The sequence below is a fragment of the Pseudomonas sp. MPB23 genome (assembly GCF_046605395.1).
Taxonomy (GTDB): domain Bacteria; phylum Pseudomonadota; class Gammaproteobacteria; order Pseudomonadales; family Pseudomonadaceae; genus Aquipseudomonas.
The window spans coordinates 5,393,008-5,506,701 of the sequence record NZ_CP176771.1 but is presented as its reverse complement, the minus strand read 5'-3'; the positions used below and the strand labels follow the sequence as shown (position 1 = coordinate 5,506,701).

The 113,694-nt window shown below is 60.9% G+C and carries 98 protein-coding genes, 8 tRNA genes and 5 pseudogenes (1 of these 111 only partly in view); 76 read left to right on the top strand and 35 right to left on the bottom strand.

What is annotated here, in order from left to right:
• The 8 genes from ACLH0J_RS24850 to ACLH0J_RS24815 form a co-directional block, all read left to right on the top strand.
• Positions 1-281, top strand: the 3' end of a protein-coding gene (locus ACLH0J_RS24850) for a succinate dehydrogenase iron-sulfur subunit (protein ID WP_010564994.1). Its footprint begins 424 nt before the window's first position; the window shows 281 of its 705 coding nt (coding positions 425-705); the start codon falls outside the window, past its left edge; the stop codon is at positions 279-281.
• Positions 282-541: 260 nt separating this feature from the next.
• Positions 542-3,373 carry a 2-oxoglutarate dehydrogenase E1 component gene (locus tag ACLH0J_RS24845; RefSeq protein ID WP_411389478.1) on the top strand — a complete coding sequence of 944 codons (2,832 nt, stop codon included), beginning with the start codon at positions 542-544 and terminating at the stop codon, positions 3,371-3,373.
• 44 nt (positions 3,374-3,417) lie between these two features.
• Complete coding sequence (gene odhB, locus ACLH0J_RS24840) at positions 3,418-4,644, top strand: 2-oxoglutarate dehydrogenase complex dihydrolipoyllysine-residue succinyltransferase (protein WP_411389477.1); 1,227 nt, start codon at positions 3,418-3,420, stop codon at positions 4,642-4,644.
• Between the two features lie 101 nt (positions 4,645-4,745).
• On the top strand, positions 4,746-6,182 hold the full coding sequence (gene lpdA / locus ACLH0J_RS24835; protein WP_411389476.1) for a dihydrolipoyl dehydrogenase: 1,437 nt from the start codon (positions 4,746-4,748) through the stop codon (positions 6,180-6,182).
• A 205-nt stretch (positions 6,183-6,387) separates the two neighbouring features.
• Entirely contained in the window at positions 6,388-7,554 is a 1,167-nt protein-coding gene (gene sucC, locus ACLH0J_RS24830) for an ADP-forming succinate--CoA ligase subunit beta (protein WP_010564990.1), read from the top strand.
• Entirely contained in the window at positions 7,554-8,435 is an 882-nt protein-coding gene (gene sucD / locus ACLH0J_RS24825) for a succinate--CoA ligase subunit alpha (protein ID WP_019692317.1), read from the top strand. The genes sucC and sucD overlap by 1 nt, the downstream gene beginning before the upstream one ends.
• Before the next feature lie 422 nt (positions 8,436-8,857).
• On the top strand, positions 8,858-10,171 hold the full coding sequence (brnQ, locus tag ACLH0J_RS24820; RefSeq protein WP_411389475.1) for a branched-chain amino acid transport system II carrier protein: 1,314 nt from the start codon (positions 8,858-8,860) through the stop codon (positions 10,169-10,171).
• 146 nt (positions 10,172-10,317) lie between these two features.
• Positions 10,318-11,055 (top strand): DUF599 domain-containing protein, encoded by a 738-nt coding sequence (locus tag ACLH0J_RS24815; RefSeq protein WP_411389474.1) that lies wholly within the window; start codon positions 10,318-10,320, stop codon positions 11,053-11,055.
• A gap of 104 nt (positions 11,056-11,159) precedes the next feature.
• Here the strand turns inward: ACLH0J_RS24815 and ACLH0J_RS24810 are convergent, their stop codons facing one another.
• Entirely contained in the window at positions 11,160-11,411 is a 252-nt protein-coding gene (locus tag ACLH0J_RS24810; RefSeq protein WP_010211724.1) for a hypothetical protein, read from the bottom strand.
• A 158-nt stretch (positions 11,412-11,569) separates the two neighbouring features.
• Between ACLH0J_RS24810 and ACLH0J_RS24805 the strand changes: the two genes are divergently transcribed.
• The 4 genes from ACLH0J_RS24805 to ACLH0J_RS24790 all read left to right on the top strand — a co-directional run bounded on the left by ACLH0J_RS24805 (position 11,570) and on the right by ACLH0J_RS24790 (position 15,376).
• Positions 11,570-12,046, top strand: a complete 477-nt coding sequence (locus tag ACLH0J_RS24805) for a PaaI family thioesterase (protein ID WP_411389473.1) — start codon at positions 11,570-11,572, stop codon at positions 12,044-12,046.
• On the top strand, positions 12,043-12,495 hold the full coding sequence (locus ACLH0J_RS24800) for a PaaI family thioesterase (RefSeq protein WP_411392888.1): 453 nt from the start codon (positions 12,043-12,045) through the stop codon (positions 12,493-12,495). The genes ACLH0J_RS24805 and ACLH0J_RS24800 overlap by 4 nt, the downstream gene beginning before the upstream one ends.
• A gap of 89 nt (positions 12,496-12,584) precedes the next feature.
• Positions 12,585-14,489 (top strand): molecular chaperone HtpG, encoded by a 1,905-nt coding sequence (htpG, locus tag ACLH0J_RS24795; RefSeq protein WP_411389472.1) that lies wholly within the window; start codon positions 12,585-12,587, stop codon positions 14,487-14,489.
• A 158-nt stretch (positions 14,490-14,647) separates the two neighbouring features.
• Positions 14,648-15,376 (top strand): dienelactone hydrolase family protein, encoded by a 729-nt coding sequence (locus tag ACLH0J_RS24790; RefSeq protein WP_411389471.1) that lies wholly within the window; start codon positions 14,648-14,650, stop codon positions 15,374-15,376.
• Between the two features lie 110 nt (positions 15,377-15,486).
• Here ACLH0J_RS24790 and ACLH0J_RS24785 read toward each other — a convergent pair whose 3' ends face one another.
• The 7 genes from ACLH0J_RS24785 to ACLH0J_RS24755 all read right to left on the bottom strand — a co-directional run bounded on the left by ACLH0J_RS24785 (position 15,487) and on the right by ACLH0J_RS24755 (position 23,939).
• The gene (locus ACLH0J_RS24785) at positions 15,487-16,353 is read right to left on the bottom strand and encodes a pirin family protein (protein WP_411389470.1); all 867 of its coding nucleotides are present in this window, start codon (positions 16,351-16,353) and stop codon (positions 15,487-15,489) included.
• 64 nt (positions 16,354-16,417) lie between these two features.
• Complete coding sequence (locus ACLH0J_RS24780; protein ID WP_411389469.1) at positions 16,418-16,834, bottom strand: OsmC family protein; 417 nt, start codon at positions 16,832-16,834, stop codon at positions 16,418-16,420.
• Between the two features lie 146 nt (positions 16,835-16,980).
• A complete protein-coding gene (fabB, locus tag ACLH0J_RS24775; protein ID WP_411389468.1) occupies positions 16,981-18,201 on the bottom strand; it encodes a beta-ketoacyl-ACP synthase I in 1,221 nt (406 codons plus the stop codon).
• Between the two features lie 11 nt (positions 18,202-18,212).
• Positions 18,213-18,728, bottom strand: a complete 516-nt coding sequence (fabA, locus tag ACLH0J_RS24770) for a 3-hydroxyacyl-[acyl-carrier-protein] dehydratase FabA (RefSeq protein WP_003210552.1) — start codon at positions 18,726-18,728, stop codon at positions 18,213-18,215.
• A gap of 249 nt (positions 18,729-18,977) precedes the next feature.
• The gene (locus ACLH0J_RS24765) at positions 18,978-20,879 is read right to left on the bottom strand and encodes an ATP-binding protein (RefSeq protein WP_411389467.1); all 1,902 of its coding nucleotides are present in this window, start codon (positions 20,877-20,879) and stop codon (positions 18,978-18,980) included.
• Positions 20,876-21,805, bottom strand: coding sequence for an ABC transporter substrate-binding protein (locus ACLH0J_RS24760; protein WP_411389466.1), 930 nt, complete (start codon positions 21,803-21,805; stop codon positions 20,876-20,878). The genes ACLH0J_RS24765 and ACLH0J_RS24760 overlap by 4 nt, the downstream gene beginning before the upstream one ends.
• 1 nt (position 21,806) lies before the next feature.
• On the bottom strand, positions 21,807-23,939 hold the full coding sequence (locus ACLH0J_RS24755) for a TonB-dependent receptor plug domain-containing protein (protein ID WP_411389465.1): 2,133 nt from the start codon (positions 23,937-23,939) through the stop codon (positions 21,807-21,809).
• 195 nt (positions 23,940-24,134) lie between these two features.
• Here ACLH0J_RS24755 and ACLH0J_RS24750 point away from each other — a divergent pair, with 195 nt between their 5' ends.
• The 9 genes from ACLH0J_RS24750 (at position 24,135) to ACLH0J_RS24710 (ending at position 31,992) form a co-directional block, all read left to right on the top strand.
• Positions 24,135-25,160: an NAD(P)H-dependent glycerol-3-phosphate dehydrogenase gene (locus ACLH0J_RS24750; protein ID WP_411389464.1), complete on the top strand. Its 1,026-nt coding sequence runs from the start codon at positions 24,135-24,137 to the stop codon at positions 25,158-25,160.
• A gap of 10 nt (positions 25,161-25,170) precedes the next feature.
• Positions 25,171-25,518: a DUF4389 domain-containing protein gene (locus ACLH0J_RS24745; RefSeq protein ID WP_411389463.1), complete on the top strand. Its 348-nt coding sequence runs from the start codon at positions 25,171-25,173 to the stop codon at positions 25,516-25,518.
• A complete protein-coding gene (gene sixA / locus ACLH0J_RS24740) occupies positions 25,515-25,964 on the top strand; it encodes a phosphohistidine phosphatase SixA (RefSeq protein WP_411389462.1) in 450 nt (149 codons plus the stop codon). The genes ACLH0J_RS24745 and sixA overlap by 4 nt, the downstream gene beginning before the upstream one ends.
• Before the next feature lie 85 nt (positions 25,965-26,049).
• Positions 26,050-27,699: an AMP-binding protein gene (locus tag ACLH0J_RS24735; protein WP_411389461.1), complete on the top strand. Its 1,650-nt coding sequence runs from the start codon at positions 26,050-26,052 to the stop codon at positions 27,697-27,699.
• 30 nt (positions 27,700-27,729) lie between these two features.
• Positions 27,730-28,173: a hotdog fold thioesterase gene (locus ACLH0J_RS24730; RefSeq protein WP_411389460.1), complete on the top strand. Its 444-nt coding sequence runs from the start codon at positions 27,730-27,732 to the stop codon at positions 28,171-28,173.
• A gap of 97 nt (positions 28,174-28,270) precedes the next feature.
• Complete coding sequence (locus ACLH0J_RS24725; protein ID WP_411389459.1) at positions 28,271-29,074, top strand: alpha/beta fold hydrolase; 804 nt, start codon at positions 28,271-28,273, stop codon at positions 29,072-29,074.
• Positions 29,071-29,925: an alpha/beta fold hydrolase gene (locus ACLH0J_RS24720; protein ID WP_411389458.1), complete on the top strand. Its 855-nt coding sequence runs from the start codon at positions 29,071-29,073 to the stop codon at positions 29,923-29,925. Before ACLH0J_RS24725 ends, ACLH0J_RS24720 begins: the two co-directional genes overlap by 4 nt.
• Positions 29,926-30,039: 114 nt before the next feature.
• Positions 30,040-30,858 carry a DUF4892 domain-containing protein gene (locus ACLH0J_RS24715; RefSeq protein ID WP_411389457.1) on the top strand — a complete coding sequence of 273 codons (819 nt, stop codon included), beginning with the start codon at positions 30,040-30,042 and terminating at the stop codon, positions 30,856-30,858.
• Positions 30,859-30,930: 72 nt separating this feature from the next.
• On the top strand, positions 30,931-31,992 hold the full coding sequence (locus ACLH0J_RS24710) for an AI-2E family transporter (RefSeq protein ID WP_411389456.1): 1,062 nt from the start codon (positions 30,931-30,933) through the stop codon (positions 31,990-31,992).
• On the opposite strand, the gene ACLH0J_RS24705 is transcribed toward ACLH0J_RS24710, so the two are convergent.
• The gene (locus ACLH0J_RS24705) at positions 31,989-33,038 is read right to left on the bottom strand and encodes a sensor histidine kinase (protein ID WP_411389455.1); all 1,050 of its coding nucleotides are present in this window, start codon (positions 33,036-33,038) and stop codon (positions 31,989-31,991) included. The two genes, ACLH0J_RS24710 and ACLH0J_RS24705, sit on opposite strands and share 4 nt — an antisense overlap.
• Positions 33,038-33,802: a response regulator gene (locus tag ACLH0J_RS24700; protein WP_411389454.1), complete on the bottom strand. Its 765-nt coding sequence runs from the start codon at positions 33,800-33,802 to the stop codon at positions 33,038-33,040. Before ACLH0J_RS24700 ends, ACLH0J_RS24705 begins: the two co-directional genes overlap by 1 nt.
• Before the next feature lie 257 nt (positions 33,803-34,059).
• On the opposite strand from ACLH0J_RS24700, the gene pyrF reads away from it, so the two are divergent.
• Complete coding sequence (pyrF, locus tag ACLH0J_RS24695) at positions 34,060-34,758, top strand: orotidine-5'-phosphate decarboxylase (protein WP_411389453.1); 699 nt, start codon at positions 34,060-34,062, stop codon at positions 34,756-34,758.
• A 135-nt stretch (positions 34,759-34,893) separates the two neighbouring features.
• Here pyrF and ACLH0J_RS24690 read toward each other — a convergent pair whose 3' ends face one another.
• On the bottom strand, positions 34,894-35,901 hold the full coding sequence (locus ACLH0J_RS24690) for an NADP-dependent oxidoreductase (RefSeq protein ID WP_411389452.1): 1,008 nt from the start codon (positions 35,899-35,901) through the stop codon (positions 34,894-34,896).
• 228 nt (positions 35,902-36,129) lie between these two features.
• Between ACLH0J_RS24690 and ACLH0J_RS24685 the strand changes: the two genes are divergently transcribed.
• The 4 genes and pseudogenes from ACLH0J_RS24685 (at position 36,130) to ACLH0J_RS24670 (ending at position 40,587) form a co-directional block, all read left to right on the top strand.
• Positions 36,130-36,891 carry an SDR family oxidoreductase gene (locus ACLH0J_RS24685; protein ID WP_411389451.1) on the top strand — a complete coding sequence of 254 codons (762 nt, stop codon included), beginning with the start codon at positions 36,130-36,132 and terminating at the stop codon, positions 36,889-36,891.
• A gap of 201 nt (positions 36,892-37,092) precedes the next feature.
• The gene (locus ACLH0J_RS24680) at positions 37,093-38,505 is read left to right on the top strand and encodes a PLP-dependent aminotransferase family protein (RefSeq protein ID WP_411389450.1); all 1,413 of its coding nucleotides are present in this window, start codon (positions 37,093-37,095) and stop codon (positions 38,503-38,505) included.
• A gap of 114 nt (positions 38,506-38,619) precedes the next feature.
• Positions 38,620-39,726, top strand: a pseudogene (locus ACLH0J_RS24675) (HAMP domain-containing protein); the annotation flags it as partial.
• Positions 39,706-40,587, top strand: coding sequence for a methyl-accepting chemotaxis protein (locus tag ACLH0J_RS24670; protein WP_411392887.1), 882 nt, complete (start codon positions 39,706-39,708; stop codon positions 40,585-40,587). The pseudogene ACLH0J_RS24675 and the gene ACLH0J_RS24670, both read left to right, overlap by 21 nt.
• A 36-nt stretch (positions 40,588-40,623) precedes the next feature.
• Here the strand turns inward: ACLH0J_RS24670 and ACLH0J_RS24665 are convergent, their stop codons facing one another.
• Positions 40,624-41,436, bottom strand: coding sequence for an alpha/beta fold hydrolase (locus ACLH0J_RS24665; RefSeq protein WP_411389449.1), 813 nt, complete (start codon positions 41,434-41,436; stop codon positions 40,624-40,626).
• 120 nt (positions 41,437-41,556) lie between these two features.
• The gene (locus ACLH0J_RS24660) at positions 41,557-42,327 is read right to left on the bottom strand and encodes a hypothetical protein (protein WP_411389448.1); all 771 of its coding nucleotides are present in this window, start codon (positions 42,325-42,327) and stop codon (positions 41,557-41,559) included.
• A 358-nt stretch (positions 42,328-42,685) separates the two neighbouring features.
• On the opposite strand from ACLH0J_RS24660, the gene ACLH0J_RS24655 reads away from it, so the two are divergent.
• The 5 genes and pseudogenes from ACLH0J_RS24655 to ACLH0J_RS24635 form a co-directional block, all read left to right on the top strand.
• A tRNA-Glu gene (locus ACLH0J_RS24655) sits at positions 42,686-42,761 on the top strand.
• Positions 42,762-42,763: 2 nt separating this feature from the next.
• Positions 42,764-42,839, top strand: a tRNA-Gly gene (locus ACLH0J_RS24650).
• A 105-nt stretch (positions 42,840-42,944) separates the two neighbouring features.
• Positions 42,945-43,020, top strand: a tRNA-Glu gene (locus ACLH0J_RS24645).
• 3 nt (positions 43,021-43,023) lie between these two features.
• A tRNA-Gly gene (locus ACLH0J_RS24640) sits at positions 43,024-43,099 on the top strand.
• 216 nt (positions 43,100-43,315) lie between these two features.
• Positions 43,316-43,727 (top strand): annotated as a pseudogene (locus ACLH0J_RS24635) (tyrosine-type recombinase/integrase); the annotation flags it as partial.
• Here ACLH0J_RS24635 and ACLH0J_RS24630 read toward each other — a convergent pair.
• A pseudogene (locus ACLH0J_RS24630) lies at positions 43,728-44,346 on the bottom strand (substrate-binding domain-containing protein); the annotation flags it as partial.
• A gap of 420 nt (positions 44,347-44,766) precedes the next feature.
• Positions 44,767-45,732 (bottom strand): helix-turn-helix domain-containing protein, encoded by a 966-nt coding sequence (locus tag ACLH0J_RS24625; RefSeq protein WP_411389447.1) that lies wholly within the window; start codon positions 45,730-45,732, stop codon positions 44,767-44,769.
• A gap of 227 nt (positions 45,733-45,959) precedes the next feature.
• Between ACLH0J_RS24625 and ACLH0J_RS24620 the strand changes: the two genes are divergently transcribed.
• The 15 genes and pseudogenes from ACLH0J_RS24620 to ACLH0J_RS24550 all read left to right on the top strand — a co-directional run bounded on the left by ACLH0J_RS24620 (position 45,960) and on the right by ACLH0J_RS24550 (position 65,404).
• Complete coding sequence (locus ACLH0J_RS24620; RefSeq protein ID WP_411389446.1) at positions 45,960-47,876, top strand: TonB-dependent receptor; 1,917 nt, start codon at positions 45,960-45,962, stop codon at positions 47,874-47,876.
• 11 nt (positions 47,877-47,887) lie between these two features.
• The gene (locus tag ACLH0J_RS24615; RefSeq protein ID WP_411389445.1) at positions 47,888-48,919 is read left to right on the top strand and encodes a methyltransferase; all 1,032 of its coding nucleotides are present in this window, start codon (positions 47,888-47,890) and stop codon (positions 48,917-48,919) included.
• Positions 48,916-50,145 carry an MFS transporter gene (locus ACLH0J_RS24610; RefSeq protein ID WP_411389444.1) on the top strand — a complete coding sequence of 410 codons (1,230 nt, stop codon included), beginning with the start codon at positions 48,916-48,918 and terminating at the stop codon, positions 50,143-50,145. Before ACLH0J_RS24615 ends, ACLH0J_RS24610 begins: the two co-directional genes overlap by 4 nt.
• Positions 50,146-50,176: 31 nt before the next feature.
• On the top strand, positions 50,177-52,591 hold the full coding sequence (locus ACLH0J_RS24605) for a decarboxylase (RefSeq protein WP_411389443.1): 2,415 nt from the start codon (positions 50,177-50,179) through the stop codon (positions 52,589-52,591).
• Positions 52,592-52,611: 20 nt separating this feature from the next.
• A complete protein-coding gene (locus tag ACLH0J_RS24600; RefSeq protein ID WP_411389442.1) occupies positions 52,612-55,122 on the top strand; it encodes an aminotransferase class III-fold pyridoxal phosphate-dependent enzyme in 2,511 nt (836 codons plus the stop codon).
• A gap of 218 nt (positions 55,123-55,340) precedes the next feature.
• Positions 55,341-56,513, top strand: a complete 1,173-nt coding sequence (moeB, locus tag ACLH0J_RS24595; protein WP_411389441.1) for a molybdopterin-synthase adenylyltransferase MoeB — start codon at positions 55,341-55,343, stop codon at positions 56,511-56,513.
• Positions 56,514-56,517: 4 nt separating this feature from the next.
• On the top strand, positions 56,518-56,925 hold the full coding sequence (locus ACLH0J_RS24590) for a Mov34/MPN/PAD-1 family protein (RefSeq protein ID WP_411389440.1): 408 nt from the start codon (positions 56,518-56,520) through the stop codon (positions 56,923-56,925).
• A gap of 52 nt (positions 56,926-56,977) precedes the next feature.
• Positions 56,978-57,250 carry a MoaD family protein gene (locus ACLH0J_RS24585; protein WP_411389439.1) on the top strand — a complete coding sequence of 91 codons (273 nt, stop codon included), beginning with the start codon at positions 56,978-56,980 and terminating at the stop codon, positions 57,248-57,250.
• Positions 57,251-57,335: 85 nt separating this feature from the next.
• A complete protein-coding gene (locus ACLH0J_RS24580; RefSeq protein WP_411389438.1) occupies positions 57,336-59,150 on the top strand; it encodes a CoA transferase in 1,815 nt (604 codons plus the stop codon).
• Positions 59,147-60,796: a class I adenylate-forming enzyme family protein gene (locus ACLH0J_RS24575; RefSeq protein WP_411389437.1), complete on the top strand. Its 1,650-nt coding sequence runs from the start codon at positions 59,147-59,149 to the stop codon at positions 60,794-60,796. The genes ACLH0J_RS24580 and ACLH0J_RS24575 overlap by 4 nt, the downstream gene beginning before the upstream one ends.
• A complete protein-coding gene (locus ACLH0J_RS24570; RefSeq protein WP_411392886.1) occupies positions 60,796-61,932 on the top strand; it encodes an acyl-CoA dehydrogenase family protein in 1,137 nt (378 codons plus the stop codon). The genes ACLH0J_RS24575 and ACLH0J_RS24570 overlap by 1 nt, the downstream gene beginning before the upstream one ends.
• Positions 61,929-63,089: an MFS transporter gene (locus tag ACLH0J_RS24565; RefSeq protein WP_411389436.1), complete on the top strand. Its 1,161-nt coding sequence runs from the start codon at positions 61,929-61,931 to the stop codon at positions 63,087-63,089. Before ACLH0J_RS24570 ends, ACLH0J_RS24565 begins: the two co-directional genes overlap by 4 nt.
• A complete protein-coding gene (locus ACLH0J_RS24560) occupies positions 63,086-64,159 on the top strand; it encodes a glucuronyl hydrolase (protein ID WP_411389435.1) in 1,074 nt (357 codons plus the stop codon). The genes ACLH0J_RS24565 and ACLH0J_RS24560 overlap by 4 nt, the downstream gene beginning before the upstream one ends.
• A 245-nt stretch (positions 64,160-64,404) precedes the next feature.
• A pseudogene (locus tag ACLH0J_RS24555) lies at positions 64,405-64,738 on the top strand (transposase); the annotation flags it as partial.
• Positions 64,739-65,254: 516 nt separating this feature from the next.
• A complete protein-coding gene (locus tag ACLH0J_RS24550) occupies positions 65,255-65,404 on the top strand; it encodes a hypothetical protein (protein WP_411389434.1) in 150 nt (49 codons plus the stop codon).
• Positions 65,405-66,125: 721 nt separating this feature from the next.
• Here ACLH0J_RS24550 and ACLH0J_RS24545 read toward each other — a convergent pair.
• From ACLH0J_RS24545 to ACLH0J_RS24535, 3 genes are all read right to left on the bottom strand, one after another.
• Positions 66,126-66,473 (bottom strand): hypothetical protein, encoded by a 348-nt coding sequence (locus ACLH0J_RS24545; RefSeq protein ID WP_411389433.1) that lies wholly within the window; start codon positions 66,471-66,473, stop codon positions 66,126-66,128.
• A 79-nt stretch (positions 66,474-66,552) separates the two neighbouring features.
• Positions 66,553-66,789 carry a hypothetical protein gene (locus ACLH0J_RS24540; RefSeq protein ID WP_411389432.1) on the bottom strand — a complete coding sequence of 79 codons (237 nt, stop codon included), beginning with the start codon at positions 66,787-66,789 and terminating at the stop codon, positions 66,553-66,555.
• A gap of 499 nt (positions 66,790-67,288) precedes the next feature.
• Positions 67,289-68,911, bottom strand: coding sequence for an acyl-CoA synthetase (locus ACLH0J_RS24535; protein WP_411389431.1), 1,623 nt, complete (start codon positions 68,909-68,911; stop codon positions 67,289-67,291).
• A gap of 260 nt (positions 68,912-69,171) precedes the next feature.
• Here ACLH0J_RS24535 and ACLH0J_RS24530 point away from each other — a divergent pair, with 260 nt between their 5' ends.
• Together ACLH0J_RS24530 and ACLH0J_RS24525 are read left to right on the top strand one after the other, a co-directional pair.
• Positions 69,172-71,001, top strand: coding sequence for a PAS domain S-box protein (locus ACLH0J_RS24530; RefSeq protein WP_411389430.1), 1,830 nt, complete (start codon positions 69,172-69,174; stop codon positions 70,999-71,001).
• Positions 71,002-71,017: 16 nt separating this feature from the next.
• On the top strand, positions 71,018-71,653 hold the full coding sequence (locus ACLH0J_RS24525) for a response regulator transcription factor (protein WP_411389429.1): 636 nt from the start codon (positions 71,018-71,020) through the stop codon (positions 71,651-71,653).
• A gap of 6 nt (positions 71,654-71,659) precedes the next feature.
• On the opposite strand, the gene ACLH0J_RS24520 is transcribed toward ACLH0J_RS24525, so the two are convergent.
• The gene (locus ACLH0J_RS24520) at positions 71,660-72,274 is read right to left on the bottom strand and encodes a TetR/AcrR family transcriptional regulator (protein ID WP_411389428.1); all 615 of its coding nucleotides are present in this window, start codon (positions 72,272-72,274) and stop codon (positions 71,660-71,662) included.
• Positions 72,267-73,118, bottom strand: a complete 852-nt coding sequence (locus ACLH0J_RS24515) for a 3-hydroxybutyryl-CoA dehydrogenase (RefSeq protein WP_411389427.1) — start codon at positions 73,116-73,118, stop codon at positions 72,267-72,269. The genes ACLH0J_RS24520 and ACLH0J_RS24515 overlap by 8 nt, the downstream gene beginning before the upstream one ends.
• Before the next feature lie 161 nt (positions 73,119-73,279).
• Between ACLH0J_RS24515 and ACLH0J_RS24510 the strand changes: the two genes are divergently transcribed.
• The gene (locus ACLH0J_RS24510; protein ID WP_411389426.1) at positions 73,280-74,326 is read left to right on the top strand and encodes an AraC family transcriptional regulator; all 1,047 of its coding nucleotides are present in this window, start codon (positions 73,280-73,282) and stop codon (positions 74,324-74,326) included.
• Position 74,327: 1 nt separating this feature from the next.
• On the opposite strand, the gene ACLH0J_RS24505 is transcribed toward ACLH0J_RS24510, so the two are convergent.
• Positions 74,328-75,347, bottom strand: a complete 1,020-nt coding sequence (locus ACLH0J_RS24505; RefSeq protein ID WP_411389425.1) for an AraC family transcriptional regulator — start codon at positions 75,345-75,347, stop codon at positions 74,328-74,330.
• Positions 75,348-75,606: 259 nt separating this feature from the next.
• Between ACLH0J_RS24505 and ACLH0J_RS24500 the strand changes: the two genes are divergently transcribed.
• The gene (locus ACLH0J_RS24500) at positions 75,607-77,385 is read left to right on the top strand and encodes an acyl-CoA dehydrogenase (RefSeq protein ID WP_411389424.1); all 1,779 of its coding nucleotides are present in this window, start codon (positions 75,607-75,609) and stop codon (positions 77,383-77,385) included.
• 43 nt (positions 77,386-77,428) lie between these two features.
• Complete coding sequence (locus ACLH0J_RS24495; protein WP_411389423.1) at positions 77,429-78,931, top strand: acetyl-CoA hydrolase/transferase family protein; 1,503 nt, start codon at positions 77,429-77,431, stop codon at positions 78,929-78,931.
• 67 nt (positions 78,932-78,998) lie between these two features.
• Here the strand turns inward: ACLH0J_RS24495 and ACLH0J_RS24490 are convergent, their stop codons facing one another.
• Entirely contained in the window at positions 78,999-79,625 is a 627-nt protein-coding gene (locus tag ACLH0J_RS24490) for an alanyl-tRNA editing protein (protein ID WP_411389422.1), read from the bottom strand.
• Between the two features lie 88 nt (positions 79,626-79,713).
• Here ACLH0J_RS24490 and ACLH0J_RS24485 point away from each other — a divergent pair, with 88 nt between their 5' ends.
• The gene (locus ACLH0J_RS24485) at positions 79,714-80,748 is read left to right on the top strand and encodes a LysR family transcriptional regulator (RefSeq protein WP_411389421.1); all 1,035 of its coding nucleotides are present in this window, start codon (positions 79,714-79,716) and stop codon (positions 80,746-80,748) included.
• A 12-nt stretch (positions 80,749-80,760) separates the two neighbouring features.
• On the opposite strand, the gene ACLH0J_RS24480 is transcribed toward ACLH0J_RS24485, so the two are convergent.
• Both ACLH0J_RS24480 and ACLH0J_RS24475 read right to left on the bottom strand, forming a co-directional pair.
• Positions 80,761-81,168: a PA2817 family protein gene (locus ACLH0J_RS24480; RefSeq protein WP_010567536.1), complete on the bottom strand. Its 408-nt coding sequence runs from the start codon at positions 81,166-81,168 to the stop codon at positions 80,761-80,763.
• A 75-nt stretch (positions 81,169-81,243) separates the two neighbouring features.
• A complete protein-coding gene (locus ACLH0J_RS24475) occupies positions 81,244-83,691 on the bottom strand; it encodes an acyl-CoA dehydrogenase (RefSeq protein WP_411389420.1) in 2,448 nt (815 codons plus the stop codon).
• 191 nt (positions 83,692-83,882) lie between these two features.
• Between ACLH0J_RS24475 and ACLH0J_RS24470 the strand changes: the two genes are divergently transcribed.
• The 4 genes from ACLH0J_RS24470 (at position 83,883) to ACLH0J_RS24455 (ending at position 87,048) form a co-directional block, all read left to right on the top strand.
• Positions 83,883-84,542 (top strand): transglutaminase-like domain-containing protein, encoded by a 660-nt coding sequence (locus ACLH0J_RS24470; RefSeq protein ID WP_411389419.1) that lies wholly within the window; start codon positions 83,883-83,885, stop codon positions 84,540-84,542.
• A gap of 45 nt (positions 84,543-84,587) precedes the next feature.
• Positions 84,588-85,205 carry a glutathione S-transferase family protein gene (locus tag ACLH0J_RS24465; RefSeq protein ID WP_411389418.1) on the top strand — a complete coding sequence of 206 codons (618 nt, stop codon included), beginning with the start codon at positions 84,588-84,590 and terminating at the stop codon, positions 85,203-85,205.
• A 134-nt stretch (positions 85,206-85,339) separates the two neighbouring features.
• Positions 85,340-86,272 (top strand): ABC transporter ATP-binding protein, encoded by a 933-nt coding sequence (locus ACLH0J_RS24460; protein ID WP_411389417.1) that lies wholly within the window; start codon positions 85,340-85,342, stop codon positions 86,270-86,272.
• Entirely contained in the window at positions 86,269-87,048 is a 780-nt protein-coding gene (locus ACLH0J_RS24455) for an ABC transporter permease (RefSeq protein WP_411389416.1), read from the top strand. Before ACLH0J_RS24460 ends, ACLH0J_RS24455 begins: the two co-directional genes overlap by 4 nt.
• Positions 87,049-87,120: 72 nt before the next feature.
• Here ACLH0J_RS24455 and ACLH0J_RS24450 read toward each other — a convergent pair whose 3' ends face one another.
• The gene (locus ACLH0J_RS24450) at positions 87,121-87,660 is read right to left on the bottom strand and encodes a TetR/AcrR family transcriptional regulator (protein ID WP_411389415.1); all 540 of its coding nucleotides are present in this window, start codon (positions 87,658-87,660) and stop codon (positions 87,121-87,123) included.
• A gap of 91 nt (positions 87,661-87,751) precedes the next feature.
• Here ACLH0J_RS24450 and ACLH0J_RS24445 point away from each other — a divergent pair, with 91 nt between their 5' ends.
• The 4 genes from ACLH0J_RS24445 (at position 87,752) to ACLH0J_RS24430 (ending at position 92,496) form a co-directional block, all read left to right on the top strand.
• Positions 87,752-88,942 carry an MFS transporter gene (locus tag ACLH0J_RS24445; protein ID WP_411389414.1) on the top strand — a complete coding sequence of 397 codons (1,191 nt, stop codon included), beginning with the start codon at positions 87,752-87,754 and terminating at the stop codon, positions 88,940-88,942.
• A 44-nt stretch (positions 88,943-88,986) separates the two neighbouring features.
• Positions 88,987-89,298, top strand: a complete 312-nt coding sequence (locus ACLH0J_RS24440) for a cupin domain-containing protein (protein WP_411389413.1) — start codon at positions 88,987-88,989, stop codon at positions 89,296-89,298.
• A gap of 106 nt (positions 89,299-89,404) precedes the next feature.
• Entirely contained in the window at positions 89,405-90,553 is a 1,149-nt protein-coding gene (locus ACLH0J_RS24435; protein ID WP_411389412.1) for a TDT family transporter, read from the top strand.
• Between the two features lie 68 nt (positions 90,554-90,621).
• Positions 90,622-92,496 carry an MFS transporter gene (locus ACLH0J_RS24430; protein ID WP_411389411.1) on the top strand — a complete coding sequence of 625 codons (1,875 nt, stop codon included), beginning with the start codon at positions 90,622-90,624 and terminating at the stop codon, positions 92,494-92,496.
• Between the two features lie 35 nt (positions 92,497-92,531).
• Here ACLH0J_RS24430 and sugE read toward each other — a convergent pair whose 3' ends face one another.
• From sugE to rdgC, 4 genes and pseudogenes are all read right to left on the bottom strand, one after another.
• Positions 92,532-92,846, bottom strand: coding sequence for a quaternary ammonium compound efflux SMR transporter SugE (gene sugE / locus ACLH0J_RS24425; protein WP_411389410.1), 315 nt, complete (start codon positions 92,844-92,846; stop codon positions 92,532-92,534).
• Positions 92,847-92,952: 106 nt separating this feature from the next.
• Positions 92,953-93,918: a bile acid:sodium symporter family protein gene (locus tag ACLH0J_RS24420; RefSeq protein ID WP_411389409.1), complete on the bottom strand. Its 966-nt coding sequence runs from the start codon at positions 93,916-93,918 to the stop codon at positions 92,953-92,955.
• Positions 93,919-93,952: 34 nt separating this feature from the next.
• Positions 93,953-94,042: pseudogene (locus ACLH0J_RS24415) on the bottom strand (outer membrane lipoprotein carrier protein LolA); the annotation flags it as partial.
• 30 nt (positions 94,043-94,072) lie between these two features.
• The gene (gene rdgC / locus ACLH0J_RS24410) at positions 94,073-94,993 is read right to left on the bottom strand and encodes a recombination-associated protein RdgC (protein ID WP_010567523.1); all 921 of its coding nucleotides are present in this window, start codon (positions 94,991-94,993) and stop codon (positions 94,073-94,075) included.
• A 158-nt stretch (positions 94,994-95,151) separates the two neighbouring features.
• Here rdgC and ACLH0J_RS24405 point away from each other — a divergent pair.
• From ACLH0J_RS24405 to pcaG, 5 genes are all read left to right on the top strand, one after another.
• Positions 95,152-95,227: transfer RNA gene (locus ACLH0J_RS24405), tRNA-Val, on the top strand.
• A 19-nt stretch (positions 95,228-95,246) separates the two neighbouring features.
• Positions 95,247-95,323, top strand: a tRNA-Asp gene (locus tag ACLH0J_RS24400).
• A gap of 269 nt (positions 95,324-95,592) precedes the next feature.
• Positions 95,593-96,522, top strand: coding sequence for a pca operon transcription factor PcaQ (gene pcaQ, locus ACLH0J_RS24395; protein WP_411389408.1), 930 nt, complete (start codon positions 95,593-95,595; stop codon positions 96,520-96,522).
• 129 nt (positions 96,523-96,651) lie between these two features.
• A complete protein-coding gene (gene pcaH / locus ACLH0J_RS24390) occupies positions 96,652-97,371 on the top strand; it encodes a protocatechuate 3,4-dioxygenase subunit beta (RefSeq protein ID WP_411389407.1) in 720 nt (239 codons plus the stop codon).
• Between the two features lie 12 nt (positions 97,372-97,383).
• Complete coding sequence (gene pcaG, locus ACLH0J_RS24385) at positions 97,384-97,986, top strand: protocatechuate 3,4-dioxygenase subunit alpha (RefSeq protein ID WP_411389406.1); 603 nt, start codon at positions 97,384-97,386, stop codon at positions 97,984-97,986.
• 52 nt (positions 97,987-98,038) lie between these two features.
• Here pcaG and ACLH0J_RS24380 read toward each other — a convergent pair whose 3' ends face one another.
• From ACLH0J_RS24380 to ACLH0J_RS24370, 3 genes are all read right to left on the bottom strand, one after another.
• Positions 98,039-100,471: a TonB-dependent siderophore receptor gene (locus tag ACLH0J_RS24380; RefSeq protein ID WP_411389405.1), complete on the bottom strand. Its 2,433-nt coding sequence runs from the start codon at positions 100,469-100,471 to the stop codon at positions 98,039-98,041.
• A 78-nt stretch (positions 100,472-100,549) separates the two neighbouring features.
• Positions 100,550-101,533: a FecR family protein gene (locus tag ACLH0J_RS24375; RefSeq protein WP_411389404.1), complete on the bottom strand. Its 984-nt coding sequence runs from the start codon at positions 101,531-101,533 to the stop codon at positions 100,550-100,552.
• A gap of 6 nt (positions 101,534-101,539) precedes the next feature.
• On the bottom strand, positions 101,540-102,058 hold the full coding sequence (locus tag ACLH0J_RS24370) for a sigma-70 family RNA polymerase sigma factor (RefSeq protein WP_411389403.1): 519 nt from the start codon (positions 102,056-102,058) through the stop codon (positions 101,540-101,542).
• Positions 102,059-102,258: 200 nt separating this feature from the next.
• Between ACLH0J_RS24370 and ACLH0J_RS24365 the strand changes: the two genes are divergently transcribed.
• The 11 genes from ACLH0J_RS24365 to ACLH0J_RS24315 all read left to right on the top strand — a co-directional run bounded on the left by ACLH0J_RS24365 (position 102,259) and on the right by ACLH0J_RS24315 (position 110,471).
• A tRNA-Val gene (locus ACLH0J_RS24365) sits at positions 102,259-102,334 on the top strand.
• 19 nt (positions 102,335-102,353) lie between these two features.
• Positions 102,354-102,430 (top strand) — tRNA-Asp (locus tag ACLH0J_RS24360).
• Between the two features lie 303 nt (positions 102,431-102,733).
• Positions 102,734-103,663 carry a LysR substrate-binding domain-containing protein gene (locus tag ACLH0J_RS24355; protein WP_411389402.1) on the top strand — a complete coding sequence of 310 codons (930 nt, stop codon included), beginning with the start codon at positions 102,734-102,736 and terminating at the stop codon, positions 103,661-103,663.
• A 128-nt stretch (positions 103,664-103,791) separates the two neighbouring features.
• Positions 103,792-104,286, top strand: coding sequence for a hydroxyquinol 1,2-dioxygenase (locus ACLH0J_RS24350; RefSeq protein ID WP_411389401.1), 495 nt, complete (start codon positions 103,792-103,794; stop codon positions 104,284-104,286).
• 51 nt (positions 104,287-104,337) lie between these two features.
• Complete coding sequence (locus ACLH0J_RS24345) at positions 104,338-105,357, top strand: hydroxyquinol 1,2-dioxygenase (RefSeq protein WP_411389400.1); 1,020 nt, start codon at positions 104,338-104,340, stop codon at positions 105,355-105,357.
• 89 nt (positions 105,358-105,446) lie between these two features.
• Entirely contained in the window at positions 105,447-106,910 is a 1,464-nt protein-coding gene (locus ACLH0J_RS24340) for an aldehyde dehydrogenase family protein (RefSeq protein WP_411389399.1), read from the top strand.
• Positions 106,911-106,918: 8 nt separating this feature from the next.
• Positions 106,919-107,986 carry a maleylacetate reductase gene (locus ACLH0J_RS24335; RefSeq protein WP_411389398.1) on the top strand — a complete coding sequence of 356 codons (1,068 nt, stop codon included), beginning with the start codon at positions 106,919-106,921 and terminating at the stop codon, positions 107,984-107,986.
• Positions 107,987-108,022: 36 nt separating this feature from the next.
• Positions 108,023-108,895 (top strand): dioxygenase, encoded by an 873-nt coding sequence (locus tag ACLH0J_RS24330; RefSeq protein ID WP_411389397.1) that lies wholly within the window; start codon positions 108,023-108,025, stop codon positions 108,893-108,895.
• A gap of 3 nt (positions 108,896-108,898) precedes the next feature.
• Entirely contained in the window at positions 108,899-109,210 is a 312-nt protein-coding gene (locus ACLH0J_RS24325) for a YciI family protein (protein ID WP_411389396.1), read from the top strand.
• 2 nt (positions 109,211-109,212) lie between these two features.
• Positions 109,213-109,554, top strand: coding sequence for a Rieske (2Fe-2S) protein (locus ACLH0J_RS24320; RefSeq protein ID WP_321356311.1), 342 nt, complete (start codon positions 109,213-109,215; stop codon positions 109,552-109,554).
• Between the two features lie 140 nt (positions 109,555-109,694).
• A complete protein-coding gene (locus tag ACLH0J_RS24315) occupies positions 109,695-110,471 on the top strand; it encodes a DUF2250 domain-containing protein (RefSeq protein ID WP_411389395.1) in 777 nt (258 codons plus the stop codon).
• Between the two features lie 64 nt (positions 110,472-110,535).
• On the opposite strand, the gene ACLH0J_RS24310 is transcribed toward ACLH0J_RS24315, so the two are convergent.
• The 3 genes from ACLH0J_RS24310 to ACLH0J_RS24300 all read right to left on the bottom strand — a co-directional run bounded on the left by ACLH0J_RS24310 (position 110,536) and on the right by ACLH0J_RS24300 (position 113,683).
• On the bottom strand, positions 110,536-111,837 hold the full coding sequence (locus tag ACLH0J_RS24310) for an MFS transporter (protein WP_411389394.1): 1,302 nt from the start codon (positions 111,835-111,837) through the stop codon (positions 110,536-110,538).
• A gap of 316 nt (positions 111,838-112,153) precedes the next feature.
• Positions 112,154-112,789: an NADPH-dependent F420 reductase gene (locus ACLH0J_RS24305; RefSeq protein ID WP_411389393.1), complete on the bottom strand. Its 636-nt coding sequence runs from the start codon at positions 112,787-112,789 to the stop codon at positions 112,154-112,156.
• A 42-nt stretch (positions 112,790-112,831) separates the two neighbouring features.
• The gene (locus ACLH0J_RS24300; RefSeq protein ID WP_411389392.1) at positions 112,832-113,683 is read right to left on the bottom strand and encodes a fumarylacetoacetate hydrolase family protein; all 852 of its coding nucleotides are present in this window, start codon (positions 113,681-113,683) and stop codon (positions 112,832-112,834) included.
• Positions 113,684-113,694 lie beyond the last annotated feature (11 nt).

The window sequence follows — 113,694 nt, the reverse complement described above, 5'->3', positions numbered from 1 at the left end:
TGTACGAGTGCATCCTGTGCGCTTGCTGCTCGACTTCCTGCCCGTCCTTCTGGTGGAACCCGGACAAGTTCCTGGGCCCAGCTGCCCTGCTGCAAGCGTATCGCTTCCTCGCAGACAGCCGTGACACCAAGACATCCGAGCGTCTGGCTTCGCTGGATGACCCGTTCAGCGTATTCCGCTGCCGCGGGATCATGAACTGCGTCAACGTATGCCCCAAAGGCCTGAACCCGACTAAGGCCATTGGTCACATCCGTAACATGTTGCTGCAAAGCGGCGTGTAACCGACGTTGTAACAAAGCAGGACCGTTGTGCCCGTAAATGCTACGGCGCAGGCTTCAACCGGCGCCGTGGTTTTAACCTGAGCAGCGACTTACAAAGCCGCGGCTCTTATTTTGAAGAAATGAGACAAGCAGGGGCATTCGGGTTGGTACCCGAACTATCAGCGTGATCCTAGTGGCTTGTTTTGGTCGCTGCACTTGGCCTTTTGCAAGCAGACTCGGTGTTTTCGCCGGTGGTGTCCCCAAATTGAGGGTGACCAAGCATGCAAGAAAGCGTGATGCAGCGCATGTGGAACAGCGGCTATCTATCAGGTGGTAACGCTGCCTATGTGGAAGAGCTTTATGAGCTCTACCTGCACGACCCTAACGCTGTGCCAGAAGAATGGCGCACCAAATTTCAGACGTTGTCTTCAGACGGCAACGCTGCCACCGATGTATCGCACGCAACAATTCGCGATCAGTTCGTGCTGCTGGCAAAGAACCAGCGCCGCGCCCAACCGGTTTCTGCCGGCAGCGTGAGCAGTGAGCACGAGAAGAAGCAAGTTGAAGTATTGCGATTGATCCAGGCCTACCGAATGCGCGGCCACCAGGCGGCCCAGCTCGATCCGCTGGGGCTCTGGAAGCGTCCTGCACCTGCAGACCTGTCGATCAATCATTACGGCTTGACCAATGCCGATCTTGATACGACCTTCCGTGCCGGCGACCTGTTCATCGGCAAAGAGGAGGCGAGCCTACGCGAAATTCACGAAGCGTTGCAGCAGACATATTGCCGCACCATTGGCGCTGAGTTCACGCACATCACCGATTCCGAACAGCGTCACTGGTTCCAGCATCGCCTGGAAGGCGTGCGTGGCCGCCCGGTGCTGTCCGCCGATGTGCGCAGCCACCTGCTTGAGCGCGTGACCGCGGCCGAAGGCCTCGAGAAATACCTCGGCACCAAATACCCAGGCACCAAACGTTTCGGCCTGGAAGGCGGCGAAAGCCTGATTCCGATGCTCGATGAGCTGATCCAGCGTTCCGGCTCCTACGGCACCAAGGAAATCGTGATCGGCATGGCCCACCGTGGTCGCCTGAACGTGCTGGTCAATACCTTCGGGAAGAACCCGCGCGATCTGTTCGACGAATTCGAAGGCAAGAAGAAGGTCGAGTTGGGTTCCGGTGACGTTAAGTATCACCAGGGCTTCTCGTCCAACGTGATGACCACCGGCGGCGAAGTTCACCTCGCCATGGCGTTCAACCCATCCCACCTGGAAATCGTTTCTCCAGTGGTCGAGGGTTCGGTACGTGCTCGCCAGGATCGTCGTAACGACACCACCGGTGAGAAGGTTCTGCCGATTTCCATCCACGGTGACGCGGCATTCGCCGGTCAAGGCGTGGTCCTGGAAACGTTCCAGATGTCGCAGACTCGCGGCTTCAAGACCGGCGGTACCGTTCACATCGTCATCAACAACCAGGTGGGCTTCACCATCAGCAACCCGTTGGACGCGCGTTCCACCGAGTACGCCACCGACGTTGCCAAGATGATCCAGGCGCCGATCCTCCATGTGAATGGCGATGATCCGGAAGCCGTACTGTTCGTGACCCAACTGGCCATCGACTACCGCATGCAGTTCAAGCGTGATGTGGTGATCGACCTGGTTTGCTACCGCCGTCGCGGTCACAACGAAGCGGACGAACCAAGCGGCACCCAGCCGTTGATGTATCAGCAGATCACCAAGCAGCGCACCACCCGTGAGCTGTATGCCGAAAGCCTGACCAAGGCCGGCGTGATCGACGATGTGCGTGTTCAGGCGAAAGTCGACGAATACCGCAACGCGCTGGACAACGGTCTGCATGTAGTGAAGAGCCTGGTCAAAGAGCCGAACAAAGAGCTGTTCGTCGACTGGCGTCCATACCTGGGCCACGCCTGGACTGCGCGTCACGATACGTCGTTCGATCTGAAAACCCTGCAGGAACTGTCTGCCAAGCTGCTGGAAATTCCAGAAGGCTTCGTGGTACAGCGCCAGGTCTCGAAGATCTACGAAGACCGTCAGAAGATGCAAGCCGGCGGCCTGCCGATCAACTGGGGTTACGCCGAAACCATGGCGTACGCGACCCTGGCGTTCGAAGGTCACCCGATCCGCATGACCGGCCAGGACATCGGCCGTGGTACGTTCTCGCACCGTCACGCGGTTCTGCACAACCAGAAAGACGCAAGCACCTACATCCCGTTGCAACACCTGTACGACGGCCAGCCACGTTTCGACCTGTACGATTCGTTCCTGTCCGAAGAAGCCGTACTGGCGTTCGAATACGGTTACTCGACCACCACGCCTAACGCGCTGGTGATCTGGGAAGCCCAGTTCGGCGACTTCGCCAACGGTGCCCAGGTGGTGATCGACCAGTTCATCACCAGCGGCGAGCACAAGTGGGGCCGTCTGTGCGGTCTGACCATGCTGTTGCCGCACGGTTATGAAGGTCAGGGTCCGGAGCACTCCTCGGCCCGTCTGGAGCGTTACCTGCAGTTGTGCGCCGAGCACAACATCCAGGTGTGCGTGCCGACTACCCCGGCCCAGATCTACCACTTGCTGCGTCGCCAGGTCATTCGTCCGCTGCGCAAGCCGCTGGTAGTGCTGACTCCGAAATCGCTGTTGCGTCACAAATTGGCCATCTCGACCCTGGAAGATCTGGCAGACGGTTCGTTCCAGACCGTGATTCCAGAAATCGACACCCTGGACGCGGCCAAGGTCACTCGCCTGGTCCTGTGCAGCGGCAAGGTTTACTACGACTTGCTGGAAAAACGCCGTGCCGAAGGCCGCGAAGACATCGCTATCGTGCGTATCGAGCAGCTTTATCCGTTCCCGGAAGACGACCTGATGGAGGCCATCGCGCCTTATACCAACCTCACCAATGTGGTGTGGTGTCAGGAAGAACCGATGAACCAGGGCGCGTGGTACAGCAGTCAGCATCATCTGCGTCGCAGTATCGGTAACCACAACAAGGCCTTGGGCCTGGAGTACGCCGGTCGTGATGCGTCTGCGGCACCTGCGTGTGGTTATGCGTCGATGCACGCCGAGCAGCAGGAAAAACTGCTGAAAGATGCTTTCACTGTCTAACGCCTTTGCGCTGACTGAAACCGAATTTTAAGGACACACAGATAATGGCTATCGAAATCAAAGCCCCGTCATTCCCGGAATCGGTTGCCGATGGCACCGTTGCCACCTGGCACAAGAAACCCGGTGAGGCCGTCAAGCGTGACGACCTGATCGTCGACATCGAGACCGACAAAGTCGTGCTGGAAGTGTTGGCCGAAGCTGACGGCGTGCTGGGCGCAATCATTGCCGAAGAAGGCGCGACCGTTCTGTCGAACCAGGTACTGGGTTCGATCGAAGAGGGCAGCGCTGCTGCTCCTGCTCCTGCCGCCGCTGCCCCGGCCGTTGCCGCTTCGGCACCGGCTGCTGCCCCGGCTGCTGGCGCCGAAGATCCAATCGCTGCACCGGCTGCACGCCAGCTGGCCGAAGAAAACGGCATCAACCTGGCTTCCCTCAAAGGCACCGGCAAAGACGGTCGCGTGACCAAGGAAGACGTGGTTGCCGCTGTTGAAGCGAAGAAAAACGCACCCGCTGCCGCACCGGCCAAGGCTGCTGCCCCGGCTGCCGCTGCACCTGTGTTCGCTGCTGGCGACCGCACCGAGAAGCGCGTACCGATGACTCGTGTACGTGCCACCGTGGCCAAGCGCCTGGTTGAAGCACAGTCGAACATGGCGATGCTGACCACTTTCAACGAAGTCGACATGACCGAAGTCATGGCGCTGCGTTCGAAGTACAAGGACCTGTTCGAGAAGTCCCACAACGGCGTGCGCCTGGGCTTCATGTCGTTCTTCGTGAAAGCGGCCACCGAAGCGCTGAAACGCTTCCCGGCAGTCAACGCTTCCATCGACGGCGGCGACATCGTTTACCACGGCTATGCAGATATCGGCGTTGCCGTATCCAGCGACCGTGGCCTGGTAGTTCCGGTTCTGCGTAACGCCGAACTGATGAGCCTGGCTGAAATCGAAGGCGGCATTGCCGGCTTCGGCAAAAAAGCCCGCGATGGCAAGCTGACCATCGACGAGATGACCGGTGGTACCTTCACTATCACCAACGGTGGTACCTTCGGTTCGATGATGTCGACTCCGATCGTCAACCCACCACAAGCCGCGATCCTGGGCATGCACAACATCATCCAGCGTCCGATGGCCATCAACGGCCAAGTCGTGATCCGCCCAATGATGTACCTGGCACTGTCTTACGATCACCGCCTGATCGATGGTAAAGAAGCCGTGACTTTCCTGGTGACCATCAAGAACCTGCTGGAAGACCCGGCTCGTCTGCTGCTGGATATCTGATAGAAGCAGCTGCAGGCCTCAAGTGACAGGCTGCCGGATAAGGCAGTCTGGCTTGGGGCTTGTGGCTTGAAAGCTTGCTGCTAAATAGAGGAACTATTTTCATGTCGCAGAAATTTGACGTTGTAGTGATTGGTGCAGGTCCTGGTGGCTATGTTGCCGCCATCAAGGCTGCACAACTGGGCCTCTCGACTGCTTGCATCGAAAAATACACCGACAAGGAAGGCAAACTGGCGCTGGGCGGTACCTGCCTGAACGTCGGTTGCATTCCTTCCAAGGCGCTGCTGGACAGCTCCTGGAAATTCCACGAAGCCCAAGACGGCTTTGCGATCCACGGCATCCACCACGCTGGCGTGACCATGGACGTGCCAGCAATGGTCGGCCGTAAAGCCAACATTGTTAAAGGCCTGACTTCCGGCGTTGCCACCTTGTTCAAGGCCAACGGTGTCACTTCCCTGCAAGGCCACGGCAAACTGCTGGCCGGCAAGAAAGTCGAAATCACCAAGCCTGACGGTTCGGTTGAAGTCATCGAAGCCGAGAACGTGATCCTGGCTCCAGGTTCGCGTCCAATCGACATTCCACCGGCTCCGGTTGACCAGAACGTAATCGTCGATTCGACCGGCGCCCTGGAATTCCAGGCTGTGCCTAAGCGTCTGGGCGTGATCGGCGCTGGCGTGATCGGCCTGGAACTGGGTTCCGTCTGGTCCCGCCTGGGTGCCAAAGTGACTGTGCTGGAAGCCCTGGACACGTTCCTGCTGGCTGCCGACACCGCGGTGTCCAAAGAAGCCTACAAAACCCTGACCAAACAAGGTCTGGACATCAAGCTGGGCGCTCGCGTGACCGGCTCGAAGGTCAACGGCGAAGAAGTGGTCGTGACCTACACCGACAAGGATGGCGAACAGACCATCACTTTCGACAAGCTGATCGTAGCCGTGGGTCGCCGTCCAGTGACCACCGACCTGCTGGCTGCCGATAGCGGCGTGAACATCGACGAGCGTGGTTTCATCCACGTTGACGATCATTGCGCTACCACCGTTCCAGGCGTCTACGCCATTGGTGACGTGGTTCGCGGCATGATGCTGGCGCACAAGGCTTCCGAAGAAGGCATCATGGTTGTCGAGCGCATCAAGGGCCACAAAACCCAGATGAACTACGACCTGATCCCATCGGTTATCTACACCCACCCGGAAATTGCATGGGTCGGCAAAAACGAACAGCAGTTGAAAGCTGAAGGCGTTGAAGTTAACGTCGGCACCTTCCCGTTTGCTGCTTCTGGCCGTGCCATGGCTGCCAACGACACCGGTGGTTTCGTCAAAGTCATCGCTGATGCCAAGACTGACCGCGTATTGGGCGTCCATGTGATTGGCCCAGGCGCAGCGGAACTGGTTCAGCAGGGTGCAATCGGTATGGAATTCGGCACCAGTGCCGAGGACATCGGCATGATGGTTTTCTCCCATCCGACCCTGTCCGAAGCGCTGCATGAAGCCGCGCTGGCAGTGAATGGCCACGCCATCCACATTGCCAACAAGAAGAAGCGCTAAAAAAAGAGATAATAAGAAACCACGGCGGCTGCCCGTCGTGAGCCTTGCGCGCAAGACTCACCGCGGAATGTCCGCCGGACGCAGTCTTGCGCAGCTTGACCGGGCTTAAGTCCGGCGGGTTGCGCAAGCAGCAGTCACAGGTGGTGCGGCACTCATAATGAGTGCAGCGCCGAATGCGCAGTACCTAACGAAGACGGTAAAAAGCATGAATCTTCACGAGTATCAGGGTAAGCAGCTGTTCGCTGAATACGGCCTGCCAGTTTCCACTGGTTACGCAGTAGACACCCCGGAAGCAGCAGCAGAAGCTTGCGACAAAATCGGTGGCACTGAATGGGTTGTCAAAGCCCAGGTTCACGCCGGTGGTCGCGGTAAAGCGGGCGGCGTTAAGCTGGTTCGCAGCAAAGAAGACGCCAAGGCCTTCGCACAGCAGTGGCTGGGCAAGCGTCTGGTGACTTACCAGACTGATGCCAATGGCCAGCCAGTCACCAAAATCCTGGTTGAATCGTGCACTGATATCGCTAAAGAGCTGTACCTGGGCGCTGTCGTTGACCGTTCGAGCCGTCGCATCGTGTTCATGGCTTCCACCGAAGGTGGCGTGGACATTGAAAAGATCGCTCACGAAACCCCAGAAAAAATTCTGAAAGCCACTATCGATCCACTGGTTGGCGCTCAGCCATTCCAGGGTCGCGAGCTGGCTTTCCAGTTGGGCCTGGAAGGCAAGCAAGTTGCCCAGTTCGCCAAGATCTTCGTCGGTCTGGCCAAACTGTTCCAGGATCACGATCTGGCCCTGCTGGAAGTGAACCCGCTGGTGATCAAGGCTGATGGCGATCTGCACTGCCTCGACGCCAAGATCAACATCGACGCCAACGCGATGTACCGTCAGCCTAAGCTGAAGACTTTCCACGATCCGTCGCAGGACGATCCGCGCGAAGCGCACGCTGCCAAGTTCGAGCTGAACTACGTAGCCCTGGAAGGTAACATCGGTTGCATGGTCAACGGTGCTGGCCTGGCCATGGGTACCATGGACATCGTCAACCTGCATGGCGGCAAACCGGCCAACTTCCTCGACGTGGGCGGTGGTGCTACCAAAGAACGCGTAACCGAAGCGTTCAAGATCATCCTGTCCGACTCCAACGTCGCAGCAGTACTGGTCAACATCTTCGGCGGCATCGTTCGTTGCGACATGATTGCCGAAGGCATCATCGGTGCAGTGAAAGAAGTCGGCGTTAAAATCCCGGTTGTTGTTCGCCTTGAAGGTAACAACGCTGAACTGGGCGCTAAAGTACTGGCAGAAAGCGGTTTGAACATCATCGCGGCTACCAGCCTGACCGACGCTGCTCAACAAGTTGTCAAAGCTGCGGAGGGCAAATAATGAGCGTCCTGATCAATAAAGACACCAAAGTTATCTGCCAGGGTATTACCGGTTCGCAAGGTAGTTTCCACACCCAGCAAGCCATCGAATACGGCACCAAGATGGTTGGCGGCGTAACGCCGGGCAAAGGCGGCACCGAGCATCTGGGCCTGCCAGTGTTCAACACCGTGAAAGACGCTGTAGCTGCCACTGGCGCCACCGCCAGCGTGATCTACGTTCCAGCTCCTTTCTGCAAGGACTCGATCCTGGAAGCAGCCTTCGGCGGCATCAAGCTGATCGTGTGCATCACCGAAGGCATTCCTACCCTGGACATGCTGGACGCTAAAGTTAAGTGCGACGAGCTGGGCGTAATCCTGATCGGCCCTAACTGCCCAGGCGTGATCACCCCAGGCGAATGCAAGATCGGCATCATGCCCGGTCACATTCACTTGCCAGGTAAAGTCGGTATCGTTTCCCGTTCCGGCACCCTGACCTACGAAGCTGTGAAGCAGACCACTGACGCCGGTTTCGGTCAGTCGACTTGCGTCGGCATCGGCGGTGACCCGATCCCAGGCTCCAACTTCATCGACATCCTGAAGCTGTTCCAGGAAGACCCGAAGACCGAAGCGATCGTCATGATCGGTGAGATCGGCGGTTCGGCTGAAGAAGAAGCCGCTGCCTACATCAAGGCACACGTGACCAAGCCGGTTGTTTCCTACATCGCTGGTGTGACTGCTCCTGCAGGCAAGCGCATGGGCCATGCTGGTGCAATCATCTCTGGCGGCAAAGGCACTGCAGACGAGAAATTCGCTGCACTGCAAGACGCAGGCGTTAAAACCGTGCGTTCGCTGGCAGACATCGGCAAGGCCCTGGCCGAGCTGACCGGTTGGGCTGTCAAGTAAGCCTCGTGCTTAGCTGACGCTTCACCCACACAAAGGCCACCTTCGGGTGGCCTTTGTGCATTCTGGATTGAAATGTACTCGATCCCATGTAAGAGGGGGCTTGCTCCCGATGACCGTGGTCCAGTCACTGAGGATGTGACTGAACCTACGCTATCGGGAGCAAGCCCCCTCTTACATTTATTGTCTGTATTGCCAAATTAAGTGTGAAAACGCGACATAACAATGTCGCTTATCGGACAGTTTGCCCCGCAACGGTGCGTTTATCTGCCTAATTCTGTACCCTAGCCGCCTCTTTATGCGTCCGCCTCCCAAAAGGAAGCTGCGCGCTAGACCGCTCGGTCTCCACAAGGACCGGCAGTAGTTCCCTCATCCATAGGGAATCCCTCTCTAAATTCCGATTCAGTAGTGTGGTATTTCCTCAAATGAACGTGTTGAAAAGCCAGGATATCCTGGCGTTGGGCTTTATGACCTTTGCCCTGTTCGTGGGCGCCGGCAACATCATCTTCCCGCCTATCGTTGGTTTACAGTCCGGGCCGCATGTCTGGATGGCCGCGCTGGGCTTTCTGATCACCGCGGTCGGTCTGCCGGTGGTGACGGTAATCGCCCTGGCCAAGGTCGGCGGCGGCATGGACGCGTTGAGCAGCCCGATCGGCAAGATCGCCGGTGGCCTGCTCGCGGCGGCGGCGTATCTGGCGGTAGGGCCGCTGTTCGCCACTCCGCGTACCGCGACCGTATCCTTTGAAGTGGGCCTGGCGCCGCTGACCGGTGAAAGCCCGCTGGCGTTGTTCCTCTACAGTTCGGTGTATTTCCTGGTGGTGTTCTTCGTCTCCCTGTATCCAGGTCGGCTGCTGGACACCGTGGGGCGTTTCCTCGCGCCGCTGAAGATCGTCGCGCTGTCCATCCTCGGCATCGCCGCGTTTGCCCTGCCGGCTGGTGAGGTGGGCGTCGCCACCCCGGAATATGTGGCTGCACCGTTCTCCCACGGCTTTATCAATGGTTACCTGACCATGGATACCCTGGGTGCGCTGGTGTTTGGCATTGTCATCGTCAATGCCATTCGCTCCCGTGGCGTCGAATCGCCCAAGTTGATCACCCGGTACGCGATCATCGCCGGGCTGATTGCCGGTGTGGGCCTGGCCCTCGTGTATATCAGCCTGTTCCGCCTCGGTTCGGGCAGCCATGCCGTGGCAGCCGGTGCCGGAAACGGCGCAGTGGTGCTGCATGCCTACGTGCAACACACCTTCGGCTCCCTGGGTAGCGGCTTTCTTGCGGTGCTGATCTCCCTGGCATGCCTGGTCACCGCGGTGGGCCTCACCTGCGCCTGCGCCGAGTACTTCAGCCGCATCCTGCCGCTGTCCTACAAGACCCTGGTGGTGATCCTGGCGCTGTTCTCGCTGTTTGTGTCGAACCTGGGCCTGACCAAGCTGATTGCGTTCTCGATCCCGGTGCTTACCGCGATCTACCCGCCGTGCATCGTGCTGGTGGCCCTGAGCTTCTGCAAAGACTTCTGGCTGGACCAGACGCGTATTGTCGGCCCGGTCATGCTGGTGTCGTTTATCGTAGGTTGCATCGATGCGCTCAAGAGCGCTGGCGAGGCGGATCGGTTGCCCTCGCAGTTGGCGAACCTGCCATTGAGCGACCACGGCCTGGCCTGGCTGGTGCCGGCGGTGATGATCTTGGTGGTTGCCGGGGTGATTGATCGCATGCTCGGCAAGCGCACCGAAGCCATCGCCTGACACTCAGGCTTCGCGCTGTACTGAAATGCCCCGTATCGATTGATGCGGGCCATTTTTATGGGCCATGAGCAGTGTCTTTTTCTATGGGCTATCGTCGAAAGGGCTGCCAGACTCTTTAAGTCGAAACACCGTGTATAAGGACCCGCATGTCGTTCATCGAAACCAATCAGATCCACTTGCTTGCCGCTCTCTGGTTCGTCCTGTGCTGGGGTGGCTACACCCGTTACGCCACATGGAAGGCCCGCGACACCGCCTGTCTGGCCAGCGTGCTGCATTTGTATCGTGAAGACTGGATGCGTCGCATGCTGCTGCGGGACAACCGCATTGCCGATGCCAGCGTGATCGGCAATCTGGAGCGCAACGCCTCGTTCTTCGCCTCCAGTACCCTGATTATCCTCGCTGGTATTCTCACCGTGCTGGGCGCTTCCGAACGTGCGGTGTCGTTGCTGGCAGACATCCCTATGGTCCAACAAGCCTCCCAGGGCATGTCGGAAATCAAGTTGCTGTGCCTGGCGCTGGTGTTCGTCTACGCCTTCTTCACCTTCAGTTGGTGCATGCGCCAGTACAACTTCGCCGCAGTGCTGGTCGGGTCGGCGCCGATGATCGGTGAGCGGCATGTGTCGGAGCAGGAGCGCAAGGCGTTTGCCTTGCGTGCGGCGAGGGTGATCTCCATGGCCGCCAACCAGTTCAACTTAGGCCTGCGCTCTTATTACTTCGGCATGACCATGCTGGCGTGGTTTGTCAGCCCTTGGTTGTTCATGTTGATGAGCAGCGGGGTGGTGTTCGTGCTGTACCGTCGGGAGTTTCATTCCGACGTACTGCAAGTGATGGTGTATACCCAGACGGATACGCCGCTGCCGGAGGCTGTCAAAGAGGCGGCTTAGTCTGAACCTGCGTATTCGCGCAGCGATTGAAAGCAGCAGACAAAGTAAAGCCCGCTATTTAAGCGGGCTTACTTTTTACGATGAAGCTAATTCAAACCGCGGTCTCAAGAACCGGTGGCTGGGGTCGCAGGTGCTGCTTCTTTTGCTGCCGCTTCGTTCGATTCAGCCTGAGCTTTGGCAGCATCGGCGTTTTCTTTCGCAGCGTCGTTCACTTTATCCTGTGCTTTGGCCATATCTTTTTGAGCTTGCTCAGAGTGCGCTGCGGCGTCTTGGGCTTTGTCTTCGGATTTCTTATCGCAGGCAGCGAGACCGAGGGCAGCGGCCAACATCATGGAAATAGCTAAAGTCTTACGCATGGGGTGTTTCTCCTTAGTGAAGATATCTACTGGCCTTTCGAGCGTGGGCGTTCGGCATTAGTTCCTTTTATTCCATAGATATATAAATCGCGGGCGTGAAGGAACTTTCGCTTGCTCCGCCTATTCGGCAAATAAACACTAATAAGAGTCTGCGACGAATGACCGAAAATCCCTTGTTAGAGCGTGCGACACGCTTCGTATCGGCCCTGCGTCATTGCCAGGTGTTGGGTATTACCGCTCATCATGCTGACGAGGAGGGCATCACGCTCGTCATGCCCTATGCCTCCCATCTGATCGGTGACCCCAGCACCGGCGTGATCCACGGCGGCGTCTTGACCTCTTTGATGGACACCGCCTGCGGCATGGCAACCTTGTGCGTGCTGCCGGAGTTCGAGGTGTGCCCGACTCTCGACCTGCGAATCGACTACATGCATCCCGCCGAACCGCACAAACCGGTCTATGGGTTTGCGCAATGCTATCGGGTCACCACCGACGTGATTTTTACCCGTGGTTTCGCCTATCAGGATGACCGACAGCAGCCTATCGCCCATGTCGTTGGCACTTTCATGCGCATGGGCAAACGTCTCAAGGGGACGCAAGGGCTGGGCGAGACGATCAAGGGAGGACACGCCTGATGCACCGATTCAAGACCCGACTGGAGCAGGCCCATGAACGCGGCAACTATGGGGCGCTGCTTGACCTGATTCCCTACGCCAAGCTGATCGGCATCGAATGCACCCGGCTGGGTGATGAGTTGCTGTTTCGCCTGCCGGCCAATAAAGACAATATTGGTAACCCCATATTGCCAGCGCTCCACGGCGGGGTCATCGCCGGCTTCATGGAGCTGTCCGCGGCGTTGCACTTGCTGGTGTTCACCGGCGCGCCGGGCATTCCGAAGATCATCGACTTTTCCCTGGATTACCTGCGTGCCGGGCAGTTTCGCGACACTTACGCCACATGCCGGGTGTGGCGCCAGGGCCGACGGGTGGCGAATGTGGCGATCACCGCCTGGCAAAGCACCTCGACCGAGCCCATCGCCACTGCCCGTGCGCATTTCAAGATCGAGGAAGTGCCCCGCCCTTGAAATTCTGGTCTTAGCCCCCAACTTTGATGACAACCCGCCGCCAACCCTCTTGGGCGCGGCCACTGCCATCCAATTGGAGTTTGATGACCATGAGTGTGGAAACTCAAAAGGAAACCCTGGGCTTCCAGACCGAGGTGAAGCAACTGCTGCACCTCATGATCCATTCGCTGTATTCCAACAAGGAAATTTTCCTTCGCGAATTGATCTCGAACGCCTCTGACGCTGTCGATAAATTACGTTTCGAAGCCCTGTCCAAGCCTGAGTTGCTGGAAGGCGGCGCGGAACTGAAAATCCGTGTGAGCTTCGACAAGGACGCCAAGACCGTTACCCTCGAAGACAACGGTATCGGCATGAGCCGCGAAGAGGCGGTCACCCACCTGGGCACTATCGCCAAATCCGGCACCGCCGATTTCATGAAGAACCTTTCTGGCGACCAGAAGAAAGATTCGCACCTGATCGGCCAGTTCGGCGTGGGCTTCTACTCGGCCTTTATCGTCGCCGACAAAGTTGAAGTGTTCAGCCGCCGTGCCGGCCTGGACGCCAGCGAAGGCGTGCACTGGTCCTCCAAAGGCGAGGGCGAGTTTGAAATCGCCACCGTCGACAAGGCTGACCGTGGTACCCGTATCGTGCTGCACCTGAAATCCGGTGAAGACGAGTTCGCCGATGGCTGGCGCCTGCGCAACATCATCAAGAAATACTCCGACCACATCGCCCTGCCGATCGAACTGCCGAAAGAACAAGCAGCCGCCGAAGGCGAAGAGAAGCCTGCGCTGGAATGGGAAACCGTCAACCGCGCCAGCGCCCTGTGGACCCGTCCGCGTACCGAGATCAAGGACGAGGAATACCAGGAGTTCTACAAGCACATCGGTCACGACTACGAAAACCCGCTGAGCTGGAGCCACAACAAGGTCGAAGGCAAGCTCGAATACAGCTCGCTGCTCTACGTACCGGCCCGCGCGCCGTTCGACCTGTATCAGCGTGAAGCGCCCAAGGGCCTGAAGCTCTACGTGCAGCGCGTGTTCGTGATGGACCAGGCGGAATCCTTCCTGCCGCTGTACCTGCGCTTCATCAAGGGCGTGGTCGACTCCAACGACCTGTCGCTGAACGTGTCGCGGGAAATCCTGCAGAAAGACCCGATCATCGACTCCATGAAGTCGGCGCTGACCAAGCGTGTACTCGACATGCTGGAAAAACTGGCGAAGAACGAGCCGGAGAAATACCAAGGCTTCTGGAAAAACTTCGGTCAGGTCATGAAAGAAGGCCCGGCGGAAGACTTCGCCAACAAGGAGAAAATCGCCGGCCTGCTGCGCTTCGCATCCACCCTGGGCGATGACGGCGAGCAAGTGGTAGGCCTGGCCGAATACCTGGCACGCGCCAAGGAAGGTCAAGACAAGATCTACTACCTGACCGGCGAAACCTACGCTCAGGTCAAGAACAGCCCACACTTGGAAGTCTTCCGCAAGAAAGGCATCGAAGTGCTGCTGCTGACCGACCGTATCGATGAGTGGCTGATGAGCTACCTCAACGAGTTCGACGGCAAATCCTTCGTCGACGTGGCCCGTGGCGACCTGGACCTGGGGAACCTGGACTCCGAAGAAGAGAAGAAAGAAGCCGAAGAAGTTGCCAAGGCCAAAGAAGGTCTGGTTGAGCGGATCAAGGCGTCCCTGGGCGATGCGGTCAGCGAAGTGCGGGTTTCCCACCGCCTGACCGACTCTCCGGCGATCCTGGCCATTGGCGAGCAGGACCTGGGCATGCAGATGCGCCAGATCCTTGAGGCCAGCGGCCAGAAGGTACCGGATTCCAAGCCGATCTTCGAATTCAACCCGGCTCACCCGCTGATCGAGAAACTCGACGGCGAGCAGAGCGAAGAGCGTTTTGGCGACTTGTCGCACATCCTCTTCGACCAGGCAGCCCTGGCCGCCGGCGACAGCTTGAAGGACCCGGCCGCTTATGTGCGCCGACTGAACAAGCTGTTAGTTGAACTGTCGGTTTAACACCGTTGTAGAAAAACCCGCTTCGGCGGGTTTTTTCGTTGTAGGCGCGAGCTTGCTCGCGAAAAACGTGAGCTCGTCGCGCATCATCCAGGATGCCCGCGTTCTCATTGACGTTTTTCGCGAGCAGGTTCCCACAAAACCCTCAACTGGAGTAAATGATGAGCCAAGTCACTGTGCGTTCCGTGGTCTATCAGATTGATGGCCAGTCTTATGAGAGCCGCCTGGCGTTCGATGCTAGCCACAAAGGCCCGCTGCCGGGCTTGCTGATGGCGCCGAACTGGATGGGGGTGAGTGCGGGGGCCGAAGAGATCGCCAAGGCCGTCGCCAGCAAAGGCTACGTGGTGCTGATCGCCGATCTCTATGGGCAAACCGTGCGACCGTCGAATAACGATGAGGCCGGTGCGGCGATGATGCCGTTGAAAAACGATCGCCCACTGCTGACCAAGCGTATGAAGGCTGCCTTCGAGCAGTTGCAAGGTCAGACCGAAGCGGCGGTCGACACATCGAAGCTGGCGACCTTTGGTTTCTGCTTTGGCGGTTGCTGTGCCCTGGAACTGGCTCGCACCGGTGTGCCGGTCAAGGCGGCCATCTCGTTCCACGGCACCCTCGACACGCCGAACCCGGCCGATGCGAAGAACATCAAGGGTGCCGTCCTGGTGCTGCACGGCGCGTCCGACCCCTTGGTGCCGAAAGAGCAACTGCCAGCATTTGAAGCAGAAATGAACGCTGCCGGGGTGGATTGGCAGTTACTCAGCTACGGCGGTGCGGTGCATTCCTTTACTGACCCCAACGCCAATGTACCGGGCATGATGATGTACGATGCGAAGACCGCGGCGCGGGCGTTCCAGTCGATGCATAACCTGTTGGATGAAGTGTTCAAGGGCTGATTTTTTCAGCGCCTGTTCCGAGCTTTTCGCGAGCAAGCCCGCTCCCACATCCGATCGCATTTGTTCTGTAGGAATACGGTGGGATGTGGGGGCGGGCTTGCTCGCGAATGCTATCTCACAGGCAACTCAATCCTTTCTGTTTCGCCCGGCACCGTTGGCCAATCCCCGGCCGCCCAACGCTGTCGCGCCTCCTCGATCTTCAACGGATCGCTCGCGACGAAGTTCCAATTGATCCGCCGTGGCCCATCCAGCGGTGCTCCACCGATGATCACCAGGTGGCAATCGGACTCGGCAAACAGCGTCATCGCCTGTCCGCTCGGCAACACCACCAGGCTGTGCACTTCCAGCGTTTCTCCATCCAACTGTGCTTCACCTTCCAGCACATACACCGCGCGCTCCTCATGTTCATCGGGGATCAGCAGCGTCGTGGCCGTTTGCATCCGCACGTCGGCATACACCGTAGGCGACAGCACCGGCACCGGTGATGTGAGGCAAAAACCGTTGCCGGCGATCAGGCAGATCTGCACGCCCAGGCTGTCACTGACGGGCAGGCTGGCGGCCGGGTGATGGCTGTAGTGCCCTGGTCCCGTCTCGTGGTCCTTGGGCGAGGCCAGCCATACTTGCAGCCCATGCAGGCTGAAACCACTGTCCTTCAATGCCGCGGGTGTGCGCTCGACGTGGGCAATCGCACTGCCGGCCTTCATCCAGCTGACATCGCCGGGCTGCACCACCTGGTCCGATCCCAGGCTGTCTTTGTGTTGCAGCACGCCTTCGAACAGGTAGGTGAGGGTCGACAGGCCGATATGTGGGTGCTGGCGGATATTCATGCCGGTGCCTGGCGCATAGCGGGTGGGCAGCATGTGGTCGAAGAACACAAATGGCCCGACCTGCCGGCATTCGCGCGACGGCAGCGGGCGCAGGATGGGTTGTCCTTCGACATCTTCGGGGCGAGGGCGGATCACGGTGAGGGTGTTCATGGTGCGTCCCAGTCTGAGCGGGTTGGATGACCCAGAGCATAACCCGCTCGACGGGAAGTCGGCGCTACTGGCTGAAGGCGCCTTCGGACAATTTGGTCTCAATGGTGACTTCGGCCGTGGTCATCAGCTTGTGCACCGGGCAGCGATCGGCGATGCGGTGCAGCTCACTGCGCTGTTCGTCGGTGAGTACGCCCTTGAGGGTGAGCTTGACGTTGAGCTTGTATTTGCCTTTTTGCTCTTCGGCGTCATCGCGGGTGACTTCCACGGTCACGCCGGTCAGCGGAATGTCTTTTCTCTTTGCGTAGAGCTTGACGGTCAAGGCCTTGCACGACGCCAGCGCGGCATCGAAGTAATCGTGGGGGGAGGGCGCCGAATCATCACCGCCCAGGCTCTTGGGCAGGTCGGTGAATAGCTCGTGGTTGTCGATATTGACGCTGTGGCGGAAGTTGTCATGGTTCAGCGTATTGACGGTAACAGGCATGGTAAACCTCACAGGCTGACAGGATTAAAGGTCATGCAGTTATAGAACATGCTGGGGCTTGGGTGTTCCGCGATGCAGGATTTTCAGTCACCCATGAAAAAGCCCCGAACCAGTCGGGGCTTCTTCATGTGATCAACCTGCGGGGCTTATTTGCCCTGCCAGCGTCTCAGCACCAGGGTGGCGTTAGTGCCACCGAAGCCGAAGCTGTTGCTCATCACGGTGTCGACTTTTGCGTTTTCAATGGTCTTGGTCAGGATCGGCATATCGGCGACGGCCGGGTCGATCTCTTCGATATTGGCCGAGCCGGCCATGAAGTTGCCTTCCATCATCAGCAGGCAGTAGATCGCTTCGTGAACGCCGGCGGCGCCCAGGGAGTGACCGGACAGGCTTTTGGTGGAGCTGATGGCCGGGGCCTTGTCGCCGAATACCGCACGCACGCCTTCCATTTCCTTGGCGTCGCCGACCGGAGTCGAGGTGCCATGGGTGTTCAGGTAGTCGATTGGGGTGTCCACGGTCGCCATCGCCATCTGCATGCAACGAATGGCGCCTTCACCGCTTGGCGCAACCATGTCGTAGCCGTCGGAAGTGGCCCCGTAGCCGACGATTTCCGCGTAGATCTTCGCACCACGGGCCAGAGCGTGTTCCAGCTCCTCGACCACCACCATGCCGCCACCGCCGGCGATGACGAAACCGTCACGCTTGGCGTCGTAGGCACGGGAGGCCTTTTCCGGGGTGTCGTTGTACTGGGTGGACAGGGCGCCCATGGCGTCGAACAGGAACGACTGGCTCCAATGCTCTTCTTCACCGCCGCCGGCGAACACGATGTCCTGCTTGCCCAGCTGGATCTGCTCAACGGCAGTACCGATGCAGTGAGCACTGGTGGCGCATGCGGAGGAGATCGAGTAGTTCACGCCCTTGATCTGGAACGGCGTGGCCAGGCAGGCCGAAACGGTGCTGCCCATGGTCCGTGTGACACGGTACGGGCCAACGCGCTTCACGCCTTTTTCGCGCAGGATGTCCAGCGCTTCCATCTGGTTCAGGGTGGATGCGCCGCCCGAACCGGCGATCAGGCCGGTGCGTACGTTCGATACCTGGTCTTCGCTCAGGCCGGAGTCGGCAATTGCGTCTCTCATGGCCAGGTAGGCATAGGCGGCAGCGTGGCCGACGAAGCGATAGATCTTGCGATCGATCAGCTCTTCGAGGGGCAGGTCGATGGAGCCGGAAACCTGGCTACGCAGACCCATTTCGGCATATTCCGGGTTGAAGCGGATGCCAGGGCGACTTGCACGCAGGTTAGCGGTGACGGTCTCTTTGTCATTGCCCAGGCAAGAAACGATGCCCAGACCAGTGATAACGACGCGGCGCATGCGGATAACCCTTAAAAGTTGTCAGTGGAAGTGAACACGCCGACCCGGAGGCCTTCGGCAGTATAGATCTCGCGACCGTCGACAGTCACCGAACCGTCGGCGATGGCCAGGTTCAGCTTGCCCTTGAGGACGCGCTTGATTTGAATGTTGTAGGTGACTTTCTTGGCGGTCGGGAGAACCTGGCCAAAGAACTTCACTTCGCCCGAACCCAGGGCGCGACCACGGCCTGGCAGGCCTTGCCAGCCCAGGTAGAAACCGACCAGTTGCCACATGGCATCGAGGCCCAGGCAGCCTGGCATTACAGGGTCACCTTCGAAGTGACAGGCGAAGAACCAGAGGTCCGGGGTGATATCCAGCTCGGCGACCAATTCACCTTTGCCGTACTTGCCACCTTCTTCGCTGATATGGGTGATGCGATCCACCATCAGCATGTTCGGGGCGGGCAGTTGCGCGTTACCTGGGCCGAACAGCTCACCGCGACTGCAGCGCAGCAGGTCTTCCCGAGTAAAGGCGTTTTGTTTGGTCATGCGAGCTCCTCAATAATCCCATGCGGCAGGGTGGGGCAAATCTTCCCGAACCGAATGAAGCGTTCATGCCTCATGTCGGCAGCCTACACATAGACTATTGCGTTGTAGTGAAAGTCACAGCGGCAAGGCACTGAATGTACACTTGTTCACTGAAATTTTAAACCGGGCCTGTTTATCGGTCCGTTCGGGTGCCTAAGACTGCCGCACTTTCGTCTTTCACGCCAGTCGGAGTTGGCTGATCGCGCGGCACTATTGCACCCAACGCTGTAGGATTTGCTGCAAATCCGTACGTTTGAACGGCTTGGCCAGGTAATCGTTCATTCCCGCTGCGAGACAGGCTTCACGGTCGCCCTGCAAGGCGTTGGCGGTCAACGCGATGATCGGCAGGTCGGCGCAACCCGGCAACTGGCGAATCTGCCGGGTGGCTTCGTAGCCGTCGATCAGCGGCAGCCGGCAATCCATCAGGATCGCCGTGAAAATCAGGCTCTCGGCGCTGCGGATCGCTTCGGCACCGTCGGTGGCCAGGCTCACCTCGAACCCCAGGCTGCGCAGCATGGCTTCGATCACCGTGCGGTTGACCGGGTTGTCCTCTACCAGCAACACATGGCGACCGTTGCCCGCGCTGGCTTTGCCTTCGGCGTTGGCGGCAATGGCTGGCACGCTGTGCTGGTCGATGGCCAGGGGAATCTCCAGGGTGAACACCGAACCACGGCCTTCTTCGCTCTGCGCGCGCAAGGTGCCGCCCATGCGTTCGGCCAGGGTGCGGGCGATGGGCAGGCCCAGGCCGGTGCCGCCGTAACGTCTTGAAATGGAACTGTCGGCTTGCTGGAACGCATCGAACATCAGTTCCAGGCGCTCGGCGGAAATGCCGATGCCACTGTCGCGCACGGCGCAGGTGAACCACACCAGGTCATGATCGAGGCTCTGCCAGTGCGGCTCGATGCTGATCGTGCCGTGCTCGGTGAACTTGAGGGCATTGCCGATCAGGTTCACCAGGATCTGCCGGATACGCGTCGGGTCACCCAGCACCCGCAAGGTGTCCATGCCCGGCGGGATCGGCAACGTGAGCGTCAGCCCTCGCTGCTGGGCGCTGTGCTGAAAGACCTGGGCGCAGTTGTTGATCAGGTCTGCGAGGTTGAACGGGATGTGCTCCAGCTCGAGGGCGGCGCGTTCGATGCGCGAGAAGTCGAGGATATCGTTGATGACTTTGAGCAGGTGTTCGGTGGACTCTGAGGCCAGCGCTGCATATTCGGCTTGCTCCTCGGTCATCTCGGTGGTTTCCAGCAACTGCAACATGCCTAGCACGCCGTTCATCGGAGTACGCAGTTCGTGGCTCATCATCGCCAGGAAGTCCGACTTGGCGTTGTTGGCGCGTTCGGCCTCTTCCCGGGTCTGGATCAGTTGGGCCATGGCCTGCTGCTGTTCGCGACTGGCCTGGTTGAGGCCTTCGGCGAGGTTGTTGATGTGCCGCGACAGGTCACCCAGTTCCGAATCATCCACGATCGGCAGCGGCGTCTTGTAATCGCCCTGCTGGATGGCCTTGACGGCATGGCCCATGGCGCTGATCGGCTGCGACAGGCTGGCCGCCAGGCGTCGCGCGAGCAGGAAGGTAAACAGTAGGGCGAACAGCGCGAGAATCCCGGCTTTGAACAGGATCTCCTGCTGGCGCTGGCTGAACGCATCGTTGGACATGCCGACAATCACCCGGCCCAGGTAGTCCGCACGGGGCGCCTTGGGTTCGTTGAGGTTGTCCTGGAAAAAGTCGTTGCCCAGTTGGATATGCTGCAGGCGGATCGGCGCCTGGAACACTTTTACCGACAGCGAGCGGTCGTTTTTTTCGGTGGACTGCTCGACGTACACCAAAATGTTCTCGTTGCTGTCCTGAATCTCCAGGAAGCGCACATGGGGCGTGGCCAGCGTGGCGCGCAGCAGGCTGTCGAGCACGTCGTTGTTGCCGGAGATCACCCCGTATTCGGTGGCGGGCGCCAGTTGGTTGGCGATCAGTTGGCCGGTGTGGTCCAGTTCCTGACGCAGGTCCTGGATACGCACGAAAGTGAAGAAGCTGATCAACAGCAAGGTCAGCAACAGCGCCGGGCCCAGGGTGATGAGCTGGGTGCGGGTGTTGATATCCCAACGACGACGCAAGGTCATGGGCGTTTTTCTCCTTCGGCCAATCGGGCGGCGACGCCGGTTTCATCCACCTGTTCGATGCCCAGTGAGCGCGCGACTTGCGGGTTGCCCACGACTTTGAAGTGTTCCGGGTACAGCGTGCGCGGCCAGTTGGCCGGCGGGTGGTCCAGCAGGTCGTCGAGCACGGCCAGCCAGTCGGCCTGGTCGCTGTAGGTGCTGGCCAGGCTGCCGGCCCGCACGAATCCTGCATTGGGTCCCACCAGCGGCAATTGCTGGGCGTAGCTGCTCAGCAACAGGTTTTTCGCGGTTTTCGGGTTGTACAGTTGCGGGTCGTCGAGGCCGAGCAGCACGTCGCTGCTTCTGAATAGGCTCTGCAGCGGGCGGCTGTCGTTGGTGTTGTCCCAGCGCTGGGGCACGATTTCCAGGCCCAGGGGCTTGGCATGCTGGCGCAGTTCGGGCAGCAGGAACTCACTGTCGGCGCCATAGAGCACACCAATACGCCGCGCCTGGGGCAAGATGCTGGCAATCAGCTGCAGTTGGCGCTCCAGCGGTGGGTCGCTCCACAGCAGGCTGATTCGTGCGTGCTGCGTGCTGCCCAGGCGCTGATGGGCCTGCAGGCGGCTGATGCGCAGCACCAGGGTCGCAGGGCCCTGGGCATCCTGCAGGCGCCAGTCGAGGCCGGGCAGGTCGAGCAGGATCAAGCGCGTATTGGCGGGCAGCCGGCTGGGGGGCGGCAAGTCCTTGAGGGGAGTGAAGGTGATGTGGTCTTCCGGGCGTTGCTCGGCGAGGGCCTGGGTGAAGGCCTGTACACCCACCCCGTCTTCGGCGGCAGTCAGCAGGATGTCCGCGCTCCACGCCGGCAGCGCCAGCAGCAGGCACGCCAGTAGCGCGCCGCGTCGGCAGAGTGAGTGGATAAAGCAGAAGGTCATCCGTGACGAGTCGCCCATGTCAGAACTCTAACTCCGCGCTGAAGTAGAGGACGTGGCGATGGTCATAAGTGTTGTCGGCCCATGTGGTGGGCTGGTTATCGAGGCGTTGTTGCAACATGCCGGCCAGCTCCACGTTGGCTTTGCCCAAGGCAATGCGCTTGGCCACCCGCAGGTCGACCCGTTCGAAGCGATATTGGTTGAGTGCATCGTCGCCATAGTAGAACAGCGCGCTGGACCAGCCTTGCCCCCATTCGCGCATCCAGCCGGCCGAGCCACTGTTACGCGCGGTTTGGGCTTTGTCCAGTGGGTTACTGGTGGTGGCATCGACATAAGCGTAAGTCAGCCGCAGGCGGTCGGCGTTGCTCATGCGCCAGTCGAATTGGGATTCGGCGCCAGTGAACCGCGAGCTGTTGGCGTTGCTGGCAATGTACTGGTTATTGCGCAGTGGCGAGCTGATCATGTTGGTGATTTCGTCGTAGAACAGCTTTACGTCCATGTTCAGCCCGATGTCGGCGAAGAAGCCGTTGTAGCCCAGCTCTCGCGAGCGCATCAGTTCTTTGTCGAGGTTGCCCGGGCCGCGTGTCTTCACGAAGTACTGCCCGGATGACTGCCCATAGGCCGGGGAACTGAGGTTGGTGACGCGGTAGCTCCAGTTGACGTTGTTCTCGAACATGTCCGGCGAACGGATTGCCTCGGAGTACACCGCGCGCAGGCCGTGGCGCGGGTTGATCAGGTAGTTGACCGCCACTCGCGGCGTCAATGAGTTGCCGCTCAGGTGGGTATCTTCATACATGGCGCCGCCCTGCAGCAGCCAATGTTCGCTGGCACGCCATTCAAGCTGGCCGAACAGGCGCCAGGTGGTGTCGTCCAGGGTGCCGTTGAAGTATGTGTCGGAGTCGGCGCGATCGTAGCGATAGTTCATGCCGCTGACCAGGCGCAGGCTGTCGGACAGGCTGAGGGTGTCCTGGACCTCCAGGTCGTAGCGGCTTTCGCGGGTGCTCTGGTCGATGTCGCCGCACACGCTCTGGCTGGCGCCGTTGCGCCATTGGTCCAGCACCTGATTGGCCAAGGCTTGCTCGGCGGCGCTGCCGGGTGGTGCGGAGCCCTGGCTGTAGGTGTCCATGTGCCGGGCCAGCAACTCGGCATAGTTGGGGTTGAGCTGCCATAGCTGGGTGAGTTCCGGGCTGAACGAGACCTTGGCGTCGCACGCCTTCCAGATTTGCCGACGGTCCCACTGTTGGGCCGAGCCCTGGATATACAGGCTGTGCTCGGGGTTGAAATCAAAGTTCCAACGCAGGGAGCCGGCATAGTCCTTGGCCGCAACGTCGGAATTGTTGCCGCCTTCGGTAATCCCGGCAAATACCGGCCTGTAGGTATAGGGGCGCTGGTTGGTGCCTTCCTTGGCATCCAGTTGCCAGTCGATGCTCTGCTGCGTGTTCAAGGTCTGGCTCACCGCCAGGCTGAAGCGGTTGAGGCGCCGACCGTCACGGCGGTCGGCGCCGACGGCATCGCTGTCGAAGCCATCGTCCTGTTGCCCGGACAGGGACAGGCGCAAATCGCCGGTCTCCCAGCCCACGCCCTGGCTGGCATAAAAGTCGTTGATGCCGCGTTCGCCACGCACCACCTTCACCCGTGAACCGTGGCTGTTGGCCGGCGAGCGCGTGAGGATATTGACCACCGCCATCAAGGCATTGGCGCCGTAGCTGACGGTGTTGGGGCCTCGGAATACCTCGATCCGCTCGATGTCCTCCATGGCCACGGGAATGTCGCTCCAGTCCACGGTGGCCAGGCCCGCGCGGTACACCGAACGGCCATCGATCAGCACTTGCATGCGCCGCGCATCGCTGGCGCTGGTGCCGTGGTAGTTCACCGCCGCCTGGTTGCCGGTGGTATAGCCGACCATCATGCCCGGCACCAGGCGCAGCAGTTCGCTGATGTCGCGGGCGCCGCTGGCCTTGATCAGTTCACTGTCGATCACGGTCATGCTGCCGGGTACCGCGGCGGCCGATTGCTTGAGGCGTGTGGCGGTCAACACCTGCGGCAGCGGTTGACTGTCGAGGAACAGATCATCAGCCAGTACAGGGCTACTACCCAACGGAATGCCCAACAGTAATAGCAACAGAGATGAACGGGGAGGAGGGCCCAAATACACGGCACGGCCTTGATAATTGCGGATAGCCGCCCATGTTAACTGAGGTGGGGCCTTTTGCCAGTCGTGGAACTTGCAATTACGTCGCACCTGTCTGGCCTTTTCCGACAAGCGTACGAATTGACACGGGGGCTGGCCGCAAGCGGGTCGCTCCGTATAATGCCGGCATCGCCACTGGTATGGATTAACGGATTGCATATGACTGAACAGCGCCCTATTGCGGTCCTGGGAGGCGGAAGTTTTGGTACCGCCGTGGCTAACCTGCTGGCCGAGAACGGTCACGCAGTGCGCCAGTGGATGCGTGATCCCGAGCAGGCCGAAGCCATTCGGGTGCACCGGGAAAATCCGCGTTACCTCAAAGGCATCAAGATTCATCCGGGCGTCGAGCCGGTGACGGACCTCCTGGCCACGTTGACCGACTGCGACCTGTGCTTTGTCGCGCTGCCTTCCAGCGCCTTGCGTTCGGTGCTGGCACCCCACACCGAACGGCTGGCGGGCAAGCTGCTGGTGAGCCTGACCAAAGGCATCGAGGCGCACACCTTCAAGCTGATGAGCGAGATCCTCGAAGAGATCGCCCCCCAGGCGCGCATTGGTGTGCTGTCCGGGCCGAACCTGGCGCGGGAAGTGGCCGAGCACGCGCTGACCGCCACCGTGATCGCCAGTGAGGACGAAGCGTTGTGCGAACGCGTCCAGGCGGTGCTGCACGGTCGTACCTTCCGCGTCTATGCCAGCAGCGACCGCTTTGGCGTGGAGCTGGGCGGCGCGTTGAAAAACGTCTACGCAATCATCGCCGGCATGGCCGTGGCGCTGGGCATGGGCGAGAACACCAAGAGCATGCTGATCACCCGTGCATTGGCGGAAATGACCCGCTTCGCGGTGAATCAGGGCGCCAACCCGATGACCTTCCTCGGCCTGGCGGGCGTGGGTGACCTGATCGTCACCTGTTCATCGCCGAAAAGCCGCAACTACCAGGTAGGTTTCGCCCTGGGCCAGGGCTTGAGCCTGGAAGATGCGGTGACGCGCCTGGGCGAAGTGGCGGAAGGGGTCAACACCCTCAAGGTACTCAAGGCCAAGGCCCAGGAAGCGGGCGTGTACATGCCGTTGGTCGCCGGGCTGCATGCGATCCTGTTTGAAGGGCGCACCTTAAACCAGGTCATCGAGCTGCTGATGCGTGCCGAGCCGAAAACCGATGTCGACTTTATTTCCACCAGTGGTTTCAACTGAGGAACGCGCCATGAACGATCCGAAAGCAGCGCCCAAGTACGAATCCATTGTCCTGCGCATCCTGTGGATGCTGGTATTTGCCCTGGTGTGGCAAGTGGCCCAGTTCCTGCTCGGCGCCTTGGTGGTAGTGCAACTGATTTACCGCCTGATCTATGGCGCGCCGAACCTGGGGCTGATGAACTTCGGCGACAGCCTCAGCCAGTTCCTGGCGCAGATCGGCCGCTTCGGCAGCTTCCACACCGAGCAAAAACCTTGGCCGTTCGACGATTGGCCCACCCCGCGCGCGCCCGAGGGCGAGGCGGCCCATAGCGTGCCGCCGGCGCCCCATCCGGTGCGTGATGAAGAGCCAAAACTGTGAGGCTGTGGATTTTGCGCCACGGTGAGGCGCAAGCGCATGCGCGTACGGACGCCGAGCGCAACCTCACCGAGCATGGCCGTGCCGAAGTGTTGCGCAGCGCGGCGCACCTGATCGGCCAGCCCATCGACGCCATCCTCGCCAGCCCCTATGTACGGGCGCAGCAGACCGCGCAGTTGGTACGCGAGGCGCTCGGGTTCGAGTCGGACATCCACACCGTGCCGTGGCTGACGCCGGAAGGTAATCCGCAACAGGTGCTGGAGAAACTCGACGCCGATGCCAATGTGCTGTTGGTCAGCCATCAGCCGCTGGTCGGCAACTTGATCGGCTTTCTACAGCATGGTCATCTGCGTCAGCCACATCCGATGTACACCGCCAGCCTGGCGGAACTGGAGGGGGAGTTCCCGCTGGCGGGGCTGATGAGCCTGGTCAGTGTGAAGAATCCGTAGGCTTTGTCGCTGCTTTTTGTGTGCTATATAGTCAGCCAAGCAAGTGCTTGGTTGGCTATCGTCGGACCACAAAGGAGCGCGTCCCATGCCCGTCGCTGTTCGTTTGCCGTTGCAGGTCTTCTTCGAACGTGAAGCGCGGCATCCGCGCAAACCCTTTCTGGTGCAGCCCATCGGCGCGGGTGAGGTGCAGGCCCTCACCTGGGGCGAGGTCGGCCACCAGGCCCGTTGCGCCGCGCACTGGCTGCGTGCCAGGGCATTGCCGCCAGGCTCGCACATTGCCCTGATCTCGAAAAACTGCGCCCACTGGATCATCGCCGACCTGGCTATCTGGATGGCCGGGCACGTGTCGGTGCCGCTTTACCCCAACCTCACCGCAGACTCCGTCGCCCATGTGCTCACCCACTCCGAGTCGGCGCTGGCGTTTATCGGCAAACTCGACGATTGGCCCGCCATGGCCCCCGGTGTGCCGGCGGACGTGCCGACCATCAGCCTGCCGTTGTGCCCGGCTGGCGCATTCGATTTCAGTTGGGCCGACCTGCAAGCCTGCCCGCCGCTCCAGGGTGGCCCGCTGCCCAGCGCTTCGGACCTTGCCACCCTCATCTATACCTCCGGCACCACCGGCTTGCCCAAAGGCGTGATGCACAGCTTTGGCACCCTGGGTTTTGCGGCGACGCGCGGCAGCGAGTTGTTCGGTTTGGGGGAGGAGGATCGGCTGCTGTCCTACCTGCCGCTGTGTCATGTGGCGGAGCGGATGTTTGTGGAGATGGCTGCGATCTATACCGGGCAAACGGTGTTTTTCGCGCAAAGCCTCGACACCTTTCTGACGGACCTGCGCAGGGCGCGGCCGACGGCGTTGTTCGGTGTGCCGCGTATTTGGAGCAAATTCCAGATGGGCGTCTACGCCAAGGTCCCGGCGAAGCGCCTCGATACCCTGCTGCGCCTGCCCTTTATCGGCAAACGCGTGGGGCACAAGGTGCTGGCCGGACTGGGCCTGGACGCCCTGCGCATTGCGCTGTCCGGCGCGGCGCCGGTGCCTGAGGCGCTGTTGCGCTGGTATCAGCACCTGGGCCTGGATGTGCTGGAGGTCTACGGCATGACCGAAAGTTGCGGGTACTCCCATGTCTGTCGCCCAGGGCAGCAGAAAATCGGTTGGATCGGTCTGCCATGCCCGGAAGTCGAAGTGCGCATCGACCCCACGGGCGAGGTGCAGGTACGCAGCGGTGCGACCATGGTCGGCTATTTCAAGGACCCGGAAAAAACCCTTGAGACCCTCACCGCCGACGGCTTTCTGCGCACCGGCGACAAGGGCGAGCAGGACGCCGACGGCCGTCTGCGCCTGACCGGGCGGCTCAAGGAAATCTTCAAGACCAGTAAAGGCAAGTACGTGGCCCCGGCGCCGATTGAAAATCGCTTGGCCGAACATGCGCGCATCGAGCAGGTCTGCGTGGTCGGCGACGGCCTCACCGCGCCAATCGGCCTGTGCGTGTTGTCGGCCGTGGGCCAGGACCGGCAAGCGTTGCACAGCAGCCTTGAACGCTGGCTGGAACAGGTCAACCAGGCCCTGGATAAACATGAGCGTTTGCGCCAGTTGGTGGTGGTCAAGGACAGTTGGGCGGTGGAAAACGGTTTTCTGACCCCGACCTTGAAGATCAAGCGCAACGTGATCGAAGCAACTTATGGTGCACAGTTCCAGTCTTGGAGCGAGCGCGCGGACGTGGTTCTGTGGCAGGATTAGGGTCATCATAAAACCCAAAAGGACACCCGTATGAGCCTGTGGCGTACCCAACCGAATATCGAGCACCTCAACGCCAGCCAGAAAAACACCATCGGCGAGCTGCTGGATATCCGCTTTGAGAGCTTCGACGATGAATCGTTGACCGCCAGCATGGTGGTCGACCACCGCACCCATCAGCCCTTCGGCCTGCTGCACGGCGGCGCGTCGGTGGTGCTGGCCGAGAGTGTCGGGTCCATGGCCGCTTACCTGTGTGTCGACACCAGCAAGTTCTATTGCGTGGGCCTGGAGGTCAACGCCAACCACTTGCGCGGTGTGCGCAGCGGGCGGGTGACAGCGGTGGCCAAGGCGATCCATATCGGCCGCACTACCCAGGTGTGGGACATCCGCCTGAGCAACGATGACGGCAAGGCCAGCTGCGTGTCGCGCCTGACCATGGCCGTGGTGCCCCTGGGCGAGAACCCACCGGCGCGATAGGCGTGGCGTGAGTGTCATCATTCCTGGCAGTTACAGTCATTGCTGAGTTGCCCGGGCATGGTGACAATTGATTTCTGTTCTTGAAGGTGGGGCCGGTATGTCGCAGCACGTGTTTTTTGCCCACGCCAATGGGTTCCCTTCGGCCACCTACGGCAAGCTGTTTGCCGCTCTGGCCCCGGAATATACGGTGGCGCATCTGCCCCAGCACGGTCACGATCCCAGGTTCCCGGTGGACGATAACTGGCAGAACCTGGTGGACGAACTGATCCACCACCTGGAGCAGCAACCCGAGCCGGTATGGGGCGTGGGCCATTCCCTGGGTGGCGTGTTGCATCTGCATGCGGCCATGCGTTGCCCGCACCTGTATCGCGGCGTGGTGATGCTGGACTCGCCGGTACTGACCCGCGCCGACCGCTGGGTGATCCGCGCCGCCAAGCGTTTCGGTTTCATCGACCGCCTGACCCCGGCCGGTCGCACCCTGGGCCGGCGTGAAGAGTTCAGTGACCTGGACGCCGCCCGCAGCTACTTTGCCGGCAAGACGCTGTTTCGTGGCTTCGACCCGGAATGCTTCGATGCCTACCTGCAACATGGCCTGCAACAGGTGGGCGATCGTCTGCGCCTGCGCTTCGACCCGGCCACCGAAATCAGTATCTACCGGGGCGTGCCCCACACCAGCCCCGGCCAGGTGCGCCAATTGAAAGTGCCGCTGGCGGTGGTCCGTGGTCGGCAAAGCCGCGTGGTGATGCGTCACCATGCCAGCGGCGTCGGACGCCTGCCCATGGGCGAAATGCTCACCATGCCGGGCGGTCACATGTTCCCCCTTGAACGTCCGCAGGACACCGCGACCTTGATCAAGGACCTGTTCGCCCGCTGGCAAGCCCGTGAGCGTGACTGCGCATGAGCATGCCCGTCGAAGAGGTTCGCCTGAGCCTGCCGCATATCGAGTTGGCGGCCCACCTGTTTGGTCCCGAGGACGGTTTGCCGGTGATCGCCCTGCATGGCTGGCTGGACAACGCCAACAGCTTTGCGCGCCTGGCGCCGAAGCTTGTGGGCTTGCGTATCGTGGCCCTCGATATGGCGGGGCATGGGCATTCGGCGCATCGTCCTGCAGGCGCGGGCTATGCCTTGTGGGATTACGTCTTCGACGTGCTGCAAGTGGCCGAGCAACTGGGTTGGAAACGTTTTGCATTACTTGGCCACTCCCTTGGCGCCATCGTTTCTCTGGTGCTGGCCGGTGCCTTGCCGGAGCGTGTGACGCACCTGGGGTTGATCGATGGCGTGATCCCGCCCACCGCCAGTGGCGAGAACGCGGCCGAGCGACTGGGCATGGCGCTACAGGCGCAACTGGGCCTGCAGGACAAGCGCAAACCGGTCTACGACAGCCTCGAACGCGCGGTAGAAGTGCGGATGAAAGGCCTGGTGGCTGTCAGTCGCGAAGCCGCCGAACTGCTGGCCCAGCGTGGTTTGATGCCGGTGCCGGGGGGGTACACCTGGCGTACGGATAGCCGTTTGACCCTGGCCTCGCCGCTGCGTCTGACTGATGAACAAGCCATGGCGTTCGTCCGTCGCGTAGGTTGCCCCGCACAGTTGGTGGTCGCCGCTGACGGTATGCTGGCGAAACATCCCGAATTGCTTTCCCAGCTACCCTTTACCGTGACAACCCTGCCAGGCGGCCATCATTTGCACTTGAATGACGAGCCTGGTGCGGTCCTTGTTGCAGACTGTTTCAATCGGTTCTTCTCCATGCCTTGACTTGGCACGGTCAACTGCCGAGGCTGGGCGGATCGAAAGGGAGTCAACCATGCACTATCGCGACACTGATCTTGAAACAGCAGCGACCTCCGATGGCCAGGACTCAACGATCCGATGAGCCTGCGTAAAGGATGTATCCGTTTTCTGGGGCTGTGTGCATTCAGCCCGTTGGTATTCGCCGCCGACGTGCCGGGTAGCCAGGACTTGCCCGCAGTGGTTCGCCAGATCGACGCGCAAATCGTCGACTACCGGCCCGCCGAAGAAAAAGAACGCATTTATCCCATGGGGGCGATCCGCAAGATCAGCGGCCAACTGCGTTATGAAGGCCAGGCCATCGCCCGGGGCCAAAGTACCGCCATTACCTACGAACTGCCCGCCGAACACAACGCCAGCGACGCCTTTACCGCCACCCGTGAAGCCTTGCAGCAAAAGGGCGCGCAGTTGTTGTTCTGGTGCAAGGCCCGCGATTGCGGTGAGAGCAGCCTGTGGGCCAACGAGATTTTCGGCAATGCCAAACTGGTGGGTGCCGATAGCCAGCAGGAATATCTGTTGCTGCGCCTGGCCGAGCCGCAGGCCAACTCCCTGATTGCGCTTTACGGTATTACACGGGGCAACCGCCGCGCCTACCTGCATGTCGAACAACTGGATGCCAGCGCACCGCTGGGGGATCTGTTGCCCACCTCGGCAACGTTGCTGCGTGAATTGAAAAGCACCGGCGATCTGGACTTCCCCGCGCTCGGTGCCGAGCCGGACGATACCTGGCTGACCCTGATTTCCCGTGGGTTGAACCTCGATACCACGTTGCGCGTGAGCTTGACCGGGCCGAATGCCGAGGCCTGGCGCCAGGCCTTGATCGACAAGGGCGTGCGTGCCGCGCGCATGGAAATCGGCAACGCTGAAACCAAAGGCCTGCATGTGCATCTGATACGCTGACCGATACAGGGCGAACGGACCCGTGCCGTTCGCCTAAGCTCTCTTCCTACAGCCTTCCTCTAGAGATACCCCATGTTCAATAACGATCGCCTGCTGGTGCAAATCCTGCTGCTGGTGCTGTTCGGGGCCAGCCTCTGGGTGATGGCGCCGTTCTGGTCGGCGCTGTTCTGGGGCGCGGTGCTGGCCTTTGCCAGTTGGCCGTTGATGGTGCTGCTCACGCGTTGGCTGGGCGGTCGGGAATCCCTCGCTGCCGGCATCCTGACCCTGGGTTGGATGCTGCTGGTGGCGGTACCGTTGGTGTGGCTGGGGTTCAACCTGGCTGACCATGTGCGTGATGCCGTGGCGTTGATCAAGGACATACAGGTCGACGGTCTGCCCGAGGCGCCGAGCTGGTTGGGCGCTATCCCGTTTGTCGGCGAACGGCTGGTGGCGATGTGGAACAGCATCGATCAGCAGGGCGCGGCGCTGATGGTCAGCCTCAAACCGTATCTGGGGCAGGTCGGTAACTGGCTGCTGGCGCGCAGTGCGCAGATCGGTGGCGGTATTCTCGAATTGACCCTGAGCCTGGTGTTCGTGTTCTTTTTCTACCGTGACGGGCCGCGCCTGGCCATGTTCGTGCACCGCTTGCTGGAGCGCTTGATCGGCGAGCGTGCCGGTTACTACATCGAACTGGTGGCCGGCACCGTGCAACGGGTGGTCAATGGGGTGATCGGTACGGCTGCCGCCCAGGCTGTGCTGGCGTTGATCGGCTTCCTGATCGCCGGTGTGCCGGGCGCGCTGGTGCTGGGGATCGTGACTTTCCTGCTGAGCCTGATCCCCATGGGGCCGCCGCTGGTCTGGATCCCGGCCACGGCCTGGCTGGCGTGGAAGGGCGATTACACCTATGCGGTGTTCCTCGGCGTATGGGGCACGTTCATCATCAGCGGCGTGGACAACGTGCTCAAGCCTTACCTGATCAGCCGCGGCGGCAACCTGCCACTGGTGATCGTGTTGCTGGGCGTGTTCGGTGGGTTGATTGCCTTTGGCTTTATCGGGCTGTTTATCGGTCCAACGTTGCTGGCGGTAGCGTACAGCCTGCTGATGGATTGGAGCGCGACTCAGGCCCAGGGGCGTCGCGAAGACAAGCCCCTCTAAACCCGTGGCAGCCACATCACGGCGGTCAAACCGCCGCCTGGCGTCTCCTCCAGGGTCAGGCGGCCGCCGAGGCGCTCAACCGCGTCCTTGGCAATGGTCATGCCCAGGCCGACGCCACCGGAGTTGCGGTTGCGTGAGCCTTCCAGCCGATAGAACGGCTCGAACACCGTCTCGCGTTTATCGGCGGCAATCCCCGGACCGTGGTCGATCACCCGGATAACCAGGGCCTCGCGGCTGTCTTCCAGTTCCATGCGTGCGCTGCCGGCGTAGCGCAACGCGTTGTCGATCAGGTTGTTTAGGCACGAACGCAGCGCCATCGGCTGCACCTGCAAGGGCGCGCAGGTGCCGGCAAATTGCACATCGCTGCCCTGATCCTGGGCGTTTTCACTCATGGACTCGACCAACGCCTGCACATCCAGCCACTGCCGGGTTTCGCTGGTGCGCTGTTCGTGCAGGTAGCTCAGGGTGGCGTCGAGCATGCCGATCATGTCGTTCAGGTCCTGGCGCATCTGGCCTTGCAGCCGCGTGTCCTCGATCTGTTCCAGGCGCAGCTTGAGGCGTGACAGCGGGGTGCGCAGGTCATGGGAGACCGCCCCCAGCATGCGCGCGCGCTGGCTGACCTGTTCGCGGATACGTCTTTGCATCAGGTTGAAGGTCAATGCCGCCTGCCGCGCTTCCCGAGGCCCGGATTCGTCGAGTGGGGCGCTGTCCAGGTCCAGGCTCAAACGTTCGGCCGCTTCGCTCAGGCGCTGGATTGGTCGGCTCAGCAGTTTGGCACCGTACCAGGCCGCGATAATCAGCGAGAAAAACTGAAAGGTCAGGGGCACCACGGGACCGCCGAACCAGGGCCGGTCGTCGTTCTCGCGCGGCGGCGGCGGCCTTGCCCCATCGGGCGGTTCGATAAATTGCTCATGGCGCGGTGGAGGCGGCGGGGGCGGTTGGCCGTAATGGTGAAACCAGAAATACGCCAGTCCATGGGCGAGCACAATCGCCACCAGCAACACGCCGAACAGCCGTCCGAACAGTGTGTTGAAGGGGGCACGCATCAGCCAATATCCCGGGCGTCGAACAGATAGCCTTCGCCACGCACAGTCTTGATCAACTGCGGCGCCTTTGGGTCATCCCCCAGCTTTTGGCGCAGGCGCGAGACCAGCAAGTCGATGCTGCGATCAAAGGCCTCGATGGAGCGGCCCCGGGCGGCATCCAGCAATTGTTCGCGGCTCAGCACGCGGCGCGGACGTTCGATAAACACCCACAACAGGCGGAATTCAGCGTTGGACAGCGGCACCACCAGGCCATCGTCGGCCACCAGTTGGCGCAGCACACTGTTGAGTCGCCAGTTGTCAAAGCGGATATTGGCACGCTGTTCGGTGCGATCGTCACGCACGCGGCGCAAGATGGTCTGGATGCGCGCCACCAGCTCACGGGGCTCGAAAGGCTTGGACATATAGTCGTCGGCGCCCAGTTCCAGGCCGATGATGCGGTCTGTGGGCTCGCAACGAGCGGTGAGCATCAGGATCGGGATGTCCGATTCGCCGCGCAGCCAACGGCACAGCGACAGGCCGTCTTCGCCCGGCAGCATCAGGTCGAGCACGACCACATCGAAGGTTTCGGCTTGCATGGCCAGGCGCATAGCGGTGCCGTCGGTCACGCCGGTGGCGAGAATGTTGAAGCGGGCCAGGTAATCGATCAACAGTTCGCGGATCGGTACGTCGTCGTCAACGATCAGCGCGCGGGTGTTCCAGCGCTTGTCATCGGTGATCACCGCGGCTTTTTGCTCGTCTTTCACTGGGACGGGTGGGGTTTGCATAGTGCGATCATCTGCCTGGTTGTTGCGGTCAGCATAGGCGCCCAGCCCCATGGCTGGAAGTGCTGCTCGGGGTCGTGCGGGCGAGGCTAGTCGTGCGGCGTGTTGGGGGCGTGTCGTGAATGTATCAGGTTTGAAATAATTGGCCGAAATGTTCGCCGGATAGCGCTTGGTCAGTATTTACCGATCATCGGACCCCGTAACAGTGTCGCTTGCGCTACAATCCGCGCCGATTTCGACTTGCCTGAGAGCCCATTCCAATGTCCGTCTGCCAGACTCCTATCATCGTCGCCCTGGATTACCCTACCCGTGACGCCGCACTGAAGCTGGCTGACCAGTTGGACCCCAAGCTTTGCAGGGTCAAGGTCGGCAAGGAACTGTTCACCAGTTGCGCCGCGGATATCGTCGGTACGCTGCGTGACAAAGGCTTCGAGGTGTTCCTCGACCTGAAATTCCACGATATCCCCAACACCACCGCCATGGCGGTCAAGGCCGCCGCCGAAATGGGCGTGTGGATGGTCAACGTGCACTGCTCCGGCGGCCTGCGCATGATGACGGCCTGCCGCGAAGTGCTGGAACAGCGCAGCGGCCCCAAGCCTCTGCTGATCGGTGTGACCGTGCTGACCAGCATGGAGCGCGAAGACCTGGCCGCTATCGGCCTGGACATCGAGCCCCAGGAACAGGTGTTGCGCCTGGCTGCTCTGGCGCAGAAAGCCGGTCTCGATGGTCTGGTGTGCTCGGCGCTGGAAGCCCACGCCCTGAAAACCGCCCACCCATTGCTGCAACTGGTGACGCCGGGTATTCGCCCGGCCGGCAGCGCCCAGGATGACCAGCGCCGCATCCTGACCCCGCGCCAGGCACTGGACGCGGGCTCGGACTACCTGGTGATCGGCCGCCCGATCAGCCAGGCGGCGGACCCGGCCAAGGCGTTGGCAGCGGTGGTCGCTGAGATCGCCTGAAACCTGAAGCGCACACGGCAAAAATTGTGGGAGGGGGCGAGCAAGCCCCCACACTTGACTGTATTCACAGATAGAAATGTGTAAACCCAATCACCTGTGGAGGGGGCTTGCTCCCACATTCATAGCTGCGCCGTGTCAGCTGACCTTGAGCACCAACTTCCCAAAGTTCTCGCCGTTGAACAGCTTCATCAACGTTTCCGGGAACGTCTCCAGCCCCTCCACGATATCTTCCTTGCTCTTGAGCTTGCCCTGCGCCATCCAACCGGCCATTTCCTGCCCGGCGGCGGCGAAGTGGGCGGCGTGGTCCATCACTACAAAGCCCTCCATGCGCGCGCGATTGACCAGCAGCGACAAATAATTCGCCGGGCCTTTCACGGCTTCCTTGTTGTTGTACTGGCTGATGGCCCCGCAAATCACCACCCGAGCCTTCATCGCCAGTCGGCTGAGGACCGCGTCGAGGATATCGCCGCCGACGTTGTCGAAGTACACATCCACGCCTTTGGGGCACTCGCGCTTGAGGGCTGCGGGCAGGTCTTCGTTTTTGTAGTCGATGGCGGCGTCGAAGCCCAGCTCATCCACCAGGAACTTGCACTTGTCGGCGCCACCAGCAATGCCGACCACGCGGCAACCTTTTAGCTTGGCAATCTGCCCGGCAATGCTGCCCACGGCGCCGGCTGCGCCGGAGATCACCACGGTGTCGCCGGCCTTCGGTGCACCGGTTTCCAGCAGGGCAAAATAGGCGGTCATGCCGGTCATGCCCAGCGCCGACAGGTAGCGGGGCAGGGGCGCCAGTTTCGGGTCGACCTTATAGAAGCCGCGCGGCTCGCCCAGGAAATAATCCTGCACACCCAAGGCGCCGTTTACATAGTCGCCGACGGCAAAGTTCGGGTTGTTCGAAGCAATCACTTTTCCTACACCTAGCGCACGCATCACTTCGCCGATGCCCACAGGCGGAATGTAGGACTTGCCTTCGTTCATCCAGCCACGCATGGCCGGGTCGAGGGACAGGTACTCATTACGCACCAGTACCTGCCCGTCCTGGGGCGTGCCCACCGGTACTTCCTGGTAGGTGAAGGTTTCCCGGGTGGCCGCGCCGACCGGGCGCTTGGCGAGCAGGAATTGGCGATTGGTCTGGGCGGTCATGGCAGGGACTCTTCTGGAAATGAACCTGAAGTGATAGACCTTGAACGATTCGAGAGCAAGTCTCTCCGGCGGTACGAATGCTTGTCGATAGGTGTTGCTGATAGTGATCCCGGCAGCCTTATCACTGCGATTCATGCAGCTTCAACCGGCCTTTTGATAGTGCTGACGTGTGTGCCAGCCCGTTGACTAGACTCGACCCACGGTTATTTTTCCCACAGGACATCCCCCATGAGCATGACGTTTTCCGGCCAGGTCGCCCTGGTCACCGGTGCCGCTGCCGGTATTGGCCGCGCGACTGCGCTGGCGTTCGCCGCCGAAGGTTTGAAGGTGGTCGTCGCCGACCTGGATGTGGCCGGCGGTGAGGGTACGGTTGCATTGATCCGGCAGGCCGGCGGCGAAGCGCTGTTTGTGCGCTGCAATGTCACCCTGGAAGCGGATGTGCAGCAATTGATGGCGCGCACCATCGACGCCTATGGCCGCCTGGACTATGCGTTCAACAACGCCGGGATCGAGATCGAGAAGGGCAAGCTGGCTGACGGCACCCTGGACGAGTTCGATGCCATCATGGGCGTCAACGTCAAGGGCGTGTGGCTGTGCATGAAGCACCAGTTGCCGCTGCTGCTGGCCCAGGGCGGCGGGGCCATCGTCAATACCGCATCGGTGGCGGGGTTGGGCGCGGCGCCGAAGATGAGCATTTACGCGGCCTCCAAGCATGCGGTGATCGGCCTGACCAAGTCGGCGGCGATTGAGTACGCGAAGAAGAAAATCCGCGTCAACGCCGTGTGCCCTGCGGTGATCGACACCGATATGTTCCGGCGTGCCTACGAAGCCGATCCACGCAAAGCCGAGTTCGCTGCCGCCATGCACCCGGTCGGACGCATTGGCAAGGTCGAGGAAATCGCCAGCGCGGTGCTGTACCTGTGCAGCGACGGAGCGGCGTTCACCACCGGCCAGGCGTTGGCGGTGGACGGTGGGGCAACCGCAATCTAGGACCTTGCACCGCAGGCTATTTGAAAAGTTCTGGGGGGGCTGTGAGGCTTTTCCAGCGCTGGCAAAATGCCGTGGCCGAATGTGTATCAGTAGGTAAATAAGTCAATAAAATCAATACTTTAATAATTGTTTATGGCCGGTCGACACAGGCTTCTGTGCTTAACTCTTTGGGTTGATAACAGACAGTGAAGTGAGTGGCTCATGGATTTAGGGATCGATCGACAAGCCCTTGTACCGGTGGTGCAGCAAATCGTCAGCGCCGTGGCAGAGTGGATTCGCAAGAACGGCGTGAGCCCCGGTACACGCCTGCCGTCCATTCGGCAGTTGGCCCTCGATAACCTGCTCAGCCAGTCCAGCGTGATCGAGGCATTCGAGCGGATGGTCGCTCAGGGTTTGCTGGCTTCCAGGCAGGGTTCGGGCTTTGTAGTGGCCCAGCCGCCTACGCTGCATGAAGGTCATTGGTATGAAGGTGCAGAGCGGGAGTGGGGCGCCTTTGCCGATAATCCATTGGGTGAGCTGAAACTGGGATGCGGCTGGTTGCCGGATGCCTGGCGCGAAAGCGACGACATCAGTTATGCGATTCGCGAAGTCACCCGCACCGACACCGCCGGCCTGTTCAACTACAGCACGCCACTGGGGTTGCCGGCGTTGCGCGAGCAACTGCTCAAGCACCTGACCCGGGTGCATATCGCCACCAGCCTTGATCGTATCCTGACGACTGCCGGCGCCAGCCATGCCCAGGACCTGCTCATCCGTACGTTGCTCAAGCCCGGTGACAGCGTTGTGGTCGAAACCCCGGGCTATGGCAACCTCTATCGCCAACTGGCGTTTCATGGGGTCCGGTTGCTGGAAGTCCCGCGCACCCGTGGTGGCCCGGACATTCCGGCGCTGGAAGCGCTGTTGCAGCGCCATCGACCCAAGTGCGTGTTCATCCACAGCCTGTATCACAATCCCACGGGCAGCAGTCTGTGCCGTGCAGTGGCCGAGCGTTTGCTGGAGTTGGCGGCCAGCCACGACTTCCTGATCATTGAAGAGGACGTCTACGGCGACCTGCAACACGCCAGTTGCACGCGCCTTGCGGCGCTGCCTCACGATGACCGGGTGATTTACGTGGCCAGTTTTTCCAAGACCCTGAGCAGTGCGCTGAGGGTCGGCTACCTCAGCGCCGGCACGACGCTCATCGAGCAATTGGCCAACCTCAAGACCTTGACCGGCTTCGGCACCTCGCGATTTGCCGAGGCCGTGGTGGCGACGCTGCTGGCCAATGGCACGTATCGCAAGTGGGTGCAGCGCCTGCGCAAGCGGCTGAGCACGGAAATGGCCGCCACCTTGCAGGTGCTGGAGGACGAGGAGTGGGAGGTATTCGCCGTGCCTGCCGGGGGCATGTTCGTGTGGGCGCGGCCATGGAGAAGCGACCACTCCCGGTTGCAAGCATGCGCCCGGCGGCTCGGCGTGTTGTTGTCGCCGGGGGCGCTGTTCAGTCCGACCGGCGAGCCCAGTGAGTGGCTGCGGATCAATGTGGCTTATGCGGCGGACCAGCGGGCCGTGGCGCTGTTCCGGGCCATGGGCCCCGCCAGATCGACATCGACCATTCTGAAAACGACGAGCGTGTAGCTTTTTGCCATTATTCCGGCGCCAACGTCTTGTGTTCAGTGCCCTGTGATTGCCAATCTCGCTTCTTGTAACCGGGCTTGATGGCATCTGCCATTGCAAGAGGACTCAACTGCAATGATTTCAGGCGCACAACGACGTTTCGCCAACCTTGGGATGGCAAAAAAACTGGGCTTGGGCTTCACTCTGGTGCTGCTGCTGACGGCGCTGGTGGCCGCTATTGGTGTGTGGTCCCTGCAAACCGTTGGGCAGCGTTTCGAAGGCCTCAAGGCCATGTCGTCGCTCAACAGCGGCTTATTGAACGTGCGCCTGATCGAGCAGGACTATGCGTTGCATGCCGACCCAAAGTCGGTCGACGCCTTGCACGAAAGTGTCGACGCCCTGATGGCCCAGGCCAATACGCTCAAGGCGCAGTCGGTCGCCAACGGGCTGGTGATGACTGAGGTCGAACAGGCCCTGGCCGCTTATCGCAAGGCTTTCGACGAGTTTGTCGAGTTGACCCAGACCAAGGACTTGGCCCTGGAAATGGCCAGTTGGTCCGTGTCCAGCGTGGCCAATAACCTTGATGTCTTGCAGGCCGGTCTGGCCGACGACGGGGCTTATGGCCTCAAGGAAAGCCAGGGCAAGGAGGGTGCCGAGTTCATCGAGCAGGCCGGGCAGGTCAGCCAGGTCTCGCGCTTGATGTTGCAGGCAATGAACGAGGCCCATGTGCGCCTCGATCAGAGCCGCAAGGGGGATGAAGACGCCGCCGGGCAAGGCAAGATCGAACAGGCCGACCAGGCCTTGGCCCAGGTTGAGCAACTGAAAACCTCGGTCAAGGACTCTGGCTACCAGACGGTGCTCAACGAAGTCTCAGGGCATATCGCCGCTTTCAGCGAAAAACTGGGCGAATACACCGGTCTGCTGGCGCAGGAAAAAGTGGTCTATAAGCAGTTGCATGATCGCGCTGCCCAAGTAGTCAGCCAGGTCAACCAGGCCTATGCCGCCGAAGACCTGTCGATGCAGACGCAGTTGAAGAAAAGCGCGCTGTTGATCATCGGCTCGTCAGCCCTGGCCTTGCTGGTGGGTTTGATTGCCGCCTGGGTGATTACCCGGCTGATCGTTGCGCCGTTGCGCAGGGTGATCGCTGTGGCCGAGCAGATCGCCGCCGGCGATTTGAGCGGACGCATGGATGTCAGCCGCCGCGATGAAATCGGCCAGTTGATGCAGGCGATGCAACAGATGGGCAATGGCTTGAGCCATATGGTCAGCGGCCTGCAGGCCGGTATCGAGCAACTGGCCAGTTCGGCGCATACGTTGTCCAGCGTCACCGAGCAGACCAATGTCGAGGTCAGCAGCCAGAAGGAAGAAACCGAACAGGTCGCCACGGCGATGAACCAGATGACTGCCACGGTGCATGACGTGGCGCGCAACGCCGAAGAGGCGGCGCAAGCTGCGCAGACGGCGGATGACAAGGTCGACAGCGGTCAACGAGTGGTGCGTCAGAGCTTGCAACGCATTGAGTTGCTGGCCACTTCCAGCACCAGCGCCAGCGCGAGTATCGAGAGCCTGAGTGCGGAAATCCAGAACATCGGCACCGTGTTGAGCGTGATCAAAAGCGTGGCCGAACAGACCAATCTGCTGGCGCTCAACGCGGCCATCGAAGCCGCCCGCGCCGGCGAGCAGGGGCGGGGCTTTGCGGTGGTGGCAGACGAGGTGCGGGCATTGGCCAAGCGCACCCAGCAATCGACCGAGGAAATCGAACGGCTTGTCAGCACCTTGCGCGGCGCCGCGCAGTCATCGGTGCAGCAGATCCGGCAAAGCGGCGAGTTGGTGAAGCTGGCGGTCAGCGATGCCCTGGAAACTGAAAGCGCCTTGGGCAGCATCGCGGTGGCCGTGTCGTTGATCCAGCAGATGAACCAGCAGATTGCTGCAGCCGCCGAGGAGCAGAGCTCGGTGGCCGAAGAGATCAACCGCAGTGTCACCAGTATTCGCGCGAGCGCCGATCAGTCGGCGTTGAGCATGCAGGGCAATGCAACCTCGAGCATCCAGTTGGCACAGTTGGGGACCGAGCTCAAAGGGATGGTGGGGCACTTCCGGCTGTGATCGCCGTCTGGTGACGGCGATCCATTTGCAGGGTGGTCAGTTGTGACTGGCCAGGAATGTCAGCAGCGCGCCATTGACGAACTCCGGGTTTTCCCGGCTGCAGATATGCCCCGCGTCTGGAATCAGCACCAGCGGGCAGCCAATCAGTTCCGCCATTTCTTTGGCCTCGGCGGGTGGTCGAGGCTGATCCTCTTCACCGCACATCACCAACGTTGTCCCGGCGTTCAGGTGTGGGAGTTGATTCAGGATATCGCTTCGGCCGAAGGTGTGACGACCCAGTGGCACGATGCTGTCGCGCAGGCGCTCTGTGGAGAAACGAGTCAGCGAGTGACGGAAATTTTTGTACAAGGCTGATTCACGATCGATTCCAGGACGGAAGAAGATCGGTGCGACGATGTCCAGCAAGTTTTCCGGGAAGTAGCCCATGTCCTCGATCGTCTTCAGCAGCGAGAAGTAGTATTCGCGAGTAGCGTCAGGCTCGGCGCCCAGGTAGGTGTCCATCAGCACCAGGCTGTTGATGCGTCCCGGTACCTTTAGCGCCAGGCGTGCCCCCCACATACCGCCTACCGACAGACCTACCAGATTGATCTTGTCGATTGCCAGATGGTTCAGCAGAAGCAATGCCTGGCGTGCCAGATCATCCAGGGACGCGTTTTGCTCGGGCATCTGGCCGGATTCGCCGTGGCCCCATAATTCGGGGACGATCACTCGGTAATATTTGGACAGGGCGCTGATCTGCGGTTCCCACATGTCCCGGTCCCAGAGGTAGCTCTGGCCCAGGAGAACAACCGGGCCGGTGCCCTGGTCGACGTAGTGCAGCGGTTGACCATCAATGATGGCGACAGGCATGGAGGGCCTCGGGCTTCAGGAAGTCAGGAGCCCTCTTTTACCTCGGTCTTGAGTGTGGGGATAGGTGCAAAGTGATGGCATATGGCGAACTAGGTTCGCCATATAGGGGGAAGGGGTAGATCAATCGTAGATGACTTTCTTTTTCCACTCGGCATCGGCGTCGACCGCCTTCATGCCTTCGGTCAATTCGTTGACCTCGTCTTCGGTTTGCTTGCTGTTGGTCAGCACGGTGGAGTTGGCGCGGGCCAGTTGACCTTCCAGCAATTGCAGTTGCGCACTATAGAGTACGGGCTCCGGCTGCTTGCGCAGGTACTGTACGCCACGCTCGAAGGCGAGTCGCGCCTGGCCCGGTTGGCCCTGCTGCAGGGCATGCTGGCCGAGGTTGTTGAAAAACTCGATGTGCAGCAACACCAGGATATGGCGAATTTCCTTGATCCAGTGCTTGGCCTCGTTGGTCGACAGGAAGCCGTCCTGGGCGGCGCGGGTGACCTGGCCGTGCAAGGCTTCCAGCAGGAAGCGTACGTCCTTGGCCTTGGCTTCGGTCTGGATCGGGGCGGGCGGGTTGGCCACCGGGATCGATTCACCCTGGGCTACCAATGCATTGAGCTCGACGATGCGGGCCTTGAGGGGCGCACTGGTTCGATTGAGGTTCAGCAGGCGCTGGTTGACGTTGAGCTCCAGACGGGTCAACAGCAGCTTGAGCGCCGGGGTCATCAACTGGCCTGGGAATGTCTCGGTGATTTCACCGCAACGGCGCAGGCGATCATTAAGCTCGATCTCGGTGCGCTTCTTTTCCAGCTTGTTGTTTTCCACCACGTGGTTCATATAGCCAATGGCGATCAGTATTACGATCCCGGCTATTACCAGCAGGGTGATCATGAGTGGTGTCACCGGTGCGACCTCTTTATAGGGTTTGCTGTGGAGTGTAGTGACTGAGTCATCCGGCGGATAGGACTGATCGACCAGTTGCCCAGGTAGTTTCTTCTATATAGGTAAGCGTCCCGTGGATGGATGCACATTGCCATCATTTGCTGAGGTGGACTATAACGTCTTGTCGGACGCCAGAATATAGGCGCCAAAGCCCGGACGGGCAGAATCCCCGCACAGGCCGTTAAACCGGGGCGAAGTCATTGATTTAAATAAATTTATCCTTAGGGGTTGACGACCTTTCAATCCATCCATAGAATGCGCGCCACTTACAGCGTAAAGCACACAGCGAAACGCGGTAGGGAGTGAATGTTGTACGTGTGTCCCCTTCGTCTAGTGGCCTAGGACACCGCCCTTTCACGGCGGTAACAGGGGTTCGAGTCCCCTAGGGGACGCCAATGCGGGAATAGCTCAGTTGGTAGAGCACGACCTTGCCAAGGTCGGGGTCGCGAGTTCGAGTCTCGTTTCCCGCTCCAATTTTTAAGCAGTGTTGCTCTCGGGCGGCATTGAGTGAAACCAGGACCAAGTCTTCGGATGAGGCCTCTGGGCACTGAAATACACACCATGTGTTTCAGTAGCGTGTCCCCTTCGTCTAGTGGCCTAGGACACCGCCCTTTCACGGCGGTAACAGGGGTTCGAGTCCCCTAGGGGACGCCATTTGCGGGAATAGCTCAGTTGGTAGAGCACGACCTTGCCAAGGTCGGGGTCGCGAGTTCGAGTCTCGTTTCCCGCTCCAAATATAGATCTACAGACTTCCACTGGCATCTGTAGGTCGTTGAAAAGAGGAGCTTCGGCTCCTTTTTTCATTCCAGCAAACGTCACGGACTTCCACCGACCGCCAGCGTTTTTGAGGCCAAAGAATGCGGGTGGTGCCGGTTCCGGGTTGTTGCTGGGGTTGGATCAGGATGACCAGCAGCATCGAGCCTAAGTCTCATGACTTAGGAGTTTGATGATGGCACTCACTGATCTGACCGAGCGGCAAGCCAAGGCCGCCGAGAAAACCTACAGCATCCCTGACACCGACGACGGCCTCGGTCTGGTGGTCGCCCCACCGGCGGCAAATCGTGGCATCTGCGCTACTACTGGCTCGGCAAGCAAAAGCGAATCTCCCTGGGCAACTACCCCGAGGTCGTACTGCGCGAAGCACGCACCTTGCGTGATGAAGCCAGGGCGCTCGTGGCGAAGGGCATCATCCTCATACTGGCCGCAAACAGAAGCGACGCGCTGTCAAGCTTGCCTCGGACTACACGTTCAAGCCCGTTTTCGATGTCTGGGTCGAGCAACGCGCGAAGGAACTCAAGGAAGGTAGAAACAGCACGTTGTCGCAGATCCTGCGAATCTTCGGAAAGGCCGTGCTGCCCAACTCTGGCGACCTGCAGCGCTCTGCGCTCGAACCGCTCAGCAGCCTGCTGCTAGGTCGCAGCAGGTGCGTCACGATCTCGTAGGGTCCGTCGGACAACGGTCGCATGCTGATCCCCCCAATGCATTCGCTCGCTGAACGCGTGATTGTGCGGACACCCCTATGCCATAGCCGGCCGCCGCCCATATCGCCATCATCTCGACGGATGTCACGCGCCGAATGCACTACTCGTCTGCCGGCATGAAGGAGGACAGCCGCTCATCCAGCAGAGGACAAGCCTCTGCCGGCCGGCGGAACAGGGGATAGTCCAGCAGTTCGGCGATCGTGAGTGTTGCTTGGCTGAGCGATGGGAACCGCAACGGCACGGCAACGGCCATGTTCTAGATCCACAGGCGCTGGCTCTTCAGGATCGGATCGCTCAATCCCTGAAGTAATAGCCCTGCGTCGTAGATATCTTCACGAAGTCCCGCAATCAGGGCATCACTCGTGAGTTCAAAAAACGCGATAGTGACTTCCGGATCTTCCGCGCACTGCAGCGCAAGCAGCGCCGAGAGATGTGAGGATTGCACGCCTTGCGCGATAGCGAGCCGGAGATTGGAAGCATGACTGGTGGCGTCGTGCATGAGAGCCCCCAAGATGCGATCGGATCAGAAAAAGGCGAGCCTGGTTCAGCCTTTGAAATGTTCTTGATGCTGCGCAACCTAGGGGCGCCTTGGACAGAGCAGCGTTGACGCAGATCGGTGCCCTGCGCGAACGCTTTCACTTTGAGCCGGGTAGACGAGTCTATCAGTTTGTTTTCCCGTCGATTCAGGAGCGTATGTGCACCGGAATGGCAGACAGCCACGCGTTGATATTCAACCAGCTATTCGGCCTGACAACAGGTACTTGAGGGCCTAATCCGCGCTATGCGCCGAGAACCCTACCTGATGGCTTACAGCGATACGTTTTACCTTTCCTGTGTCGTCCTGATACTGTTCGGCATCACGACGTTGGCCTAGCGACAGCCAGCAAAAAGCTGAACACATTCAAGCAGCACTGGCCGCTCAGCGCCGCTTGCCAAACACCGATTTGGGCGGCCTGCCGAAGAACCGCGTAAACGCTGCACTGAAGTTATTTGGGAATTTATACCCTACCTGGTAAGCCGCTTGCGCCACCTGACAGCCGCTTTCGAGCAGGGTGTAGGCCTTGCTCATACGGATTTCGTGCAGCATGCGATGCGGGGTGGAATTGAAGCGGTAGTGCAGGCCTTCTTTGAGCTTGAACTCATTGAGCCCTACTGCGGCGCACAGGTAGGTGACGGTCAGCGGCTGGTCCATCTGTTCGATCATGATGTCCCGTGCGCGGTCGAGCTTTTCGATGTCGTTGGCACTGAACTGCAGGCTCTCCGGACGGGTGTCGGCGCTCAGCAGATTGAGCTGTTCGGACAGAAGGCTCAGGGTGTGAATGTGCATTTCCAGCCTGCCGATCACGCCTTGATTGAGGTAATGGGTCAGGGCGCTTGCATGGCTGGCGCTGGCCGCCGTGGTCTTCTGGAAGGCCAGCTGTCGAACATTGCCGTTGCCCAGCAACTGGCGGGTGCGCTGTTCGCCGATGTATTTGTTCAGCATGCTCTCGCCGATCAGCAGGCGCAGTTGCGACACCGTTGCGCCGGCTTCATAGCAGCGTTCGCCGAGGCTTAGTTGGAAGGAGGTGATCGTGGTGAAGCCCGCCTTGAACGAAACTGCTGCGCCATCCGCGCCCTTATAGCCTGAATCACCCTGCATGCCGAAGGTAATCACCAGCATGTGGCGGTTGTGCGGGTTCACGGTTTCTTCAATCAGGTTGCGCGTGGGGCGATAGCGCGAGCGCACCACCATCAGGTCGTCATCGAAACTCAAGCGTTCCGAATAGCATTCGCCTAGTTCTTCCGGCAATTGCTGGCGCATCCAACCGCAGGCTTGAGTGCTGACCAGCCGCGAGTGAGTTGACGCTACTCGATACGACTGGGAAATCCTTTTTAAAACCGACACTTTTAACGCCCTCCCTAGAGTTTGCTCCGATATGCATACGGATTGATCCGAAATACATATTCATGCACATGATAAGTATTCGCATTAATGAATAGCATGTTTCCCCAGCAACTGCCATCGCCAAGACGCGCAATGGGGTGATTCATTGAAGGGGAAAACGGGTGAGTACAGGTGTTTTCAGGGGAGTACTGGTGTGGGGTTGTTGTCTAGGTAGCACTGGCGTCGCCATGGCGCAGACGGAGCTGGCGCCGGTAAAGGTCACCGCTAACAAGATTGAGCAGGCGCAGGAGGAGGTGCCCGCGAGCCTCACGGTGATCACTGGCGAAGACTTGCGCAAGGGCGGCATCGATGACCTTGAGCAGCTTGCCCGCACCACGCCGGGCTTCACGTTCCAGCCGTTCGGCCAGTCGGGCACCAACCTGCCGGTAGTGCGCGGCCTGAGTTCTGGCGCCACTGCATTTTCATCCTCGATGCTGATGTTGGTGGACGGCGTGCCAACCCTGATGGGGCAGGGGTTCGACCACAACCTGCTGGGTGTGGAGCGCATCGAAATCCTGCGTGGCCCGCAGTCGACCCTCTACGGGCGCAATGCCGAAGCCGGCGTGCTGAGCATCCACACCCGTCAGCCTGGCGACACGCCCTACGCCCGCATCGAAGCTGGCACCGGCAGTCGCGACCTGCGTACCTTGAGCGCCGACGCCAGCACCGCCCTGGTGCCTGGCACCTTATATGCCAGTGTGTCCGGACAGTGGCGTGAGCAGGACGGCTTTATCGACAATGCCTATCGAGGCGGCCAGGCCGATGACCGTGAGCGCCAAAGCGCGCGCATGGTGCTGCGTTGGACGCCGTCGCTGGCCACCGACGTCAACCTGCGCTACAGCCGCCAGGACTACCGCGACGGCGGCTCGCAGTGGGGCGCCGCCGCCTCAACGCGGCGCGAAGTGCGTTCCGGCACGCCGAGCTGGAACCATTCCAGCGGCCGCAGCCTGTCGCTGGATGTCCTGCACGAGTTCGACTCCGGCCTGAAGCTGCGCTCTATCACTGCCCGCAACGATTTCTATGATCGCCTGCAGCAAGACACAGATTTTCTGCCGGCCGATCAACTGCACCTGAGTCGCGACTATCACTTCAACACCCTGTCCCAGGAATTTCGCCTTGAAGGTCAGTGGCGCGACAACCAGTGGCTGCTCGGCGCCTATGCCGACCGCGACGACCACGACCTGTCCTACCAACAAAAACTACCCCTGCGCCTGACCCAGATCGACAGCCAACTGGGCGGCAACACCACCGCTTTGTTCGGCCAATGGTTGATGCCGTTGGCTGATCGCTGGACCCTCACCCTCGGCGCACGTGCCGAGCAAGACAAAGTCCACATCGACCCTGCCGTCGGTAGCCGCCAAAGCGCCAGTTGGCAGCGCTTCACCCCCAAGGCCGCGCTGCAATACGAATGGCAACCCGATGCCTATGTCTACGCCAGCTACGCCGAGGGGTTCCGCGCCGGTGGCTTCAACGCCTTCTCGAGTGCTGCCAACTACCCCGGCTACGACCCGGAAAAAGTCAAAACCTATGAACTCGGCGCCAAAGGCTGGCTGGCCGACAAACGCTTGCGCTACTCCGCGGCGCTGTACTGGATGGATGTGCGCGACATGCAGGTCCAGCAGATTATCCAGCCGGGTGTGGTGTACATCACCAACGCCGCTACGGCGCGCTCCACCGGGCTTGAGCTGGAAGCTGAATACCTGGTCGCCGACGACTGGCGCGTGGTCAGTTCCGTAGGCCTGAACCGCACGCGATTCGAGCAGTTCAGCGAAGGCAGCAACGATTACAAAGGCAATCGCAACCCCTACGCTCCGGACCTTACCGGCCACGTCAGCCTGCGCTACGACGCTCCTGCCGGCTGGTACGCCCAGGGCGGCGTCAGCGCAGTCGGCAAGACCTACCTCGACGCGGCCAACCAGTACAGCCGTGGCGGCTACGGCCTGATCGACTTGAATGCCGGCTACGACTTCAGTCACTACGGCATCAGTGCCTACGTGAAAAACGCTGCCGACAAGCGCTACGACACCGTCGGCTACCTAAATGGCACCACCCGCGTGTACAGCCCGGGCCGTGAAGTCGGCCTTCGGGTCAGCTATGAACTGTGAGCGATAAACCTATGAGCCTGTCTACTCCCCATGCCCTGCAACCCTATTGGGACCTGACCCTGGCAGCCGTGCGCGCCGACGCCCTGCGCATTGCGCTCGAATGGAAGCTCTTCGACCTGTTGCAAGTGCCGGCCTCGGCCGATTTGATCGCCCGCCGACTGGAACTCGACGCTGCCAACACCGGCTTCTGGCTCGAAGCGCTGTGGAGTATGGACCTGCTGGCGCGTGATGAACGCCAGCCCGCGCATTATCGAAACACCCCGGTTGCCAGCGATTACTTGCGTAGCAACGTGGCGGATTATTGCGGTGACGCCTGGACCTTTCGCCTGCGCGGCATGCGTCGTTTTGGCAGCCAATTGGGCGAGCAGGTACGCGCCGGCCAGCCCGACAGTCAACCCGCCGACATGACCACCACCATCGACAACTGGACCGCCGCCGCTCGCTTGCAAATCGCCCAGGAGCAACGCGCGGTCACCGTCGACGTGGCGTTGCGCCTGATGGCCCGGGTGCCCGAATTCACCCAGGCCCGGCGCTTGCTTGACCTTGGCGGCGGTCCCGGTCTGGTGGCGATTGCCCTGCTGCGCGACAACCCGCTGTTGACGGGCAACGTGTTCGACTTTGAAAAAACCGTCGCGGTGGCGGCGGACAACATCCAGCGCGCCGGCCTGGAGCAACGCCTGGGCGTGCTCGGCGGCAACCTCGCCACTGACGCGATTGGCGAAGGCTACGACGTGATTTGGTGCTCCTCGGTGCTGCATTTCGTTCCGGACCTGCCCGCCGCGCTTGCCAAGATCCACGCCGCCCTGCGTCCCGGCGGCGTATTGATCAGCGCCCACGCCGAGATTCCCGCCGACCCTGAGCACGCGCGACGTGTCATGCCCTATTACCTGTCGATGCAGATGCTCGGTCGCCATGTCAGCGAATCGGGTGGGTTGAGTGAGGCCTTGCATCGCGCAGGCTTCGTCAACATCGATAGCTACCCGGACGTGGCCTTCGCTGTGGCGCCGGTCTCGGTGCTGGTCGCCCGTCGGAGCGCCTCATGATCCCGCCGGTGTGGCGCCTGCAATTGCTGTTTGGCTGGCTCGGTTTTGTGCTGGTGGTGCCAAGCATCTACCTGCTGCTCGGGCTGCCGTTGGTGATGCGCGAGCACGGGTGGTCCGGCACCGATATCGGCCTGTTCCAACTCGCCGGTTTGCCGGCGGTGTTCAAGTTTTTACTGGCGTTGCCCGTGCAGCGTTATCGCTTTCAGCGCGGGCATTACCGTCATTGGGCGATGGTGTTGTGCCTGCTGCTGGCGGTGTTGCTGGTGGTGGCGAGTCAGCAGTCGATCAGTGGCAATCCGCTGTACCTGTTCGGCTTGGCCTTCGTGGCCTCGGTGCTGGCGACCTGGGCCGATATCCCGGTCAACGCGCTGGCAATCAAGCTGCTGCCGCAATCCGAACAAGTGCGCGCCGGCAGCATCCGCTCGGTGGCGCTGTTTCTCGGTGCAATCGTCGGCGCCGGCGTGATGTTGCTGGTGCAAAACCGCTGGGGCTGGCAAGCGCCGTTCCTGCTGATGGCCGGTGGCTTGGTGCTGGCTTTATTGCCCTTGGCGTGGCTGCGTGAAAGCAGTGCCAAGCACGCCAGCCCAACGCCGATCAACCCGGCGTTCGCCGACTGGTCGGGCTACTTCCGGCAACCCGGTGCGCGCCTGTGGACTTGGGTGCTACTGACCAGCTTCCCGTTTGTCGGTGCGGCGTGGCTGTACCTCAAGCCGCTGCTGCTGGACCAGGGCATGGCCGCGCCAAAGGTTGCGCTGATTGCCGGTGTCGGTGGCGGTGTGGTGGGGGCCGTGGCCAGCCTGCTCGGCGGTCGGGTAATCCAGCGTATCGGGCTGGGACGGGCGATTCCGCTGTTTATGGTGTGGGCGTTGATTTCGTTATTGGCATTGACTGCCGCCGTGGGTCTGCACGCCGGGATGGTCTGGCTGGTGCTTGCCGCGTTGTTGCTGGCCACGGCGATGGGGGCGGTATCGACACTGGTGTTCGCCTTGATGATGTTTTTCTCCCGCGAGCATCGCCAGGCCGCCGACTATGGCTTGCAGGCCAGCCTGTTCGTGTTGACGCGAATGCTGGTGCCGATCGCTGCCGGCGTGTTGCTCGACCGTAGTGGGCACGTCGGCATGCTCGCGGGCCTGTCGCTGGCGATGGCGCTGGTGTGCAGCGTGGCGCTGCTGGCTCGGCGCTCGCTTGCGCTGGCCACCGGTGATCAACAGGGCCCGGTCATTTGATCCTCAGTCTGATTTGAATAGGGATAAGTTCATGAAGGCAACCTTAGGTATCTGTCTGATTACCCAGGCCCAGCCGCTGATTGAGGACGTGACGTTTGTCATCGAGCATTTGCAGGCCGGCTTGCAGCCGCTCCCGCGTGCCGCTGACTGGCCCGTCACCGGCGGCGATTGCGAAGAGATGCACCAGGCCCTGGGCCCACGGCCGCGCAGCGATGCAGTGCTGGAAACGCTGATGGTCCAGGCCCGGCGTTACCTGCAAGGCAGCCCGGCGCATGCGGCGGCGTTGCCCGAGATGTGGTTGATGAGCTTTACCTCGGTGCAGGCCGCCGAGGCGCGCTTGCGTCAACAGACCCCGCCGTTGTCCAACGAGTTGTTTATTCTCGACCTCGGCGAGAGGGCCGAAGCCGGAGCGGAGGATCCGTTCGACGCGCTGATCGCCGCAGCCCCCGAGGCGCGGCTGTCACCGCATTCGGCGCTGCTGTACTGCGCCTTGTCAGCATTGCCCGGCTGGATGAACCGCATCGGCGGTAACCGGCACTTGCGCGTGTTCAACGACGACCGCGCCGCGCGCCGTGCGGACCTGTTGCGGATCATCCTCGACCACCTCGAACATGCCCACTTCAACCGGCTGCTGGCGCGCTCCATCAGCGGCCCGCTGCTGTCGGTCAGCCTGGCCACCGAAGTCACGCGGTTTATGCGCAGCCGCTGGCAGGAGCGCTGGGACTTTCATGCCTACACCGGCTCCATGGTCGCCGGCCTGATCCAATCCATGCAGCAGAACGTCGCCGGCACCGGCGTGCGTTGCCTCAGCGGGTGCAACGAACACAGCCTAGCGGTGGGCGCCATGGCCGGCTGGCAACTGTTCGGCCGCGCCTATGTGATCACCGTGACGTCGGGCATGATCGATGAGTTTCGTGGAACCCTGGCCAACCTCAAGCGCATCGGTGCGCCGGGACTGATCATCTGCGCTGACAGCCCGGAAAACGTCTGGTATGCATTCCAGGGCACCCATGACAACGACAATGATGGGCGCCAGGTCATTGAGGCCAAAGGCCTGCGCCAAGTGTTTATCCGCAAGGTCGAGGAGATCGGCGCCTGTCTGGAGCAAGCCTTTGCCATGCTCGCCGAGCGCGCCGAACCGGTGTTCATCCTGGCTACCCAAGGCGTGCTCGAGTCGCGTCCGCAAGTGCCGCTGAATGTGGCATTGCCCGCCGCGCCGTCGATAGAGCATCCGCTGCTCAGCGGAACGCAGATCGACGCGCTGGACCAGGCGCTGGACCTGATCAACCGCCAGCCACTGCACCTGCTCTGGCAATGCGGCAAGCTCAGCGATCAGCAGCGCCAGCGCGTGCATGCATTGGCCGAGCGCGGCGCTATTGCGCTGTCTGACAGCATCACCCAGCCTGGCAGCGTTGGCCCGTATCACCAGGGTCGCGCCATGCCGAACTATCTCGGGCCGCTGTCGTTGTATGGCTTCAGTCGCCGGGTCTACCAGTTCGTGCACACCGGGCATGAGCTGAACGGGCCGCAAAGCCATTGCGTGTTTTTTCTCAAGGGCAAGGTCGATCAGGCCGCCACGCCGTTTTCCGAAGGCAAGCTCAAGCGCCAACTGCGGGTGGTGCAGGTCAACCATGAACCCCGGCATTTGTCGCCGTTCACCGACCTGGCGCTGGATGTGCCATTGGACGTGTTCCTCGATCACGTCGAGCGTGGCCTGCAGGTCGAGACAGCGGTGCTGGCCCTGCGCCGGGCCAAGCTGGCACTAGTGGCTGCGACCAGCGAAAGCGTGGCGGCAGACCATATCGAAACCCTGCCGATGACCGCCAACTACTTTTTCCGCCGCCTCGGCAACCTGGTGCGCGAGTTGATCGAGAGACATGACTATCGCTATACCGGCGTGTACGACGTGGGCCGCGGCGCCATTTCGGCACTGCGTAATGTGCCGCGCACCGGTCCGGGTTTTTCCGGCTGGTACGGGCGCGCATTGATGGGCGACGGGCTGATGGCCTTGCCCTATATCGCCATGACCGGCAGCGGCAACGTACTCGCGTTTGTTGGCGATGGCGCCCGTGCGCTGGTGCCGGATATAGAGGCGCGGTTGACGCAGGGCCTGATCGACGACCCCGACGCGCCGAAGCGCAACGTCACGCTGTTCTATCTCACCAACGGCGTGTTGTCGCTGATCCAGACCTACCTCGACAAACGCTACGCCCATAACGGCGCGCAACAGGTCGCCGTCAGCACCCCCGACGCAGCTGAGCAGCCCGTGCAGCGCCTCGGCGGCATCAGCCTGAACCGCGAGCGGCTGGTGAGCTTCGACGAAGCGCATCTGCGCAGCGCCCTGACCCAACCCGGACAATTGAATATTTTCGACGTATTGCTGGCCCACAACTCGGAAGGCGATGGCTTGAGCCTGGTCTCCGAAACCGCCTGGAACCGTCAGTGAGACCCCAAGGACACTCCCCCATGAAATTTGGCTTTATCGCTCACCCGACCTCTATCGCCCTGCAACGCCAAGTGAAGATCATCGACCTGCTGGACCGCACCCTCGCCGAGCAGGATCGTGGCTATCAGCCCGAGCTGTGGCAGCCGCGCAACCTGGTGCCATTCGCCGATTTCGGACGCATTGTCAGTGCCACCGGCGCCACCTGCGAAGGCATCCTGCATTACCTGCCGTTGACCGCCGAGCAAATGCTCAGCCAGCCGCGCAGCATTGCCGCGCGTGTGCTGGAAGGCGTGAACAGCCTCAAGGAGCAGGGCGCTCAACTGGTCGGCCTCGGCGGTTTTACCGCGATTGTCGGTAATCGCGGCGTGCAGACCCTGGACCGCAGCGGCGTGCCGGTGACCACTGGTAACTCCCTCACCGCCTACGCCGCGTACAAGAACGTGCTGGAGGCCATGCAACGCCTGGAAGTGGACCCGGCCGACAGCGAAGTCGCGGTGGTCGGCTACCCGGGTTCCATCGCGCTGGTCATCGCCAAGTTGCTCGCCCACCATGGTTGCCGCCTGCGTCTGGTGCATCGCGGCAGTGTCGAGCAGGGGCGTGAAAGCCTGGCCTATTTATCGCAGGACATGCACAGCCAGGTGCGCCTCACGGCTGATATCGACAGTTGCTACGACGAGGTGCGTTTCTACGTTGCCGCGACTTCCAGCGGTGGCGTGATCGACCCCTATCGCCTGGCCCCCGGTTCGGTGGTGATCGATGCCGCGTTGCCCCGCGATGTGCTGGCGTTCAACCACGACCGCAATGACATTCTGATCGTCGACGGCGGCTTGGTTTCGGCCAGCCAAGCCCTGCGGTTCGGCACCGAAAACCTCGGCCTGGCGCCAAAGAAATTCCTGAACGGCTGCCTCGCCGAAACCCTGGTGCTGGCGTTGGAAGGACGCGCCGAAGCGTTCTCCATCGGCCGGGAATTGCCCGAAGAAAAGGTCCTGGAAATCGGTCGCATCGCCGAGCTGCACGGCTTCTCGCCGTCGCCCATGGCCTCCTATGGTGAGCGCCTGCGTGACGATGATTTCCAGTCACTACAGCGTTTCCATCGGCGCAGCAGCGCCCGCCCGGAAGTGGCAGCGCCTGCCGAACTGCGCGCCGAAGCCCTGCGCTGTTTTGGCCAGCACATCAACCCGGTGCTGCGCGAGTTCTACCAGTTCAACCATATCGAACGCGTGTTCAGCCAGGGCAACGGTTGCTGGCTGACCGACCTCGATGGCGGCCGCTACCTGGATTTTGTCGCGGGTTATGGCTGCCTGAATACCGGGCATAACCACCCCAAGGTCAACCAGGCGTTGCAGGCGTTCCTGCACAACCAGCACCCGACTTTTGTGCAGTACGTGTCAGTGCCGCTGCACACCAGCTTGCTCGCCCAGCGCTTGAGCGAGCTGGCGCCGGGTAATCTGGAACGCGTGTTCTTCAGCAACTCCGGCACCGAAGCCATCGAGGCTGCCTTGAAACTGGCGATGGCTGCGATGCATCGCCCGCGCGTGCTGTATTGCGACAACGGCTACCACGGCAAGACCCTCGGCGCGCTGTCGGTGACCGGCCGTGACAAACACCGCGACCCGTTCAAGCCGCTGCTGTCACGCTGCGATTCGATTCCCTTCGGCGACCTGCACGCCCTTGAAACCGCGCTGCAACAAGGCGATGTAGGCGCGTTCATTCTTGAGCCGATCCAGGGTGAAGGCGGCGTGATCCTGCCGCCAGCAGGTTATCTGCAACAAGTGCGCGAACTGTGCACGAGGCATGACTGCGTGATGATCCTCGACGAAATCCAGACCGGCCTCGGCCGCACCGGCAAGCTGTTCGCCTGTGAATGGGAAGCGGTAGTCCCGGACATTCTGGTGCTGTCCAAATCCCTCTCCGGCGGCGCGGTGCCCATCGGCGCAACGCTGTCCAGCGCGGCACTATGGGACCGCGCCTACGGCAGCATCGACACCTTCGCGCTGCATACGTCCACCTTCGGCGGCGGCAATTTCGCCTCGGCCTCGGCGCTGGCGACGCTGGATGTGATTGCCAGTGAAGACTTGGCCGGCAATGCCGCATGGGTCGGCGCTCAACTCAAGGACGCCTTGAGTGAAGCCGTCAGCAACTACCCGTTTATCCGCGAAGTGCGTGGCCTGGGCCTGATGATCGCCATCGAGTTCGAGTACAGCTACCAGGGCGGCGTCGAGGCATTTGTGCGTGAATTCGCCAGCCGCATGCCGGGTAACGCGACGGGCACTTATCGCATGCTGTCGGGCAAGGCCAAGCGGCACATCGAAGAGGCGATCAGCGAGGTCGAGAAAAACTTCGAGGAAATGTTCGTGCTGCGCTTCGTCAGCAAATTATCCAGGGAGCATGGCGTGCTGACCTTTGTCACCGCCAACAACAACCGCGTCATGCGCATCCAACCGCCGCTGGTGCTCAGCGAGTCCGAGGCGCAGCACTTTGTGCAGGCGTTCAGCGCAGTGTGCAAAGACATGGCCACCTTCCTCACCTAACCCACCTGTTCCTGTAGTGAGCGGGCTCGTCGAATCGTCACACCGCCCAGCCACACCACATCTGAGTCCACATCCATCCCCCCTCCCAGGCGAAGGTTTTGAGTTTAATTAAACGCATACAAAAATATCCCTTATGCATATGAAACCCATGGCCTATTGAATTGATTAAACCAAGTGTTTACTTGAGAATAAGTTGCATTCAGAAACAGGTATTCGAGATGAAACTTCCTGCACTTGTAGAGCCACTTGCCCACCTCAGTAACGATGAAATAACCCGTTATAGCCGGCACTTGTTAATTCCTGACGTCGGCCTTGATGGCCAGCGCCGTTTAAAGACCAGCAAAGTATTGGTTATTGGCGCTGGCGGCTTGGGGTCGCCCGCCTTGTTGTATTTGGCGGCGGCCGGAATCGGCACCTTGGGCATTATCGATTTTGATGTGGTGGACGAATCCAACCTGCAACGCCAGGTGATCCACCGCGTCGCGACAGTCGGCCAATTGAAGGTCGACAGCGCCGCTGCGGCGATCCGCGATTTGAACCCCCATGTGCAGGTCAATCTCTACAGCCTGCGCCTGGAGCCGGAAACCGCCGTGCAACTGTTCAGTGAGTACGACCTGATCCTAGACGGCACCGACAACTTCGCTACCCGCTACCTGGTCAACGACGCCTGCGTGCTGGCCGGCAAGCCTTATGTGTGGGGCTCGATCTACCGTTTCGAAGGCCAGGCCTCGGTGTTCTGGGAAGACGCGCCCGGCGGAGTCGGGCTCAACTACCGCGACCTCTATCCCGAGCCGCCGCCGCCGGAATTGGCGCCGTCCTGCTCCGAAGGCGGGGTGCTGGGCATTCTCTGCGCCTCGATTGGCGCAATCATGGCCACCGAGGCGGTGAAGCTCATCACCGGCATCGGCGACAGCTTGCTGGGTCGCCTGATGGTGTACGACGCCCTGGAAATGTCCTACCGCCAAATGCCCCTGCGCCGCGCGCCCGGACGTCAGCCGATTACCGCCCTCAGCGATTACCAGGCGTTCTGCGGCCTGCTCGCGCCTACGGGCGTACAGGCTTCGGACATCCCGTCCATCAGCGCCCGCGAGCTGCAGGCCCTGCGCGAGCGACGTGAAGACCTGCTGCTGATCGATGTGCGTGAACAGACCGAATGGGACATCGTGCACATTGCCGGCGCGCAACATATCCCCAAAGGGCCGAACACCGCGCAACTGATCGAAACGCGCTTTGGCAAGCACGCCAACCTGGTGTTGCATTGCAAGTCCGGCATGCGTTCCAGGGCCGTGCTGCTGGAGTTGCAACAGCGCGGGTTCAGCAACGTGCGCAACCTTGACGGCGGCGTGCTGGCCTGGGTGCGTGACGTCGAGCCGACGTTGCCGAGCTACTGACCCAATGCTGAAAATTCGCGCCGGCCTGCTAGAGGCAATGCAGGAACAAGCGCACCGCGACCACCCGCTGGAAACCTGCGGCATCATTGCCGCCCCCGTGGGCGAGGCCACCGCCCAGCGACTGATCGCGATGGACAACGCGGCGCGCTCGCCGACCTTCTTCAGCTTTGCGCCCAAACAGCAATTAACGGTGTGGCGCGAGCTGGATGAACGGGACGAGGAGTGCCGGGTGATCTACCACTCCCACACTGCCAGCGTGGCTTATCCCAGCGCCGAAGATGTGGGTTATGCCAGTGATCCAGCGGTGCACTACGTGATTGTTTCAACGTTGCCGGAAGTTGAAGTAGCAGTGCGCAGTTTTCGTATCGTCAAGGGCAAAGTGACGGAAGAAGTTATCCGCATCGTTAATTAACACGTTATTCAATTATTCATAGATGGGCCAAATTAGGCTCAGGGAGTTCTGCATGTCGATTTCCGTGATGGTGCCAACTTTATTGCGCACTTTTACCCACGATCAGAAGCGCATTGAAGTGCAAGGCAATACAGTTCTGGACGTTATCGAACAGATGGAACGCGACTATCCAGGCGTCAAGGAACGCCTGATTGGCGACGGCAAAGTGCATCGCTTCGTGAACATCTACGTCAACGATGACGACATCCGTTTCGCCGACAACCTGGGCACCGCGCTCAAGGCCGGTGACGCCATCACCATCCTGCCGGCAGTCGCGGGCGGCTGATTGCTTGCCGCGTTTCGGGCTGGCGCGGCGTACCTCACTCGAGGTCGCGCGTGCAGCGGTCAATCACCTTACTGGCGAATGTCGAATGTCTTCTCTTTTACACGGCTGTAGCCTCTCTGGCTCCTTTGCCACTGCACCGGCCGGGCTGGCGTCGATAGCTGCGTCATTGCGCTACCAAGCGACGGCGCTCGGCCTGGCTGCGCACGACAGCGGTGACGTCGATGCACTGAGCATCCGCCTGCTGCATCCCGATCTCAAACCGCTGCAAGGCCAGATTCATGGCTGGGCCGACGGCACTCACAGCGGCGCCACCGAACACACCGTACAAGCGGCCTGCGGCCTGATGTCGGTGCACGGCCGGGCCAGCGGCAAGGCGCAGGGACTGGGCGTGGATTACGTCTCCACACTGGGCGCCAGCCTCGCGCTGCAAGGCGTGATGGCTGCTGCAGTCGGTCAACTGCGGGGCGGCGATTTCAGCCGTGTGCGCACTTCCATGGTTGGTGCTGGCGTGTTGAGCATCGCCCAATACCTGGCCGGTGCCACGGCGAGCGACGAAGCTGAGCGCCTGTTGCCGGGTGCAACCTGCGCGAAGAACCGGCCGCCGTTCATGTCGGCGGATGGCGTGTGTTTCGAACTGGAAACCCTCGACGCCGAACCGTGGCGGCGCTTCTGGGCACAGGTCGGTATCGACGGGGAACAGGCCGGGCAGGGCTGGAAGGCCTTTCTGTTGCGGTATGCCAAGGCGGTGGCGCCGATGCCGCCGGTGTTCCGCCAGGCCATGGCGCGTCTGTCGATGGCGCGTATCACTGCACTGTGCGCCTTGAGCGGCATGGCGGTGTGCCCGTTGCGCAGCCTGGCCGAACGGCGTGCCGATGGGGACCTTCAGGCACCGTGGAGTTTTGCCGTTGGCGCCGCCAGTGGTCAGCCATTGTCCGCGTTGGACGGTTCGGCGTTGCCCTTGGGCGGGTTGACCGTGATCGAATCCTGCCGCCGCATCCAGGGCCCGTTGGCCGGGCATTTGCTGGCGCTGCTCGGTGCCGAGGTGATCCGCGTCGAGCTGCCGGGCGGCGATCCGCTGCGTGGCATGCCGCCCTGTGTTGACGGCGTGTCGGTGCGCTTCGACGCGTTGAACCGGCACAAGCAGGTCCGTGAGTTGGATATCAAGTCCCAGGCGGGCCGCGAGGAACTCTACGAACGCGTGCGTGACGCAGATGTGTTCCTGCACAACTGGGCGCCGGGAAAAGCGGCGGAACTCGGTTTGGACAGCGCCGACCTGGCGCGCATCAACCCGGCGCTGGTGTATGCCTACGCCGGTGGCTGGGGCCACGACCGGCCCGGCGAACCGTTGCCTGGCACCGACTTCATGGTGCAGGCCTGGTCCGGCGTCGGCGAACAGATCGGCCAAGCCTCGAACACGCCCGGCGGTTCGTTGTTCACCGTGCTCGATGTGCTGGGCGGCGTGGTCGCGGCCCAAGGCGTGAGTGCGGCGCTGCTGCATCGCACCCTCAGCGGCCTGGGCGCGCGGGTCGATAGTTCGCTGCTCGGCGCGGCCAACCTGTTGACGGTGCAGGACGTGCAACCGACCAGCCTGCTCAAAGGCGTGTACCTAACGCAAAGCGGCCTGCTGGCCATCGACTGCCAAACCACCGCGCAACTTGCACAGCTGGAAATCCTCCTCGGCAGCGACCTGCACAGCGCCCCTGAAACACGTGACGCAGTGATTCGCAGCGCCCTGGCGTCGCAACCCGCGGCTACCTGGCAACAGGTGCTGGGCGACGCCGACATCCCGGCCGCGGTGGCCGTAGAAGACCTGTCAGCCCTGGCTCAAGACAGGCGATTGAAGACGTGTTTAAGCGTGAATGCCTATACCTCGGTCAACGCTCACTGGAGTTTTCGATGAATAACGCAGGCATTATCGATCTGGTTCCCGCCGCTGTGCGCAGTGTGTGGGAACAGGACGGCACCTATCCCAACCGTTCGGTTTACCAACTGTTTCGCGAGCACGCCGAACGTGCGCCGCACAAACCGGCGGTGCTTGAACCCGACAGCCGCATTACCTACGGCGAGCTGCATGATGCGGCGCTGCGCATGGCTGCCAGTTTGCGCAGCGCAGGCATCGTTGCCGGCGACGTAGTAGCGTATCAGTTGACCAACAGCTGGCGCAGTTGCGCCATCGATCTGGCAGCGGCGGCACTTGGTGCAGTAGTCGCGCCGTTTCCACCGGGGCGCGGCAGCCTGGATATCCAATCGCTGGTGCGCCGCTGCGATGCGCGCGCGGTGATCGTGCCGGCGCAGTACGCCGGGATCGATTTGTGCCAGGTCATCGAGGGCCTGCGCCCGACGCTGTTGTCGCTGCGCGTGCTGATCGTCGAAGGCGAGGCGCGCCAGGGCTGGCTGAGCCTTGCGCAGATGTTCCAGGCCGAGCCCTTGAGCGAGGCGCAATTGCCCACGGTTTGCCCGAATTCTCCGGTGCGGTTGCTGGTGTCCTCCGGCACCGAATCGGAGCCTAAATTGGTCGCGTATTCGCACAACGCCCTGGTCGGCGGGCGCGGGCGCTTTCTGCAACGCATTCACCCCGAGGGCGGTACGTTCTGCGGGCTGTACCTGGTGCCGCTGGGCTCGTCGTTTGGCTCCACCGCGACGTTTGGCAGCCTGTCGTGGCTCGGCGGTTCGATAGCGGTGTTGCCGCAGTTCGATGTCGGCGCGGCGATTGAAGCCATCGCGCAATTATGTCCGACCCACATCCTCGGTGTGCCCACCATGTTGCAACGCATCGCTGCCGATGCGCGCCTGGCCCAGGTGGATAAATCCAGCTTGCTCGGTTTGATCTGCGGCGGTTCGCTGATCGATGAAGCAACCGTGCGCCGATGTGTCGATGCGTTCGGCTGCGGCTTTATCAGCCTCTATGGCTCGGCCGATGGGGTGAACTGTCACAACACCCTCGACGATGCCCTAGACGTGGTGTTCTACAGCGTCGGCCGGCCAAACCCTGCGGTGTGTGCGATCAAGATCTTTGACGAAGCCGGCGTGGAATTGCCCCAGGGCAGCATCGGCGAAATCAAGGCGCGTGGTCCGTTAAGCCCGATGCAATACGTGAACGCGCCGGAGCTCGACGCGCAATACCGGGATGCCGAAGGCTGGGTCAACACTGGAGACCTCGGTTACATCGACAACGATGGCTACCTGATTCTGGCCGGGCGCAAGAAAGACATCATCATTCGTGGCGGCGCAAACATCAGCCCGGTGCAGATCGAAACCCTCGCGACCAGTCACCCGGATGTGGTCAGCGTCGCCTGCGTCGCCGTGCCCGACCCGGACCTCGGCCAGCGCGTCTGCATCTGCGTGACCCTGCGCGACGGCGCGCCGCGTTTCTCTCTCAGCGAACTGACCGACTACCTGCGCGAGCAAGGGCTGGAGGTCAACAAACTGCCGGAATACCTGCGCTTCTATCGCCAGTTGCCGCTGACGCCGGCGGGCAAGATCGACAAAAAATCCCTGGCCGCCGAAGTGGCGTTCCTGGAAAACGGGGCGGGCATCGCATGCTGATGGCCGAGCGGGTTCGACGCTTTGTCAACGAGCGCATCATTCCTCTGGAAGCCGAACTGGCAGCCAACCCTCAACTCATCGCCGAGTTGAGCCAGCAGGCACGGGCCGAAGGCTTGTGGGGCAGTTTTTATCCCCAGGCGCGTGGCAGCCTGCGCGAATACCTGGCGATTGCCGAGCAGGAGGGACGTTCGGAATACGCGCCGGCGATTTTCGGCGACGACGCCACGCTGGATTTGCACATGCTCAGCCGACATGCCAGTGAAGCCGTGCGCCAGCGTTTTCTGGAACCATTGGCGAGCGGGTCGATAGTGTCCAGCTACGGCATGTCCGAGCCGGACAGCATTGGCTCGATCCCGGCGACCATCACCAGCCATGCAGAGTTGATCGACGGCCAGTGGCGCTTGAATGGGCGCAAGTGGTTTATCTGCCGCGCCGAACGTGCGGCGCTGGTCACGGTGGTTGCGCGCACGGCGGACGGCTTGTCGATGTTTCTCGTGCCGACGGATGCTCCGGGGTTTCGCGTGGTACGGCCGTTGTCGATCCTTGGTCGCTTCAGCGGGCAAGGCGAGTTGGCCTTCGAAGATGTCACTGTCGCGCCGAGCCATGTGCTTGGCCAACCGGGGCAAGGGCTGGCGCTGATGCAGGAGCGCCTGGGACTCGGGCGCATCCTGCGTTCGGTGCATTGGCTGGGCCTGGCCCAGCGCTGTTTCGACCTGATGTGCGCGCGCATTCACTCGGGGCGTGGGCAGCAGGCGCGCCTGGCTGACAAACAATTGGTGCGCCTGCGGGTATTCAACGTGTACCAGGCCATCGCCAGCGCCCGTGCGTTGTTGCAGGATGCGGCGGCCAAGCGTGATGCGGGTGTGGACAACAGTGTTGAAGTGAATATCGCCAAAGTCGCCGCCTCCCAGGCGCTCAGCGTGGCGGCAGACTCGGCGATCCAGATCATGGGGGCCGAAGGCTTGAGCGAATGGTCGCCGCTGCCGGGGATCTACAGCACCGCGCGCACCACCCATATTCTCGATGGTACCGACGATGCCTTGATCAGTGCAGTGGGTCGCCAGTTGCTGGACAACTGCGGCGAGGGCGGGCTGGACTTTGATCGACCGTCCGGACGGTCGAGGGCGCGGGGATGACGAATACCCCAGGGTTGCGTGTAGTACTCACCAGCGCCATGGCCCTGCCGATGCTGATCTTCTACGCAGTCGGCACGCTCGGCCCGCTGATGGTCGCCGACCTCGGCGTGCCCACTCCGTGGCTTGGTTGGTTGATCACCAGCACCTTCGGGTTTGCCGCGTTGCTGTCGTTATGGGCCGGACCGCTGGTCAATTGGCTTGGCAGTCGGCGCGCGCTGGCGCTGTTGTTCTGGAGTACGGTCGGTTCCTACAGCTTGCTCGCTGTACTGCCGGGGTTCGGTGGTGTGGTGCTGGCGTTGGCGGTGTGCGGCATCGCCCAAGCGCTGGCCAACCCGGTGACCAACCTGCTGATCGCCGAGCGGGTTGAGCCCCGGTTCAAGGCGGCGGTGGTGGGCTTGAAGCAGTCCGGGGTGCAGGTATCGGCTTTGTTTGCCGGCGCGCTGTTGCCGACCTTGGCGGCGAACCTCGGCTGGCGTGGAGCGCTGGCGTGTCTGCTAGTGCCTGCGGTGTTGCTGGCGGTGCTTGGGCCACGTGTGGCGCCGGGTCGGCATGCAGCTAAACCGATGCGCTTCAACGTGGTGCGGCCCTGTGGACGGCTGGGCTTGTTAATGAGTATCCAGCTGTGCGTGGGCATTGTGTTGTCGTCCTTTGTGACTTTTCTCGGGGTGTTTGCCGCAGGGCAGGGCATGTCGACCACCGCGATTGGCGGTTTGGTCGCGGGCTTTGGTGTGATGGGGATTGTCGCGCGGACCGTGCTCACCCCACTGGGGGCGCGCATGGCCGATGAGTCCTGGCTGTTGCTGGCGCTTTTGCTGCTGGCGAGCCTGGCCTTGTGGTTGACGTCGCAGGCCACGGCAGATAGTCACTGGCTGTTGTGGGCCGGTGCGCTGGGCATGGGTTTGACGGCAGTTGCGACCAATGCCATCGCCATGAGCATGGTGCTGCGCGACCCCGGCTTTGGCGCGCCGGCGCCGTCGGCAGGTTTGCTGTCGGCGGGTTTTTTCGCAGGGTTTGCGCTGGGGCCGCCGTTGTTCGGGCTGGGTTTTGTCCGGGCCTGGTCGATGCCCATCGGCGTGGTGCTATTGGCGTGTGTGCTGTGCCTGGTGTTGACGCGGCTGCGCCAGCGTTTTGCGGCGGGCTTGCAGGGGGGCAAATGAGCGCGATCGTGGTGTTGGACCGGCCCCTCACTGGCGCCGAGACACAGCGGGCCATCGAGGCCATCCTGTCTCGGCTGGAACAGATCGATGCTGTCTGCGGCAAGGGCTTCCCGCTGTATTACGACGGTGCCTGGAAGGTCTCGGCGGGTGGCTCGTGGCTGGGCGGTTTCTGGGCCGGCCTGTGGTGGCTGCGTGCCGTCCACTCCGGGCGGCCGACGGACCGGCAGCAGGCACTACGCATCGCAGAACGCTTGCGGGACAAACTCGACTGCGACAGCCATCATCGCAGCCTGATCTTCTGGTACGGCGCAGGCCTGGGGGCGCAGTTGTTGGCTGATCCCCAAGCTGCAGCGTTGGCGTCTGCGGCCACGCAACGGCTTGCCCATGCGTTTGATCCGGTCCTCTGTTGCATTCCCTTGGGCCGCGAATTGGGCGGCGGCGCGCAGGGTGATCAGCGCCTGAGCATCGACCCGTTGGCGGCGACCCTGAACCTGTTCGCCCTGAGCGCCGACCCTGGCCTGCTGAACCTCGGGCGCCAGCATCTGCACGTCTCGTTTCGTGCCTGTGCCGGCATAGGTGGCGCTTGGAGCAGTCACGCACAGTCTGTGCAGGGGCAGTGGCAGCCCGGCGACCGTCCTGGCAACTGGTCGCGCGGGCAGGCTTGGGCCATGCTCGGCCTGGGCATCGGCGCACGCCTATACGGCGTGCCATTCAGGGATGACGCCCAGCGGGCTACCCAGTATTGGTTGCGCAGCCGGCCAATGGAGGCGCCGCTCAATCGGCTTGATCACACCGACGGGCCGAACGACCCCTGCGCCGCTGCCATGGTTTCGCTGGCCCTGCAAGCACAGGCACGGGACTACACAGATGGGGAGGTTCTGCTACAGGAGGCAGGTCGGCTGCTCGCGCCCATCGTGCGTGGCAGCGACTTTGACGACGGCCGTTTCATCGGGCATTGCTATCGCACCTCGCCGGCGCTGGAGCAGAAAGTCGAATCGGTCTGTGGCAGCTTTTTCCTGTTAGCGGCGTTGATGTCGTTGGCCGCAGAGATCGATCCGCGCCACATTTGAGAATGGCTTAGTGCGCTGATACTGCTGATATAAACGGGAAACCCCATTAGGCTTTTGAATCCATCCGATATCGGGATTTGGGGATCAACGGAGCAGAAAGTGCACTTAAGCTCTACCAGCGTCGCTCAGTACCATAGCCTCCGCACCTATAGGTTTCCTGATCAGCCCGCTACTTCAGCCAGTCGCAGGCCATGAGCCTTCGTGCCTGCACTTTGAGGGCAAACCACTCGTGCAGGAGTCAGATCATGGCAAAGAACTGCGTGCAGTTTCAGCCGGGGCTGTCGCTGCAGGCCTTCCTAGCTGGCTATGGCAGCGAAGGACAATGCGAGCACGCCCTGGAAGCGGCCCGCTGGCCCGACGGCTTCGTCTGTCCGCGCTATGCGGGCCAGCGCAGCAGCAAGTTCCACCGTCACATGCAGGCACTACTGGCAGTGCTCGGACTCTCGCCACCAGAGCAGTCTACGCTCGGGAACGGTGTTCGAGCACAACCAATTGCCGCTGACGACCTGGCTATTGGCAATGTATCTGGCGAGCCAGAGCAAGACGAATCTATCGGCGCTGGAATTGATGAGTCACATCCGTTCAATAATGTTGCGCTGCCGGTACTTGGCCGATCAAACAACCGGGCCAAGCCAGGCTTGGGTTTACGCGGTATAGCGCGCGGCGGGATCACCGGCTGTATTTGATAACGCTCTCAGAAGTGACGCAAATACTTGGCGTCATACCTTTTGTAATCCAGTAGCTGGGGTACGCGATCATCATTTAGCGTTTCGGCCCTTGTGCGATTGAGCAGACGACGTTGGCGTACTGCGCTGTCCAGGTTTCGACAAAAGATGAATCATTTTAATGAGGCTTCTCAGGGAAGAAAATCCGGTAGCTGTTATTTTTGCTCGGATGGGAATACAGCCGTCCTACTTAAAAGTACTACAGGAATGCTTTTATAAGAGCGTTTCAATACTTCAAATTTTTCAAGGTTGAAGGCCCGATATTGGCATGCGTCCTCCATGAACGTACTGCGGTCTTTAAATAGGTTTTTATTGATTTATCTTAGCTGTAGGTTTTACATGTTTTTGCGTAAGTGAGGGACAGCTCACGATGGCGTTTAACCGGATAGAAGGCTGGGTTGATGCTTTGTATCAGGCAGATATCATCAGCCTTGAAACTTTCGACGCGCTGGATACTGCGGGCTATCTGGTGCGTCATAAAACGATTAAAAAATCGAGACCGGCCGGTGAGTGTGTGTGACTGTATCTCGGTCCTTTACCCGCGCGATGAGTTGTTAAATGCCTGGTCCTGGAATTGGGTATTGGACGCCAATATGCTGCTATGCGTCGGCTGTGGTGTCGGGCAGGGGGAGCGGAACGCCGATCAACCATTCCTCCATGTTGATGGCTGTCGCCTGGCCAGCGGCTTCGCCAAACACCCTTGGATTGAATTGCGCGCCCTGCTGACCGACCTGCCACCGGTGCAGGCACTAGCGCAGTGTCATCCCTGAGCGGGATCACCCTGCCGGAATTGATCGGCACCAAGCTGGCCAATCACCTGGCACGTCTCGGCCGTGCTGAGGATCCGCGCATCCTGGAGCGGGCCCTGGCATGAGCGGAGGGCTTTGACGAAGGCGTAGAAGCGGCACGCGCGCTGACCCGAGCCACCGTCGAGGCCCGCTGTTCATAGCGGTTGACGTTGACGACCTGTGATTCCCACCCCTTCAACCCCTCGATTCGTCCGAGTGAGAGAATTCATCAAACCCCCGCAAGATGGGTGCCAGCACGATCCGGCCCACGACATGAAGGCCTGGGCTTCGGTATGATGGCAGCCAGTTTTTCCTCTACCATCTTCTCCTTCAATGCCACTAACACGAACGTGACCATGCGCCAAATTTGCTGCGATTGTTCGTTGAGTTCTTTCTCAATTAATTCTCGCGCTTCAAGCGGCGACAAGGGGGTACAAGGCGCAAGGACCTTACTCATGTTGCGAGTAAGTTTGAGGAGCTGATGCTTTTCCAAGCGCTTCCAGAGGTTTGCAAATGCACGCTGTTGCGTTGCGTTGCGTTGCGTTGCGTTCCGTTCGCGATCGCGTTTGCCAGCCCTTCGGTGGCGTTTCCTGGCATCTGAACGCGACCTGGCGCTGAGAACATTTGATGCTTGTCGATGTCGTGTCGCGGATGCTCGGCGAGCGGATCAATGTCCACGGTCACTTCGCGCGTTGCCGTACCCTGCGGAGCTGTGCCGAGACGCATGGAAAAGGCTAAGACGGAGAAAAGCGCCACGCGCCCATATATTTGGCCGTCAGATCCATCAATACCGACCGTCACTCGATGCCCAAATCCCACCAAATTGGCGCAGCGCCTCCGAAGGGCTCAAGCGCAGTCGCCAATGCCATGCGTGCCTCGATCAATTCATCGCATCTTCAGACTGCTGTTCACAGCCACCAAGCGTCGCGACCTTGGCTATGGCCTGCGTGTAGCTAATGAAGTTAGACAGAACTCCTGATCGTGCAACCTCTGGGAATTCCTGGGCGAAGAATGTTTGCGTTATGTATGCGATGGCGCCCAAACCACATGCGCCACCGAAAGCACGCTTATGGTGGATAGAGCCTATGATGTACTGCCGCGCGAGCGGCTTCGACAAGGAAGTCCACTCGTGTCCGCTGGCTTCCATCGCCTCGATGAAGTGCTTTGCCGACTGGTGGTCTGGAAAACTCAGTTGCAGTGCTTCGCCCTCGTTGGCAGAAGGGCGTGAAATGACCCAAGGCTTCGTGAACCTGATTCCCTTCGCGGAAATGGATACGGTCTCGCCTGTCAGCGTGTCTTTGGCAAAGGCTTTTTTGGGTTGCTTGGAATGGTCTGGGATAACGCCAAGATGCGCTTTGAGAAAGTCGAGTTGTCCGGCAATCTCGTTGACGAGGCCCGAGTAGCTGTTGTCGTGCTTGGGACAATAGATGCCTGAATTGACCCGTCGACCTCCAAGAGCTGCTGGGAAGACGTGCTCTCCAGAACCTGCGGACGGTCCGCATACGATGCAAAAATGCCCTCCATATTAGGAGGGCATTTTTTTTGAGGCGGGTTGCATCAATCCTGTCACCCCGCGTCTATGTCATGTACGCAAGGTTCGGGATTGATGGGAGGCGTTAGAGCTTTTTCGCCATGTCACGCAGCATGAACTTTTGGATCTTGCCTGTCGAAGTCTTCGGCAATTGTGTGAAAACCACGGTGCGCGGCACTTTGAAGCCCGCCAGGTGTTCGCGACAGAAGCTGATGATATCGGCTTCGCGAATGTTCTGGTGGTCAGCCTTGAGGGTGACGAAGGCGCACGGCGTCTCGCCCCATTTTTCATCGGGGCGGGCGACCACGGCAGCTTCCAGGATTGCCGGGTGCCGGTACAGCACACCTTCAAGTTCGATGGTGGAGATGTTCTCGCCGCCGGAGATGATGATGTCCTTGAGCCGGTCGCGGATTTCAACATAGCCGTCGGGATGGGTCACCGCCAGGTCGCCGGTGTGGAACCAGCCGCCTTCGAACGCTTCGGCGGTCGCCGTAGGGTTCTTCAGATAGCCCTTCATCACGGTATTGCCCCGCATGAAAATCTCACCGATGGTGTGGCCATCATGGGGGGTGGGTTCGAGGGTTTTCGGGTCGGCGACCATCACCCCTTCCAGGGTCGGGTAGCGCACACCCTGGCGAGCCTTGATCTGCGCACGTTCGTCGAGGGGCAGCTCATCCCATTTCGAGTGCCAGGCGCACAGCGTCACCGGGCCATACACTTCGGTCAGGCCGTAGACGTGGATCACCTTGATGCCCATTTCTTCCACGGCGCCGATGACCTTGGCGGGCGGTGCAGCACCGGCGACCATCGCGTTCACTGGGTGGTCGATGGTGGCCTTGGCGGAGTCGGGCATGTTCACCAGGGCGTTGAGCACAATCGGCGCACCACACAAGTGAGTGACCTGATGCTCGCGGATCAGGTTGAGGATTTTCTGCGGGTCGACGCGACGCAGGAATACGTGGACCCCGGCCAATGCCGTGATGATCCACGGGTAGCACCAGCCGTTGCAGTGGAACATCGGCAGTGTCCACAGGTACACCGGGTGGTTGCCGATTGCCCAGATCATTTGGTTGCCCAGGGAGTTCAGGTAAGCCCCGCGATGGTGGTAGACCACGCCCTTGGGGTTGCCAGTGGTGCCTGAGGTGTAGTTCAGCGAGATGGCTTGCCATTCGTCGTCAGGCCACTGCCAGGCGAAATCCGGATCGCCCTCGGCGAGAAACGCCTCATAGTCCAGGTCGCTGACCGGTTGGCCTTCACCGTATTCCGGGTCGTCGACGTCGATGACCAGAGGCGGATGGTCAAGCATGCCGATGGCGGCATGCACCACATCGTGGAATTCGCGGTCGGCGATCAGTACCTTGGCTTCGCCATGAGCGAGCATGAAGGCGATGGCTTCGGCATCCAGGCGCACGTTGAGTGCATTGAGTACCGCGCCAATCATCGGCACGCCAAAATGCGCTTCCAGCATGGCAGGGATGTTGGGCAGCATGACGGCTACGGTGTCGTTTTTGCCGATCCCGCGACCGGCCAGGGCCGATGCCAGGCGCCGGCAACGGCTGTAGGTTTGTGCCCAGGTGGCGCGTATCGATCCGTGGATCACGGCAGGGTAATCGGGATAGACGCTGGCAGTGCGTTCGATGAAGCTTAAAGGTGAAAGGGCAATGTGATTAACGTTGGTCGGCTCGAGGCCTTGGTCAAAAATGGACATGGTACGGATACCCGATGGCTGATTATTAGCTCTATTGTTCGAGACGCTGGTAACGGCAGACAGGCTGATGATGCTGGCCTGGGGGCTTTATCGTTGGCAAGCCGATCCCTGCGGGAAAAGCTCGAAGACCTCTCCGGCGGCTTTTATATACTGTTCGTGTGGATATATGGAAGTACTACCTGTGTTGTATAGTATATGTACTATATCTTGATTAAACGCTTCCGCTGACCTCAACGTTGTCCACCTGCAAAGGTTTCCTGATGATCGGCCATTCCGCACCCTTACCAAGCGGCTCACCCCTGCTCGGGCATGACCCGCAGCCGAGTCTTCTGCTGGATATTCAGGCGCAACCGCTGGAGCTCAACGCCGCGTTGCGGCTGTTGCTCGAACAGTTGTCACTGGCCGATTGTATGAGCCTGTTACCGATCAATTGCTTGCCGCTGGTCCAGGCCTGCCTTGTGCAGCGGCGGGCGATCGAAGACGTCGAGGCGCAATTCGCCGACCGCATTCTGGTGTGGACCTTCATTCCCGACCCTGTTGAAAATCGCGTGCTGGCCCGTTGCCGGGAAGCCAGCGCACAGATCGTGGCCGAGCGTGAATCCACCAAGGCGCGGCGGCTGTATCGGCTAATCATCGAAAACACCACCGACCTGATTTCCCGGCACACCCCGGACGGCGGTTTTCTCGATGCCTCGCCGGCTTCCTGGGCCTTGTTGGGGTATTGGCCGGGGGAGTTGCGCGGGACACTGGCCCAACGCCTGTTCCATCGGCAGGGCTTGGCGGCGATGGTGCGACGGGCCCGGGAAGGCCTGGAGCAGGACGGTTACTACACCATGACCTATCGCATCCGCCATCGCCGCGGCCATTACCTGTGGTTCGAAACCGCCTGCCGGGCGATCCGCGAGACTTACACGGGCGCAGTGGTGGAGGTGGTCAGCGTGTCCCGCGATATCACCGCCAGGGTCCAGGCCGAAGAAACCACACGGCGCCTGGCCGATGTCGTGGAAGCCAATACCGACCCCGTGTTGTTTATCCAGCCCGATGGCGCCGTCACGTATCTCAATCCTGCCGCGCGACGCATCCTGAAGTTGGCTGAATCGCCCAACATGCCGAGCCTGGCACAGTTTCTGGGCAGCGATGTATTGGCGCGCCTGCAACGCGAAGGTTGGAGCAGCGCCGAGCGCGATGGCCGTTGGAGCCTCGACACGCGCCTACAGCCGTTGGGTGTGGCTGTGTCGGTGCCGGTGGTGCTGATGGTGCTGGCCCATCGTTCCGCCAGTGGCGAGCGTTTTTATTCGCTGGTGGTCCGTGATCTTACCGAGCGCGAGTTGCGCGAGGCCCAGCAGCGTCATCATCAGGACGAATTGGCTCACACCGCGCGTCTGGTGACCTTGGGTGAGCTGGCGTCGGGGATCGCCCATGAAATGAATCAGCCATTGGCGGCGGTGGTCAATTACGCCAATGCCAGCCAGCGTTATTTGACCGCTCTGGGCAGCGATTCGCCGGCGGCCGAGCGGGTGGCGCAAGGCCTGGAGCGGATCTCGGTGCATGCCAATCACGCCGCGCAGGTGATCAAGCGCTTGCGTGCGTTTCTGCGCAAGGGGCGCCGCCGCATGGAGGCGCTGGACCCCGGCGAGGTGGCTCGCGAAGCGGTGCGCCTGTGTGCCTGGGAAGCCAACGATTGTCGGGTAGCGATCGAGGATCGCCTGCCGGATAATCTGCCGCTGATTTATGCCGACCGGGTGCTGCTCGAGCAGGTGCTGCTGAACCTGCTGCGCAATGCCATTGATGCGAATCGCGAAGCCCATCCCGGCCAGCCTTCGCTGATCGTCATGAGCGCGTTGGTGCAACGTGACGGTTGGGTGCAGATCGACGTGAGCGATCAGGGCCCCGGTGTTTCGCCAGCGCAGTTGGAGCAGATATTTACGCCGTTCTACACCAGCAAGGCCAATGGCTTGGGTCTGGGCTTGTCCATGAGTCGCAGCATCATCGAAGGCTTCGGTGGCGAGTTGCAGGCCGAGCCGATGCCGGTCGGGCTGCAAATGTGCTGTCGCTTGCCGGCACTCGCCCAGAGCGGTGCCCCACAATAAGAAGAGGAATCAAGTCATGGTGAGCGTGACGGAGCAGGTGGTGTATGTGGTGGATGACGACCAGGGGATGCTCGACTCGACCGTCTGGTTGCTGGAGTCGGTGGGCCTCAAGGCGCTGCCGTTTACCAGTGGTCGCGCGTTTCTCGACGCCTGCGACAGCCGCCTCAACGCCTGCGTGCTGCTGGATGTGCGCATGCCGGGCATGGGCGGCCTGAATGTGCAGGAACACATGCGCAGCCGTGACCTGCACTTGCCGGTGATTTTCGTCAGCGGTCACGCCGATGTGCCGATTGTGGTGCGCGCATTCAAGGCCGGGGCGCATGACTTCATCGAGAAACCGTACAACGAACAGTTGCTGCTGGACAGTGTGCTGCAAGCGCTGAGCAAGGCCGATCATCGCCAGAGCCTCGGTGAAGGGCCGGCGCGGGTACAGGCGCGGATGCAGCAACTCACGCCACGGGAGCGGGATGTGTTACTCCCGCTGGTGCAGGGTTATACCAATCGGGAAATCGCCGAGCAGTTGGGTGTCAGCGTCAAGACCATTGACCTGTATCGCGCGCGTGTCATGAAGCGCATGGCGGCCACCCACTTGCCGGAATTGGTGGGCATGGCGATTGCCGTTGGCCTGGTGGACCCCCTGCAACTGCGCTGATCGACCTCAGGCCACGGCGATCTGCAGGTTTGGCCGGTCGCCGGCGCGCGGTGCCAGTACGCGCTCGATGGCGCCGGTCAGCAGGTTTTCCAGTAACTCAGTGCGTTCTGCATCGTCCAGCGGCTGCCCGGCCAGCCAGCTCGGCGCATTGTTCAGGAGCGTGGCGATGGCGTGGCCGGCCGCTTGCAGGGCGTGGACACTCAGCCGCCGCGGTCGCCCGAGCATTTGCAGCAAGCGACGCTCGTATTGTTCGCGCAATTGCCGGACCCGCAGTTGCTGGTCCTCCGTGAGGCAGCCGCAATCACGCTCGGCCAGGCGAAAATGCCAAGGCATTTCCTGATGCAAATTCAGGTGGGCGTGAATCAGCCGTTGCAGATTGTCCTGGCGCGCGCGCGGCCGTTGTTCGACGCGCCCCAGGGTGGTGAGCAATTCTTCGTAGAACTCTTCGATCCAATCCAGCAACAGGTGCTGCTTGCTGGGGTAATGGTGGTACAGCGAGCCTGGGGTCAGCCCCAGGCTGCTGGCCAGCTCGCGCATGCCGACTTGACCGAAGCCTTTGCTGGCGAGCAACTCCAGGGCCTTGTTACGGTGTTCGCACAAGCGCGAGCGATACTCAGCCATAGGTGTGGAAGCCGCGCCCGGTCTTGCGCCCCAGGTAACCGGCGGCCACCATTTCCCTGAGCAATGGCGCGCTGCGGTATTTGCTGTCCTGGAAGCCCTCATAGAACGCCTCGAGAATCGCCAGCAAGGTGTCCAGGCCGATCAGGTCGGCAAGGGCCAGCGGGCCGATCGGCTGGTTGCAGCCCAGGGACATGCCGGCGTCGATGTCTTCGGCGCTGGCCAGGCCTTCCTGGAGCACCAGGATCGCTTCGTTGATCATCGGCACCAGAATCCGGTTGACCACGAAACCCGGGCGGTTGCCGGCGGTGATCGCGGTTTTGCCCAGGTGCTGCGCCAGCTCGATGGCTTGGGCGTGGGTGGTATCGCTGGTCTGCAGGCCACGAATCACTTCGATCAGGCCCATCACCGGCACTGGGTTGAAGAAATGCAGGCCGATAAAGCGCTCGGGCGCATTAACGCCGGCGGCCAGTTCGGTGATGGACAGCGATGAGGTGTTGGAGGCGATCACGCACTGCTCACTGACGTGAGCGGCGATCTGCTGCAGCACACGCCGCTTCAGTTCCAGGTTTTCCGTGGCCGCCTCGATGACCCACTGGGCATTTTCCAGGCTAGCGTAGTCGGTGCTGGTGTGGATCTTGGCCAGGGCCGTAAGCTTCTGGGATTCGTTGAGGATGCCTTTGCTGACTTGGCGATCGAGGTTCTTGCTCACGGTGGCCAGGGCTTTTTCCAGGGCGCCGGCGGAGATGTCCAGCAAGGTCACGTTGATGCCGGCCACGGCGCAGATCTGGGCGATGCCGTTACCCATGGTGCCCGCGCCGATCACGCCGATATTCTGCAGATTCATTGTCAGTCTCTCTTCAATTGTGCGCTGCCGTCGCACGGCAGACATGCCTTGCAATACGGTCCATTGGGCGAGAGTCTAGGGCCCGACAATGTGGAGGCCTATGCCGAAACCTGTCAGTTGTATTGGCGTTTCTTACCATGTGTCCGCTACAGGAACTCAGAATGATGCCCCCCCGGGAAAAGGATTCGGTTGCCGTCTACTTCGTGCAGGTCATGATCCATGCGCTGCGCGATCAGCCCGAGCGACTCGCCGCGGTGCTGTGCGAAGCGGGCATCGCGCCGGCGCTGCTGACCCAGCCCGAGGCCCGGGTGCCGGCCAGCGCGTTTGCGGCGTTATGGCTGATTCTGATTCGTGAGTTGAACGACGAGTTCTTCCGCCTGGACTCCCATGGCATGCCACCGGGCAGTTTTGCCCTGATCTGCCGTGGCCTGATCCAGGAACCGAACCTGGGCAAAGCGCTCACCCAGTGCCTGGCCAGTTTCGCCCTGTTCCTGCGCGACTTTCGCGGCAGCCTCAGCGTGCATGGCAAGCGCGCGGTACTCAGCCTGGACGTCGGCGGTGGCGATGAAGAGACGCGTCGTTACGGTGAAGAAACCTTTCTGGTGCTGATGATCAGCCTGTTGTGCTGGCTGGGCGGACGCCGCGTGCCCATTGATCGCGCCGACTTTCGCCATGCGCGTGCGCCCCTCAGCGACGATCAGTTGCTGTGGGGCTACAACCTGACGTTTGGCGCGGCCCGCACCGAAATCGAATTCGCCAGCAGCTACCTGCGTCTGGCCGTGGTGCAGGACCTGGCGTCGCTCAAGGTGTTCCTGCGCAGTGCGCCGCAATGGCTGGTGATCCGCTTTCGCAACCAGGACGGCGTGGCGACCCAGGTGTATCAACGCCTGCGCGCCAGCCACTACAGCCAGTGGCCGGCCCTGGAGAAACTCGCCGCGGACTTGCACATGAGCCCGAGTACCTTGCGCCGGCGCCTGGAGCGTGAAGGGTGTTCGTTTCAGGAGATCAAGGACGAAGTGCGCCGCAGCCTGGCGCTGGAGCTGCTGTGCCAGACGCGAGCCAGCATCGGTGAAATCGCCGCGCAATGCGGTTTTCAGGAACCCAGCGCATTCCATCGCGCGTTCAAGAAGTGGACCGGCGAAAGCCCTGGCCGCTACCGCGAGCGGGTCCAGGGCAAAGTGGTTCGGCCTGAACGCCTGGACGCCTGAGTCATTTTCGGTTGAGCGCTGCGTCGCGGTAGGTTCTGGGTAACTCGCCGGTCCATTGGCGGAAGGCTCGGGTGAATGCCGACGGGTCCGAGAAGCCAAGCTGTTGCGAAGTCTGATTGATCGACATCGACGTCTGGCTCAAGTAGTGAATGGCCATGTCGCGGCGCACCCCATCCTTGAGTTTCTGAAACTTGCTGCCTTCGGCCAGCAACTTGCGCCTGAGTGTCCTTTCCGTCAGGTGCAGTTCACTGGCGGCGCTCTGGATGGTGGCCTTGGCAAGATCGTCGGCGTTCTCCAGGTGATCCAGCACCCGCCGGGTGTAAACCGGGTAATAGGCGGGGCGAGTGAACCAGTCCACCGGCGCTCGCTGCAGGTGATAGGCCAGGGTTTCGGCGGTCTGCACCAGCGGCGCGGTGAGGATCCGGGCGTCGAACACCAGGCAGGTCTCGGATTGGTCGAAGTGCGTCGGGCACGGAAACATCAAGCGGTATTCCGCTGAATGGACGGGCTCGGGATGGTCGAACGTCACCCGCTTGAGCGTGATCCGCTGACCAATCAGCCAGCTCGGGAACCGATGCCAGAGCAACAGTAAAAACCCCCTCAGCAGGTACTCAGGGTCCAGGCTTGGGTCACTCAAGGCCATGGAAAACATGGCTTCGTCACCGACGACGTTCAGCTCCAGGCGCAGCGAGTCGTTCATCACGTTGTAGAAATGGCTGAGCTTGTAATACACCGAATGCAGGTTATGGGAGTGGATCACTTGCTTGGCCATGATCGCGAAGCAGCCCTTCGGGCAGCGCTGTGAGCCCGCGCCGAAAAACTCGTCGTCACTCAAGCGCCAGACGGCCTGCATCAAGCGGCTGAACTGGTCGGGGGTGATGCGCAGGTGCAGGTTATCCAAGCGCTTTGGGCTGATGCCGGCTTCCTTGAGTAATACCTCTTCGTCAAGCGCAAGGCGGCGCGCGGCCGCCATCAGGATATGGGCGAAGTACATGGAGATGGAATAACGCTCGATGCCCATCGTTCAGTGGTCCGGTAGCAGGGGGAGGGTAGTTTAGCCAAAAGTGACTGTCCGTTTATGTCTGTTTTTAGACTGATTTTGTAATTGCCACGCAGGGCTGGATCGGAGGAAGCTGAATAGAGCTATGCGCTGCTGGCGCTATCCCTGCTTGATACCGTCCCTGGCTTTTAAGGTAATGGCCGTTTTGGTTAATTACCCGGTACGGAGCAACGGGCAAAGGGGGAGCGGCCTGTCTAACGAGTGAATGAGGAAAGTAACAATGAGTGGTTATGCCCATCCGTACCGCGACACCGAATTCGTGCTGGAGGCGCTGGTCGGATTTGAGCAACTGTGCGCGAACGCCCAGCTTCAGGATGTCAACAGCGAGCTGGTCTCGGCCATCTTGAGCGAGGCGGGCCGCCTGGGTTCCGGCGTGCTGGCGCCGCTCAACCGGGTCGGTGATACCCAAGGTACGCACCTGGGGGAGAACGGGGTACAGGAGGCGCCGGGTTTTGCCGATGCATATCGGCAATTCCAGGAAGGCGGCTGGCCCTCGTTGACCGCTAAGGAACAACACGGCGGGCAAAACCTTCCGAACGTGATCGGCACTGCCGTCAATGAAATCTGGCACTCCGCCAATATGGCCTTCGCCCTGTGCCCGATGTTGACCCAGGGTGCCATCGAAGCCATCGCCCATCACGGCTCGGCCGACCTGCAAGCGGCCTACCTGGACAAACTGGTAAGCGGCGAGTGGACCGGGACCATGAACCTGACCGAGCCGGATGCCGGCTCCGACCTGGCGGCCATCAAGAGCCGCGCCGTGCCCCAGGGCGACCACTATCTGATCACTGGCCAGAAGATCTTCATCACTTGGGGCGACCACCAGATGACCGACAACGTCGTGCATTTGGTCCTGGCACGCTTGCCGGATGCGCCCGCAGGCGTCAAAGGCATTTCGCTGTTCGTGGTGCCCAAGTTCTTGCTCGATGCCCAGGGCCAGCCGGGCGTGCGCAATAACGTGCAGTGCATCTCCCTGGAACACAAATTGGGCATTCACGGCAGCCCGACCTGCGTGATGAATTTCGGCGATCCCGAGGGCGCGGTCGGTTATCTGATCGGCGAGCCGCACATGGGCCTGGCCTGCATGTTCACCATGATGAACCACGCCCGCCAGAGTGTCGGCCTGCAGGGCTTGTCGATTGCCGAGCGTGCTTACCAGCAGGCCCGTCAATATGCCAAAGACCGTCTGCAGGGCACCCGCAAGGATGGCAGCCGTTTCTCGATCATTCACTTTCCCGATGTGCGCCGGATGCTGATGCAGATGAAAGCGTCCATCGAAGCGATGCGCGCGTTGTCGCTGGTGGCCGCCGCCGAAGTCGACCGTGCCGCGCATGCGCCCACGCCAGAGCTTGCGCGCGAGCATCAGGGCCGGGTCGATGTGTTCACCCCGATCGTCAAAGGCTGGCTGACCGAATTGGCCCAGGAAGTCACCTCCCTCGGCGTGCAAATCCACGGCGGCATGGGCTTCATCGAAGAGACCGGTGCGGCACAGCATTATCGCGATGCGCGCATCCTGACCATTTACGAAGGCACCACCGGCATTCAGGCCCTTGACCTGGTAGGGCGCAAGACCCTGCTGAACCAAGGCGCGTTATTGAACAGCCTGCTTGAAGAAATGGATCAAACCGTCGAGCAACTGCGCCACATCGACGCCCTCGACTATCAGGCAGCGGCGTTGGCAGCCGCGCTTGGCGCAGGGCGCGAGGCCTTGTCGCTGTTACTCGACAACGCCAAGGGCGATGCGAATTGGGCCGGCAGCGTCAGCGTTAACTTCCTGATGCTCTTCGGCTACCTGTCGGGCGGTTGGCTCATGGCGCGTTCTGCCGTGCAGGCGCACGCGCAGTTGGAAGCCGGCACGGGCGATGCCGCGTTCCTCAAGGCCAAGGGCGTCAGCGCACGCTTCTACGCGGAGCAATTGCTGCCTCGGGTACACGCGTTGTTGGCGGCGGTCAGCGCTGGGAGCGCGAGCATCATGGCGTTGGATGAAGAGCAGTTCTGACATTGCGTTGGTTTTTGTGCCTAACTTTTTTGAGGTTCACCCCATGCATCACCAGCGCATCCGCCTGGATTCCTTGCACGAAAAAATCATGAGCGCGGCGCAGGCCGCCGCGTTCATTCAAGACGGCATGACCGTGGGCATGAGTGGTTTCGGTGGCGCAGGGGACGCCAAGGCCGTGCCACTGGCGCTCATCGAGCGGGCCCGGCAAGACCCGCTCAAGATCAACCTGATCACCGGCGCGAGCCTCGGTCGTGGCCTCGACGGGCAGATGGCCGAGGCCGGGTTACTGGCGCGACGCATGCCGTTTCAAGGCGATCCGGTGCTGCGCAAGGCGATCAACGAAGGCCGTGTGGTGTTTATCGACCAGCACCTGAGCGAAGTGGTCGAACAACTGCGTGACGGCAGTCTGCCCAATCCGGATATTGCGGTGATTGAAGCGGTGGCGATCACCGAAGAGGGCCATATCGTGCCGACGTCTTCAGTCGGCAATTCGGCCAGCTTCGCTCAGACGGCACGCCAAGTCATCGTTGAGCTGAACCTGGCCAGCAGCCCTTATTTTGAAGGGATACACGATATTTTCCTGCCCCACGGGCGCCCCGGCCGCGGGCCGATTCCGATCATCAGCCCGGATGATCGCATCGGCACCCGGGCCATTGAGATCGACCCGGCCAAGATTGTCGCGATCGTGCTCTGCGATACGCCGGAATCGGCCATTCCCATGCTGCCGCCCGATCATGAGACCCAGGCGATTGCCGATCATCTGGTGGCTTTTTTCGAGCAAGAGGTGGAGCACAAGCGCTTGGGCAGAAGCCTGGCGCCGTTGCAAGTCGGCGTCGGCTCCATTGCCAACGCCGTCATGTGCGGGCTTATCGATGCGCCGTTCAGCGATCTGGTGCAGTACTCGGAGGTGTTGCAGGATTCGACCTTTGAATTGCTCGACGCGGGCAAGCTCAAGTTTGCCTCTGGCTGTTCGATCACCCTGTCCGGCCCTTGTGGTCAGCGGGTGTTCGGCAACCTGGACACATACGCCGACCGCCTGGTGTTGCGGCCCCAGGAAATATCCAATCACCCGGAAGTGATTCGACGGTTAGGCGTGATTGCCATCAACACCGCGCTGGAGTTCGACCTGTATGGAAACGTCAACTCCACTCATGTTTGTGGCACGCAGATCATGAATGGCATCGGCGGCTCGGGCGATTTCGCCCGCAACGCGCTGCTGTCGATTTTCGTGACCAAGTCGATCGCCAAGGACGGTGCGATTTCCCGCGTGGTGCCGATGGTCAGCCATGTCGACCACACCGAGCATGACGTCGATATCCTGGTGACTGAACAAGGGTTGGCTGACCTGCGTGGCCTGGCGCCGAAAGAACGAGCCGAGTTGATCATCAACAACTGCGTACATCCGGATTATCGCGAGGCGTTGAGAAGCTACTTCACGGCGGCGTGTGCCAAGGGTGGGCATACGCCTCATGTCTTGAGCAAGGCCTTGAGCTGGCACATCAACCTGCAGGAAACCGGATCCATGCAGGTGGCGGCCAGCGTTTAGGAAACGCTTGAAACAAGCCCGCCATGACGGCGGGCCCTTGCTGTATTCCACAGCAGCAGTTACGGCATCATTCGATGTTGTAACGCACCGACAACACGCCCTTCTTTTCGGACAGGGCCAGGATCGTCACCTGGCCCAACTCGCTTAACACCTGCACATGGGTGCCCCCACAGGCATAGGCTGGCAACGGGCCGAAGCCCACTTCGCGGCTACCGTCTTCCAGGGTCATATGGCGCGGGTAGTCCGCAGCGATCCATTGATCTATCTGCTGTTGAATCATCTCGGCCTCCATGGCTTGCGCGGCGTCGCCACGGATGAAGGAGACCTTGCCTTCGCCTGGCCAGTGGTGGGCCTTGATCGGCATCCAGCCCAGGGCTTCGCCGGCATTGCCGATCAAGTGTCCGGCCGGATGCAGGCGGGTGTGCAAGGCGCGGCGTTGTTCATCGACGCGCGCGGTGATCGGGCCGGGTTTCACCGGGCGGTCGACGTAGTGCAGCACGTGATCGGCTTCCTGCATGACCCGCAGCACCCGGCTGTCGCCGAGATAACCGGTGTCGAACGGCTGGCCACCACCCTGGGGGTGGAAAATCGTTGACTGCAGGGTCACCGCAAACTGGTCTTCGTGGGGTGTGCAGTCCAGCACTTCAAGTTCTGCCGTCAGGTGGTCGTGGGTGAAAAACAGGCGCTCAGTCATCATCTACATCCGCATCAAGGTTCTGCGCCAGTATAAATAGTGCTTGAATGGGTGATAATCCGTTCAAATATCAATGGACCTGTGCGTCATGAGCATCAATCTTCCTTTGCCGCTGCTGGGTGAAATGGCGATTTTCGTCAAAGTGGTGGAAGCCGGCAGTTTCTCCGAAGCCGCGCGGCAACTGAGCGTTTCACCCTCGGCGGTGAGCCGCAGTATCTCGCGACTCGAGCAGGCCCTGGCCACGCGTTTGCTGCAACGCACCACGCGCAAGTTGCGCCTGAGCGAAGGCGGGGAAGAGGTGTTCAAGCGTTGCCAGGAGATGGTCAACGCGGCGCGTTCGGTGATGGAGATCAGCGGCCAGTTCACCCACGAAGCCGAGGGGTTGATACGGGTCAGCGTGCCCAAGGCCGTGGGACGGTTCGTGGTACACCCGCATATGCCGGAGTTTCTGCGCCGTTATCCCAAGGTGGATGTGCAGTTGATCCTCGAAGATCGGCAGGTGGACATGATCGATGACAACGTTGACCTGAGCATCCGCATCACCGACAGCCCGCCGCCGGGCCTGGTCGGGCGGCAGTTATTGCCCATTGAGCACCTGCTGTGTGCGACGCCGCAGTACCTGGCTGAGCACGGTACGCCAAGCCATCCCCATGATTTGCTGGCGCACAGTTGCATCTACCTGGGGGAGACACCCGGCGACTCACGCTGGAAGTTTCGCCAGGCGGGCAAGGCGGTGACGGTTGGCGTGCGTGGGCGTTATGCGGCGAACCATACCGGCGTGCGCCTGGATGCGGTGTTGCAGCATGTGGGGATCGGCAGCTTGCCGTACTTTACGGCACGCCATGCCCTGGATGAGGGGCGCTTGGTGCAGGTGTTGCCGGCGTGGGACTTTATTGCGTCCTACCATGGTCAGGCGTGGTTGCTGCATTCGCCGACGCGTTACCTGCCGCCGAAGGTGCGAGTGTTTATTGATTACCTGGTGGCGTGCATGGCCACCGAACCGACGTTGCGCCGATCCGACGGTGGGAGGGGGCTTGCTCCCGATAGCGGTATGTCAGTCAGCCTATCGGAGACTGATCCACCGCTATCGGGAGCAAGCCCCCTCCCACATGGGGTTCTGTAGCGCCCCGAATGGTCAGTGCTTGCTCTGGTCCTGCGGCATGGCCAGCAGTTGCTTTTCCTGGTTCCAGTCGAACGGTTCGTCGTTCTGTTCGGCTTCAAAGCGACGCTCTTCCAGAGCCTGGTAGAGGTCCAGTTCTTCGTCGGGCATGAAGTGCAGGCAATCGCCGCCGAAGAACCACAGCAGGTCGCGGGGCACCAGATGGGCAATCTGTGGGTAGCGCAGGATGACCTGACTCATCAGGTCCTGGCCCAGGTACTGGCTTTCGATCGGGTCGATCGGCAGCAGGGCGCGCAGTTCGTCGAAGCGCTCCAGGAACAGGGTGTGGCTTTCCTCGGGTACCTGTTCGGCTTCGCCGACGGCAACCAGGATGCTGCGCAGGTGGTCGAGCAAGACGAGATGATCGGCAACGACGTTGGACACGAGATAAGTCCTCTAAAGCAAAAACGGGCGCGAGAGTATATGCCTCTCGCGCCCATTTTTATATGACCGCTCGACTCAGCGGACTTTACCTTCAGCCTGGGTCAGCTCTTCCTTGCTGAAGTCATCCACGTCGATCACCTTGCGTCGTGCCGCTTCAGCGTCACGCAGGGTTTGCGCTTCGGCCGGTTGCAGCACGCCAGCATGCAGCGCGGCGTCGATGGCGTGTTCCCCGGCAGCCGGTTTGACCTGGCCGCTTTTGAGCGCGGTATGCAGTTTCTTCTGCAGCGCATGACTGGCGCCGAGCAAGTCGTAGGCCTGTTGCAGGGCGCCCACCGGATCTTCCGCCGATTGCGGGCGGTAGCAGCCGGCCAGCAGCTCTTCCAGGGTCGGGTCGCCCTTGGCGCGCCCGATCACGGCGGCTACCTGTGCATCCAGTGCGTCGGACGGCCCGCTATGGCGACGCCCGAACGGGAACACAATCACCCGCAGCAGGCAGCCGAGGATCTTGTTCGGGAAGTTGCTCAGCAGTTCATCCAGTGCGCGCTCCGACTCGCCGAGGCTTTCTTCCATGGCCCAGGCGAACAGCGGTTCCAGATGGTCCGGCGAGTCCAGGTCGTGATAGCGCTTGAGCGCCGCCGAGGCCAGGTACATGTGGCTCAGCACATCACCCAGGCGCGCCGACAAGCGTTCGCGGCGTTTCAACTCGCCGCCCAACAGCATCATGCTCAGGTCGGCGAGCAGGGCGAAGGCGGCGGCCTGGCGGTTCAGCGCGCGGAAGTAACCCTGGCTCAAGCGGTTACCCGGCGCTTTCTCGAAGCGGCCGATGCCCAGGTTCAGCACCAGGGTGCTGGCGGCATTGCTCACGGCAAAACCGATGTGTTGCATCAGCAGGCCATCGAATTCCTTCAATGCCTGGTCGTGGTCTTCGCGACCGGCCAGGGCCATTTCCTTGAGGACAAACGGGTGGCAGCGGATCGCCCCCTGACCAAAGATCATCAGGTTGCGCGAGAGGATATTCGCGCCTTCCACAGTGATGAAGATCGGCGCGCCCTGCCAACTGCGGCCCAGGTAGTTGTTCGGGCCCATGATGATGCCCTTGCCGCCGTGCACGTCCATGGCGTGGCTGATGCACTCACGGCCGCGCTCGGTCAGGTGGTACTTGAGGATCGCCGACAGCACCGAGGGTTTTTCCCCCAGGTCCACGGCGTTGGCGGTGAGCATGCGCGCACTGTCCATCAGCCAGGCGTTGCCGCCGATGCGCGCCAGGGCTTCCTGGATGCCTTCGAAGGCTGACAGCGGCACGTTGAACTGTTCGCGCACCTGGGCGTATTGGCCGGTGACCAGGCTGGTGAACTTGGCGGCGCCGGTGCCGACCGCGGGCAGGGAGATCGAACGGCCGACCGAGAGGCAGTTCATCAGCATCATCCAGCCTTTGCCGAGCATCTCCTGGCCACCGATCAGGAACTCCAGGGGGATGAACACGTCCTTGCCGGAGTTGGGGCCGTTCATGAACGCGGCGCCCAGGGGCAGGTGACGGCGACCGATTTCCACGCCGGGGGTGTCGGTGGGGATCAGTGCAAGGCTGATGCCCAGGTCTTCTTCTTCGCCCAGCAGGTGATCCGGATCATGGGCCTTGAAAGCCAGCCCCAGCAAGGTCGCGACCGGGCCGAGGGTGATGTAGCGTTTTTCCCAGTTCAGGCGCAGGCCCAGGGTTTCCTTGCCTTGCCATTCGCCTGTGCAGATCACCCCGGTGTCGGGCATGGCGCCAGCGTCAGAGCCGGCCAACGGTCCGGTCAGGGCGAAGCAGGGGATATCGTCGCCACGCGCCAGACGCGGCAGGTAGTGGTTGCGTTGCTCGTCCGTGCCGTAATGCAGGAGCAATTCGGCCGGGCCGAGGGAGTTGGGGACCATCACGGTGGAGGCCAGGTCGCCGCTGCGGGTGGCGAGTTTCATCGCGACCTGGGAGTGGGCGTAGGCGGAGAAGCCCTTGCCGCCGTATTCCTTGGGAATGATCAGCGCAAAGAAACCGTGGGTCTTGATGTGCGCCCAGGCAGCGGGCGGCAGGTCCATGGCCTGGCCGATTTCCCAATCGCTGACCATGGCGCAGAGCTCTTCGGTAGGGCCGTCGATAAACGCCTGTTCTTCTTCGGTCAGTTGGGCCTTGGGGTAGGCCAGCAACGTGTCCCAGTCGGGGCGACCGCTGAACAGTTCGCCGTCCCACCACACGGTGCCGGCATCGATGGCATCGCGTTCGGTTTCGGACATCGGCGGCAGGACTTTTTGAAACCAGCTGAACAGCGGCTTGGTGAAGTATTGGCGACGCAGGTCCGGCAGCAGCAAGGGTGCGGCCACGATTGCGATCAGTACCCAGAAGATCAGCAGCAGCCAACCCGGTGCGTGACTCCAGGCGCCCATCGCCAACAGGTAGACGGCGACCACGCCCAGGGCGGGCAGGGGCGCGGTGCGGCGGTGTGCCAGGTAGGCAACGCCGACCACCAGAACCAGTATCCACAACAACAGCATATTCAATCCTCCGTGAAACCAAGGGCGAAACCAACAAGGAGCTTAGTCGGCATCCGAGCAAGTGGGGTGATCAGGGTGTAACGAGTTGCACTGGGAGCACCCAGCACCAGGCGCTGACATTTGGCCGAATCGTCGTTATCTCTGTGGCAGACCTGTCGTTAAACTCCAGGCTTCCCTCGGAGATCACGCTCATGGATACGTACCTGAGTCCCAGCCGCTTCATCGATAGTGACCACCCTGCGGTGGTGGAGTTCGCCGAAAGACATCGCGGTTCCAGCGCGGATTTATGTGACCAGGCAGTCAGCCTTTATTACGCCGTGCGTGAGGCGATTCGCTATAACCCCTACACCTTCAGTCGTGACCCGCACACCCTGAGCGCCAGCTTTGCCTTGGCCGCCAGCGAAAGCTACTGCGTGCCCAAGGCCACCTTGCTCGCCGCATGTGCACGGCACTGTGGCATTCCTGCGCGGATCGGCCTGGCGGATGTGCGCAATCACCTGTCGACGCCGCGCCTGATCGCGTTGCTCAAAAGCGATGTGTTCGCCATGCACGGTTATACCGAGCTGTACCTGAACGGTCGCTGGGTCAAGGCCACGCCGGCGTTCAACAGCCAACTGTGCGAGGTGTTCGATGTCGCGCCGCTGGCGTTCGATGGGGTCAACGACAGTGTGTTCCAGCCCTTCAACCGCCAGGGCCAACGCTCGATGGAGTACGTGGTGGATCACGGGCAATTCCCTGACGTGCCCGAGGCATTTTTCTTCGCTCATCTTCAGCAGTGCTACCCGCACCTGTTTGCCGGGGACATGCCGGCGCTGCTGGGCGACATGCAGGGCGATTTGAGCCGCACATGAACCGGCGTATGCTGCTGCTGCGTTCATCAACAATAAGGTGCGGTCATGCTGAAGATCTGGGGTCGTAAAAATTCATCGAACGTCCGCAAGGCACTGTGGTGCGCCGAGGAACTCGGCCTGGACTATGAAGCCATTGATGCGGGCGGGGCTTTCGGTGTGGTCGATACGCCGCAATACCGGGCGTTGAATCCCAATGGCCGCGTGCCGGTGATCGAAGACGGCGACTTTGTGTTGTGGGAATCCAACACCATCGTGCGCTACCTTTGCGCCAAGCAGGCGTCGAGCTGGTACCCCGTCGATCTGAAAGCACGGGCCAATGCGGAAAAATGGATGGACTGGACCACCTCGACCCTCGCCGAACCGTTCAAGGCGGTGTTCTGGGGCATTGTGCGCACCCCGGCTGAAAAGCAGAACTGGGACAGTATCAACGCCGGGCGCCAGGCCTGTATCGACGCGCTCAACACCGTCGAGCAGGCCCTCGCCAGCCAACCTTACCTGTCGGGCGATGAGATCGGCATGGGCGATATCCCCCTGGGCTGCTTTATCTACGCCTGGTTCGAAATGCCCATCGAACGCCCGGCAATGCCCCACCTGGAGGCCTGGTACCAGCGCTTGCAACAGCGCCCGGCCTACCGCAAAGCGGTCATGACCGCGTTGACTTAATACTGACTATTAATACAGGTGACTGTACTTGTGCGGCGCGGGCAAGCACCATGCTTGTACTGCGCCGCCGTTGAACGGCGTGCGGTGTAGCCTCATCTATTGTTCCTATTCCCTTCTTTGGTGCGTATTCAGATATGAGTTCCGCTCTGTCCATCCGGCAGCTAACCAAAACCTACGGCAACGGTTTCCAGGCCCTGAGTGGTATCGATTTGGACGTTGCCGAAGGTGATTTCTTCGCCTTGCTCGGCCCCAACGGTGCCGGCAAATCCACCACCATCGGTATCCTCTCGACCCTGGTCAACAAAACCAGCGGTACGGTGAATATTTTCGGACATGACCTGGACACCTCCCCGGCGGCGCTCAAGCGTTGCATCGGCGTGGTGCCCCAGGAGTTCAACTTCAACCAGTTTGAAAAGACCTTCGACATCGTCGTGACCCAGGCCGGTTACTACGGCATTCCGGCGAAAATCGCCAAGGAACGCGCCGAGCAGTACCTGACCCAACTGGGCCTGTGGGACAAGCGCGATGTGCCTTCGCGTTCGCTGTCCGGCGGTATGAAGCGCCGGCTGATGATCGCCCGCGCACTGGTGCACGAACCGCGCCTGCTGATTCTCGATGAGCCCACCGCCGGGGTGGACATCGAGCTGCGTCGCTCGATGTGGACGTTCCTGACCGAACTGAACCAGAAAGGCATCACCATCATCCTCACCACCCATTACCTGGAAGAGGCTGAGCAACTGTGCCGCAACATCGGCATCATCGACCACGGCACCATCGTCGAGAACACCAGCATGCGTAATCTGCTGGGCCAGTTGCATGTGGAAACCTTCGTACTCGACCTGAAGAACAATCTGTCGGCGGCGCCGCAGTTGCTCGGCTACCCCAGCCATCTGGTGGACAGCCGCACCCTGGAAGTCCAGGTGGACAAAGCCATGGGCATCACGGCGTTGTTCGCCCAACTGGCGACTCAGAACATCGAAGTGTTGAGCCTGCGCAACAAAACCAATCGCCTTGAGGAGTTGTTCGTGTCCCTGGTGGAAAAAAATCTGGCGAAGGTGGCGGTATGAGTTCCGAACTGCAACCCAACCTCATCGCGTTGCAAACCATCGTCTACCGCGAAGTGAAACGCTTTACCCGGATCTGGCCGCAGACCCTGCTGCCGCCGGCGATCACCATGGTCCTGTACTTCGTGATCTTCGGTAACCTGATCGGCCGGCAGATCGGCGATATGGGTGGCTTCACCTATATGGAATACATCGTGCCGGGGCTGATCATGATGTCGGTGATCACCAACTCCTATGGCAACGTGGTCTCCAGTTTCTTCGGCAGCAAGTTCCAGCGCTCCATCGAAGAGCTGATGGTGTCGCCGGTGTCGCCGCACACCATTCTGATCGGCTACACCCTGGGCGGTGTGCTGCGGGGCTTGATGGTCGGCGTGATCGTGACCGTGCTGTCGCTGTTCTTCACCGACCTGCAAGTGCATCACCTCGGCGTCACCCTGATCGTGGTGGTGCTGACGGCGACAATCTTCTCGCTGCTGGGCTTCATCAACGCAGTGTTTGCGCGCAACTTCGATGACATCTCGATCATCCCGACCTTCGTGCTGACGCCGCTGACCTACCTGGGCGGGGTGTTCTACTCCATCACCTTGCTGCCGCCGTTCTGGCAGACCGTATCGCTGGCCAACCCAGTGCTGCACATGGTCAACGCGTTCCGCTACGGCATTCTCGGCGTGTCGGATATCAAGATCAGCGTGGCGATCACCTTCATGATCGTGGCCACGGTGGTGTTGTACATCGGTTGTGCGCGGTTGCTGGTGAGCGGGCGCGGGATGCGGACCTGAGTACTGACTTCAACGCGATAGAACGTGTGGGAGGGAACAAGCCTCTCCCACATTGGGTTTTGTGTAGGGTCTTTAGGCCTTGAGCGCCAGTTCGATCAGGGCATGCAGCTCTTCAACGGTCAGCGGTGCCGTTGAAAACAGGATGCGGAACACCGTCGGCGCCGCCAGCAGGTTGATCAAATGGTCTACGCTCGGTGGCGCCTGGTCCGGGTAGCGGTCGACAATCGCCTGCAACTGCCCGCTCAGGATGCTCACGCAGTAGCCTGGCGTCACCCTGCATTGCAAGTCGCGCATCATGTTGCGCCCCGGCTCCGAACTCATTTCGTCCAGGTATTGCTCGGCCCAGGCTTGCAGGTCGCCGCGCAGGCTACCGGTGTTGGCCGGTTCGCTGTCGGGGCGCATGCGGGCCAGGGCCACGTCGGCCAGCAGTACGGAAAGATCGCCCCAGCGCCGGTAGATGGTCGAGGGGGTGACGCCCGCGCGCGACGCAATCATCGGCACGGTGACACTCGAGCGCTCATGGGCTTCCAGCAGTTCACGCACGGCCGAGTGGACCGATTCTTGTACCCGGGCACTACGGCCCCCCGGGCGAAGGCCTTCTTTAATCGCCATGTTTGTGACCTTAACACAAAGAATTTGCTTTAAGCCTTGATGGGTAGCACACTGCGCAAAAGCAAAATATTAGCTTTAGTGGAGCGTGCCCATGTCCAGTCCTACTTCTCATCGTTGCAGCCTGGGGTTCCTGGCGTTCACCTTGCTGACATTCCTCGCGGCGTCCAGCGCGCCGACGCCGTTGTATCACGTGTATCAGGAAGGCCTGCATTTTTCGGCGGGCATGCTTACGCTGATCTTCGGTGTCTACGCCCTGAGCCTGTTGGCGGCGCTGTTGACCGTCGGCTCGCTGTCGGACCACCTGGGGCGCAAGCCGGTGATTTTTGCCGCGCTGATCCTGGAGATGCTGGCGATGTTGCTGTTTATCAATGAAGACAGCGTGGCCTGGTTGATCGCTGCGCGCACTGTGCAAGGCTTCGCCACTGGCATGGCCACCTCGGTGCTGGGTGCCGCGCTGCTGGACACCGACCGCCAACAGGGGCCGCTGATCAATAGCGTCGCGCCCTTGCTGGGCATGGCGTGCGGTGCGATGGGTTGCAGCCTGTTGGTGGAGTTCGCACCGTTTCCGACCACCTTGATTTACTGGACGCTCTTGAGCTTGATGCTGCTGCAGGCCCTGTCTCTATGGCGCCTGCCGGAAACCGTCAGCCGCATTCCGGGCGCGCTGGCGTCCTTGTGGCCCACCTTGCACGTACCCCGCCAGGCCCGCCGCGCATTGTGGATTGCCTTGCCGGTGGATGTCGCCGTCTGGGCCATGAGCGGTTTCTATCTGTCCCTGGCGCCTTCGCTGGTGCGTGCGGCCACGGGATCGACCTCCAACCTGATCGGCGGCGGCCTGGTGGCGGTGCTGACCTTGAGTGGCGCAGTGATGATTTTCAGTCTGCGCAATCGCCCGGCGGACAAGACCCTGCGCCTGGGGGCCGTGTTGTTGGCAGTAGGCGTGGCGCTGATCCTGAGCGCCGTGCACGCTGCCAGCCTGCCGTTGTTTTTCCTCGCGACGCTGATCGCCGGCAGCGGCTTTGGTGCCGGGTTTCTCGGCGCCTTGCGCAGTGTCGTACCCTTGGCCTTGCCCCATGAGCGGGCGGGCTTGATGTCTGCGTTCTACGTCCTGAGTTACCTGGCGTTCTGCGTGCCATCGCTGCTGGCGGGCAACCTGACGCGCACGTTCGGCTTGATTGCCACAACCGATGCCTATGGCGTGTTGCTGATCGTGCTGGCACTCAGTGCCCTGGTGGCGCTGCTGCAGGGTTCCGCCCGGGCCAGGGCGACATCGAGCCCGTGATGCGTTCATAATCGCCGACCCCCCGACAGCCATGAGATTCAAGCATGAAGATCATCCGCAGCAAGGACTTCACCGGCAGCCGTGCCTGGGAGGCGCTGGATATCGCCAACATGAACGGCATCACCACCCGTTTGCACTGGACCGACCAGCCGTACCGCTGGCACATCAACGATGGAGAAGAGGTCTTCGTGGTGCTCGATGGCCGGGTACACATGCACTACCGCGATGGCGGCTTGGAGCAGGTGGCGGAACTGGCCGTGGGCGACATCTTCTACGCCAATGTCGGCACTGAACATGTGGCCCATCCCCAGGGCCCGGCGCGCATCCTAGTGATCGAAAGCGAAGGCAGTGTGTAAGCTATATCTGCAAAATAGATAACAGTTAGAGATATTACCCGTTATATAGATATGTGCTCAGGTTCTACCATGGCCTCAACCTCATGCGAGGAAGAGGATCGCCATCATGACCTGCTCGACGACCATCAGCTACAAACCCTTCAGCCATCTGACCCGTCCCCGGGAAGTGATTCGCCAGTTCACGCCGAACTGGTTCGCCGCCACCATGGGCACCGGCGTATTGGCATTGGCCCTGGCGCAATTGCCAGTCAATCTGCCGGGGCTGCGCACCCTTGCTGAAGGCCTGTGGGTGTTCACCATTGGCCTGTTCGTTCTGTTCAGCCTGCTCTATGCCGCGCGGTGGGTGATGTTTTTCCACGAGGCGCGGCGCATTTTCGGGCACTCCACGGTGTCGATGTTTTTCGGCACCATTCCCATGGGCCTGGCGACGATTCTCAATGGCTTGTTGCTGTTCGGCCTGCCGCGCTGGGGCAGCGATGTGATCCCGTTGGCCGAAGCCCTGTGGTGGCTGGATGTGGGGATGGCCCTGGCTTGCGGCGTCCTGATCCCGTTCATGATGTTCACCCGCCAGGAACACAGCATCGACCAGATGACCGCGGTATGGCTGTTGCCGGTGGTTGCCGCCGAAGTCGCGGCGGCCAGCGGTGGTTTGCTGGCACCGCACCTGGCGGATCCCCATGGACAACTGCTGATGCTGGTGACCAGCTATGTGCTGTGGGCGTTTTCCCTGCCGGTGGCGTTCAGTATCTTGACCATCCTGATGCTGCGCATGGCCCTGCATAAACTGCCCCACGCCAATATGGCGGCGTCGAGCTGGCTGGCGCTCGGCCCCATCGGTACCGGTGCCCTCGGCATGTTGCTGCTCGGTGGCGATGCGCCGGCGATCTTCGCGGCCAATGGCCTGCCCGGTGTCGGGGAGATCGCCAGCGGCCTGGGGCTGGTGGCGGGCATCACCCTGTGGGGGTTCGGTTTGTGGTGGATGCTGATCGCGGTGTTGATCACCCTGCGTTACCTGCGCGCCGGTATCCCGTTCAACCTGGGGTGGTGGGGGTTTACCTTCCCGTTGGGGGTGTACGCCTTGGCCACCCTCAAGCTGGCGAACGTGCTGCACCTGGGTTTCTTCAGTGTTTTTGGCTGCGTGCTGGTGGCGGCGTTGGCGCTGATGTGGCTGATCGTCGCCAAGCGCACCCTGCAGGGCGCCTATAAAGGTGAGCTTTTTGTTTCACCGTGTATTGCGGGATTAGGGAATAAGTAAGCGCGATTAGGTAAAGTCGTGGCCTGGAAAACCAACAATAGCCTTCAGGCCACGCAGGAACACGGACGATGAGCCACCCCTCACAATTCACCTTGCTGCGCACACGGCGCTTCCTGCCGTTTTTCATCACCCAGTTGCTGGGTGCCTTCAATGACAACATCTTCAAGCAATCGCTGATCCTGGCGATTCTGTACAAGCTCACCATCGACGGGGACCGGGCGATCTGGGTCAACCTGTGCGCCTTGCTGTTTATCTTGCCGTTCTTCCTGTTCTCGGCGCTGGCCGGGCAGTTTGGCGAGAAATTCAACAAGGACGCGCTGATCCGCGTGATCAAGATCGGCGAGATCGTGATCATGGCCGTGGGTGCGACGGGCTTCCTGTTCAATCACCTGGAACTGATGCTGCTGGCGCTGTTTGCCATGGGCACGCATTCGGCGCTGTTCGGGCCGGTGAAGTACTCGATCATGCCCCAGGCGCTGCACGACGATGAGCTGGTGGGGGGCAATGGCCTGGTGGAAATGGGCACGTTCCTGGCGATCCTGGCCGGGACCATCGGTGCCGGGATCATGATGTCGTCCACCCATTACGCGCCGGTGGTGTCGGTGGCCATCGTCGGCGTGGCGGTATTGGGTTACCTGGCCAGTCGCAGCATTCCGCGTGCGGCGGCGTCCAGCCCGCAGTTGCGCTTGAACTGGAATATCTTCAGCCAGTCCTGGGCAACCCTGCGCCTGGGCTTGGGGCAGACCCCGGCGGTGTCGCGCTCGATCGTCGGTAACTCGTGGTTCTGGTTTGTCGGCGCGATCTACCTGACGCAAATCCCGGCTTACGCCAAAGAGTGGTTGTACGGCGATGAAACCGTGGTGACGCTGATCCTCACGGTGTTCTCGGTGGGGATCGCCCTCGGTTCGATGCTCTGCGAAAAACTCTCCGGGCGTAAGGTGGAAATCGGCCTGGTGCCGTTCGGCTCCTTTGGCCTGACCGTGTTCGGCCTGCTGCTGTGGTGGCACTCCGGCGGGTTCCCGCAGAACGTGCAGGTCAACGACTGGCTGGCGGTGCTCGGTTACGGCCAGGCATGGTGGGTGTTGTTGGATATCCTGGGCCTGGGGGTGTTCGGCGGCTTCTATATCGTGCCGTTGTACGCGCTGATCCAGTCGCGCACCGCCGAGAACGAGCGGGCGCGGGTGATTGCGGCCAACAATATTCTCAACGCGTTGTTCATGGTGGTATCGGCGATCGTGTCGATCCTGCTGCTGAGCGTGGCCAAGCTGTCGATCCCGGAGTTGTTCCTGGTGGTGTCGCTGCTCAACATCGCGGTCAACGCCTATATCTTCAAGATCGTCCCCGAGTTCACCATGCGCTTCATGATCTGGCTGCTCAGCCATTCCATGTACCGCGTGGAGCATCGCAATCTGGAACTGATTCCGGATGAGGGCGCAGCCTTGCTTGTGTGCAACCACGTGTCGTTTGTCGATGCGCTGTTGATTGGCGGCGCGGTGCGTCGGCCGATTCGCTTTGTCATGTACTACAAGATCTACCGCTTGCCGGTGCTCAACTTTATCTTCCGTACCGCCGGAGCGATTCCGATTGCCGGGCGCAACGAGGATATCCAGATCTATGAACAGGCCTTCACGCGCATTGCCCAGTACCTGAAGGACGGTGAGTTGGTGTGCATCTTCCCGGAGGGCAAGTTGACCGCGGACGGGGAGATGAACGCGTTTCGCGGGGGCGTCACGCGCATTCTGGAAGAGACGCCGGTGCCGGTGATTCCGATGGCATTGCAGGGGCTGTGGGGAAGTTTTTTCAGTCGCGATCCGAACAAGGGGATCTTTCATCGGATCTGGTCGCGGGTAGTGTTGGTGGCCGGTGAGCCTGTCGGGGTCGAGGCCGCGACACCCGAACAGTTGCAGGAGAGGGTAGGGGTGTTACGCGGTCAGCTCAGGTAAGGCACGTCCCCACTGAGTGGGAACGCGCCAAGGGCTCAACTGCTGATCTTGAGCCCGATCAACCCGGCAATGATCAAGGCCACACTGGCCAGCCGGAACAGCGCCATGGATTCGCCGAACAGGATAATCCCGGCGATCACCGTGCCCACGGCGCCCACGCCGGTCCAGATGGCATAGGCGGTGCCCAGGGGCAGTTCCTTCATGGCCAGCCCCAGCAAGCCGAGGCTGATGGCCATGGCGGCGATTGTCAGGGCGGTGGGCAGGGGCTTGCTGAAACCGTCGGTGTATTTCAGGCCGACGGCCCAACCGACCTCGAACAGGCCGGCAAAAAACAGAATGATCCAAGACATGATGACCTCCCTTTGTATAGGCGGGGTCGTCCCCTGGTGAGCGCTCGATAGCGTCGCGGGGTCGTCCCCGCGAAGTTCGGTAGAGTGCCGAATATGGATCGCTTGATCAAGTTTGCGGCGTGTTCTCAAGTACGCGGCGGTCTTCCTTCTCGCTCATGCGACGGAAGTACGTCGAGAGCAACGCCCCGGAAATGTTGTGCCAGACACTGAACAGCGCGCTCGGCACTGCCGCCAGCGGTGAAAAGTGCGCGCTGGCCAACGCGGCGCCCAGCCCGGAGTTCTGCATGCCCACTTCCAGGGCCAGCGACTTGCGCTGGGCCAAAGGCAACTTGAACAGACGCCCGGTGAAGTAACCCAGCACGTAGCCGAAGCTGTTGTGCAGCATCACCACCGCCATGATCAGCAGGCCTGATTCGGCGATCTTCGCCTGGCTGGCGGCTACCACGGCGGAGACGATAATCACGATGCTCACCACCGACACCAGCGGCAGCACCTCCACCGCATGGCGCACCCGTTCACCGAGCACACGTTGCGCCACTACCCCCAGCACGATCGGCAGCAGCACCACTTGCAGGATCGACCAGAACAATTCCATGAACGACACCGGCAACCAGGCCGACGCCAGAAGCCAGATCAATGCCGGTGTCAGCAGTGGGGCGAGGAGGGTGGTGACGGCGGCGATGGCCACCGACAAGGCCAGGTCGCCACGGGCCAGCCAGGTCATCACGTTGGACGAGGTGCCGCTTGGGCAGCAGCCGACCAGGATCACGCCGACGGCAATTTCCGGCGGCAGGTGAAACGCCTGGCACAACAGCCATGCCACGCCCGGCATGATCACGAAATGCGCGACCACGCCCAGGGCCACGCGCCACGGATGGCGAGCGACCTCGGCGAAGTCATCAAGTTTGAGGGTCAGCCCCATGCCGAACATCACCAGGCCCAGCAGCGGGACGATGGCGCTTTTCAGGCCGATGAACCAGCCGGGTTCGACGAAGGCCAGCACGGCAAAGATCAACACCCAGTAGGCGAAGGTATTGCCGACGAAGCGGCTCAAGGCGGCGAGTGCGCGCATGGGGATGTCCTTATTATCAGGTGCACGGAAAAACCACTGTAGGAGCGAGCTTGCTCGCGAAAAACCTCAGCGCGCCGCGTGCATTCAGAATGCCCGCATCATCGTTGACGATTTTCGCGAGCAAACTCGCTCTTACAGTAAGGCGATAGTGCGCTTAGATACCCTGTGGGGTTTCTTCGCCGCCCAGCGCTTCGATCAACGCCGGCAGGAATTCGCCGAAGGTCAGCATCATCAGGGTAAAGCTGGCATCCAGTTGGCCCAGGGCTTCGTCGCCGCCGTCCTGTTCGGCCTGGTCTTGCAGCAGGTCTTCGAACTTCAGGCGCTTGACGGTCATCTTGTCGTCGAGCATGAAGGACAGCTTGTCCTGCCAGGCCAGGGACAGTTGGGTCACGACTTTACCGGTGGTGAGGTGCAACTGGATTTCCTCGCCGGTCAGGTCCTGGCGCTTGCAGCGCACAATGCCGCCGTCTTCGTGGGTGTCGCGCAGTTCGCATTCGTCGAGGACGAAGAAGTCATCGGCCGGTTTCTGGGTGGTGACCCAGTCGGTCATGATCGCGGTGGGGGCGGTTTTCACGGTCAGCGGACGTACCGGCAGGGTGCCGATCACTTCACGCAGGGTCGACAGCAGGTCTTCGGCGCGTTTCGGGCTGGCCGAGTTGACCAGGATCAGGCCCTGTTTCGGCGCGATGGCGGCGAAGGTCGACGAACGACGGATAAACGCGCGCGGCAGGAAGGCCTGGATGATTTCATCCTTGATCTGGTCCCGTTCCTTCTTATAGACCTTGCGCATTTGCTCGGCTTCGATCTCTTCGACTTTCTCTTTCAGTGCATCACGCACCACGCTACCCGGCAGGATGCGTTCTTCCTTGCGTGCGGCGATCAGCAGGAAGTCACCGCTGACGTGAACCAGGGGAGCGTCTTCACCTTTACCGAACGGCGCGACGAAACCGTAAGTGGTCAACTCCTGGCTTGCACACGGGCGCGCCAGTTTGGTGGCCATGGCCGCTTCCAACGCCTCGGCATCAACAGGCAGATCTTGGGTCAGGCGATAGATAAGCAGGTTCTTGAACCACATGGGGTGAGTCTCTCCTTTATACAAAGGGGGCATTATTGTCTTGATAGCGGCTGAGGCCAACCCTGCCTAAGCCATTGGAAGGCCTCAAAAAAAAGATTTAAGAAAGTGCTTGCCAGACCCAGGGTCGCTCCGTAGAATGCGCGCCACACCGAAACGAAGGGTGATTAGCTCAGCTGGGAGAGCATCTGCCTTACAAGCAGAGGGTCGGCGGTTCGATCCCGTCATCACCCACCATTCGCTTCAAGTGTTACGCGCAGCGGTAGTTCAGTCGGTTAGAATACCGGCCTGTCACGCCGGGGGTCGCGGGTTCGAGTCCCGTCCGCTGCGCCATATTCGGTAATCTGGAACACTGAACGCCAGGTCACCACAGAAAGCCCGCTCATCGAGCGGGCTTTTTTTTGCCTGGGATTCAGCGCCCTGGCAGCGTCAGGTCGGCGACGGCCCCATTCTGATCAGCCTGATCCACGAGGCCGGTAACCTGCGTTCGCTGTGTGGTGAGAACGATCGGGAGTACACTTTCGCGGGCAATCTTGCGAACCAGCTTACTTCTCGCGCTTTTTTATGCGCGGCAGGGGACACCTCGAAGGCAGCAACATACGGTGAATATCGATACCCGCATCAAATTCCGCCATCTGGTGTGCTTTCTCGAAGTGGCGCGCCAGGGCAGCCTGGCGCGCGCCTCGGAAAAATTGGCGATCAGCCAGCCAGCGCTTTCCAAAACCCTCAAAGAACTTGAAACCCTGCTGACCGCCACATTATTTGTGCGCAGCAAAAGTGGCGCGGCGTTGACTGAAGCCGGAGTGGCTTTTTTGCGGTATGCCGGGCCGAGCGTACAAGCGCTGCGTGAAGGCGTGAACAGCCTGCGTTCCGGCGAGCACGAGCCTTTCACCGCCAGGCTCGGCGTGCTGTCCACCGTGGAAAGTTTGCTGGTGCCCGAGGTCGTCTGTCGTTTGCATGCCCGACATCCTGCGCTGGTCGTGAGCGTAGTGACCGGGCCGAGCGCCTACCTGTTGTCGCAATTGCGGGTGGGGGAACTGGATCTGGTGGTCGGACGCATGACGGACAGCCCGCAGATCCTTGGGCTGATGTTCGAACACCTGTACAGCGAATCCATGACCCTGGTGGTGCGTAGCGGCCACCCGCTGTTGACCGATCCACAGGCGCACGAACATATCGAAGATTATCCGCTGGTGTTGCCGCTGGCAGGGACGACGATTCGCAAATTCGCCGACAGCTTGTTCGTGCAGCACAGTATCAATCCGCCGCGCCAGCGTCTGGAAACCCTGTCGTTGATCTTGAGCCGACGTTATGTGCAGTGCAGTCAGGCGATCTGGGTCGCGCCTTTTGATGCGGTCAGACAGGACTTGAGTCGAGGTGATCTGTTTGAGCTGGAGTTGGGGATTCGCGAACCGGGTGGTTCCGTGGGGCTGTGCAGCAATCCTGCGCTGACGATGTCCTTGGCGGCTCAATGGTGTGTGGAGGTGCTGCGCGAGGTGGGCCAGGAATATCGCGAGGGTTTCTATCCATAACCATTTGGATATGGATAGAGGCGGTTTTTTCAATTTTGGATAGCGCCTCATCAGGGGACACTGGGTCGTTGATTGCTGTTTACCCAGCGTTCACCCCTGATATTTATCCATAATAAAAAGGAAACCGACATGTCTGATGCGGACAACAGCCGTTTCGTCATTCGTGACCGTAATTGGCACCCCAAAGCCCTGACGCCTGACTACAAAACCTCAATCCTGCGTTCCCCGCGTCAGGCCTTGGTGAGCATTCCCCAGTCCCGGTCGGAAACCAGCGGCCCGGACTTTTCCCACCTGAAGATGGGTCAGCACGATAACGATCTGCTGCTGAACTTCAACCACGGCGGTTTGCCCATCGGCGAGCGCATCATCGTCGCCGGTCGGATCTGTGACCAATACGGCAAGCCGATTCCCCATACCCTGGTGGAGATGTGGCAGGCCAATGCCGGGGGACGCTATCGGCACAAGAAGGACAGCTATCTGGCGCCCATCGACCCTAACTTCGGTGGCGTCGGCCGTGCCTTGACCGACCGCGACGGCAACTACAGTTTCCGCACGGTCAAGCCTGGCCCGTATCCATGGCGCAATGGTCCCAATGACTGGCGTCCGGCGCATATTCACTTCTCCATCAGCGGCCCGTCGATTGCCACGCGATTGATCACCCAGCTGTATTTCGAAGGTGACCCGCTCATCCCGATGTGCCCGATCGTCAAGTCGATCGCCAATCCGGATGCGGTGCAGAGCCTGATCGCAAGGCTTGATATGAGCATGGCCAATCCCATGGATTGCCTGGCTTATCGCTTTGATATCGTTCTGCGCGGTCAGCGCAAGACCCACTTCGAAAACCGCTGAGGAGGCCCGATCATGCCCGTTGAACTTCTACCTGAAACCCCGTCGCAAACCGCCGGTCCCTACGTGCATATCGGCCTGGCGCTGGAAGCGGCGGGCAACCCGCCCCGCGAGCAGGAAGTCTGGAATGAAATGGCCAAACCCGGCGCGCCGGGGGAGCACATCCTGTTGCTGGGCCATGTCTATGACGGCAACGGTCACCTGATCCGCGATGCATTCCTGGAATGTTGGCAGGCTGACCACGAAGGCGTTTACGACAGCGACTACAACCTGGAAAAGCCCTTCAACAGTTTTGGCCGCACGGCGACCACGGATACTGGCGAGTGGCAGATCCATACCGTCAAGCCGGGCACCGTGAAGAACGCTGCGGGTGTGCCGATGGCGCCACACGTCAATGTGTCGCTGTTCGCGCGGGGCATCAATATTCACTTGCAGACCCGTGTGTACTTCGATGATGAGGCCCAGGCCAATGCCGTCGATCCGGTGCTGAATCTGATCGAACAGCCTCAACGCAGGGAAACGCTGATCGCCAAGCGTTGCACGGTTGATGGCAAGTCGGCTTATCGTTTCGATATCCGCATGCAGGGCGAAGAAGAAACGGTGTTCTTCGACTTCTGACGGGGCACGCCCGGAAGCCCGCTCATTGAGCGGGCTTTTTGCTGTCTGGGGGTTAGAAATCCCAGCGTGTGGTGACCATGAAGTTACGTGGCTCACCGTAGGCCGCGGAGTTATAGAAACCGATGTTGGTGTAGTAGGACTTGTCGAAGAGGTTGTTCACGTTCAGCGTCGCCGACAGGTTCTTGGTCACCTGATAGCGGGTCATCAGGTCGACCAGCCAATAGGCGTCCTGGGAGAACTCTTCATACTGTTTGTGAGGGTTGTTGTAGATGTCCTGCCAGCCCATGCTCTGCCAGCGCACGCCGCCGCCGACGGTCAACTTGTCGAGGTTGCCCTTGAGTTTATAGGTGGTGTACAGCTTGATTTGGTCTTCAGGCTCGAAGGTGGAAATCTTCACGTCCTTGTCATCGCGCACCACCTTGTGGGTGTAGCCAGCCTGGAGTTGCCAGCCGGGCGCAATCTCGCCGGACATCTCCACTTCATAACCCTTGGTGACGGCCTTGCTGCTCTTGTACGCGTAGTTATTCGGGGTCGGCGTCTGGTTGTTGTATTCATCATCCGAGAGCGCGCGATTGGATTCGTGGATTTCAAAGTAGGCCGCGCTGGCGTTCACGCGGCCGTCGAGGAAGTCCGCTTTCATGCCCAACTCCCAGTTCTGGCCTTCATCCGGTTCAAGCAGCTTGTTGTCGCGGTCGCGGTTGTAGTTTTCCTGCGGCATGAAGATATCGGTGTAGCTGGCGTAGACCGCATAAGTGTCGTTGAGGTCGTACACCGCGCCGATGTACGGCACGAAACGTCCGGACTCGCGGTAGTTGGGGTTATAGCCTGTGACCTGGTAGTTGACCACGCGCCCGCCCAGCAGCAGCTTGAGGTCATCGGCCAGATTCAGGCGCGTGGTCATGTAGGCGCCGGTCTGGCGCACGGTGTCGTCGGTCAGCGATTGAGCGGTGCCCCAGTCCGGTTCGCGGGCGTTGCCGTGCCAGTTATTGAAGTCGACGATATTGGGGGAGAGGTTCCAGTAGCCCTTGCCTTTCCATTCCGAGGCGCTGATAGAACCGCCCAGCACCAGCTCATGCTCGCGCCCGCCCAGGCTGAACGGGCCGCTCACATATAGGTCGGCGGAATCGCTGACCGTTTCCCCGGTGTACTTGCCCGAGGTGAGTTGCGCGGTGCCGTCGGGCTGTGGCTGGTCGCCCTGGATCGAGCCCATCAGCGCGTGGTAGCCATTGATCTTGTGGTCCAGTTGCAGCTTGCCGACCCAGCCGTTGCCCAGGTCATGTTCAAGCATGGCGAACACGGTGCGGGTGTATTGCTCCCAACTGCTCCAGTCGGCGGCATTGTTGAACGAGCGCTTGACGCTATTGCGCTCGCCGTTGGCGTTGATCAGCGGGAAGCTGCCGGACCACGACGAGGCGGTTGGCAGGCTGTCTTGGTAGTCGCCGCCGACGGTCAGCAGGGTGTCGGGTGACAGGTCGAATTCCATGATGCCGTAGTAGGTCGGGCTCTTGCGTGAGTAGCGGTCCATGAACGAGCGCTTGTCTTGATAGGCGGCAACTGCCCGGCCACGCACATTGCCGCTTTCGGTCATCGGGCCGCTGACGTCCAGCTCGCTGCGATAGTTGTCCCAGGAGCCGGCGCCGAGGGTGGCATGCCCCTGGAAATCCGCGGTGGGTTTCTTGCGCACCAGGTTGATCGTTGCGCCCAGCGAGCCGGCGCCGGTGAGCAGGCCGGTGGCACCCTTGAGCACTTCGACGCGGTCATAGATCGCCATGTCGCTCAGGGTGTTGCCTGCCGAATAGGCGACGTTGCGCGCGGTCGAGGGGATGCCGTCGTACTGGAAGTTGTTGATGGAAAAGCCACGTGCGTAATAGTTGCTGCGCTCGGTGTCGAAGGCCGACACCGTGATGCCGGGGGTATGGCGCATCACGTCGTCGACGTTGTTCAGGCCGAAGTCGTCCATGTGCTTGCGCGTGATGACGCTGACGGACTGCGGGGTTTCCTTGGGGGTCAACACCAGGCGAGTCGCGGTCGCAATACTGCCGGGTGTGTAGGAACTGCTGTCTTCGGTGACGTTGCCCAGTTGGTTGGCGGTGACCTGCGTCGGGCCCAATTCCATGACGCCATTGCTGCTAGTCGGCATGGGCTGCAGCGCATACACCTGGTCGCCCTTGACCGCACGGTAGCCGCTGCCTTGCAGCAAACGGTCAAAACCCTCCTGTGTGGCGTACTGCCCTTTCAGGCCGGGGCCGTTGAGGCCTTCCAGTTCGTGGGACTGGAACACAATCGCGACGCCGGCCTGCTGGGCAAAGCGATTGAGCGAACTGCCCAGCGGTCCGGCGGGAATGTCATAGGCCTGTGTCGCGACGTTAACCGTGTCCGCCTGGGCCAGGTTGGCGGTCATCGCGCTCGCGGCCAACATGGCCAGGGAAAACGGCGCGCTTTTCAGCAGGCCAAAGCGCCTGCGTGGGGAGGAAGGGGTGTGCATGGTGGCGGCAATCCTTTACGTGTCGAATTACCTTGCTTGACGGGCAACCTCGAAAAAACCGGAAGCAAATGCGAATAATTATTTATTGGGCGTTTTGTCTGGGACCACCCGAATCAGCCACGGCGTGTAGGTGTGCACCTTGATCGGCAGGGTTTGTGCCAGCCATTGCAGGGCGCGGTCGCTGTCATCCAGGGGGATCACGGCCGACACACGCAGGTTTTGCAGCGCGGCCCGATCGAATTGCAGGTGGCCGGCACGATGCCGTGCGATTTCATCGAGGACTTCGGGTAATGGCCGGTTTTCCACCACCAGTTGATGGCGGCGCCAGGCGTCGTTGATGCTGGCCGGGTCGATGCGGCCGGCCAGGCGTACGCTGTTGGCACTGACCAGCGCCTGGGAGCCGGCGTCGACTTCCAGGGTTTGCCGGGCATTGGCACTCTGTGCGGCCACCCGCGATTCCAGCATGCTGAGCACGGTGACATCGCCGTCACGCTTGACCACAAACCGTGTGCCCAGCGCCCGCAAGGTGCCTTGGGCCGTCTGCACGATAAACGGCCGCGCCGGGTCATGAGCCACCTCCACCAGGATTTCGCCTTGCAGCAGGTCGATGCGGCGCTGGGTGGCATCGAAATGCAGGTTCGCCGCGCTGATACCGTTCAACGTCAGTGCCGAGCCATCCGCCAGGTGCAGGGTTTGCCACTGGCCGGGGCCGTTGCGCAAGTCGGCCATCCATCGTTGTGGAAATGGACTGATCAGCAGCGCCGCCGCGGGAAGGGCCAAGCTGCAAGCGAGCAGCAGGGTGCGCATCGCGTGTTTATTGCGGCGCGATGGTTTATCGGCAAACGCCGCATCCAGGGCCGCCCGCGCCGGTGATTTTGTCTCGCGCAGGGCCTGCACCCTGACAATCACCGCCTCCATGCGCGCAGCGGCGGCGGCGTACTGCGGGCCTTGCTGTTTCCAGCTCTCGAACGCCAGGCGTTGGGCCTCGCTCAAGGGGCCTTCATGCAACTGCAGCAGCCATTCGGCGGCTTGTTCTTCGATGTGCTGGCGGGTATCGGGCATGGGTGGTCAGGTGTCCATGCTGTGGCCGCAATGCACCAGCGCCTGGATCAGGTACTTGCGCACGGTCCGTTCCGACAGCTTGAGCTGCCTTGCGATTTGCTGCTGGGTCAGTTCTTCGAGGTAGTACAGCACGAAGGCCTGGCGTGAATAGGTGTGCATGCCTTCGAGGATAAAGGCAATGTGCTCCAGGGCTTCGAGGGTGGTGTGGATCTGCTCCGGCGACTGGAACCCTTCCAGCGCATCCAGGGTCAGCGCCAGCTCTTGCAGGTAGGCCTGTTCGATTTGCCTGCGCCGGGCCTGGTCGATAATCAGGCGCCGGGCGGTGGTGCTCAGGTACGCCCTGGGTTCGCGAATGGTCGCCACGCATTCGCGGGTGTGCAGGATGCGTGCAAAGGTGTCCTGTGCCAGGTCAGCTGCATTCTGCCGACAGCCCAGCTTGCGCCGTAGCCAGGTGAGCAGCCAGCCATGATGCTCGCTGTAGAGCTGGGTTATTTCCCGTTGGTATGGCGGTTCACCCACAGACATAGGCGTGGCTCAAGAGTTATTGAGAATGGTTTTTAATTGTGCGGCCTGGGGTGGGGCAAATGCAATAGACTCGCGTTTGGCACGCAAGGCGCGTGTTTTCAGGGCTGGCGCGTCGGTCGAAAATTTATTTCAAATAAAGTGCATTTAAATCAACACATTGCAGATTTTTCGTATATGATGCGCCCCACACCGAAAGTGAAGGGTGATTAGCTCAGCTGGGAGAGCATCTGCCTTACAAGCAGAGGGTCGGCGGTTCGATCCCGTCATCACCCACCATTCGCTTCAAGTGTTACGCGCAGCGGTAGTTCAGTCGGTTAGAATACCGGCCTGTCACGCCGGGGGTCGCGGGTTCGAGTCCCGTCCGCTGCGCCATATTCGGTAACCTGGAACACTGAACGCCAGGTCACCACGCAAAGCCCGCTCATCGAGCGGGCTTTTTTTTGCTTCGAATTCCACCCGGATCAATCTCCAGCCACGGTTTCCAGTGCACCGCTGGCACCGCCTTTTACCCTCTCTTGCATACCCGATTTTACGATTTGATCGTTGCCTGGGCAGTCGAGCTGCTATGTTGCAGGCGGTTGGACGCCTTGCCTGTTTGACGATGTGGCGTGCACGGTGTCGACTGGCTAACCTCGCTGTTCCTATAAGAACACAAACATCCAGAGAGCCTGCCCCATGGATCGTTTACTCAGTGTCGAAGCTTTTGTACGTGTTGCCGAGACCGGCAACTTCGCCAAGGCGGCTCAGCAATTGGGCGTCACTCGCTCGGTGATCACCCACCGCATTCAACAACTGGAACAGTTCATCAACGCGCCGCTGTTCCATCGCAGCACGCGTCATGTGCGGCTCTCCGAGGTGGGGGAGACGTACTACAAGGAGTGCGCGGACATGGTCGCGAGTTTCAACTCGCTGACCGAGCATATGCGCGAATTGCGCGCCAAACCCACCGGCAAATTGCGCGTGCAGATGCTGCCGGGTTTTGCCATCGGCCACTTCGGCAGGATGCTGGCTGAGTTCACGCGGCTTTATCCGGACATTGAGGTCGACGTCATCGTCAATGACCGGGTGGTGGACCCTATCGAAGAAGGCTTCGATGTGGCGTTCCAGATGTTCCCGCCACTGGCCGAGACCCTGATCGAGCGCAGACTGTTCACTGTGCGCCGGCTGTTTTGCATGTCCCCCGATTATGCCGCCGAGTTCGGCGTGCCCACGCACCCGCAGGAACTGTTGCAACACAAGATTGCTTTGTACGAAGGCTATCCCTCGCGTAACCGTTGGATCTTCACCGGGGCAGGCGAGCAGGTCGAGTTGAGCCTGCCAGGGCATGTACGATCAAACTCGGTGCATTTACTGCGCGACTATGCGTCGACGGGAGTCTGTATCGTCTGCCTGCCGACCCTGGTCGCCAGCGATGATCTGCTCAGCGGCCGGCTGATTCCCGTCCTGCCTGAGTACACGCTGTCCTCCTTCAATTTTTCCGCGGTGTACCCAGCTACCCAGCGCAGAGCCTTGAAGGTGCGCACCCTGATTGATTTTCTGGTGGATAGCTTTGGCGATGAGCCGTGTTGGGACAAACCGTTGCTGGCGCGTGGCTGGATCCGCTGATCAGTGCGTTACCCGCGCATTGTTTGCGTTTTGCGAACACTGTTGTCGCCGGCGCTCTCATTGTTCCCGAAGAGGGCACGACGTACTGTGGGTTCACTGTGACTACAACAACAAAACGGTGAAAAACCATGAGCAGCGCTGCAATCGAAACGGTCTTCGGCTCGCTGGACAACTACAGCAAAGGGTCGGTTGAAATCATTAGCGGCCAGGCCAGCCATTACGCCTTTTCAAATATCTTCGAGGTGGCGGAAAAATCCCTTCCCTACGAAAAAGTCGTTGTCGGCCTCAACCTCGGCTACGTCATTGAAACCCTGCGCGCGCAAGGCCAGTCGCCTTGGTACACCGCGGCGCACGACGAGTTCGCTATCGTCATGGACGGCGAAGTGCGCGTCGATTTCCTCAAGCTCGACACGCCTTTGACCGACGGCGAGGGCACCCGTTTGGCGGGTGAGATGCCTGCAGGCAAGCCGATGGGCTACGTGCTGCTCAAACGCGGCCATCAATGCCTGTTGCCGCACGGCGCCGCCTATCGCTTCGAATCCAGCCGTCCTGGCGTGTTATTGCAGCAGACGATCAAAGGCCCGTTGTCGGTCGAGAAGTGGGCAGACATCTGCTTCAAGTGATCACCGTCGTTTTCCACTCAGAATAATCAGAAGAACTTGAGGAATCCTGTCATGGCCATGCTTGAAAACGCTGCCGATAACGCCACCTTTGCCGAAGACGAAGTGCAGGTCAGCCTGCCCCATGCGGCCACGGGCTACTGTGCTTTCAAACTCGGCGCTTTCGAGCTGTCGCGCGACGAGTACTTTGCCCGTATCACATGGCCTGCCAAAGGTCAGACGCGCTCGCACCTGATGCCGATTGATGCCTTTCTGCGCGCGATGATGCGCGATGTGGCCTGGGGCTTTTTCTATGGTTGGGTCAACTTCGACCACGTCATCGGCACGCGCAATTACTACGGCAAGGTCGACCTGTATGCCGGCACCTTCAACGGCACGCTGAAAGCCGCAGGCGTCAACTACACCGAAAACTTTGAAACGCCGCTGATCATGGCGACGTTTAAAGCCATCTTGCGCGACTGGACCAATGTCACCTTCGACCCGTTCGCGGCGCCGGAAGAAACCGGCACGGCGTTCGGTCGCAAAAATGGCAGTAACATCGAAGCCATTGAGCGCTTCCGCATCGCCACCAGGCGCATGCCTGGCCTGGCGGACGACTCGCCGCTGCGTAACGATCTGCCAGTCAATCGCCAGTTCACCGATGTCTCTCAAGGCGAGCCGGAAGTCCATGCCGCCGAAGGCTTTGAAGGTGAGCTGCATGCCTTCAGCCTGTTCAAATACTTGTCGCGCTCCGACGTGACCTGGAACCCGTCGGTCACCTCGGTGTGCAAGGCCAGCCTGTTCTGCCCGACCACCGAAGAATTCATTCTGCCGGTGTTCCATGGCAATGACCGGGTCGAGTGGTTCCTGCAACTGTCCGACGAAATCCTCTGGGATGTCGGTGACAAGGATGACGGCAGCCCACGCGCGCGCATCACCATGCGTGCTGGCGATATCTGCGCCATGCCGGCGGACATTCGCCACCAGGGCTATTCGACCAAGCGCTCGATGCTGCTGGTGTGGGAAAACGCCACGCCGAACCTGCCGCAACGCTATGAAAGCGGCGAGCTCACGCCGTATCCGATCGCGTTCTAAGCCCCTTCTCCAGCCCGGTTCTCGCCGGGCGATGTATCCGGATCAAATCGTCAGACACTGCGCCATTGGCGCGGTGCGAGGAAAATATTATGCAAAATCAGCTGTATATCGATGGACGATTTGTTGATGCGGTCGCTGGCGGCACCATTGACGTCGTTTCACCCCATGACGGTGCGTTGATCACTCGCGTTGCCGCCGCCGAAGCGGCTGACATCGACCTTGCTGTCGCCGCCGCCAAGCGCGCGTTTCCCGCCTGGTCCGGCCTTGGCGCCGCCGAACGCGGGCGCTTGTTGCTCAAGCTGGCAGACAGAATCGAAGCCTGCAGCGAAGAACTGGCGCAGCTTGAATCCCTCAATACCGGCCACCCGATTCGGGATTCCCGCAGCCTCGATGTTCCGCGCACGGCCGCTTGTTTCCGCTATTTCGGTGGCATGGCGGACAAGATCGAAGGGTCGGTGATTCCGGTCGAAGCCGGGTTTCTCAATTACGTACAGCGCAAGCCGATCGGTGTGGTCGGGCAAATCGTGCCGTGGAATTTTCCGCTGATGTTCACCAGTTGGAAAATGGGCCCGGCGCTGGCCGCCGGTAACACCATCGTGATCAAACCATCGGAAATCACACCGCTGTCGACCTTGCGCATTGTCGAGCTGATGACCGAAGTGGGCATCCCCAAAGGCGTGGTCAACGTGGTGCCGGGTTACGGGCATACCGCCGGGCAGGCACTGGCCGAGCATCCCGATGTCGGCAAGATCGCCTTCACCGGTTCGACGGCGACCGGTCGCCGGATTGTTGAAGCGTCGACCGGCAACCTCAAGCGCATTCAACTGGAATTGGGCGGGAAGGGGGCGAACATCGTGTTCGAGGACGCCAATCTTGAAGCGGCCGTCAACGGCGCTGCGTGGGCGATCTTTCACAATCAGGGCCAGGCCTGCATCGCAGGTTCGCGGCTAATCCTGCATAAAGACATCGCCGACCGCTTCCTCGAGCGGTTTATCGCGTTGGCCAAATCCATACGCCTGGGCAACCCGATGGACCCCGAGACTGAAATGGGCCCGTTGACCTCGGCACTGCACCGCGACCGCGTGCTGGCCTATATCGATATCGCTATCGAACAGGGCGGCAAGATCCTCGCTGGCGGTAAGGCACCGGACGATCCCGCATTGGCTGATGGTTTTTATGTTGAACCGACGGTTGTCGAGGCGTCGCCCAACGATCGTGTGTGCCAGGAAGAAGTGTTCGGGCCATTCGTCACCGTCGTGCGATTCAGCACTGACGAAGAAGCCTTGGCCATCGCCAATAACACCGATTATGGCCTCGGCAGCGGCCTGTGGACGCAGAACCTGACCCGCGCGCACAAGATGGCCAACGCCATTCATGCCGGGATGTGCTGGATCAACTGCTACAAGCGCGTCAGCCCTGGCAGCCCGTTTGGCGGTGTCGGGCAGTCGGGCTATGGCCGTGAGATGGGTTTCGAGGCGATCCATGATTACACCGAGGCGCGCTCGGTATGGGTCAATGTCGACGCCAACATCGCTGCGCACTTCAAACGTTGAGGCCTGTCATGAATCCTTTTGTGTACCAAAGTCTGCCTACCCGCGTGGTATTTGGCTGGGGCAAGCTCTCGGCGCTGGCCGATGAGATCGACCGTCTCGGCGCCAGGCGCGCGCTGATTCTCACCACGCCTGAGCAACAGGCCTTGGGTGAGCAAGTCGCCGCGCTGCTCGGTGATCGTGCGGCGGGCGTCTATCCCCACGCCGTGATGCATGTGCCGCTGGAGGTGGCACAAGCAGCGCGCATCGAAGCGGCCCGGCTTGATGCCGATTGCTGTGTGGCCGTGGGGGGCGGTTCGACGATTGGACTGGGCAAGGCGATCGCGATGGATTCGGGCCTGCCGATCGTGGCGGTGCCGACGACCTATGCCGGTTCGGAAATGACCCCGATCTATGGGCTCACGGAAAACCGCCTGAAGAAAACCGGGCGCGATCTGAGGGTTTTGCCCAAAACCGTGATCTACGACCCGCAGTTGACGCTGACCTTGCCGGCGCAGATTTCCGCCTGCTCGGGGATGAACGCCATGGCGCACGCGATTGAAGCGCTGTATGCCGATGACGCCAATCCGATCATCAGCTTGATGGCCGAAGAGTCGATTCGCGCGCTGGCGCTCGCCCTGCCGGGCGTGGTCAATGATCCAAACGATCCGCAAGCCCGCAGCCAGGCGCAGTATGGCGCATGGCTGGCGGGGATTTGCCTCGGGTCGGTGGGCATGGCCTTGCACCACAAGCTTTGCCACACCTTGGGCGGAACATTCAACCTGCCGCATGCCCAGGCCCATGCGATCGTGCTACCACACGCCGCGCACTACAACCGCGAAGCGGCGGCCGGCCCTTTGCAACGCGCCGCCCGCGCACTGGGCGGCAGCGAGGCGAACGAGGTGGGCGCCTTGTTGTATGCACTGAACCAGAAATTGGGCATCCCGTTGGCGTTGGCCGATATCGGGTTACCTGAAAAGGGGGCGGCCGAGGCGGCGAAAATTGCCTGCGCGAGCCCGTACTACAACCCGCGGCCGTTTGAACAAGGTCCGATCGAAGCGCTGTTGACCCGCGCCATGCATGGCCTGGCGCCGGCCTGATCCTTCGGTGTGTCTATCCTCGTCGGAATAACAATAATGACCGATCAAGACAACGTCATAGAGTCACTGATCTCCCAGCAGGCAGTGCGCAGCTTCAACGGCGCTCCCGATGCGCGCTACAAGCAGATCATGCAAAGCCTGGTTCGCCATCTGCATGCATTTGTCAGCGACGTCGAACTGACCGAGCAGGAGTGGTTTGAGGGCATTCGCTTTTTGACCGAAACCGGCCAGACCTGCGACGGCCTGGTGCGCCAGGAATTCATTCTGCTGTCGGACACCTTGGGCGTGTCGATGCTGGTCGATGCGATCAATCATCGACACAGTGCAAACGCCACCGAGACCACGGTGTTCGGCCCGTTCTACATCGAGGGGATGCCGGATCGCGAGTACGGCGAAAACATGGCGTTCACCGCCGGTGAGCCGGCCCTGGTGCGTGGACGGGTGGTCAATACCCATGGCGACGCACTCGCCGACGCGGTGCTGGATGTCTGGCAGACCGCTGAAAACGGCATGTATTCGGGTCAGGACAGCACGCAGCCGTTCGGCAATTTGCGCGGTCGCTATCGCACCGATGCCGACGGCTATTTTGCGATTCGCACGATTGTCCCGGTGTGCTACCCGATTCCCACCGACGGTCCGGTAGGGCGCATGCTCAATGCCGCCGATCGTCATCCCTGGCGGCCTGCGCACCTGCATTTCATGATCCACCGACCCGGCTATCGCAAGCTGGTCACCCACCTGTTCAATCACGATGATCCTTACCTGGACTCCGATGCGGTATTTGGCGTCAAACAGTCGTTGCAAGTGATCTATGAACAGCGCATCACGCACGACGATTTGTCCGAGAGCCTTGGCCTCCAATTGCCATTCAAGCGGGCGTGTTACGAGTTCGTCATGGAGGCGGAGTGAATCATGGGGCATTTTTTTGCGGTATTCGCAACGGACCGCCCGGACTCATTGGCCTTGCGCCAGCGCTTGCGGCCCAGTCACCAGGCCCACTTGCGTGCTACCGAGAGGCATCGGGTGATTGTCTGGCTTGGCGGGCCGACGCTCGATGATGCGGGGGAGGCGATGAATGGCACCTTGCTGGTGATCGAGGCGGGCAGTTTGCCGGAGGTCGAGGCGTTTCTCGAGGAAGACCCCTATGTCCGGGCCGGGTTGTTTGCCACGATTCAGATCCGTCCGTGGCACTGGAGCCTTGGCAACCCACAATTGCGCGGCTGATCATGAACGTCATTACGTTGTGCCGACTGGATGATATTGCCGATGGCGGTGCCCTGGGGTTGCCCGAACAGCAGCACCTGCACCCCGGCGGGCTGGTGGCGGTGCGCCAGGGCGAGCAGGTCCGGGTGTACGTCAACCGATGCCCGCATTTTTCGGTGCCTCTGGATTATCGTCCGCAAGAGTTCTGCACCTACCGCGGCAAGATCCTGATGTGCGCTCACCACAGTGCGATGTTTCGTTTTGAAGACGGGCATTGCATCGATGGGCCCTGCAAGGGCGCGCGCCTGGAGCCGGTGCCGGTGCGTTGGGTCGAGGATCGGTTGGTGCTGGATCTCGAACGCTAGCCGTAACCCCTCTGTTTTACCGCGCAATCCTGCGCCTCCTTCCTCCGATCCGATAGGGCCTCTGCTCACGCAATCGGTGGGCTTGCGAGCCACGATAGGTGAGCGTAGGTTGATCTGTGTAACCTGACTGGAGTGGCCGAATGATAACGCGACTGCGAACCCTCGATCGTGGCCTTGACGTTCTGGGGTATCTCAATAAAGTACGGTCCGCCTCGGCGCAGAATATTGCCAAGGCGCTGAAGTTACCCTTGCCAACTGTCTACCGAATCATCGAAACGCTTGCTCAAAGTGGTTTTGTCGAGCGAGTGAACCCCGATGAAAATATCTATCACCTGACCATCGCGGTACGTCGCCTGAGCGGTGGGATGACCTGTGAATCGGTGTTCGTCTCGGTGGCCACGCCGGTGCTTTTTGGGCGCCGGCAACAACTGAAGTGGCCCAGCGCGGTGTCGACGTTCGAGGACGATGGCATCGTCGTGCGTGAGAGCACGGATCGCTTCACCCCGCAGTCGATTGGATTGAGTGCTGTCGGCAGGCGGATTCCGCTGTTGTCCACCCCGCTGGGTTGGGCGTACCTGGCGTTCGCCCGCGACGAGCAACGCCGTGAGATCCTGGCGCATCTGCGCAAATCCCAGGCCCCGGAAGACCAGGCCGCCCGTGACTCACACCGCATCGTTCATATGATCCGTTCGGTCCAGGTGAAGGGCTACTGTACGTCCGATGATGTTCCCTACAAGCGATGCAACAGCATTGCGCTGGCGGTGTTGTGCCAGGGCCGGGTGTTCGGCTGCATCAGCACTGTGTGGCCTTCTACGCTGATCAGCCCGGATGCCGCCATCGCGCGCTGCCTGCCGGTATTGCGCGAGGCCAAGGCGGAAATAGAACATAACCTCGAAACCGCGGGCATCGAGTGGTAGGTCACCCACCGAGCGGTTTGAAAAAAAGGCGGGGAGCTTGATGCTCCCCGCCTTTTTTTGGGTTTCAGGCATTGGGTTTGGAGGAGTGTTCCATGCGTTCAGGGGAGGAGGGCAGGCCCCACCCTTGCACGCCACTGGCCTTCGGCGGGCCGATCACGCGGAGCAAGACCATCGCGACCGCCGTCATGATCACAATCACGAGGATGACCGGTTGGTAGCGACCGGAGCTGTCGAAATAGACGCCCGCCGCGATAGGGCTGACGGCAGCGCCGGCGGTCTGGATCAGCAGCCCGAGCGCGGTCAGCATCGGGAACACCTGGACACCCCAGTAGCCGCTCAGCAGCACCATGGGACCGACCTGCGCGGCGCCGAAACCCAGCCCGTACAGGATCGCGTAGCCGTACAAACCGACTGAGCCGGTCGCGTAGATCAATGTGAACAGGCCGACCCCGAACAACACCAGGGCACCGAAGTAGGCTCGGCGTGGGCCAAGACGTTGCGCCACCGAGCCGATCCCGAAGTTGCCGACGACCATGGCCGCGGAAATGATCGAAATGGTCGCGGCAGCCAGCACCGGTGAGTGCCCGATATCGCGCAAATGTGCCTGCGCATGCGCAATGACGAAAGCCGAGCCGCAGGTTGTTGCAAACATGCTGAAGTAGATGGCCCACAAGGCCGGTGAACTCAGGACTTTGCGCAGCCCCTGATCCAGGTTGAGCGGTGCAGGGGGCGGAGCGAACGGCCGTGCGGCCAGGCGGTGGCTGTCAGCAAGCTCCCACGCGTCGAATTGATCGGCGTCGGGCTTGTTGCGCACCAACAGCAGGGTGACCACCAGGCCGATAGCCGAAAAACCGAAGAACACCCAGCAGCCCATGCGGTAGCCGATCGTCGAGCCTTGGATGGCCCACGTCATCAGCCACACGAAGATGAAACCGCCGATGCCCATGGCCGCATAGAGCAATGACAGCGCAAACGGTCGGCGGTGGCCGAACCAGGCGGCGACGGCCGTTTGGCAGGGGATGATACTGGCGAACGTTGCCGCCACGCCAATCGCCCCGAATGTCACCGCCGCTTGCCACGGTGCGGTGACCCAGGTTGCCAGTGCAATCGAGGCGGCCGCCATGAGGATACAGCCGATGATCAGGCACCCGCGCACGCCGATTTTCGTTGTCAGTGCGGCGACCAGCGGCGCGCACAAGCCATTGGCGGCCATGTTGGCCGCGATCAGCAGCCCCAGGGTGCTGCGTTCCCAGTGGAGCTCTGCAGTCATATAGGTGCCGAGCACGCTGCCGCCGTAGATGGGGAGCGCCATGCTGACGCACATCATGAACGCGAGTGCGCCCAGTACAACCCAACGCGAATGCAAAGCTGTCTTTGTTTTTATTGTTGTCATGAGGATCTGCCAATCAGAACTGAGGTCTGTCCAATCACTCGGCGTGGGCCGAGTGAGTTCTTGGGTGAGACGGCAACGCAAGACATATCGCCGAACAAACGCAAGCCGTGCGCTCTTGCTGCATACCGCCGAGCTGAAGAGGTGCTGGCTGCCACCCGCCCGATAGCGATGGCGCGGCTGAGACGATGAGATTCGCGGCAGGCAAATCCGTGACCAGTATCCGCTTTCGCGCGCCGGCTCACTCATCTCGTTTGTGCACCGCGATCAGGCGGGCTTATCGCTGTCAAATCTAACGAAGCGTGTTCAGCAGCGCCTTCGCTTCCTTGGGCGCAAGCAATTTCAACTTGAGTGACAGCGGGCCGCCCATGCCGTGCAATTTCCCGCCTTCAACCAGCGAGCCCACGTCTATCGGCTCACCTCCCAGATCGCGAATCAGCTGGGCGACCGTGGCCTTGGCCTGGGCGTCATCGCCGGAGAAGAAGATCGCACCGCTGTCGCCTTCCGCGGGCAGGCCGCCGGCAAACACGGGGATCGGCTCGTAGTTGAAGGTTTTCACCACATGAGCCCCTGGAATCATCTGTGCAATGACTTCACTGGAGCCTTTGCCGCCGATATCAATCAAGTCTTCAGGGCGTGGACCACGGCGGTTGTTGGTCGCGTCGATCACCACCTTTCCAGCCCATGAGCCCGCAGCCGCGAGGGCGGCAGGCGTTTTTTCCCAAGGCGTGGCCAGAATCACCACGTCGGCCTCAGCGAGCATCTGCTCCGGCGTCGCCGCGCTCACGCCGCTCCCCAATTGCTGGATCAGCAGCTGCAGGGACTCGGGGCCCCTTGAGTTACTGATGATGACGTGATGCCCTCCCGACACGAGTTTGGGGACAAGCATTTGCGCCATTTTTCCTGCGCCCAGAATTCCAATCGCCATGATGTTTAATCCTTCATTTGTTCAGGTTGGGATGAGCGGTGCTTACGCTTCGTTTGCAATCACATTGCGCAGCACGCCGATTTCCGCGATTTCCACTTCGACCACGTCACCGTCCTTCATGAACAGTTGCGGGTTGCGACGCGCGCCTACGCCGCCGGGCGTGCCGGTAACGATCACATCGCCTGGCTCGAGCTGGGTGAAGGTGGAGCAATAGGTGACGAGTTCAGCAATCGAAAAGATCATTTGCCGACTGGTGGCGCGCTGCACTTCCAGGCCGTTCAAGCGGGTGCTCAGATGCAGTTCGGGATCGTTGCCGAATTCGTCGGCCGTGCTCATCCAGGGCCCGAACCCGCCGGTCTGCAAAAAGTTTTTTCCCGGCGTCCACTGATGGGTATGGCCTTGCCAATCGCGAACCGACGCGTCGTTGTAAGGCGCATAACCGGCGATGTGCTCCCAGACCTGATCGGACGGAATACGGCGTCCGGCCTTGCCGATGATGACGGCGATTTCGCCCTCATAGTCGAGCTTCACCGATTCGGGCGGCAGCGGAATCACGCCCAGGTGGCCCACTTGCGAGTTACTGAAACGTCCGAAAATCGGCGGCTTGAGCGTAGGTTCGCGGCCGATCTCAGAGCGGTGTTCTTCGTAGTTGACGCCGATGCAGATGATTTTGGGCGGCGAGGGAATCACAGGCATAAACGTGATTTGCTCAAGGGTGAAGTCAGGTTCAGCGCCCTCCAGCACCTCGGCAACATGGGGGAGCGCGCCCGCTTGCAGCACGCTCAGCAGATCAGGAAATTTACCGGCCAGGCGTTGCGTCAAATCGACGACCCCGCCGTTGACCCAGGCACCGAATTTCGGTGAGCCATCAACTTCAAAACTCAGGAGCTTCATCGTCTCTTCTC

Bases quoted from the DNA above. Each gene is read 5' to 3' on its own strand.
- ACLH0J_RS24530 (WP_411389430.1), top strand. From the start codon at position 69,172: ATGATCGGCCATTCCGCACCCTTACCAAGCGGCTCACCCCTGCTCGGG.
- ACLH0J_RS24665 (WP_411389449.1), bottom strand. From the start codon at position 41,436: ATGCCTGTCGCCATCATTGATGGTCAACCGCTGCACTACGTCGACCAG.
- ACLH0J_RS24785 (WP_411389470.1), bottom strand. From the start codon at position 16,353: ATGAACACCCTCACCGTGATCCGCCCTCGCCCCGAAGATGTCGAAGGA.
- ACLH0J_RS24720 (WP_411389458.1), top strand. From the start codon at position 29,071: ATGAGCATGCCCGTCGAAGAGGTTCGCCTGAGCCTGCCGCATATCGAG.
- sucC (WP_010564990.1), top strand. From the start codon at position 6,388: ATGAATCTTCACGAGTATCAGGGTAAGCAGCTGTTCGCTGAATACGGC.
- htpG (WP_411389472.1), top strand. From the start codon at position 12,585: ATGAGTGTGGAAACTCAAAAGGAAACCCTGGGCTTCCAGACCGAGGTG.
- ACLH0J_RS24590 (WP_411389440.1), top strand. From the start codon at position 56,518: ATGCTGAAAATTCGCGCCGGCCTGCTAGAGGCAATGCAGGAACAAGCG.
- sucD (WP_019692317.1), top strand. From the start codon at position 7,554: ATGAGCGTCCTGATCAATAAAGACACCAAAGTTATCTGCCAGGGTATT.
- ACLH0J_RS24445 (WP_411389414.1), top strand. From the start codon at position 87,752: ATGTCCAGTCCTACTTCTCATCGTTGCAGCCTGGGGTTCCTGGCGTTC.
- ACLH0J_RS24335 (WP_411389398.1), top strand. From the start codon at position 106,919: ATGAATCCTTTTGTGTACCAAAGTCTGCCTACCCGCGTGGTATTTGGC.
- ACLH0J_RS24690 (WP_411389452.1), bottom strand. From the start codon at position 35,901: ATGACCGCCCAGACCAATCGCCAATTCCTGCTCGCCAAGCGCCCGGTC.
- ACLH0J_RS24515 (WP_411389427.1), bottom strand. From the start codon at position 73,118: ATGAATCTGCAGAATATCGGCGTGATCGGCGCGGGCACCATGGGTAAC.
- ACLH0J_RS24715 (WP_411389457.1), top strand. From the start codon at position 30,040: ATGAGCCTGCGTAAAGGATGTATCCGTTTTCTGGGGCTGTGTGCATTC.
- ACLH0J_RS24375 (WP_411389404.1), bottom strand. From the start codon at position 101,533: ATGCCCGATACCCGCCAGCACATCGAAGAACAAGCCGCCGAATGGCTG.
- ACLH0J_RS24535 (WP_411389431.1), bottom strand. From the start codon at position 68,911: ATGTCCATTTTTGACCAAGGCCTCGAGCCGACCAACGTTAATCACATT.
- ACLH0J_RS24730 (WP_411389460.1), top strand. From the start codon at position 27,730: ATGAGCCTGTGGCGTACCCAACCGAATATCGAGCACCTCAACGCCAGC.
- ACLH0J_RS24615 (WP_411389445.1), top strand. From the start codon at position 47,888: ATGAGCCTGTCTACTCCCCATGCCCTGCAACCCTATTGGGACCTGACC.
- sugE (WP_411389410.1), bottom strand. From the start codon at position 92,846: ATGTCTTGGATCATTCTGTTTTTTGCCGGCCTGTTCGAGGTCGGTTGG.
- ACLH0J_RS24455 (WP_411389416.1), top strand. From the start codon at position 86,269: ATGAGTTCCGAACTGCAACCCAACCTCATCGCGTTGCAAACCATCGTC.
- ACLH0J_RS24560 (WP_411389435.1), top strand. From the start codon at position 63,086: ATGAGCGCGATCGTGGTGTTGGACCGGCCCCTCACTGGCGCCGAGACA.
- ACLH0J_RS24550 (WP_411389434.1), top strand. From the start codon at position 65,255: ATGGCGTTTAACCGGATAGAAGGCTGGGTTGATGCTTTGTATCAGGCA.
- ACLH0J_RS24815 (WP_411389474.1), top strand. From the start codon at position 10,318: ATGTCGTTCATCGAAACCAATCAGATCCACTTGCTTGCCGCTCTCTGG.
- pyrF (WP_411389453.1), top strand. From the start codon at position 34,060: ATGTCCGTCTGCCAGACTCCTATCATCGTCGCCCTGGATTACCCTACC.
- pcaH (WP_411389407.1), top strand. From the start codon at position 96,652: ATGTCTGATGCGGACAACAGCCGTTTCGTCATTCGTGACCGTAATTGG.
- moeB (WP_411389441.1), top strand. From the start codon at position 55,341: ATGAAACTTCCTGCACTTGTAGAGCCACTTGCCCACCTCAGTAACGAT.
- ACLH0J_RS24345 (WP_411389400.1), top strand. From the start codon at position 104,338: ATGGCCATGCTTGAAAACGCTGCCGATAACGCCACCTTTGCCGAAGAC.
- ACLH0J_RS24490 (WP_411389422.1), bottom strand. From the start codon at position 79,625: ATGACTGAGCGCCTGTTTTTCACCCACGACCACCTGACGGCAGAACTT.
- ACLH0J_RS24450 (WP_411389415.1), bottom strand. From the start codon at position 87,660: ATGGCGATTAAAGAAGGCCTTCGCCCGGGGGGCCGTAGTGCCCGGGTA.
- ACLH0J_RS24805 (WP_411389473.1), top strand. From the start codon at position 11,570: ATGACCGAAAATCCCTTGTTAGAGCGTGCGACACGCTTCGTATCGGCC.
- ACLH0J_RS24810 (WP_010211724.1), bottom strand. From the start codon at position 11,411: ATGCGTAAGACTTTAGCTATTTCCATGATGTTGGCCGCTGCCCTCGGT.
- lpdA (WP_411389476.1), top strand. From the start codon at position 4,746: ATGTCGCAGAAATTTGACGTTGTAGTGATTGGTGCAGGTCCTGGTGGC.
- ACLH0J_RS24705 (WP_411389455.1), bottom strand. From the start codon at position 33,038: ATGCGTGCCCCCTTCAACACACTGTTCGGACGGCTGTTCGGCGTGTTG.
- ACLH0J_RS24435 (WP_411389412.1), top strand. From the start codon at position 89,405: ATGACCTGCTCGACGACCATCAGCTACAAACCCTTCAGCCATCTGACC.
- ACLH0J_RS24465 (WP_411389418.1), top strand. From the start codon at position 84,588: ATGCTGAAGATCTGGGGTCGTAAAAATTCATCGAACGTCCGCAAGGCA.
- ACLH0J_RS24475 (WP_411389420.1), bottom strand. From the start codon at position 83,691: ATGCTGTTGTTGTGGATACTGGTTCTGGTGGTCGGCGTTGCCTACCTG.
- ACLH0J_RS24585 (WP_411389439.1), top strand. From the start codon at position 56,978: ATGTCGATTTCCGTGATGGTGCCAACTTTATTGCGCACTTTTACCCAC.
- fabA (WP_003210552.1), bottom strand. From the start codon at position 18,728: ATGACCAAACAAAACGCCTTTACTCGGGAAGACCTGCTGCGCTGCAGT.
- ACLH0J_RS24525 (WP_411389429.1), top strand. From the start codon at position 71,018: ATGGTGAGCGTGACGGAGCAGGTGGTGTATGTGGTGGATGACGACCAG.
- ACLH0J_RS24440 (WP_411389413.1), top strand. From the start codon at position 88,987: ATGAAGATCATCCGCAGCAAGGACTTCACCGGCAGCCGTGCCTGGGAG.
- ACLH0J_RS24520 (WP_411389428.1), bottom strand. From the start codon at position 72,274: ATGGCTGAGTATCGCTCGCGCTTGTGCGAACACCGTAACAAGGCCCTG.
- ACLH0J_RS24620 (WP_411389446.1), top strand. From the start codon at position 45,960: ATGGCGCAGACGGAGCTGGCGCCGGTAAAGGTCACCGCTAACAAGATT.
- brnQ (WP_411389475.1), top strand. From the start codon at position 8,858: ATGAACGTGTTGAAAAGCCAGGATATCCTGGCGTTGGGCTTTATGACC.
- ACLH0J_RS24420 (WP_411389409.1), bottom strand. From the start codon at position 93,918: ATGCGCGCACTCGCCGCCTTGAGCCGCTTCGTCGGCAATACCTTCGCC.
- ACLH0J_RS24570 (WP_411392886.1), top strand. From the start codon at position 60,796: ATGGCCGAGCGGGTTCGACGCTTTGTCAACGAGCGCATCATTCCTCTG.
- ACLH0J_RS24500 (WP_411389424.1), top strand. From the start codon at position 75,607: ATGAGTGGTTATGCCCATCCGTACCGCGACACCGAATTCGTGCTGGAG.
- ACLH0J_RS24610 (WP_411389444.1), top strand. From the start codon at position 48,916: ATGATCCCGCCGGTGTGGCGCCTGCAATTGCTGTTTGGCTGGCTCGGT.
- ACLH0J_RS24320 (WP_321356311.1), top strand. From the start codon at position 109,213: ATGAACGTCATTACGTTGTGCCGACTGGATGATATTGCCGATGGCGGT.
- ACLH0J_RS24325 (WP_411389396.1), top strand. From the start codon at position 108,899: ATGGGGCATTTTTTTGCGGTATTCGCAACGGACCGCCCGGACTCATTG.
- ACLH0J_RS24845 (WP_411389478.1), top strand. From the start codon at position 542: ATGCAAGAAAGCGTGATGCAGCGCATGTGGAACAGCGGCTATCTATCA.
- fabB (WP_411389468.1), bottom strand. From the start codon at position 18,201: ATGCGCCGCGTCGTTATCACTGGTCTGGGCATCGTTTCTTGCCTGGGC.
- ACLH0J_RS24575 (WP_411389437.1), top strand. From the start codon at position 59,147: ATGAATAACGCAGGCATTATCGATCTGGTTCCCGCCGCTGTGCGCAGT.
- ACLH0J_RS24670 (WP_411392887.1), top strand. From the start codon at position 39,706: ATGCAGGCGATGCAACAGATGGGCAATGGCTTGAGCCATATGGTCAGC.
- ACLH0J_RS24700 (WP_411389454.1), bottom strand. From the start codon at position 33,802: ATGCAAACCCCACCCGTCCCAGTGAAAGACGAGCAAAAAGCCGCGGTG.
- ACLH0J_RS24790 (WP_411389471.1), top strand. From the start codon at position 14,648: ATGAGCCAAGTCACTGTGCGTTCCGTGGTCTATCAGATTGATGGCCAG.
- ACLH0J_RS24505 (WP_411389425.1), bottom strand. From the start codon at position 75,347: ATGGGCATCGAGCGTTATTCCATCTCCATGTACTTCGCCCATATCCTG.
- ACLH0J_RS24460 (WP_411389417.1), top strand. From the start codon at position 85,340: ATGAGTTCCGCTCTGTCCATCCGGCAGCTAACCAAAACCTACGGCAAC.
- ACLH0J_RS24315 (WP_411389395.1), top strand. From the start codon at position 109,695: ATGATAACGCGACTGCGAACCCTCGATCGTGGCCTTGACGTTCTGGGG.
- ACLH0J_RS24750 (WP_411389464.1), top strand. From the start codon at position 24,135: ATGACTGAACAGCGCCCTATTGCGGTCCTGGGAGGCGGAAGTTTTGGT.
- ACLH0J_RS24565 (WP_411389436.1), top strand. From the start codon at position 61,929: ATGACGAATACCCCAGGGTTGCGTGTAGTACTCACCAGCGCCATGGCC.
- ACLH0J_RS24710 (WP_411389456.1), top strand. From the start codon at position 30,931: ATGTTCAATAACGATCGCCTGCTGGTGCAAATCCTGCTGCTGGTGCTG.
- ACLH0J_RS24510 (WP_411389426.1), top strand. From the start codon at position 73,280: ATGATGCCCCCCCGGGAAAAGGATTCGGTTGCCGTCTACTTCGTGCAG.
- ACLH0J_RS24370 (WP_411389403.1), bottom strand. From the start codon at position 102,058: ATGTCTGTGGGTGAACCGCCATACCAACGGGAAATAACCCAGCTCTAC.
- ACLH0J_RS24685 (WP_411389451.1), top strand. From the start codon at position 36,130: ATGAGCATGACGTTTTCCGGCCAGGTCGCCCTGGTCACCGGTGCCGCT.
- ACLH0J_RS24735 (WP_411389461.1), top strand. From the start codon at position 26,050: ATGCCCGTCGCTGTTCGTTTGCCGTTGCAGGTCTTCTTCGAACGTGAA.
- ACLH0J_RS24430 (WP_411389411.1), top strand. From the start codon at position 90,622: ATGAGCCACCCCTCACAATTCACCTTGCTGCGCACACGGCGCTTCCTG.
- ACLH0J_RS24340 (WP_411389399.1), top strand. From the start codon at position 105,447: ATGCAAAATCAGCTGTATATCGATGGACGATTTGTTGATGCGGTCGCT.
- ACLH0J_RS24485 (WP_411389421.1), top strand. From the start codon at position 79,714: ATGAGCATCAATCTTCCTTTGCCGCTGCTGGGTGAAATGGCGATTTTC.
- ACLH0J_RS24765 (WP_411389467.1), bottom strand. From the start codon at position 20,879: ATGACCTTGCGTCGTCGTTGGGATATCAACACCCGCACCCAGCTCATC.
- ACLH0J_RS24355 (WP_411389402.1), top strand. From the start codon at position 102,734: ATGGATCGTTTACTCAGTGTCGAAGCTTTTGTACGTGTTGCCGAGACC.
- ACLH0J_RS24600 (WP_411389442.1), top strand. From the start codon at position 52,612: ATGAAATTTGGCTTTATCGCTCACCCGACCTCTATCGCCCTGCAACGC.
- ACLH0J_RS24470 (WP_411389419.1), top strand. From the start codon at position 83,883: ATGGATACGTACCTGAGTCCCAGCCGCTTCATCGATAGTGACCACCCT.
- ACLH0J_RS24350 (WP_411389401.1), top strand. From the start codon at position 103,792: ATGAGCAGCGCTGCAATCGAAACGGTCTTCGGCTCGCTGGACAACTAC.
- ACLH0J_RS24300 (WP_411389392.1), bottom strand. From the start codon at position 113,683: ATGAAGCTCCTGAGTTTTGAAGTTGATGGCTCACCGAAATTCGGTGCC.
- pcaG (WP_411389406.1), top strand. From the start codon at position 97,384: ATGCCCGTTGAACTTCTACCTGAAACCCCGTCGCAAACCGCCGGTCCC.
- odhB (WP_411389477.1), top strand. From the start codon at position 3,418: ATGGCTATCGAAATCAAAGCCCCGTCATTCCCGGAATCGGTTGCCGAT.
- ACLH0J_RS24745 (WP_411389463.1), top strand. From the start codon at position 25,171: ATGAACGATCCGAAAGCAGCGCCCAAGTACGAATCCATTGTCCTGCGC.
- rdgC (WP_010567523.1), bottom strand. From the start codon at position 94,993: ATGTGGTTCAAGAACCTGCTTATCTATCGCCTGACCCAAGATCTGCCT.
- ACLH0J_RS24305 (WP_411389393.1), bottom strand. From the start codon at position 112,789: ATGGCGATTGGAATTCTGGGCGCAGGAAAAATGGCGCAAATGCTTGTC.
- ACLH0J_RS24330 (WP_411389397.1), top strand. From the start codon at position 108,023: ATGACCGATCAAGACAACGTCATAGAGTCACTGATCTCCCAGCAGGCA.
- ACLH0J_RS24680 (WP_411389450.1), top strand. From the start codon at position 37,093: ATGGATTTAGGGATCGATCGACAAGCCCTTGTACCGGTGGTGCAGCAA.
- ACLH0J_RS24780 (WP_411389469.1), bottom strand. From the start codon at position 16,834: ATGCCTGTTACCGTCAATACGCTGAACCATGACAACTTCCGCCACAGC.
- ACLH0J_RS24580 (WP_411389438.1), top strand. From the start codon at position 57,336: ATGTCTTCTCTTTTACACGGCTGTAGCCTCTCTGGCTCCTTTGCCACT.
- ACLH0J_RS24760 (WP_411389466.1), bottom strand. From the start codon at position 21,805: ATGGGCGACTCGTCACGGATGACCTTCTGCTTTATCCACTCACTCTGC.
- ACLH0J_RS24605 (WP_411389443.1), top strand. From the start codon at position 50,177: ATGAAGGCAACCTTAGGTATCTGTCTGATTACCCAGGCCCAGCCGCTG.
- ACLH0J_RS24495 (WP_411389423.1), top strand. From the start codon at position 77,429: ATGCATCACCAGCGCATCCGCCTGGATTCCTTGCACGAAAAAATCATG.
- ACLH0J_RS24380 (WP_411389405.1), bottom strand. From the start codon at position 100,471: ATGCACACCCCTTCCTCCCCACGCAGGCGCTTTGGCCTGCTGAAAAGC.
- ACLH0J_RS24725 (WP_411389459.1), top strand. From the start codon at position 28,271: ATGTCGCAGCACGTGTTTTTTGCCCACGCCAATGGGTTCCCTTCGGCC.